Source organism: Streptomyces sp. NPDC014864 (assembly GCF_043081525.1).
Taxonomy (GTDB): Bacteria; Actinomycetota; Actinomycetes; order Streptomycetales; family Streptomycetaceae; genus Streptomyces.
Window position 1 is genome coordinate 167483 of sequence record NZ_JBIBWT010000003.1, and the last position, 112730, is coordinate 280212.

The window sequence follows — 112730 nt, forward strand, 5'->3', positions numbered from 1 at the left end:
GAACCGGGCCCGGCTGCTGCGCGGTGCAGCCTCCTACTACGCGGGCGGGCTGCGGGCCGTCGCGAGCTGGCGGGCGGCGGACTACCGTGTCACCGTCGACGGGGTGGAGCACGATCACCGCGGCTACACCGTGGTGATCGCCAACTCCCCCTACTACGGCTCCGGCCGCATGATCGCCCCCGGTGCCCGGGTCGACGACGGCGTGCTCGACGTGGTCCTCGTCCGCGAGGCGCCACGCCTCCTGTTCTTCGCCCTGATGAACGAACTCAAGACGGGCGCGCACGTCGAGCGGCCCGAGGTGCGGATCCTGCGGGGCAAGGAGATCAGCGTCACGGCCGACCGCGCGGTGCCCTACGGCGCGGACGGCGAGGTCGACGCCGCCCTGCCCGTGACGGCCCGGGTGCTCCCCGGCGCGCTCGCCGTCCTGTGCTGAGCCGGAGTTGCTAGCGCCCGGCCCAGGAGCAGCCCCAGGCCGACATGCCCTGGATACGGGCGAGCCGCCTGGCGACGTGGATCTGCTCGCGGCGTGTGGCCAGGTCGGCCCGGCGGGCGAACCGCAGGCCGCCGGCCGCCACCCAGCTGGACTGACGGAACTGCAGGCCGCCGAAGTACCCGTTGCCGGTGTTGGCCCTCCAGTTGCCCCCGGACTCGCACGCCGCGATGGCGTCCCAGTCGGCGCGGAGGCCGGCGGAGGGCAGGGCGGTCGCGGCCGGGCCGGAGGTCAGGGCTGCGGCGGTGGTCAGGGAGAGCAGCGCCGCGCGCAGTCCGCGACCCGGTGCAAGGAGGCGCGCGGTCCCGTCGATGTTCTGCTGACTGATCATGTGCAGACTGTTACATCACATAAACAGAAAGTATCTGAGCGACGCGCCGTCAGTACCCCACGGCCCAGGGGGGCCTGGCGTTTCACGTGCGGCAAGCCCGGCCGGAAGAAGCCCAGATGGAGGAAGTGGCGCGGCGCGCGCGGGCGAAACGCCGTCACGGTCCTTCCCGGTACTGGACGAACCGGCGAACATGCCGCGTCATGGACATCCTGCTCGTCGCCAGCGCGTTCAACAGTCTGTCCCAGCGCCTGTACGCCGAACTGTCGGACCACGGCCACCGGGTGGACGTCGTGCTCGCCTCGCACGGCGCGGACGCCGTGCGTGCCGCCGTCCGCGAGACGCGCCCGGAGCTCGTCGTCGCGCCGATGCTGAGGACGGCGCTGCCCGAGGACGTGTGGCGGCGGCACACCTGTCTCGTGGTGCACCCGGGACCGCCGGGCGACCGCGGCCCGTCCTCGCTGGACTGGGCGATCGCCGAGGAGGCGCCGCGCTGGGGCGTGACGGTCCTGCAGGCCGAGGCGGGCCTGGACGCGGGCGACATCTGGGCGGCGCTGCCCTTCGACATGGCCCCGGCCGGGAAGAGCGACCTGTACCGCAACGAGGTGTCCGACGCCGCCGTCGGCGCCGTACTGCTGGCCGTACGGAGGTACGCCGGGGGCTCCTTCAAGCCGCAGCCGCAGAGCGACCCCGCGATCCGCGTGGTGTGGCGCGACGCGCTGCGCCAGGAACAGCGGCGCATCGACTGGGACAACGACACCACCGCCACCGTGCTGCGCAAGCTCCGCGGGGCCGACTCCCGGCCCGGCGTCCTCGACGAACTCCTCGGCCGTGAGGTCTTCCTGCACGGCGGCCACCCCGAGGACCGGCTGCGCGGACGTCCCGGCGAACTGCTCGCCACCCGGGCGGGAGCGGTGTGCCGGGCCACGCGCGACGGCGCCGTGTGGATCCCGGAACTCCGGCCGCGCAAGGACTCCGGCGACCCCGCCCCGTTCAAGCGCCCGGCGGTCTCCGTCCTCGGCCCGCTCTCCGTCCCGGAGGCGGCCGTCCCGTTCGAACTGCCCCCCGGGCGGCGCACCTGGACCGACGTCCGCTACCGGCAGCACGGAGACGCCGGCTTCGTCACCTTCACCTTCCCCGGCGGGGCGATGAGCACCGACCAGTGCCAGCGGCTGCTCGCCGCCTACCGCCACGCCCTCGCCCGCCCCACCAAGGTGCTGGTGCTCGGCGGGACCCGCGACTTCTTCTCCAACGGCATCCACCTGAACGTCATCGAGGCCGCCGCCGACCCGGCCGCGGAGTCGTGGGCCAACCTGAACGCGATGAACGACCTGGTCGAGGCCGTGCTGCGGACCACCGACCGGCTGGTGGTCGCCGCGCTCGGCGGCAACGCGGCCGCGGGCGGCGTCATGCTCGCCCTCGCCGCCGACGAGGTGTGGTGCCGCACGGGCACCGTCCTGAACCCGCACTACCGCAGAATGGGCCTGTACGGCTCGGAGTTCTGGACCTACAGCCTGCCCCGCCGGGCCGGCGCCGGGACAGCCGGCCGACTGACGGCCGAGGCTCTGCCCGTGAGCGCCGCGGCCGCGGCCCGGCTCGGACTGGTGGACCGTCAGGTGCCCACCACTGCGGCCGGGTTCGCGGCCGAGACCGACCGCATGGCGACCCGGCTCGCCCGATCCCCGGACCTGGACCGGCGGATCGCGGCCAAGGCGGCGGCACGCGACCGCGACGAGGCGCACCGCCCGCTCGCGGAGTACCGCCGCGCCGAACTCGCCCGTATGCACGAGATCTTCTTCGACCCCGACGCCCCCTATCACGCGCTGCGCTCGGCCTTCGTCCGCAGGACCCCGGGCGGCTCGGCCCGCCCGCTGACCCCGGCCGGCATCGCGCCCGGCGCCCTCGCGCCCGCCGCCACCGCGTCCGCCGGCATCGCGCCCACCGGGAACGGCCGATGACCGCCGCGCGCCCCGTCCGCCTGCTGGTGGCGGGCGTCGGCAACATCTTCCTCGCGGACGACGCCTTCGGCCCCGAGGTGATGCGGGCACTGCGGGACCGCCCGTTGCCAACCGCCGTGCGGGCCCGCGACTTCGGCATCCGGGGCCTGGACCTGGCGTACGAACTGCTGGACGGCTACGACGTGGCCGTCCTCGTCGACACCGCGGCCCGCGGCCACCGCCCCGGGACCCTGACCCTGGTCGAGCCCGAACCGCCCGACGGCACGGCGTCCGGGGCCCCGCCGGAGGCGCACGGCATGGACCCGGCCAAGGTGCTGGCGCTGGCCGCGCACCTGGGCGACGGCCCGCTGCCCAGGGTCCTCGTCCTGGCCTGCGAGCCGCAGGTGCTGCCACGCCACGACGAGGACATCGTGCCCGGGATCAGCGCACCGGTCCGGGAGGCCGTCGGGCGGGCGGTGACGGCCCTGCACACCCTGGTCCCGCTGCTCCTCGCCGACCCGGCTGCCACACCGGCGTTGGGCCGCCCGGAGGAATCGGACCGGCCGCACACGGCTGCGCTGCCGCACCTCGCGGCCGAAGGCGCCGAAGATCGGTGACGGACCCGGGCCCGCCCGCCGCGCGGCGGGCGGACCCGGGCCCGTCCCTCCCGAGCCGACCCGAGGAGCAGCGCCCATGTGCCGGTCCGACGTCAAGCAGGCGGTCCTCGCCAAGAACGACGACCTGGCCGCGGCCCTGCGCCGCGACCTGGTCCGGCAGGGCGTCGCCGTGGTCAACCTGCTCTCCAGCCCGGGCAGCGGCAAGACCGAGCTGCTCGGCCGGGTGCTGGCCCGCGCGGTCGAGCGGGGCGTTCCGGTGGCCGCGCTGACCGCGGACCTGGCCACCGAGAACGACGCCGTCCGGCTGGCCCGTTCGGGGGCGCCGGTGCAGCAGCTGCTCACCGACGGGCTGTGCCACCTGGAGGCCCGGCAGGTCCGCCGCCGGCTGGCGGGCTGGCTCCCGGCGGACACGTCGGTGCTGTTCGTGGAGAACGTGGGCAATCTCGTCTGCCCGGCGTCGTACGACCTCGGCGAGACCCTGCGGATCGTGCTGATGGCGGTGACCGAGGGCGAGGACAAGCCGCTGAAGTACCCCACGGCGTTCGGCTCCGCACACCTGGTCGTCATCACCAAGACGGACCTCGCCGAGGCCGCCGGTTTCGACGAGGGCGCCTTCCGCGCCCATGTGCACCGCGTCAACCCGGGGGTGGAGATCGTACGGTCGTGCGCCCGCACCGGCGAGGGCGTGGACGTCGTCCTGGAACGGGCGCTCGCCGCCCGCGACGGCGCCCCGCCGCACCGCCCCCCGCTCGCACCCCACCCGCACGGCCACCACCACGGCGACCACGACGACGCGGACGGCCGCGAGCACGGCGGCGACCCCGGCCACGGCCACGACGAGGGGCACGGCCGCAGCCACGCCCACGATCACGCCAGTCCCGACACCGAGGCCCGGAGCGACCACCCCGCACACAGCGACCCGGCGTCCACACAGGCCTCATGACCGCACCCGCCACCGGGCCGGTACGCCGTCGGCTCACCGTGCGCGGCACGGTGCAGGGTGTCGGCTTCCGGCCCTACGTGCACCGCCTGGCCGCCGACCTCGCACTGGCCGGGTTCGTGAGCAACACCGCGAGCGGGGTGGTGATCGAGGTCGAGGGCCCGCCGGACGGCGTCGCGCGGTTCTGCGACCGGCTGGCCGCACAGCCGCCGCCGCTGGCCGCCGTGACCGGCATCGGACTGGAGGAGGTTCCCGCCACCGGCGCGACCGGCTCCTTCACCATCCGTCCCTCCGAGCGCTCCCCGGGGCGGACCCAGCTCCCGCCCGACACCGCCACCTGCGCCGACTGCCTGCGCGAACTGGCCGATCCGGCCGACCGCCGCCACCGGCACCCGTTCATCACCTGCACCCACTGCGGCCCCCGCTTCACCATCGCCACCGCGATGCCGTACGACCGCGCGGTCACCACCATGGCCGGTTTCCCGATGTGCCCCGACTGCGCCCGGGAGTACGGCGATCCCGCCGACCGCCGCTTCCACGCCCAGCCCGTGGCCTGCCCCGACTGCGGGCCCCGGCTGCGCCTGGTGACCGCCCGGGACGGCAGCGACGGCGGCGGTGCGGGCCGCGCGGCCCGGGACGCGGCCGCCCTGACGGCCGCCCGGGCGCTGCTCGCCGCGGGACGGATCGTCGCCGTCAAGGGTCTCGGTGGCTACCACTTGGCCTGCGACGCCACCGACCCGCGGGCCGTTGCCACCCTGCGCGGCCGCAAGGAGCGCGGCGGCAAGGCCTTCGCGGTGATGTGCGCCGACCTCGCCACCGCGGAGCGGATCGCGGTCCTGACCGGCGCCGAACGGGCCGCGCTGACCGGCCCCCGGCGCCCCGTCGTCCTGCTGCGCCGGCGCACCGGCGCGGACGGCCCCCGACTGGCCGACGAGGTGTGCCCGGGCAGCCCGCACGTCGGCGTGATGCTGCCCTACACCCCCGTGCACACCCTGCTGTTCGGGATGCCCGGCGATCCCCCCGGCCCCCGTGTCCTGGTCATGACCAGCGGCAACCGTTCCGGCGAGCCCATCGTCACGGACGACGGCGAGGCGCTGACCCGGCTGTCCGGACTCGCCGACGCCTGGCTCGCCCACGACCGCCCCATCGCCTCGCCGTGCGACGACTCGCTGCTGCGGGTGCGCCCCGACGGCACCGAGCAGGTGCTGCGCCGCTCCCGCGGGTACGTGCCCCGCCCGCTGCGCCTGGCGGTCCCGGTGCGTGCCGCGCTCGCGATGGGCGGCGACCTGAAGAACGCCCCGTGCGTCGGCGAGGGCGACCACGCCTGGTTCGGGCCGCACATCGGCGACATGGGCGACCTGGCCGCGCTTCAGGCCGCCGGGCGAGTCGAGCGGCAGCTGCTGCGGCTGACCGGGGTCACCCCCGCGCTGGTCGCCGCCGACCGGCACCCCGGCTACCACTCGTCCCGCCTGGCCCGCCGCCGGGCCGTCGAACTCCGGGCGCCGGAACCCCGGTTCGTGCAGCACCACCACGCCCACATCGCCTCGGCGATGGCCGAGCACGGCCTCGACGGCACCACCCCCGTGATCGGTGTCGCCTTCGACGGCACCGGCTACGGCGACGACGGCACCGTGTGGGGCGGCGAGGTGCTGCTCGCCGACTACGCGGGCTACCGGCGCTTCGCCCGCCTGACCCCGGCCCCGCTGCCGGGCGGGGACGCCGGAGTGGCCAACCCCTGCCGGCTGGCGCTGGCCCGGCTGTGGGCGGCCGGCCTGCCGTGGGAGCCCCACCTGCCCAGCGTCACCGCTTGCACCCGTGAGGAACTGACTGTTCTTGAGAGGCAGTTGACGCGGCAGGTGGCGTGCGTGCCGACCTCCAGCATGGGCCGGCTCTTCGACGCCGTGTCGTCCCTGGTGGGCGTGTGCCACCGCGCGGGATACGAGGCGCAGGCGGCGCTCGAACTGGAGGCCGCGGCCACCCGCGCCTGGGAGCGGGAGACGGCGGCGTACGCCTTCGGGTTCACCACCGGCCCCGGCCTCCTGGAGTGCGACCCCGCGCCGCTGCTGCGGGCGCTCCTGGCCGATCTGCGGCGCGGCACCCCGGCGCGGGTGCTCGCGGCCCGCTTCCACCGAGGCGTAGCGCGGGCCGTCAGGGAGATCTGCCGGCACGCCCGCACGGCCACCGGCCTCGGCACCGTCGCCCTCAGCGGCGGCGTCTTCGCCAACGGCCTGCTGGAGGAGGAGTGCACCGCGCTGCTGGCGGCGGACGGCTTCGCCGTGCTGCGCCACGGCGAGGTCCCGCCGAACGACGGCGGGCTGGCGCTCGGGCAGCTCCTGGTCGCGGCCCACCGGCCACCGGGCCGCCGGCCGCCCCCGCGAGCCGCCCGATGAGCGGCGACCGCCCCGGCCCCCGCACGGGGAGGCCGGCCGACGACGGGACGGCCGGAGAACCGGCGACCGCACACAGCGACGAGACGGAGTGACCCATGTGCTTGGCAGTGCCCGGCAAAGTCGTGGCCATCGACGACAGCGCCGACCCGCTCACCGGACTGATCGACTTCGGTGGGGTGCAGAAACAGGCGTGTCTGGAGTACCTGCCCGATGTGCGGGTGGGGGAGTACGTCATCGTCCATGTCGGGTTCGCCCTGCAGCGGCTGGACGAGGAGTCGGCGCGGGCGTCCCTGGAGCTGTTCGAGCAACTCGGGCTGCTGGAGGAGGAGTTCGGCGACGCCTGGGAGCAGGCGGCGCAACAGTCCGGGAGCGCTGCCCCGCACGCCCCCGTGGCCGTGGAGAGCGGGGAGAACGGGAGTGAGGTGCGATGAAGTACATCGACGAGTTCAACGACCCCGGCCTGGCGCGGCGGCTGCTGGACGAGATCCGCGCGACGGTCACCCGGCCGTGGGCGCTGATGGAGGTCTGCGGCGGTCAGACACACTCGATCATCCGGCACGGCATCGACCAACTGCTGCCCGAGGAAGTGGAGTTGATCCACGGACCGGGCTGCCCGGTGTGCGTCACCCCTCTGGAGGTCATCGACAAGGCACTGGAGATCGCGTCCCGACCCGGGGTGATCTTCTGCTCCTTCGGGGACATGCTGCGGGTGCCCGGCACCGACCGGGACCTCTTCCGGGTCAAGGGCGAGGGCGGTGACGTACGCGTGGTGTACTCGCCCCTGGACGCCCTCCAGCTCGCGCGCAGGCACCCCGACCGTCAGGTCGTCTTCTTCGCCATCGGCTTCGAGACGACCGCCCCGGCCAACGCCATGGCCGTGCACCAGGCCCGCCGCATGGGCCTGGACAACTTCAGCCTGCTGGTCTCCCACGTCCGGGTGCCACCGGCCGTCGAGGCCATCATGACGGCGCCGGCCTGCCGGGTGCAGGGCTTCCTCGCCGCCGGGCACGTGTGCAGCGTGATGGGCACCGCCGAGTACCCGGAGCTGGCCGAGCGGCACCGCGTGCCGATCGTGGTGACCGGCTTCGAGCCGCTCGACATCCTCGAGGGCATCCGGCGTGCCGTCCACCAGCTGGAGCGCGGCGAGCACCGGGTGGAGAACGCCTACCCCCGCGCCGTCCGCGAGCAGGGCAATCCGGCCGCGCTGCGCATGATCGAGGAGGTGTTCGAGGTCACCGACCGCAACTGGCGCGGCATCGGACGCATCCCGGGCAGCGGCTGGCGCCTGAGCGACGCCTTCCGCGCCCACGACGCCGAGCACCGTTTCGACGTCGGCGGCATCCGCACCGAGGAGCCCGCCGAGTGCCGGGCCGGCGAGGTCCTGCAGGGCCTGATCAAGCCGACCGAGTGCGCCGCGTTCGGCACCACCTGCACCCCGCGCACCCCGCTCGGCGCCACCATGGTCTCCAGCGAGGGCGCCTGCGCGGCCTACTACCTGTACCGGCGGATGAACGGCTCGGCCCCGCAGGGCTACCGCATCCCGCAGGAGGAGATGAACCCCGTTGGCTGAACTGGCATCCACGGCGGCCACGGCTCCCCGAGGCGCCGCCCCCGTCGACCCCGTCCCCGTCGACCCCGCGAACTGGACCTGCCCCGCCCCGCTGCGCGACCAGCCGGTGGTGGTGATGGGGCACGGCGGAGGCGGCGCCCTGTCCGCCGAGCTGATCGAGCAGGTCTTCGCCCCCGCCTACGGCAACCCCACCCTCGCCGCGCTCACCGACTCGGCGGTCCTCGACCTCGGCGGCGCCCGCGTGGCGTTCTCCACCGACTCCTACGTGGTCCGGCCGCTGTTCTTCCCCGGCGGCTGCCTCGGCGACCTGGCGGTCAACGGCACCGTCAACGACCTGGCGATGAGCGGCGCCCGCCCCGCCTACCTGTCCACGGCCTTCGTCCTGGAGGAGGGCGTCGGCCTCGACGTCGTCGAGCGCGTCGCCCGCGCCATGGGCGCGGCGGCCGAGGCGGCGGGCGTCACCGTGGCCACCGGCGACACCAAGGTGGTGGAGTCCGGACACGGCGACGGTGTGTACGTCACCACGGCCGGCGTCGGTCTCGTCCCCGAGGGCGTGGACATCCGCCCGCAGCGGGCCCGGCCGGGCGACGCCGTCATCGTCAGCGGTCCCATCGGACTGCACGGTGTGGCGATCATGAGCGTGCGGGAGGGCCTGGAGTTCGGTGTCGAGGTCGCCAGCGACACCGCGCCCCTGGCGGACCTGGTGGCGGCCATGCTCGCGGTCACCCCGGACATCCATGTGCTGCGCGACCCCACCCGGGGCGGGCTCGCCGCGTCCCTCAACGAGATCGCCCGCGCCTCCGGCACCGGCGTACGGCTGCGGGAGCGCGCGATCCCGGTCCCGGACGCGGTCGTCAACGCCTGCGGATTCCTGGGCCTCGACCCCCTCTACGTCGCCAACGAGGGCAGGCTCGTCGCCTTCGTACCGGGGCCGGAGGCGGAGGCCGTCCTCGCGGCGATGCGCGCCCACCCGCGGGGCGGGGGCGCCGCCGTCATCGGCGAGTGCGTCGCCGACCACCCCGGCATGGTCGTGGTCTCCACCGGTCTCGGCGGCACCCGGGTGGTGGACCTGCCGCTCGGTGAGCAACTGCCGCGCATCTGCTGAGTCCGGAGCGCACGGCCTCGACCACGGCGACGACCCCGCCGGAGCCCAGGGCTCCGGCGGGGTCGGCCGTCCCGTCTCCCGGCCCGTCAGGGCGGGGCGGGGACCGGCTCGATCCCGGTGATCTCCAGCTCCCGCCCCCTGCGCAGCTCCTGCGACGGGCGGTCGCAGCGCGGACACCAGAAGAACGGCGGCATGCCCACCGGGAACTCCCGTGCGCACGGGGCGCAGTAGGCGTGCGCGGGAACCTGCTCGACGACGAGCCGGGCCGCGGCGAGCGCGGTCCCGTCGCGCGCCACCTCGAAGGCGAAGGCCAGCGCGTCGGGCACGACACCCGTCAGCTCGCCCACGCGGACGGTCACCGCCGCGACGGCGTCCGTCCCGTCCGCGCGGGCGAGGTCACCGGCCTGTTCCACGATCGCGGTCGCGATCGACAACTCGTGCACGACCGGCTCACGGGTACCGGTGGCCCGCGCGGAAGCCACCGGTCATGCGCCAGATCCGCACCTCGCGCACCAGGCTGGGGATCTCCCAGGCGAACAGGGCCAGCGCCAGTCCGCCCACCACGGCGGCCTGGGCAGCCAGCAGGCGCCGCGCCGATCCGCCGGCACCTCCGCCCGCGCCCGCCGCGCCCCTCGTTCCTGCTCGTTGGAGCTTCATAACGGCCACTCCCTGCTGTCTGTCATCCAGGTGAGATGTTCGGCATGACCTTCAGGAGCGTGTCATGCCGCTTCCAGTGGATCCCGGTGGAGCGGCGCGCGTCGGCGGTGCCGTCCTTGTGGTGCCCGGTCTGCTCCTCGTAGGGTCCGGTGTTGCCCTGGTGCATACCGGGCACATGCGTGGGCATGTCGGGCCGGGCCTGGGGCCGGCCCACTCGGATGCTGCCCATGGGTGCTCTCCTTCCTCGCCTCCGCCCGTCCCGCCCTCGGGGGCGGTCCGGCGGAGCACGTGCTACGGACGCTCGGTGAGGTCCGCGAAGAACCGCTCGAGCGCGGGCCACACCCGGCCGCCGCCGGACAGGCCCCGCCACTCCCGGCGGACCACGGCCACCATCCGGAAGCAGTCGTCGATCGGCACGATCCAGTGGTGGTCGAGACCGTGCACGGTGTTCACCAGCAGCGCCTCCACCTCGGGTTCCACGGAGGCGAGCTGTGGACACAGCGCGGTCATCCGCTGCCAGGCGGCCGCGTCCACCTCCCACCGCATGGCCCCGGCCGGGCTCGGGCCCTGGGCGGTGACCGTGCCGTCGGCGCGCGGCACGAAGAAGACCAGGCCGACCGGCACGCCCAGCGGAGCGGTGTCCAGGTGGGGCAGCCGGATCCGGCGCCGGGGCACCAGGCGGAAGTGCCCGTCGCCCGCCCCGTCCCCGGCGAACAGCACCGAGCAGGGGCCGCAGACGCAGCGCACCTCGTCCTGGCCGGTGTCGTACAGGTGGGGATGCTCGTCGGCCACCGGGGCCGCGCACAGGTCGCACGCCTCGGCCCGCTCCGCCGCCAGGTCGCCCGCGGAGCGGATGACGCGGGCCAGTGCTCCGTCCATGCTCACCCGGCCTCCCGCACCCGTGGCGCGGCCCGCACCGCCAGCGCGTCCAGCGGGACGAAGGCGGGCGCCGGGCGCCGCTCGTCCCCGCCCGGCACCGGCTCCACCGCCGTCAGCTCCGGGGCCGCCGCGAGCACCGCCGCGCGGACCGCGTCGGCGACGTCGTCCGTCCCGCCGCCGCAGCCGGAACCGCATCCGCCGCCGGTGGTCAGACGCACCCGGCCGACCCGGCCGTCCGCCCCGTCCTCCACGCCGGCCCACTCCAGGTCGCCGCCGCGTTCGCGGACGGCGGGCCGCAGCCGCTCCACCGCGCGGGCGGCGCGGTGCTCGGCCGACTCGGGGTGGATCTCGTGCAGCACCAGCAGATGCCCCAGCAGCTCGTCCTCGGCGAGGCGGCCGGCCGTCGGCCCGTCCGCGTGGTCCAGCACGCGGGCCAGCGCCTCGCCGTAGACCTCGGTGAGCAGCCGTACGGCCTCGATCGCACCGCGCGTCGTCGGGCCGGGCGCGGACTCCAGCCCCGCCAGCAGCTCGTCGAGCCGGGCGAGCCGTGCCTCGACGGCCGGATCGGCGAGCCGTCCGGCGGGGGAGTCCTGCCCCGCCTCAGCCATGGTCGGCCCCGTACGTCGGCGAGTGCAGGGTGGTCAGCGTCTTTCCCTTGCCCATGTACATGTGCACCCCGCACGGCAGACAGGGGTCGAAGCTGCGCACCGTGCGCATGATGTCGACGCCCTTGAAGTCGTCCGGCCCGTTCTCCTCGAAGATGGGCTGGCCCTGCACGGCGTCCTCGTACGGGCCGGGGGTGCCGTAGATGTCGCGGGGGCTGGCGTTCCACGGGGTGGGCGGGTACGGGTGGTAGTTCGCGATCTTCTTGTCCTTGATCACCAGGTGGTGGGAGAGGACGCCGCGCACCGCCTCGTGGAAGCCGCAGCCGATCGCCTCGTCCGGCACCTCGAAGTTCTCGAACACCTTGGTGTCGCCGGCCCGGACCAGCCCCATGGCCTCCTCCAGGAACTGCAGTGCCATCGCGGCCGCGTAGGCGACGAAGTAGGGCCGGGCGCGGTCACGTTCGATGGTGTTGCTCCACTGCGGGATCCGCCATTCCAGCGTGGTCTCCGGAAGCGTCTCGCCCTTGGGCAGGGAGATGCGCACGCTGTTGCCGGTCGCCTTGACGTAGGGGGTGTCCACCAGGCCGCTCAGCGCGGTCGACCACAGCCGCGCGAGCGGGCCGCCGCCGGTGTCCAGGGCCAGGTGCTGGCCCGTCTCCGGGTGATACCAGCGCGGGCTCATCACCCAGCTGTACTTGCCGTCGAACTCGCGCTTCTGCGGCACCGGCAGCGTGGTCTGGTTCCACGGGTGCCGCATGTCGACGGGGTTGCCGAGCGGGTCGTGGGTGACGAAGGGCTGCTCGTTGACCCAGTCCTCGTAGAAGGAGCTGCCGAGCATGATGCGCAGGCCAAGGTTGATGTCCACCAGGTTGTTGGTGACCAGCTCGCCGTCGACGACGATGCCGGGGGTGACGTACATCGACTTGCCCCAGGTGTTCATCGTCTCGTAGCGGTAGTCGACGACGTCGGGGTTCTGGAAGGCGCCCCAGCAGCCCAGCAGGATGCGGCGCTTGCCGACCTCCTCGTAGCCGGGCAGCGCCTCGTAGAAGAAGTCGAAGACGTCGTCGTTCATCGCCACCGCCTTCTTCACGAAGTCGATGACGCGCATCAGCCGGCTGAGGTAGTCGGTGAAGGTGCTCGGCGTCGGCATCGTGCCGACGCCGCCCGGGTACAGCGTGGAGGGATGGACGTGCCGCCCCTCCATCAGGCAGAACATCTCCCGGGTGACCCGGCTGACCTTCAGCGCCTCCTTGTAGACCTCGCCCTCGAAGGGGTTGAACGCCTTCATGATGTCGGCGATGGTCCGGTAGCCGTGGACGTCGCCGCGGGGCGCGGCGGTGCGCTCGGCACGGGCGAGCACACCGGGGTTGGTGGCCTTGACCATCGCCTCGCAGAAGTCCACGAACACCAGGTTGTCCTGGAAGATCGTGTGGTCGAACATGTACTCGGCGGCCTCGCCGAGGTTGACGATGTGCTCGGCCAGCCTCGGCGGCTTGACGCCGTAGGCCATCTGCTGGGCGTAGTCGGAGCACGTGGTGTGGTTGTCGCCGCAGATGCCGCAGATGCGCGAGGTGATGAACCCGGCGTCGCGCGGGTCCTTCCCCTTCATGAACACCGAGTAGCCGCGGAACAGCGACGAGGTGCTGTGGCACTCCACGACTTCCTGGTTGGCGAAGTCGATCTTCGTGTAGATGCCCAGGTTGCCGATGATCCGGGTGATCGGATCCCAGGACATGTCCACGATCTGTGCGGGCTTGCGCCCCGTGGGCCGGGCCTCGGTAGTGGTCATCTGCTTTACTGCCCCTCGCTGTTCGTGTTCCGTGGTTCTGGGTGGGTGTGCGGTCCGCGCGGCATCAGGGGCGCCATCGCGGGTCGTAACCGCTGGTCAGCTTGCGCTTGTTGTGGCGCCACCTGGGCTCGTGGTTCACCATCTCGTTGGTCAGCCCGCGCAGTCGGCGCATGACGGCCCCGTACGGCTTGATGGCGAGCGACGACAGCGTGCCGCCGGGAGGCTCGTCCATGAACGGCATGAACGCGTCCGGGAAACCGGGCATGGTGCAGCCGATGCAGATGCCGCCGACGTTCGGACAGCCGCCGATGCCGGCCATCCAGCCCCGCTTGGGCACGTTGCAGTTGACGACCGGGCCCCAGCAGCCCGTCTTCACCAGGCACTTGGGGGAGTTGTAGTCCCTGGCGAAGGTGGCCTGCTCGTAGTACGAGCCCCGGTCGCAGCCCTCGTGCACCGTCTTCCCGAACAGCCACTGCGGGCGCAGCATGTGGTCCAGCGGCGGCGGGGGAGCCGAGCCGGCCGCGTGGTACAGCGTCCAGATCAGCGTCTCCATGAAGTTCTCGGGCTGGATCGGGCAGCCGGGCACGTTGACGACCGGCAGGCCGCCCTGCGACTTGTAGTCCCAGCCCAGGTAGTCCGCGAGTCCCATGCAGCCGGTGGGGTTGCCGGCCATGGCGTGGATGCCGCCGTAGGCGGCGCAGGTGCCGGCGGCCACCACCGCCCAAGCCCTTGGCGCCAGTTGGTCGATCCACCAGTTCAGGGTCTGCGGCTCGCCGGTGTCCGGGTCGTTGCCGAAGGACGTCCAGTAGCCGTCGCCCTGGATGACCTTCTGGTTCGGGATCGATCCCTCGATGACGAGGATGAAGGGGGCCAGGTCGCCGCGCGCCGCCGCCCGGTAGGGGGCGAGGAAGTCCTCGCCGCCCAGACTCGGCGAGAGCACCTTGTTCACCAGGTTCACCTTGGGCAGGCCGGGGATCAGGCCGAGCACCAGGTCCTCCAGGGAGGGCTGGTCGGCGGCCGTCAGCGAGACGGTGTCGCCGTCGCAGCTCATCCCTTCGGAGATCCACAGGATGGTGATCTCGTCGAAGCCCTCCCGCTCCTCGGCCCGGCTGGGTTCTCGGCTGACGTCGGTGGTGCCGCTGTGCGTGGTCATGTATTCGGCCTCCCCATCAGGGGGTCTCGGAGTGGGTCGGGTGCCGCCGTCACAGGTGCGGCGGGGGCCGCCGCGGGCGGTTCGTCCGGGGTGTCCGTGAGCGGCTCGAGTTCGTCGGGCCGGAAGTAGTGGAAGCGGCCGTACCAGCCGTTGAGTTCGGCGGCGGGGTCGTCGTCGAGGGTGACCGCGAGGTGCACGCTGCCGTCCACGTCATGGAAGACGGCGGCGACCTGGGCGGTCCGCCGGAGCAGGAACATGTCCTGCGCGTCGGCGCCCCGGCCCCGCGGGCACAGCCGCACGCGGCTGCCGCGCCCCACGGGCACGCCGTCGACGGGCACCGTTTCGGTGGCGGGGGAGAGGCCGTCGTCGGCGCCCTCCTGCCACCAGACGGCGCGCCCGGCGCCGGGGCAGGGGTCCGTGGGCGTCCCGGGTGCCGTGGGATCGGCCGGGGACAGGGAGCGGATGGCACCGTGCAGCCGGGCGAAGACCTCCTGGGGCATGGAGTCGACCCGGTCCAGGATCTCGGCCGCCCGCGGGTCGGTGGCGCGTGCCTCGCGCTTCTCCTCGTCGGTCAGGAGCATGGTGCGCAGCGTCAGGATCTCGTCGATCTCCCCGGCGTCGTGCAGATCGCCCGGGCTCTCCGGCGCCACCTGCGGGTGGTCGGGAAGGATGATCGGGGCGGAGAGCAGGGCGGGCCCGGTGTCACCGTCCCGCGGTGCGCCTCCGGGGGCACGGGACGCGAGGTCGTCCGGGGAGCCGCCGCCGAGGACGGGAAACGTGAACGCGTTGCGGCAGTCGCGGACGTGGTCGCTCAGGGCGGCGGGGGGGTCGATGAGCGAGACGAACTCCAGCCCCTCGCCGCCGACGAGGGTGTGTGTGGCGATCAGGGCGTCGCGCAGCACCTCGTCCCGCGCGGCCCGTGGATCAGCCGCCCGCCCGGTGTTCTCGGTGCGCACCCGGAGCCGGTACAGGTCCTCCGCCAGCCGCTCGGCGGCGACCGTGGCGCTCGCCCGGACCTCCCGGCGCCGCCGCACCACACGCCCCGCGCCCGCCGGCAGCGGCTCGGTCTCCTCGCCGGCCGACGCCCCCACCGAGGCGGTGAACCCGCCCCGCAGCAGGTCGGTCAGCGGGACCACGAGGTCCGTCTCCCGCGGCACCGCCTCCTCGAAGGTCAGGTGCGCGGTGCCGTCGGCGGTCCGCAGCGACTCCACCGGACGGTGCCCGCCGTCGCCGGTGGCCTCCTCCACCTGCTTGTGCTGCATCTGCAGGTAGCGCACCCGCACGCGTAGGACGGCGTCGGCGCCTCGTGCGCGCAGCACGCACTCGGTCTGCTGGTACCAGGAGTCGGCGGAGCCGGACACGCCGGGCACGACCGGTCCGTCGCGCTCGACCCAGTCGGGGGGCAGCAGGACGCCGAACTGCCAGCGCACCCGGTTCTTGGGCGAGGACCGGCGGTACGGGTAGAGCAGGTAGCCCTCGTACAGGACGGCGTCGGCGACCGCGCTCAACCGGGCGAAGGGATGCCCGCCACGGCTCGTGGACTCGGCTTCGCCGTCCACGGGGGCGGCGCACGGAACGCCACCTTCGACCACGGCCTCCGGCATCACGCCTCCTCGGATTCGCACGTGGACCATTACTTCCACCACCGTCACACCGCTGACGCGGCTTCGCCCCCTGCGGCCCAGTGGGGTTGGGCCGGTCAGGTGAACGGCGGACGCCGGGCGGCCCGGAAGCCGGAAGACTGACCGGGCCGGGCCGATTCGGCCCGGCCCCTTCGCACACTCCGGACGGCCTCATGCAGACGTTCCTGCCGTACGCCGACTTCGCCGCCTCCGCGCGGGTGCTCGACCGCCGTCGCCTGGGCAAACAGCGGGTCGAGGCCGTGCAGGTGCTGCGCGGCCTGACGGTCCCCGGCCACGGATGGCGCCGGCATCCGGCCGTGCGCATGTGGGCCGGGTACGAGGAGGCACTGGTCCGCTACGGCCTGGAGGTCTGCCGGGTCTGGCGGGAGCGGGGCCACCAGGACAGCTGCGCGGCCACCCTCGTCGCCGACCTCGCCACGGTTCGTCCCGGGGCTCCGGTGCGCGACCAGCGCGACCTGGCGGCCGCCGGGGAGCTGCCGCCCTGGCTCGGCGACGAGGCCGTGCACCGCAGCCACCGGTCGGCACTGGTGCGCAAGGACCCGGACGTCTACACCGCGCTCTTTCCCGGGGTGCCCGACGACCTGCCGTACGTCTGGCCGTCGTCGGACCGCGAGGGGGCGGCGCAGCCGCGCCCGCCGGGCGGCGACTGACCGGGCGGGCGGCCGCCGGAGGGCGACAGCCCCCGTGGGTGCCCGACGCACCTGCCTCGCGCCGCCCTCGCGTGTTCGAATTTACGTTCGATAGTGTGGGTCGTGCGAGGTGAGAGAGATGACGGCGAACGCGAGGGGGCCCCAAATGGCGACGGTGATGCATGTGCGCTGCCCCGACCGTCTGCCGGAGGAGACCTACCGGCAGGTACTGGAGCAGCTGGCGGAGCTGTCGCCGGTGGTGCAGGCACTGCCCCCGGCCGCGGCCCTGGTGGAGCTGAAGGGGGCCCTGCGCTACCACGGCATGGACGCGCGCCGGCTCGGCGAGGTGCTGCGGGTGCGGACGATCTCCCGGCTCGGCGTCGACGTCCGGGTCGGGATCGGCCCGTCGATCACGGTGGCGGCCACCGCGTCCGCGCGGGTGGACGCTGCGGGCGGCGTCCTCGCCGTCGATCCCGGCCAGGTCACGCGGTGGCTCGGGCCGCTGCCGGTCGAGGCCCTCCACGGCATCGGCCCGCGGCAGGCGGAGGCCCTGCGCGACTACGGCATCCACACCGTGGGCCTCCTCGCCGCCACCCCGCCCGCCACGGTGCAGCGGCTGCTCGGGGGCAGGGCCGGTCGGTCGGCCGCCGAGCGGGCACGTGGTGTCGATCCGCGCCCGGTCGTCCCCCGGGCGCTGCCCGCCTCGGCCTCCGTGCGCTGCGCCTTCCCCCGGCACGCCCTGGAGGGCGCCGAGGTGCGGGCCGCCCTGCTGGACCTGGTCGTCCGCCTCGGGCGCCTGCTGCGCGGGCGCCACCAGGCCGCCCGGGCGCTGACCCTGGTGCTGCGCTTCGCCGGCGGCACGTCGTGGGACGCCACCCGCCGGCTGCCGGAGCCCTCCGCGCACGACGAGGACCTGCGGACCCTGGCCTACCGGCTGATGGACGCCGCCGGACTCCAGCGCGGCCGTCTGACCGGCATGGCCCTCAGGGCGGAGGACCTCGTCGACGCCGACCGGGTGGCCGAGCAGATCAGTCTGGACGGCGCACGTGAGGCCCGTCTGGTCGCGGAGGAGGCCATGGACCGGATCCGGGACAGGTTCGGGCCCGGCGCCGTCGGCCCCGCCGCGGTGTTCCGGCGCGCGGGGTGACCCGGTGGGCCCCGTGCCGCCGGCCGGGCCGCAGGTGGGGGACGGAAAAAAACCCGGTTGCTAGGGGCCCGGTGCCCTGACCGAGGATGATCGCATGAGTCGAGAAACGGACGAGGACCAGGTGGCCGGGGCCGTCGCCGGCGAACTGCGCCTGATGGACCCGGAGGTGCGCGCCTCACGGCCGTCGGCCGACCGGCTGCTGGACCCCGAGTTCGTCGAGGTCGGCGCCTCGGGCCGGCGGTGGACCCGCGAGGAGATGCTCGCCGCGCTCCCGGACCTCGGGGGCGGCGCCACGCACGGTCCCCGCCACGAGCCGTCGGACATCACGGGAGTCGTGCTGGCCCCCGGGCTGGTGCACCTCACCTACGAGACCGTGACCGGCGGCCGGCGCGCCCGCCGCAGCTCGCTCTGGCGCCGGCGCGACGGGGCGGACGGCTGGCGGATGTACTACCACCAGGCCACCCCCGTACCGCCCGGAACCGACTGAACCACCGTCGGCCGGGCCGGTGAGCCGTAGCGGCCGGCCCGGCCCCGACGGGTGAGCCGGCCGCACGGTGTCACTGCACGTCGACGTAGTCGCCGCTCGCCCTGACGGCGGGGGTGGTCGAGGTGCCGGCGAAGTACCAGCGCCAGTAGCCGTCCTCGGCCGCGGTGGCCGTGGTGCTCAGCGCGCCGGTGCTCGAGGTGTACACGGTCTTGACGGTGGAGTAGGTGGTGCTGCCGGCCTTGCGGAACTGGAGCTTGACCGGCTGGTTGGCGTAGCCCCGGTAGTCGAGGCTGTCCCAGTTGGCCCGGGACAGCTTGCCCGTGACCGAGAGCGTCTGGCCCTTGGCGACCGGCTCCGGGCTCGCGTTCACCGTCAGCTTCGACAGGCGCTGCAGCCGCGTGGTGCCGTAGGCCCAGCGGTCGGTCCAGCTGCCGTCGTTCGCCGACGCCTGCACCTCGACCTTCCACGTGCCCGCGTCGGCGTTGGTCTGCCACCAGTCGGGCTCGAAGGTGAACGTCTTCGAGCAGGTGGACGTCGTGGCGCTCGCGGCCACGCAGTCCGCCGGGGTGGTGTCCTGGTCCGTCGCGATGCTGTCGGTGGCGTCGAAGTAGGGGTCGCCCCCGTCCGGGCCCCGCCACAGGGAGAAGTCGGCGTCCCAAATGCCGGAGGGGTCGCTCGCCGTCACGGACACCGTGACCGTGTGGTCGGTGGTGCCGACGACGATGCTCTTGCCGCCGTTGACGACCACGTTGTCGATCTGGATGTCACCGGTCCCGTCGTCCGCGTGGGCGGCCGGGACGGTGATCCCGGCCAGCGCGGTGACGGCGAGCGCGGCGACTATGGCGCGTCTTCGCACAAGTCTCCTTAGTGAGCACGGAGGACGTCCGCCCGGTGGGCGGCTCCGTGGCGGCGCCCACTATAAGTTGATCTTCGAGGCCGCAGAACCCTTCCGGCACCGCCCGCGGGACGGGGATCTCCGCGGTGATCAGGCGTGTCGTGGTGCCGTCCGTGGGCACTGGGAGACGATGGGGCCGTCCTCGGGACGTTCCGGACAGCGGTCCGCACACGCCGGGAGGCCGGCCCGGAGGGAGACACTTCGTGGAACAGCGGGTCACACCGGAGCGGACCGGTGCCGTCGGGACGGCCGCGACCGGTGGCGGCGGCGGACGGGGCCCCGGTCCCGCCGACGCGCGGCGGCGGATTCCCCGCACCGACGTCGTCCTCGCCGATCCGCGGCTCGCCGCGGCGGCGGCCCGGCTGGGCCAGGACACGGTCAAGGCGGCGGTCCGGCGGGCCCAGGAGCGGGCGCGCGACGGCGCCGTCCCGCCGGAGGACGTCGCCGACACCGCAGTCGCCCTGCTGCCCGCCACGTCCGGCGGACTGCGGCCGGTGCTCAACGCCACCGGTGTGGTGCTGCACACCAACCTCGGCCGGGCGCCGCTGTCGGCGGCGGCCCGGCAGGCGGTCCAGGACGCCGCCGGGCCCACGGACGTCGAGCTGGACCTGGTGACCGGAGTACGGGCCCGCCGCGGGCGCAGCGCCCTGCGCGCCCTGTGCGACCGGGTGCCCGCGGCGGCCGCCGCGCACGTCGTCAACAACGGCGCCGCCGCGCTGCTCCTGGCCGCCACCGCGCTGGCCGCCGGCCGGGAGATCGTCATCAGCCGCGGCGAGATGGTGGAGATCGGGGACGGCTTCCGGCTGCCGGACCTGCTGGTGTCCACCGGGGCGCAACTCCGCGAGGTCGGCACCACCAACCGCACCACGGCCGCCGACTACGCCGCGGCCATCGGCCCGGAGACGGCGTTCGTGCTGAAGGTGCACCCCTCCAACTTCCGGGTCACCGGCTTCACCCGCGCCGCCGAGGCCCGCGAGCTGGCGGGGCTGGGCGTCCCGGTCGTCGTCGACATCGGCTCCGGACTGCTCGCCCCCCACCCGCTGCTCCCGGACGAGCCCGACGCGCAGACCCAGCTGCGGTCCGGCGCCAGTCTCGTCACCGCCAGCGGCGACAAGCTGCTCGGCGGACCCCAGTGCGGACTGCTGCTCGGCGCCGAGGACATCGTGCGGACGCTGGCGCGGCACCCGCTGGCCCGGGCCCTGCGCGTGGACAAGCTGACGCTGGCGGCCCTGGAGGCGACCCTGACCGGCCCGCCCTCCCCGACCGCCACCGCCCTGGCCGCCGACCCCGGCCGGCTCAGGCAGCGGGCGGACCGGCTCGCCGCCGCGCTGGCCGCCGACGGCGTCGACGCACGGGCCGTCGACAGCGCCGCGACGGTGGGCGGAGGCGGCGCACCCGGCGTGACCCTCCCCAGCGCCGCGCTGTCCCTGCCCGAGGCGTACGCCGGCCCGCTGCGCACCGGAGCCGACCCGGTCGTCGGACGGCTGGAGGCCGGGCGCTGCCTGCTCGACCTGCGGACCGTGCCGCCCGGGGACGACGAACGGCTCGCCACGGCCGTACGCCGGGTCGCGGGGAGGTAGCCGCCATGCGGGTGCTGGCCACCGCCGGACACGTCGACCACGGCAAGTCCGCCCTGGTGCGGGCGCTGACCGGTATGGAACCCGACCGCTACGAGGAGGAGCGGCGCAGAGGGCTCACCCTCGACCTCGGCTTCGTGTGGACCCGGCTCGACCCGGACGCGGAACACCCGGACGGCGAGCACCTGGCCTTCGTGGACGTACCCGGCCACGAGAAGTTCGTCGCGACCATGCTGGCCGGGGTCGGGCCCGTGCCCGCCGTGCTGTTCGTCGTCGCCGCGGACCAGGGCTGGCAGCAGCAGTCGCAGGAGCACCTGGCGCTCCTGGACGCGCTCGGCGTGCGGCACGCGGTCCTCGCGGTGACCCGCAGCGACCTCGCCGATCCCGAACCCGTCCGCGCCGATGCGGTGGAGCGCATGGCCGCCACCTCGCTCGGCGCCGTGCCGTCCGTCGCGGTGAGCGCGGTGACCGGCGCCGGACTGGACGAACTGCGGGCGCTGCTCGGCCGGTTGGCCCGGGCGCTGCCGGTCCCGCCCGCCGACGCGGACGTGCGGTTGTGGCTGGACCGGGCCTTCACCGTGCGCGGCCACGGCACCGTGGTGACCGGCACGCTCGGCGCGGGCACCCTGCGCGTGGGCGACCGGCTGGTCACCGGGGACGGCTCGGCCGAACTGCGGGTGCGCGGGCTTCAGGCCGCGCACGAGGAGCGCCCCGCCGTCAGCGGCGTCGCGCGCGTGGCGGTCAACGTGCACGGCGCGGTGGACGGCCTGCGGCGCGGCCAGGTGCTGCTGACCCCCGGCCGCTGGCTGCCCACCACCGTGGCCGACGTCCGGGTCACCGGCGAGTCCGTCGACGAACTGCCGCGCCGCGCCACCCTGCACATCGGCACGGCCGCGGTCCCGGTGACCGTCAGACCGCTGGGCAAGGACACCGCCCGGCTGACCCTGGACCGGGCCCTCCCCCTGCGCGTGGGGGACCAGGCAGTGCTGCGCGAACCGGGCGGCGGACGGATGCCCTGCGGCGTGACGGTGCTCGACGTGCGCCCGCCGCGGCTGACCCTGCGCGGCGCCGGACGGGCCCGGGCCGACGAACTCGCGGACCTGACCGGAGTGCCCGACGGACCCGCGGAGCTGCGGCGCCGCAGGCTCGTGCGGCGCTCGGAGCTGCTCGCCATGGGGGTCGCGCCGCCCGCCGCGCCCGGGGCCGGGGACTGGCTGGCCGACGAGGGCCACTGGGCCGGGCTGCGCGCCCGGCTGGCCGCCGAGGTGGAGCGGTACGCGAAGGACCACCCCCTCGAACCGGGGCTGCCGACCGAGGCGGCCCGCCACCTGCTGGGCCTGCCCGAGCGGGCCCTGGTGGACGCGCTCGCCGCGACGCCGGGCGAACCGAGCCTGACATGCCGCCAGGGTCGGCTGCACGGGCCCGCGGGCGCGCGGCCCACGCTGCCCCCGCCGCTGCGGGCCGCCGTCGACGCCGTACGCCGGGACCTGGAGCGGGCGCCCTTCCACGCGCCCGAGGCCGACCGCCTCACCGAACTCGGGCTCACCCGCAGGGCGCTGGCCGCCGCGGTCGCCGCGGGCGCGCTGCTGCGGGTCACCGACGGCATCGTGCTGCTCCCCGGCGCGGACGCCCGGGCCGCCGCCGTCCTGCGCGGGCTGCGCCAGCCGTTCACGCTGAGCGAGGCGCGCCGGGCGCTGGACACCACGCGGAGGGTGGCGGTCCCCCTGCTGGAACTGCTCGACGCCCAGGGCCGTACGGAACGCGTCGACGACCGGCACCGGCGATGCCGGAGCGGCGCGGAGAGCGGAGGCGGACGGGAATCGAACCCGCCTGCCCGAGATCCTCGGACACCTCGGTTTTGAAGACCGGGAGGGCCACCAGGCACCCACACGCCTCCACCGCCCGGCCAGGCTACCGGAGCCGACGCCCGCCCCCGCACACCGGTCCGGCCACCCGGCCCACCCCCGGGCCGAAGAACCCGAAAACCCCGACCGCTGGAGACACGGCATGACGACGGTCCCCGAAACGCCCGTACGGCTCACCCAGTTCGCCCACGGCGGCGGGTGCGCCTGCAAGATCCCGCCCGGTGAGCTGGAGGACGTCCTCGGCTCCCTCGCGGCCTCCGCGCCCGTCACGGGCGACACCCCGCTCCTGGTCGGACTGGCGACCGGCGACGACGCGGCCGTCGTCGCGCTGCCCGGCCAGGGCCCCGGCCCCGCCCGGGCGATGGTGTCCACCGCCGACTTCTTCACCCCGGTCGTCGACGACCCCTACGACTGGGGGCGCATCGCCGCCGCCAACGCCCTGTCCGACGTCTACGCGATGGGCGGCAGCCCGGTGCTCGCGGTCAACCTGCTGGCCTGGCCGCGCGGGGTGCTGCCCTTCGACCTGGCGCGCGAGGTGCTGCGCGGCGGCCTGGACATCGCCACCGAGGCCGGCTGCCACGTCGGCGGCGGGCACAGCGTGGACGACCCGGAGCCCAAGTACGGCATGGCCGTGACCGGACTGGCGGATCCGCAGCGGCTGCTGCGCAACGACGCCGGACGTCCCGGTGTGCCGATTTCACTGACCAAGCCGCTCGGCCTCGGCGTGCTGAACAACCGGCACAAGGCCACCGGCGAGCGCTTCGAGCAGGCGGTCGCCACCATGGTGGCGCTCAACCGGGACGCCGCCGCGGCCGCTCTGGACGCCGGTGTCCGCTGCGCCACCGACGTCACCGGCTTCGGCTTCCTCGGCCATCTGCACAAGCTGGCCCGGGCGTCCGGCGTGACCGCGGTCGTCGACACCGCCGCGGTGCCCCTGCTGGACGGCGCCCGGGAGGCCGTGCGCGAGGGCTACGTCAGTGGCGGCACCCGGCGCAACCTGGACTGGGTCGCCCCCTTCACGGACTTCGGCGGCACCGACACCGACACCCGGCTGCTCCTGGCCGACGCCCAGACCTCGGGGGGTCTGCTGGTGGCGGGGGAGGTGCCCGGGGCGCCCGTGGTGGGCGAACTCGTGCCCCGCGGGACGCACTCCGTCGTCCTGAAGTGAGCTGGGGCGCCCGGTCGTCGTCCCCGCGGCCCGCGCTCCGGTGCCCATGCCGGACCCGGACCCGGACCGGTCCCGGCACCGGGACCGCGGGGGCCGTTCGTCCCCTGGCAGGCGGGGGCGGCCGGGCGCAGGCTGGAGAGCGAACCGGTTCGGGAGGCGAGCTGCCCATGGGTGCCGTCGACATCGTCGTCGTACTGGTCGCGGCCGCGCTGATCGCCGCGCTGGGCCGCTACTTCTTCGGCCCCCGCCGGGCCGGTGCCGCCCGGCTGGAGGGCGGGGTGCAGCGGGTCGAGGTGACGGTCCGGGGCGGCTACAGCCCCGACCTGATCAAGGTGCGCGAGGGCATCCCGGTGGAGCTGGTCTTCGACCGGCAGGAGGCCGGAGAGTGCACCTCCCGGGTGGTGTTCCCGGACCTCAGGGTCGGCGCGGGCCTGCCCGCCCACAGCCGCACCACCGTACGGCTGAACCCCGACCGGCCGGGCACCTTCCCCTTCGCCTGCGGCATGAACATGATTCACGGCACGCTGCTGGTCGAACCCGCCGAGGGCGGCGCGCCGCCCGCCCCGGACGGCCACGGCGGTAAGGCCGCACCGCCCGCCCCCACCGGCGGACCGCCCGCGGGCGCCGAGCGGACGGCGGCCGAGGCGGAGGCGGCGGACGCCGCCGAGCGGCAGGCGGAGATCGGGGACCTCACCCGCAGGGTGCTGCTGGGCGCCGTGCTCACCGCCCCGGTGCTGTTCGCGGTGATGGCGCACGAAGTGTTCGGCGCGTCCTGGGTGCCCTCCTGGATGCTGAACCACTGGCTCCAACTGGCCCTGATCACCCCGGTGATGTTCTACACCGGGTGGCCGATCCACCTGACCGGCTGGCTGACCCTGCGCCACCGCGCGGCCGACATGAACTCCCTCATCACCCTGGGCACGAGCGCCGCCTACGGATACAGCCTGCTGGTCACCCTCGCCCCCGGGCTGCTGCCCGAGAACGTGCGCGAGGTCTACTTCGAGGCCGTCGGCGTCATCCTGACCCTGATCCTGCTCGGGCGGCTGCTGGAGGCACGGGCGAAGGCCGGCACCGGCGAGGCCATCCGCGCCCTGCTGGGCCTGCAGGCCCGCACCGCCCGTGTCGTACGGGACGGGACCGAGACCGAGATCCCGGTCGAGGACGTGGTGGTCGGCGACGAACTCGTCATCCGGCCGGGGGAGAAGATCCCGGTCGACGCCGAGGTCCGCTCCGGCTCCTCCGCCGTGGACGAGTCCATGGTCACCGGGGAGCCGATGCCGGTGACGAAGCGCGCCGGGGACACGGTCATCGGCGCCACCGTCAACGGGACCGGGTCGCTGCGCGTGCGCGCTGCGAAGGTCGGCGCCGACACGATGCTCGCCCAGATCATCCGCCTGGTGCAGCAGGCCCAGGCGTCCAAGGCCCCCATCCAGCGCCTCGCCGACGCCGTGTCCGCGTACTTCGTGCCCGCGGTCATCGCCGTGGCCGTCGGCACCTTCGCGGTCTGGTTCACCCTGGGCCCGCCCCCGGCGCTCACCCTGGCGCTGGTCTCCGCGGTCGCGGTGCTGATCATCGCCTGCCCGTGCGCGCTCGGACTGGCCACCCCGCTGTCGGTGATGGTCGGCACCGGCAAGGGCGCCCGGGCCGGCATCCTGATCCGCTCCGCCGAGGCGCTGGAGACCGCGCACAAGCTGGACACCGTCGTGCTGGACAAGACCGGCACCGTCACCGAGGGAAAGCCCGTCCTGACCGACGTCCGCCCCGTGGACGGATTCGACGAGACCCTGCTGCTGCGGCTGGTCGCGGGGGCCGAGGCCGACAGCGAGCACCCGCTCGCGCGGGCCGTCGTCACCGGCGTCCGCGACCGCGGCATCCGGCCGTCCGCGGCGACGGGCTTCGACTCGGTCACCGGCAAGGGCGTGCAGGCCACCGTCGACGGCCGCGCCGTCCTGGTCGGCACCGCCCGGCTGCTGGGCGACGTCGGCATCGACACCACCGCGCTCACCCCGGTCTCGGCCGCCCTCTCCGCCGAGGGCAAGACCCCCGTCCTCGCCGCGGTCGACGGACGGCCCGCCGGTGTGCTCGCCGTCGCCGACACCGTCAAGGACGACTCCGCCGCCGCCGTCGCCGCCCTGCGGCGCCTGGGCATCGAGGTGGTCATGCTGACCGGCGACAACGCCCGCACGGCCGGGGCGATCGCCGCGCAGGTGGGCGTCACCCGGGTGCTCGCCGAGGTGCTCCCCGAGCACAAGGCCGACGAGGTACGGCGGCTGCAGGGCGAGGGCCGCACCGTCGGCATGGTCGGCGACGGCATCAACGACGCCCCCGCGCTCGCCGCGGCCGATGTCGGCCTGGCCATCGGCACCGGCACGGACGTGGCCATCGAGGCCGCCGACATCACCCTCGTCTCCGGCTCCCTCGGCGGGGTCGTCACGGCGATCCGGCTGTCGCGGGCCACCCTGCGCAACATCCGGCAGAACCTGTTCTTCGCCCTGGTCTACAACGCCGTCGGCGTCCCCCTGGCCGCCGGCGTGCTCTACCCGCTGTGGGGCATCCGCCTCAGCCCCGTCATCGCCGCCGCGGCCATGGCGCTCAGCTCCCTGTCGGTCGTCACCAACGCCTCCCGGCTGCGCCGTTGGCACCCCGAGCCGCTGCCCGGCACCCGGCCGGACCGCACCCGTACCCGCCCTCGTGTCGAGTCCGCCGCCGGCTCCGCCCCGGCGGGTCGCGCCCTGGCGGCCGCCCCCTCGGGCGACGAGGACGCGGTCACGGACCCGGTGTGCGGAATGCGGGTGGAGCGGGCGAGCGCCGCCGAGCACCGGCAGACCGGCAGCGCCACCTACCACTTCTGCTCCGCCCACTGCGCCGCGGTGTTCGACGCCGACCCGGACCGGTACACCGCCCCCACCGCCGGCGGACCGCACGATCACCACCGCCGACGTCCGGGTTCCGCCTGACCCGGCCGCACGCGCCCGCGGACCCCGGCCGCGGCAGCCGTCGGCCGTGTCACCCTCGCTTCTGGGCCGCCCTCGCTCCCGGGCCGCCCCGGTCTTCAGGGCTGCCTCGGCTTCTGGGCCCCCGGGTCTTCAGGGCGGCCTCGGCTTCTGGGCCCCCTGGCTTCCGGGCTGCCTTGGCTTCCGGGCCCCCCTGGCTTCCGGGCCGGCAGCCGGGCCGTCCTCGGCCCCGGGCCGTCCCCGCTCCGGGGCCACCCGGCTTCCGAACCGCTCGGCTTCCTGGTCGCCTTGGCTCCCGGCGGCCCTCGCTCCCGGGCCGCCGGCCAGGCCACCCCTGCCTCAGGGCCATCCTCGCTTCCGAACCGCCTGGCTTCCGGGCCGCCGGCCGCGTCCGTCTTCCGGCCGACCTGGCCACATACGCCCGCGGGCCCGGGCCCGCGGCCCCCGTTGGCCGGGCCGTCGGCCGTGTCACCCTCGTCCTGGGCCGCCCTGGCTTCCGAACCGCTCGGTTCCCTGGCCCCAGGCCGGGCCATCCTCGGCCCCAGGCCGGGCCACCCTTGGCCCCGGACCAGGCTGCCCTCGGCCCCGGCCCGCCCTCGCCCCCAGGCAACCCCCACTCCCGGCTACCCCTGCCCGTACAACCGGTCGAGACCGACCAGCACCACCTCTCCCGCGGCCTCCGCGGCGCGCAGCGCGTCGCTGAAGCCGGCCGCGCCGTAACACGCGGGCCGGGCGCGGCCGACGTCCTCGCCGAGGTCGGAGAGCCGGGCCAGCAGGCCGCGCAGATGCTCCAGATGGGGTACGTCCATCACCTCGTCCCAGCGCGCCAGCCCCACCGACAGCAGCACCCCCGCACGGGCGTCGCCCGGCCCGCGCACCACCACGTCCGCCGCCGTCTCCGCGCCGCCGGCGTGCGCCGGGTCGGGCAGCGTGCCCCGGGCGGCCGTGACGGGCCGCGCGCCGAAGACGGCCGGGTCCGCGAAGTTGAGGGCCCACTCCCGGCAGACCTGCGCGAAGTGGACCGGCATCACCACGGAGTCGAAGACCGGGCGGGCGTGCTTCCACACCTCGGCCGGGTCCCGCTGCTCCAGCGCCGGCCGGTGGGCGTGCACGGCCCCGTGCTCGAAGGCCAGCAGCGGCTCCGCGACGCGCAGTCGGGCCACGTGCGGCCGGAAGGCGTCGGGCTCGCTCTCCAGCAGGCCGTTCTCCCGCAGCAACGTAAGACAGCGCGCCGTGTCGGTGAGCGGGGTGCCGAGGCAGTCGGCGACCTGCCCCTGGGTGGCGCAGCCCGTGGCGACGGCGGAGAGCGCGGAGTGGGACAGCGCGCGATCCCAGTGGTCGGTCTCCTCCTGGAGCAGGTGGTGCGCCTCCTGGTACAGCCGTCGGCGGCGGTTCAGCACGGTCCTGCACACCCAGGCGTCGAAGTCGTCCGGGCCGGCCGGGACGTCGTCCTCGACGTAGTCGTGCCGGTAGGCGGGGGTCCCGCCGACGACGGCGTGGACCAGCAGGGCGAGGCGGGGGTCGTCGATGCCCCAGAACCGCGCGGCCTGCCGGTAGTCCAGCGGACCGACCGTGAGGGACGGTCCGGCCAGTTCGCGCAGCGGTGAGGCCGGCCCGAACAGCCGGCGCATCAGCGGCAGGGAGCTGCCGCTCAGCAGCAGGCGCGCCTGACTGAGCCGCCCCGCCTGGCGCCGCAGCCGGCAGGCGTTGTGCAGGACGGAGGGCAGCGCCGGGCTCTGCCGCACCAGGTGCGGGAACTCGTCGAGGACCACCGGCACCGGCCGCTCCTCGCCGAGGGCCAGCAGCGCCTCGACCGCCTCCTCCCAGCCGTGCCGGTGGAAGGGGACGGGGGTGCCCGTGTACCGGGCGAGGGCCTCGCCGAGGCGGTTCAGCGACTCGGCCTCGGCCACCTGCTGGGCCCCGAAGTAGAAGCCGCCGGTGACGGCGCTCAGGGTCTCCAGCAGGAACGTCTTGCCCTGCCGCAGCCGCCCGGACACCACGCCGAGGCGGGCACCGGGCGCGGTGTCGCGCGCGAACGCGATCAGCGCGTCCCACTCGGCCTCGCGGTCGAAGACCCACTCCGGCTTCCCGGGCAGGGACAGGTCGGACGACGCCACGGCCATTCCCCTCGTTCGGCGGTGCTCCCGCGCTCGGATCTCTTGCGCCCCGCTGCTCGCTGCTGCGTTTCGGTCCCGCTCTTCAGTACAACGCGGGAAGCCGGGCCCCGCACACGCGCCGGGAGGTGCTGGGACCGGCAGGGACCGTTCGGCCCTGTGCCCGGTGTGGGGACCCAGCGCACTCTGGTGTTCGAGCGGCCCGTGGTTCGAGCGAGGGCGACGGAAAGGAGCCGGGGCGATGAGGCACCGCAGCGTGGGCGACCTGATGACCCCCGTCGCCGTGAGCGTTCAGCGCGGCACCACCCTCAAGGAGATCGTGCGGATCCTGGACGAGTACGACATCACCGCGGTCCCGGTCGTCGAGGACGAGCGCCCGGTCGGGGTCGTCTCGGAGGCCGACGTGGTGTTCAAGCAGACGCTCGGCGGCACGGCGAGGACCGCCGAGGAACTGATGACCAGCCCCGCCGTGGTCGCCGGGACGGAGTGGAGCATCGTGCGCGCGGCGCGGACGATGGAGGAGCACCGGATCAAGCGGCTGCCCGTGGTGGACGACGTCGGACGGCTCATCGGCGTGATCAGCCGCAGCGACCTCATCCAGCTGTTCCTGCGCCGGGACCGGGCCATCCAGGAGGAGATCGTCGAGGAGATCATCGCCGGGACGCTCGGCCTGTCGCCCGCCGCCGTGAACGTCGAGGTCGACGACGGGAGGGTCACGCTGAGCGGCACCGTGGCCCGCAGGAGCCTGGTCCCGGTGGTGGTGCGGCTGTGCGAGAGCGTGGACGGCGTCGTCGACGTGGTCGACCGGCTCGGCTACGACCAGGACGACACCTCGGACACGGCGGCCGGCGGCGACGGGCTGCCCACCGGGCAGGGGGCGGGCCGGTGACGGCACGAACGGCGGGGGAGGGGGCCGGGGCGTGAAGGTGAGCCAGGTGATGAGCACCCCGGCGGTCTGCGTGCCGCCCGGGACCACGCTGGGCGAGGCGGCCCGGTCGATGGACCGGGAGGGGGTCGGCTCCGTCCTCGTCGTCGAGGACGGGGCACTGCGCGGCATCGTCACCGACCGGGACCTCGCGCTGCGGGGCCTGGGCGGCGGCGCCGCCCAGGACAGCCCGGTCGAGACGGTGATGTCGTCGCGGATCGTCGCGGTGGACGCGGCCGACGACGTGCACGCGGCGTACCGCACCTTCCGCAGGTCCGGCGTGCGGCGCCTGCCGGTCCTGGACGGGGACCGGGTGGCCGGGATGCTGACCGTGGACGATCTGCTGCTGGACGTCTTCCAGCGGCTGGCCGACCTGCTCGGGCCGGTGGCCTGGAGCATCCTGGAGGAACCGCCCGGCCCGCCGTCGGCGGTGGTGCGTCCCGGGGACACGGCGACCGGCGGGTGAACCGCGGGGGAACTCTTGGTCGTCGACGACTCCCGAAGGCCGTTCGGGTGACGCCTCTGCCTAGCATGAGGTGATCACGTACCGAACGACCCCGGGAGGCCAGGCATGTGGCGGTCCTGCTCCCCGCGCAGGCTGCCGCGCCCGTGGGCCGGCGTCGGCCTGGCCGTCCTCCTCGCTCTCGTCGCGGCAGTCGTCTGGGCCGGCGCCCGGCAGCGGCACGGCGCACCCGCCGCCGCGGACGGACTGCCGCACACCGCCGTGGAGGTGTCGCCGGGTCACTGCGGACGCGGCTGGGACCGGCCGCGGTCCGGCGTCCAGGTCTTCGACCTGCGCAACACCTCGGACGAGGCCGCCGAGGTGTACCTCGAGGACCCCGGTAGCCAGGCTGTGTACGGCGAGGTGGAGGGACTCGGCCCGGGCACGGCACGGCCGTTGACCGTCCGCCTCGGCAGGGGCGCGTACGCCTTCAAGTGCGTGCCGGAGGACGCGGACGCGGTCACCGGCCCCACCGTCCGCATCAGCGACGGGAAGAGCGGCCCGGCGGCGGCCCCGCTCACCGTGCACGACCTCATCCCCCCGGCCATCGCCTACCAGAAGTGGGTCGGGCACGGCCTCGACGACGCGGTCCGGCTGGCCGGCCGGCTGCGCGACGCCGTCGACCGCGGCGACCTCGCCGCGGCCCGCACCGCCTGGCTGCCGGCCCATCTGCGCTACGAACGGCTGGGGGCGGCCTACGGCGCCTTCGGCGACGCGGACCGGCGGATCAACGGCACCGACGCGGGCCTGCCCGGCGGCGTCCACGACCCCTCCTTCACCGGCTTCCACCGCCTGGAGTACGGGCTGTGGCACGGTGAGTCCGCCCGCACCCTGCGCGGTCCGGCGGCCTCGCTGACCGAGGCGCTCACCGCGCTGCGCGGCACCTGGTCGCAGACCCGCATGGACCCCGCCCAACTCGGCCTGAGGGCGCACGAGATCCTGGAGAACACCGTGCAGTTCGAGCTGACCGGGCGGACCGACTACGGCAGCGGCTCCGGCCTCGCCACCGCCCGCGCCAACCTGGACGGCACCCGGGAAGTCCTGTCCCGGCTGCACCCGCTGCTCACCCGGCGGTGCCCCGACCTGCCCCTGCTGGAGCGGAAGTTGACGCGTACGCAGAGCACCCTGGACGGCTTCCGCCACGACGGCCGCTGGACCCCGCCGGACCGGCTGAGCCGCGCGCGGCGGGAGCGGGTCGACGCCCTGTTCGGCGATCTGGTCGAACGGCTGGCGTCGGTGGCGGCCCTGAGCGACCCGCGGCGGACGGCGTGAGTGCCGCCGAGCACCCCCCGGGGGTGGGCCGGCGCCGGTTCCTGCGCGGAGCGGCACTGACGGGCGCCGGCCTCGCCGCGGGCGGTGCGGCCGCCCCGCGGCCCGCGGGCCTGCCCGAGCCGGCCCTCGCCCCGCCCGTCCCGTTCCACGGCACACACCAGCGGGCCGTCCTCGCACCCCCGCGCCGGGCCACGGTGTTCGCCGCCCTGGACGTCACCGCCGCCGACCGCGCCGAACTGACCGACGTGCTGCGCACCCTCACCGAACGCGCCCGCTTCCTGACCTCCGGCGGCACCCCGCAACCGGTGGGCATCACCGGGCCGCCCGCCGACTCCGGCCTGCTGGGCGGCACCGTGCCCGGCGGCGCGCTCGCCGTCACCGTCGGCGCCGGCGCCTCGCTGTTCGACGACCGCTTCGGCCTCGCCGGCCGCGCGCCGCGCCGTCTGAAGACCATGCCGGCCTTCCCGGACGACGACCTGCGGCCCGACTGGTGCCACGGCGACCTCAGCCTCCAACTGCACGCCGACGACCGGGACACCGTGCTGCACGCCCTGCGCGACATCACCCGGCACACCCGCGGCGGCCTCCAGATCCGCTGGCGGATGGACGGCTTCACCAACCCGCCCCGGCCGTCCGGCACTCCGCGCAACCTGCTGGGCTTCAAGGACGGCACCGCCAACCCGGACGCCACCAGCGCCCGCGAGATGGAACGCCTGGTGTGGGTGGGCCGGGGCGCGGGCGAGCCGGACTGGGCGGTCGGCGGCACCTACCAGGTAGTCAGGCTCATCCGCATGCTGGTGGAGTTCTGGGACCGGGTCTCCCTCGGCGAACAGGAACGCATGATCGGGCGAGCCCGGGAGTCGGGCGCGCCGCTCGACGGCGACGCCGAGCACGACACTCCGGACTACTCCGACGACCCCAAGGGCGACGTCATCCCGCTGGACGCGCACATCCGGCTGGCCGACCCGCGCACCCCGGCCACCGCCGACCGGCGCATCCTGCGCCGCGCCCACAACTACGACCTGGGCATGGACGCCAACGGCAACCTCGACATGGGCCTGCTGTTCTGCTGCTACCAGCAGGACCTGGCCCGGCAGTTCGAGACCGTGCAGCGGCGGCTGGCGGGCGAGCCGCTCACCGACTACGTCACCCCCTTCGGCGGCGGCTACTTCTTCGCCCTGCCCGGCGTACGGGATGCGGCGGACTGGTACGGGCGCGCACTGCTGAGCTGAACCTGTCCGGACAAGTCCGGGGTGACACTTGGTCAATACACGGTCAAGAATTGGCCCGGCATCCCTGACCCGGTGTTCACCCGTGCGCAACCATGACTCCGCCGGAGTGCCGTCCGCCCGGCGCAGGATCACCGGTCGTACGGCGCAAGAGCGAATTCCGCCCGGAGGGTGAAGCAGCATGGCGATCAGGGGAAGACGAGCAACGATACGCGGGGCGGGGGCGCTTGCCGGAGCCGCCGCGCTCACCGTCCTCGGCACGACGGGACCCGCGCCGGCCGCCGCGGCGGGTTACGGGCAGCCCGCCACCACGACGCCGGTCAAGCATGTGGTCGTCCTCTTCGACGAGAACGTCTCCTTCGACCACTACTTCGCCACCTATCCGAAGGCCGCCAACACCGACGGCACGAAGTTCACGGCGTCGAGGAACACCCCGAAGAACATCGACACCCTCGCGCACGCGGGGCTGCTGACGAAGAACCCCAACCAGTACGCCCCCAAGCGGCTCGGCCCCGCACAGGCCATGACGTGCGACCAGAACCACGGCTACGGGCCCGAGCAGTACGCCGCCGACGGCGGCAAGGCCGACAAGTACGTGGAGAACACCGAGGTCGACAAGTGCAGCGGCGGCCTGTTCGGCGAGCCCGGCCTGGTGATGGACTACTACGACGGCAACACCGTCACCGCGCTGTGGAACTACGCGCAGCACTACTCGATGTCCGACCGCGCCTTCAGCTCGGTCTACGGGCCGTCCACTCCGGGCGCGCTGAACCTGGTCTCCGGCCAGACCCACGGCGTCGTCTCCATGGACCCCACCTCCGGCACGGAGAACCCGAAGCAGACGTCGACGCCCGACCCGTACACCGTGAAGTCGCCCGACACCAAGGGCGTCGGAACGGTCGTCAACGACCCCGACCCGGCCTACGACGACTGCGCGGGCAAGAACCACACCAGCGGCAACGCCCTCGCGGCCATGCAGGGCCGCAACATCGGTGACGTCCTCAACGCCAAGCACGTCTCCTGGGGCTGGTTCCAGGGCGGCTTCCGCCCGTCCACCGCGTGGGACGGGCAGCAGGGCCACTACGCCAAGTGCGAGACCGCGCACACCAACGTCGGCGGCGCGTCGGTCGTCGACTACAGCCCGCACCACTCGCCGTTCGAGTACTACAAGTCGACGTCCAACCCGCACCACCTGCCGCCCCGCAGCGTCGAGGAGATCGGCCACGCGGGCCAGGCCAACCACAACTACGACCTGACCGACTTCGACGCCGTCCTCAAGGCGGGCAAGCTCCCGGCGGTCAGCTTCCTCAAGGCGCCGGAGTTCCAGGACGGCCACGCCGCCTACTCCGACCCCGTCGACGAGCAGCACTTCCTCGTCGACCGGATCAATGCGATCCAGAGCTCGCCGCAGTGGAGGTCCACCGCGATCGTCGTCGCCTACGACGACTCCGACGGCTGGTACGACCACGCCTACGCCAAGCCGCGCAACGGCTCGACGGACACCTCGACCGGCTCCAACGGCAAGGCCACCGACAGCCCCGCCTGCCAGGCGGGACCGGCCCCGTCCGGCGGTTACCAGGACCGCTGCGGCCCGGGGACCCGCCAGCCGCTGCTGGTGATCTCCCCCTACAGCAAGGTCAACAAGGTCGACCACACCCTCACCGACCAGGCCTCGATCACCCGCTTCATCGAGGACAACTGGCGCACCGGCCGCGTCGGCGACCACTCCTTCGACGCCACGGCGGGCTCGATGGCGGGGATGTTCGACTTCCGGCACCCCAACGGCAAGCAGGTGCTGCTGAACACGGACGGCTCCGTGAAGTCCGTCGGCCCGATCCGCTCCGTCGCCCCGGTGAGGACGAGCATCACGCCCGGCCCGGCCATGGAGGCCACGGCCGCGAGCGGCGACGCCTCCGCGTTCCCCGCCCTCCCGGTGGGCATCGCGGCGGGCGCGGCCCTGGCGGCCGGCACCACGGTCACCTGGCGGACCCTGCGTCGCAGGGCACGCGCCGGCGCGTGAGCGCGGTCCACTACGACTCGCCGTGCCCCGGCCCCGCGTCAGCCGGGCCGGGGCACGGCCGCGTTCGCCTACGCGGAGTCGGGCGTACCGGGCCTCGCGCCCCGGACCATCGTGATCTCGGCGAGTCCGGAGACGGTCAGGACGGGGATCAGCAGGTCGGTGGCGATCAGTTCGAGGCGGTCGGCGCGCGTGAAGAGGACGGCCAGACCGGCGCTGTCGAGGTACTCCACCGCGGTCAGGTCGAGGACCACCTGCCCCGGCGTCGCGTCGAGGGCCTCGGCCAGGCTGTCGCTGTTGCTCATGTCGATTTCGCCCGTGGCCGTCAGCACCGCGGTGCCGTCCGGCCGGTGGCCGGGAGTGAGGGTGAGCGGGGTCGTCATGTACCGATCCTCGTGTGCATCTCGACGGTGGTGCCGAAGGGGCCCGGAGTAATCGTGACCCGCTGCATCATGGCGCGCATCATCGCTATCCCGCGACCCCGATGCGGATGCGAGCCGGGCCGGGGCGGCTGCCAGGCGCCGCTGTCGGACACCACCAGGCGCAGGTCGTCGACGTAGGCCTCGGCCCGCAGCCGGACGGTGTCGCCGCGTGCGTGGCGGTGGCCGTGCTCGATCGCGTTGGCGCACGCCTCGCCGACCGCGACCAGCACGTCCTGCGTGATCTGCCGGGGGAGCCGGCACTGGTCGAGCCAGGTCCGCAGGGCCTTGCGCACCAGGACGAGCTGGGCCGACTCGGCGGGGAAGGACAGGTCCAGCGGCCCCGGGTGACGGTAGAGCAGCAGGGCGACGTCGTCGTCGTAGCCGCCCTGCGGGGCCATCCCGCTCATCAGCCGGGCGGCGAGGTCCTCGACGGAGACGTCCCGGCCCTCCTGCACGGCAGCGCCCACCTGCTGGATACCCGTCCGCAGGGAGCGCCGGCGGCGTTCGACGAGACCGTCGGTGTAGAGCAGGAGCGTGGCGCGGGCCGGCACGGTGCACTCGGCCTCGGGACGGGGCCGGTCCGGGCGGACCGCCAGAGGCAGCGAACGTCCCTGCTCCAGCAGCCGGACCGCGCCGCCGGGCTCGGCGACGAGGCCCGGCGGGTGCCCGGCGCTGGAGTAGGTCAGCCGGCCGCTGCCGGGGTCGAGGACGCCGCAGAAGACGGTGGTGCACATCGCCCCGGGGACACCGGCGGCGAAGCGGTCCAGCGCCGTCAGGGTGCGGGCGGGGCTGGCGTCCTGCAGCAGCAGCGCGCGGCAGGCGCTGCGCAGCTGCCCCATGACGGTGGCCGCCCCCAGCCCGCGCCCGACGCAGTCGCCGACGACGATCCCGATCCGGCCGTCGGGCAGCGTCACCGTGTCGTACCAGTCGCCGCCCACCTCCAGGGGCGGCGTGGCGGGTTCGTAGCGCACCGCGAAGCCGTCCGGCAGCCGGGCGGGACCCAGGATGGCGCGTTGCAGCGCGATCGCCGTCTCGCGCTGCTGGTCGATCTGGTGCGCGCGGGCCAGTCCCTGGGCGAGGTGGCCGGCCAGCAGTGACAGCAGCAGCTGGTCCTCGCCGGTGAAGGGCCGGTTGTCCCCCAGGTCGATCCACAGCCCCAGCGGACCGTCAGGATGCTCCAGCAGGATGCCTGCCCCGGTGGGATCGACGGCGGGTCTCAGCAGGGGCTCCGAACGCAGGCCGGTCAGCGCCCGCCGGCGCCCGGCGGGCAGCTCCTCCCATGTCCACGGCGTGCCCGTCGCGGTCAGGACGGGCACGTCACCGTGTGCGAAGACGGCGGCGAGCACCTGCCGCGCACGCCAGAGCTCCCTGAGTTCCGTCAGGGCGCCCGACAGCGCCTCGGACAGGTTCGTGGCCCGGGACAACCGGGTGCTCAGGGAGGCGAGGGCGCTCTCCCGCTGGATGGCGTAGTGCTCGGCGGTGACGTCGCGGAACGTGCCCACGACCACGCGCCGCCCGGTGTCGGGATCCTGGACCGGGTTGAAGGTCGCATTGATCCACAGGCGGTGCCCGTCGCGGTGGGTGACGGGCAGCGTGACGCTGCCCTGGCCCTGCTCCAGCAGGGTCGCGAAGGCGTCGGCGAACTGCTGGTGCGCCTCCGGATCGGTGTCGGCGGCGGGCCACCAGGGGTGGACGGGGCGGTAGGGGAGACGGTCGGGGCCGTAGCCGAGCGTCTCGGTGAAGGCGTTGTTGATCTCGATGACGGCGCCCGTCTCGTCGCAGACGAAGAAGGCCTCGTGCAGCGAGTCGACCAGCGCGGCGCGCCATCGGGCGTGATGGCTGCGCAGGCGGGCCAGTTCGATGCTGGCCCGCACCCGCGCCAGCAGTTCCGCGGCGGCGAACGGCTTGACGAGGTAGTCGTCGGCGCCCGCCCGCAGGCCCTCGATGGACGCCTCCTGCCCGGCCCGCGCCGACAGCAGCAGGACGGGCACGGCGGCGGTCCGCGGATCGGCGCGCAGCGCGCCCACCAGCGCCAGACCGCCCAGCCGGGGCATCATCACATCGCTGACGACCAGGTCGGGCTCCCGCGTGCGGATCGCGGCCAGGGCCGTCTCGCCGTCGTCGACGGCGGTGACGTGGTATCCGGCGCCCTCGAGGATGCGGGTGAGGTACTCGCGCATGTCGGCGTTGTCGTCGGCGACGAGCACGCGTGCCGGGGCGGCCGGTTCCGGCGCCCGAGCCGGTCGCGGTGCCGGGCCGTGGGGAGCGGAGGTGCCGGACGCCGGCTCCGCCTCCGTGCTCCCCACGGGGGTTTCGGCGCCGGCGCGGGGCAGCCAGCGCAGTGCCTCCTGCACATAGGGATCGGCGAGGGGCGAGCCGGTGCGGCCGGCGGGGGTACCCACGACGGCCTCCGCGGGCAGGTGGGCCGTGCCGAAGGGCAGGCGGACGGTGAAGCAGGTGCCCCGGCCCTCGACGCTGTCGGCCGTGATCGTCCCGCCGTGCAGCCCGACCAGTTCCTTGACCAGGGCCAGCCCGATGCCGCTTCCCTCGTTCGAGCGCGACCGGGTGTCCTCGATGCGGTGGAACCGCTCGAACAGCCGCGGCATCTCCGCCGCGGGCACGCCCACGCCGGTGTCGCGGACGGTGAGCACCGCGTCGTCCGCCTCCGCGCGCAGGGCCACCCGGACGGACCCGTGGAAGGTGAACTTCAGGGCGTTGCTGAGCAGGTTGAAGACCACCTTCTCCCACATGTCGCCGTCGACGTGGACGGGCCGCGGCAGCGGGGGACAGTCCACCTCGAAGGCGAGTCCGGCCTTGTCGTAGGCGGACCGGAAGACACTGGCCAGCTCGGCGGTGACCGCCGCCAGGTCGACCGGCTCGTAGCGCGCCTTCAGCCGGCCGGCCTCGATGCGGGAGAAGTCCAGCAGCGCGTTGACCAGCTTGCCCAGCCGCAGACCGTTGCGCCGGACGACCTCCAGCTCCTCGCGGAGGCGCGGATCGGCGTCGCCCAGCTGCGTCCGCAGCTCCTCCACCGGGCCCATGATCAGTGTCAGGGGGGTGCGGAACTCGTGGCTGATGTTGGAGAAGAAGGTGGTCTTGGCGCGGTCGAGCGCGGCCAGCTCCTCGGCCCGCCGCTGCTGGGCCTGGTAGCTGCGGGCGCCGGCGACCCCCGCCGCGACGTGCCCGGCGACCAGTTCGACGAATCCGCGGTAGTCGTCGGAGAGCGGCCGGTACCGGTTCAGGGCGGCGACCAGGAAGCCGAGGGAAGCGTCCTGCTGCGCCAGCGGCACGACGAGCGCCTGCCGGGGCGGCTGTGGCCACGGCCCGGTGGGCAGGCCGGTGAACGGCGGGCCGTGGAGGTCCACCGTCGTGGTCTCCCCCCGGGCCGCCGCCCCGGCCGGCCATACCTCGTCCGCGCCGCCGGCGGGAAGGGCCGTCGGAGCGGCCGGATGCCCCGAGTGCAGCCCGGTGGCGCTCGCGAGCCGCGCGCTGCCGTCGCCCTGGAACAGGTACGTCAGGGTGAACGGCAGATCCGCGGTGTTGCGGGCGAGCTGCCGGGCGGAGAAGTCCAGCATCCCCTGCTCGGTGCGGGCCGCGCTCGGGTCGGAGCCCAGGTCGCGCAGCGTCGCCATGCGCCGCTCGCCGATCACCCGCTCGGTTTCCTCGCTGACCACGCACAGCATCCCGACCACGGCACCGGAGTCGTCCCGCAGGGGGCTGTAGGAGAAGGTGTGGTACGTCTCCTCCGAGTAGCCCGAGCGTTCCAGGAACAGCCGCAGCGCCTCGTCCCAGGTCGCCTCCCCGGTGGTCAGCACCGTGGCGATGCGCGGGCCGATGTCGTCCCAGATCTCCGCCCACACCTCGCGGGCCGGCCGGCCCAGCGCCCACGGGTACTTGCGGCCCAGCGTGTCCCGGCGGTAGGCGGCGTTGCAGAAGAAGGTGAGCTCGGGGCCCCACGCCATCCACATCGAGAACCGCGACGACAGCAGGATGCTCACCGCGGTCCGCAGACTCTGCGGCCAGCCGGCCGGTGGCCCCAGCGGCGTCGCCGTCCAGTCCACCCGGGCGAGGTCCGCGCCGATCACAGCGTCGGCGGCGAACAGATCGATCCCCGAACCCGCGGCCTCCGGGTCCGAGGAGATCCCGGAGTCTTCAGTAGGCGCCACCCGACACCCTTTCGCTCACCCTCACCGCTCCGTGGTACCCCCGGAACGGCCGATCGCACCTCAGGACCGCTCCCCGCCTCCCGCCGGGACACCGTGGGGTTGCCCGCGGAACCCCGGAATCCGTTCGGCGGTCGCGGGTACGCGACGCGTTGAGGGCCCGTCGCACCTCAAGCCGCCGCTCCGTCGCCTGCCCGGGTTCGGCGGTGTGATCCGTAGGATAAGACAGCGGCGCGTCCGGCTGCAGCGCCGGCATCCCAGGGACGGCACCACCCTGCCCCTCCGGTACGTCCCTCCGCTCCACCACCCGACCGCACAGGAGAACCGGTGACCGACCGCACTCTGACCGTCGATGCCCAGACCCATCCCTCCGGTGTCACCGTGCTGACCGTGGGCGGCGAGCTCGACCACCACACCGCACCCAGCCTCACCCACGCCCTGGAGGACACGCCCTTCGCGCGCGGCAGCCGGACGGTGCTGGACCTGTCGGGGCTGCTCTACTGCGACTCCACCGGCATCACCGTCCTCATCACCGCCTACCACCGTGCCCAGGCCACCGACTCCCGCCTGTACCTGGCCGGAGTCAACCAGGACCTGATGCGCGTCTTCCGTATCGTCGGCCTCGACCAGGTCCTGAGCTTCGAGCCGACCGTGGAGAGCGCGATCGAGGCCCTGCGTTAGCGCTGCCGCCGGCCGGCTCCTTCCGGACGAGCCGGGCGCCCTCCGCGGCGGCCCGGAAACGGTCACTCCGGTTGGCCGCCGCGCTGCGGGGCACTCGGCCCGGAAGGTGGGGTGGGCCGAGCCGCGGGAGGCACGTGGTGGCAGTGCGTCTCGTCTGATCAGGACCAGCCCCGAGACGGTCTGGTCCGTTCTCGCGGACGGCACCCGCTATGCGGACTGGGTGGTGGGCACCTCCTCGTCGCAACCGGCGCGCGGGCAATGGCCGCAGGTCGGCTCCGCGCTCCGCTACGAGATCCGGCTGGGGCCCGTCCGGCTCACCAACGAGACGGTCGTACGCCGCTGCGTGGCCGGCTCCGGCCTGGAGTTGGAGGCGAAGGCCGGCTTCCTGGGCACGGCCCGGATCTCAGGGGCCGCTCGGCGCCGGCGGGCGAGCCGACGAACGGAGCCGGACGACGCACCCGGGGTAGGCCGGCACGCGGCCGCGCCCCGGCGCCTCGGCGGCGCGTGCCCGCCGACCGGCGGCGGCGCCCGACCGCGCCCGCCCCTCCGCGGCCGCACGGCCGTCGGCCGGCAGCCCTGTCCGGTCTTCGCCGTGCCCTCGTCCGCCCGGAACTCCCGGTGGGAACTAATCGTCGTCCCCCGTACCGCCGTCGGCGGACGCACCTTGTTCGTCCGCCGACGCGTGGGCGTCCGGGTGGGCCTCGTCGGGCAGGCGGCAAACGGCCAGCGCGGCGGTGTCGTCGCGGAGCTGCGCGTCGCCGAAGGCGAGCAGGTCCTCGTGCAGCCGGTCCAGCAGCTCGCGGGGCGGCAGTCCGGCCCAGGAGCGGACCCGGTCGGCCAGCGGATAGAAGGCGCCCGTGCGGTCGCGGGCCTCCGTCACTCCGTCGGTGTAGAGGAGCAGCCGGTCACCGGGGTGGAAGGGCTCCACGTCGAGGTGGTACTGGTCGCCGACCAGCACACCGAGGTTGATCGGCGGTGAGGGGTCGGTCGCGTCCAGCTCGGTGACCCGGCCCTCGCCGAGGAGCAGCGGCGGCGGATGGCCGCAGTTCACGATGCGGACCACGGGTTCGTCGTCGGGGATCTCGGCGAACACCGCGGTGACGAAGCGCTCCGCGACCTCGCTGCCGGGCAGTTGCGCGGCCCTGCGGCTCATGCTCCGCTCCACGCGGTGCGCCAGGCCGACCAGATCGGGCTCGTCGTGCGCGGCCTCGCGGAAGGCGCCGAGCATCGTCGCGGCCGTCTCCACCGCCACCAGCCCCTTGCCGCGGACGTCTCCGATCAGCAGCCGCACCCCGTGCGCCGTGGGCACCGCCTCGTACAGGTCGCCGCCGATGCGTGCCTCCGCGGCGGCGGACAGGTAGAGGGTCTCCACACAGATCTGCCCCAGGCGGCGGGGCACCGGGCGCAGCAGGACGCGCTGCGCGGTCTCGGACACGGAACGCACCGTGGCGAGGGTCCGCTCCCGCCGGGTGCGGTGGGCGGCCAGCAGCGTGCCGAGGGCTCCCACCAGGGCGGTGGAGACATAGGCGGCCACGTAGTGGCGTTCCCACAGGTAGCCCACGGAGCGGCCCGCGCAGCAGGGGGTCCCGGCCAGCACGCCCTCGAACGCGATGGCGAACACGGTGACCCCGGCGACGATCGCGGGCCCGTGGGCGAACGCGGCGACCAGCGGCAGCGCGATGAGCAGGAAACTCACCGGCCACTGCACGGGGGTGACCGGCTCGAGCGCCAGGACGCCCGCGACGTACAGGACCGGAAGCCAGCGCATCCACGCGGGCGGGGCCGGCAGCCGCAGGTCCGCGTCGGGGGAGTCGGTGCCGGCGACGTCCGTACGACGGTCCTCGGGGAAACGGTCAGGCGGCCTGTGCACAACAACTCCCGAAGGGCTTGATCAAGACCACCAGCCTGCGGCGGGGCGGGGCCCGGGCCTGACCATTGCTCCAGGTAAGGGCATGTCAGATCAGTGGGGGAATCGGGTCGGTGAAGTGTGCGATCAGGGGCAGACGGGCGGAAGTGATCTTCATGACCAGCCGAGGAGGGCAGCACCGCCGTGACCACATCCGCACGCCGCATCAGACGGACCGACCGCCGACGCGCCTTCGATCTCCGCGCCACCGCCCTGTGCTTCGGCATCCTCGCCGCCGCGGTGACCATCCTCGGTCTCACCGCCCGCACGGCGGCCGCCGCCGTGGAGCGGCGCCCGGCCTGGGCCGTCGTCCTGGGGCTCCTCGTCACGGCCGCCGTCCTTGCCGCGCGGCGCCGGCGGCGCGGCTACGCGGTGAAGCGGGCCGCGTACCGGGCGGCCGTCGCGCTGGACGAGGCGACGAGGACGGCGCTCGACGCCCTGGAGACGCCTGCGGCCCCCGCCGCGCCCGAGACGGCCCGCCCGGTACCCCACGCGGCGGACGCGTACGTTCCGGCTCCCCGCGCCGGTGACGCGGACCCGCACGCCGACCCGTACCTCACGCCGTACGCCGATCCGCCCGTCCCTTCGGGCACCGGCCCGCAAGGCGCCCCGGGGGCCGGCCTTCAGGAGACCGTCGCCCTCGTGACCACGGAGCTGCCCGCGCGCGAAGGAGGGGGCTCGGAGGCCGGAGGCGTCGACTACGAGGCGCTGGATCCGTACGAGTTCGAGCAGGCGGTCGCCGCGCTGTGCGAGCGGGACGGATGCTCCTTGGTCGAGGTCGTCGGCGGAGCCGGAGACCTCGGCGCCGACGTCCTCGCCGTGGCCCCGGACGGGCGGCGTGTCGTCATTCAGTGCAAGCGCTACTGCGCCACCAACCGGGTGGGCTCGGAGGAGCTCCAGCGCTTCGGCGGGACCTGCTACACGGTCCACGAGGCCGACGTCGCGGCCCTCGTGACCACCAGCGACTTCACGGCCCCGGCGGTCGAGTACGCCGAGCAGTGCGGGATCGTCTGCGTGGACCGGCAGGCGCTCCAGGCCTGGAGCGACGGTACGGGGCCGGAGCCCTGGGCCGCGGTGGACGGGAGCCGGGTTCCCCTCACGGAGCCGTGCCCGGAGTGATCCGGTCCGCGTCCGTGCCCGAGGTCGTCTCGTTGCCCGTGCCCGTGCCCGTGCCCGTGCCCGTGCCCGTGTCCGTGCCCGTGTCGGCGGTCGCGTCGGTCGCGGCCGTCGCGGCGAGGGCGTGGTCGAGGAAGCGGCGGTCGGCCGGTGGCAGGGTCCGGCCGGAGAGCCAGGCGATGCCGATGTCCCGGGCGCCGCGCACGTCGGTGATCTCCAGATAGCGGATCGGGAAGTCGGGCGCCGCCGCGGTGTCGGGCGACGAGGGGATGAGGGAGACGCCCAGACCGGCCGCGACCAGGCCGCGCAGGGTGTGGACCTCTTCGCCCTCGAAGCCGACGAGCGGGGCGAATCCGGCCTGGCGGCACAGCGTCTCGGTGATGCCGCGCAGACCGTAGCCCGGTTTGAGCAGGATGAAGGGCTCCCCGGCGACCTCGGCCAGGCGCACCCGGCGGCGCTGCGCCAGCGGGTGCCGCGTGGGGACGGCGAGCCACAGCGGCTCGACCAGGAGCCGCCGCCAGGTGATCAGCGGATGGCCCGGGTCGTCGCTGGTGATGACCAGGTCCGCGGTGGCGTCGAGCAGATGCTGGACCAGCCCGTTCTCCTCGTGCTGATGCAGCTCGAACCGGATCTGCGGATAGGCCTCGCGGAACCCGGTCACCAGCTTGGGCACCAGCCAGGTGCCGAGCGTGTGCAGGAACGCCAGTGACACCACACCCGCGTCCGGGTCGACGACCTCGGCGACGGCCCGCCGGCCGCGGTCGTAGCTGTCGAGGACGGCGTCGACGTACTCCTTGAAGACCCGTCCGGCCGGCGTCGGCCGCAGCACGCGGCCGACGCGCTGGAGGAGCTGCGCGCCCACCTCCTCCTCCAGCCGGTTCAGCGCCCGGGACAGGGCCGGCTGGGTGACCCGGGCCTCCGCGGCGGCCTCGGTCACCGTCCGGCCGTCGGCCACCGCCTGGTAGGAGCGCAGTACCTGGAGATCCATCTTTGTCATTCTGTCAGGGCAGGGGGGTGGGCGCCGGGTGTCGGGAAGCCGCGTGCACGGAGGTTGCAGGGGCGGCGGCCAGCGTCCGTGCGGACACCGCGTCGCAGAGCTGCTCGGCCGTGCCGATGGCCGCCTCCCAGTCCGGCAGCCGCCGCCCAGGGCGGCCCGGCTCGTCGTGGGCGTGCGTGGCGGCCCGCCGGGCCTGCGCGAGCTGCTGGTAGGCGGCGCGGCGCAGCGCGTGCCGCTGGGAGGGGGCGGCGGTGGGGGCCAGATCGCGGTACCGGTACGCGGCGGACAGTGCGGCCTCCGTCTGGGCGCAGGCGCGTCCGGCCGCCGAGTCGGGCCACAGGGCGAAGTGCGCGACGAGCACGATCGCCGCGGCCAGGGCCGTGTCGAGGATCCGCGCCCCGTACAGCGCCCGGTGGTCGCCGAGCCGATCGACCAGGACGAACACGATCGCGGTCAGACCCAGCGTGGCCAGCGCGTAGTGGTGGCGCACGCCTACGGCCATCAAGGCGCCGAAGGCGGCCACCGCGCCGATGAGGGCGTAGGTGTCCGTGGTCAGTAGGGTCACCGCGCCGATGGCGGCCACCCCCACGACGGTGCCGGCGCAGCGGTGCAGGGCCCGCCGGAACACCGGGCCGAAGTCGGGCTTGTAGACGAACGCCACGGTCATCGGGAGCCAGTACCCGCGCGGGCCGTGCAGCAGCAGCGCGCACAGCTGCGCGACGAGCACGCAGGCCGCCAGCAGGACGGCGTACCGCACATGGGCCCCCCGTCCCTGCCACGGGCGCAGCGGCGGATGCAGGGCCACCTCGGGCATGCCCGCCCGGTCGGTCTTCGCGCTCAGCTCGGTGAGCGCCCGCAGGCCCGGCGACCCGGCGGGGACGTCGAGCACGGCACCCTCCTCCGCGGACCGGTCGGACCGGTCGGACCGGTCGGACCGGTCGGACCGGTCGGACCGGTCGGACGGGGCGGGCGGGGCGGAGTGGCCGGACCGGTCGGCCTCCTCGGCCGCGCCGGACGGGACGGAGGAGGCGCCGGAGTCGGTGGCGGGAGTCTTGCGGGTGTCCGGCAGCAGTCGCTCCGCCATGGCCAGCGGTACGTGCGTCGTGGCCGGGGGCAGCGGACGCGCCTCCCACACCAGCGCCGACGTCACCTCGCCCAGCCGCACGGCCGCGTGGAAGGCCCGCAGCAGCTCCCGCGGCTCCGGCTCCGCCCGGTCGCCGCGCGACGCATGGCGGCGCATCGCCTGCTGGGCGTGGTCCAGCGCGGCGGTCAGCCGGCGCCGCGCGGCTTCGGCGGCGGGGGTGCCGGCCGCCGACAGCGCTTCGGAGGAGGCCCGGTACACGGCGAGCACGGCGGCCCGTTCGATGTCGTGCCGGCGCCACAGCCAGGGGGCCGCGGACAGCACGACGACCAGGCCCACCCCGGCGAGGAGCGCGAGGGGCGCCTGCCACCAGGGACCCGGCATCGGGATGCCGCCGCCGATCGTCACGCCGAGCAGGAGGTGCATGCCGGCCACGGAGGCCACCGCACCGCGCAGACTGACCGAACCGGCCACCAGCGCGGCGACGACCAGGCAGACCGTCACCGCCGTCTGCTGCCCGTCGCGGAGCGCGAGCTCCCCGGCGAGCAGGCCGAGGGCGGCGGCCAGGCCCATGAGACCGAGCCGCCGGACCCGCAGCCGGTACGGATCGGCACCGTCCTGGCTCACTCCCCACAGGGCGCCGATCGCGGCGACCACGGAGGGGACGACGGCCCCGGTCAGCATGCCGACGAGGAGCGGTACGGCCAGTACGACGGCACCCCGCGCCGCCGTCGCGAGGGGCAGCGTGCCGAGCCGGACGCCGACGGCGCGGCGCAGCCTCGACGGCGGGACGTCGCGCGGCGAGCGCCCCGGTCGTCCCCGGGCTGCTGAGGTCATACGAGCGCTGTCCTTTCGAATGCCGACCCCGTGGTCGACGGCGTGCGAGGTCCGGTCGGCCGACCGGACCGGTGAGTTCACCGACCGGGGCGGACCCGAGGTGACTGAGGGAGAGAAGGAGCACGGCGGAGGGCGCCCCCACGAGGGCGGGCCGAGGCTCGCTGGGTGGCCGGGCTCGGGTACCCGGGCGGAACCCGTGTACTCGGTGGGCCCAGCCCGCGTCGTTGCGGTCGGGCGCCGCCGGTTCCATGGTCGCGTGCGAGGCATCCATGCGTCCAATGCCGGCCGGGTCGGCTTTCCATATGCATACGGCATACCGGCTGCTCAGACGCTTCTTCCGGGCCGTTCCTCGGAGATCAACCGTTCGGCGCAGCCTGAGGCCCGGCCGCCGGGGAACCCGCACCCGCACCGGGACGTGCTCCTCCTTCCGTGTCCCGGGGAGCGGGAGTGCCGCAGTCCGGAACCCGAGCCGACTGCGGCACTCCCGCCCGTTCAGGCGTGCGACCCGGCCGGTGCGGTGCGGCGTTCGGGCCGCCGGACGGCGACCGGTGCGGCGGCCGGCAGCGGCTCGGCGAGGTCCCCGCCGGGGTACATGAGCTCCGCGCCCAGTTCCAGGCGCTCGGCCGTCCCCGGGAGTGCCGGGGTGCCGGGGGTTTGCGGCCGGAGGGGGCGCCGGGGCAAGGTGCGTGACGTGCCTACCTTGCTGATCGTGCATCACACGCCCTCGCCGAACTGCCAGACCATGTTCGAGGCCGTGGTCTCCGGCGCCACGAGCCCGGAGATCGAGGGCGTCCGCGTGGTGCGGAAGGCGGCGCTGTCCGCCACGGCCGCCGATGTCCTCGCCGCCGACGCGTACCTGCTCGGCACCCCGGCGAACCTGGGCTACATCTCCGGCGCCCTGAAGCATTTCTTCGACCAGATCTACTACCCGTGCCTGGACGAGACCCGGGGACGGCCCTTCGGCTACTACGTGCACGGCGGCAACGACGTCACCGGAGCGGTGCGTGCCATCGAGTCGATCACCACGGGCCTCGGCTGGCGCCTCGCGGCCGAGGCGGTGCGGGTGACCGGCGAGCCGGGCAAGGCCGACGTCGAGGCGTGCTGGGAACTGGGCGCGGTGGTGGCCGCCGGACTGACGGACTGAAGGGACTGATGGGGCTGAACGAACTGAAACGAACTGAACGGACCGACGGACCTGCCGCGTCCTCCGGCCCCGGTCCGTCCGGGCTCAACCGCTTGTATGCGAGGGCCGGTCGGGGGCATCCGCAGAGTACGACACATGAGAACCCCCATCTGCGAAAGGAAGCCCTCGTGCTGGCCATCGTCTCCGCGGTCCTGTTCTTCATCTCCTTCCTCATAAACGCGGCCGACATCTCGACCAACGACACCTTCACCTCGACCAACATCATGCTCATCGGACTCGCACTGCTGGCCCTGCACGTCGCGGGCATCGGCAGCGGCTGGTCGGTCCGCGGCCGCAGACGCTGAGCGCGGGACGGGGCGCCGACGGCGCCTTGGTGACCGGCGGCGTGCGGCCGTGGAACCGTCGCGGGCACTGCGGAAGTCAAAGACACCACTGTGCGGCTTTTGCTGACGTCCCGTCAGGACAGGTCGATCAGGTGGTGCAGGGGCGTGCCGTGGGCCCATCGGTGCAGGAGGGCGCCGTCCATGAGACGGGTGCCGCCCTGCCGCCGGGCCCACTGCAGGTCCCGGGCGCTGAAGGTGCCGCGGTGCACCACCAGGTGCAGCGGAGCCCCGGAGCCCGTCCCGCCGGCGGGCGCGTCCTCGTCGGGCAGCGGCTCGGCCACCGGACGGAAGACGACCTCAAGCCGCTGCCCGCGGCCGCGCCGGGCGGCGCGCACCCGGGGGCGGACGCGTTCCCCGGGCGGGGCCGTGACGTGCCAGCCGTCCCGGCGCAACATGCGCGCCACGGCCAGGGCGAGGCCGGACGCGTCGAGATCCGCTATCTCCTCGGCGGTGTAGTAGCCGAGGCGCCGCCGGGCGAGCGGACGCCGGTGCCGTAGGGCGATGACGACCACCAGGGCGAGGCAGCCCAGGGCCGCCAGCGGAGCGCCGACGCCCACGGCGCGGTACGCGGAGGCCGCGCCCGCGACCGTCAGGCACACGGCCAGGACGAGGCAGCTCAGCGCGGGCAGCACCTCGCGGAACTCGGGGCCGTAGCGGCCCTGGGCGCGCAGCAGGCGCACCGTGCGCCGCCGCCGTTCCCGGCGCGGCTCGCGTCGACCGGCTCCGTACCGCCTCCAAGCCACCTGGGTCGGCTCCCCCTTGCCCTGCGGGCGTCGTGGGGGGAGCCATACCCGTCCGTGCGGCGCGGGCCGCGCCGGGAACGGCTTTCGGCCGGTACTCGCCGCAGAACTGACCGGGAGCCGGCCCCGCGCGCGTGCGTCTCGCGGGGCCGGCTCCCGGTGGGCGTGGCTCGGAAGGCGGAGGTCAGCCCAGGTTGCCGGTGCGGGCGTCCCGCCACAGGTCGACGCCGCCGTCGGTGGCGTACTTGTCGATCTCGGCCAGTTCCTCGGCGTCGAACTCGAGGTTGCCGAGCGCCGCGACGTTCTGCTCCAGCTGCTCCACCCGGGAGGCACCGATGACCAGCGAGGTGACGCGCTCGTCGCGCAGGGCCCAGGCCAGCGCCATCTGGGCCAGGGTCTGGCCGCGGCGGACGGCGATGTCGTCGAGGGCGCGGAGCCGGTGCAGCATGTCGTCGGACAGCCAGCCGGTGTCGAACGAGGTGCCCTGCGCGGCCCGCGAGTCCTGCGGTACCCCGTCGAGGTAGCGCCCGGTCAGCAGCCCCTGGGCGAGGGCGGTGAACCCGATGACCCCGAAACCCTCCTCCTGGGCGGCGTCCAGCAGGCCTTCCGTCTCGATCCAGCGGTTGACCATGCTGTACGACGGCTGGTGGATGAGCAGCGGGGTCCCGAGGTCGCGCAGGATGGCGACGGCCTGACGGGTCCGCTCGGTGTCGTACGAGGAGATGCCGACGTACAGGGCCTTGCCCTGGCGGACCGCGGTGTCCAGCGCGCCCATCGTCTCCTCGAGCGGGGTGCTCGCGTCGAGGCGGTGGGAGTAGAAGATGTCCACGTAGTCCAGGCCCATGCGCCGCAGGGACTGGTCGAGTGAGGCCAGCACGTACTTGCGGGAGCCGCCGCCCTGGCCGTAGGGGCCGGGCCACATGTCCCAGCCCGCCTTGGTGGAGATCACCAGCTCGTCCCGGTAGGGCGCGAGGTCCTGCTTCATCAGCCGCCCGAAGTTGATCTCCGCGGAACCGTAGGGCGGGCCGTAGTTGTTGGCGAGGTCGTGGTGGGTGATCCCGAGGTCGAAGGCGCGCAGCGCGATGTCGCGCTGTGTCTCGAACGGCCGGTTGTCCCCGAAGTTGTGCCAGTAGCCCAGGGACAGGACGGGCAGGTCGAGTCCTGAGCGTCCGGTGCGGCGGTAGCGCATGGTGCCGTTGTAGCGCTCGGGGTCCGCGACGTGGTTCATCGGGTGATCTCCGAAGGTGGTGCAGGGAAGGGGCGTCCCCGCCGGATCAGCGAACACAGGGGGACGTGCCCACCCTGCGCCTCGTTGATCCTGAAGTCCAACCGTTCCTTCGCATCGCATTCAGAAGCACCGCTGATGAATACGGTCGCCGGACTGCCGGGCCGCGGTCGCCGGACTGCCGGGCCGCGGTCGCCGGACTGCGGGCGGGGCGGCTTTCCCGGGACGCCCGTCCGCCGGGAAAGCCGCCCCGCGCGGGGACGTCAGCCGTGGTAGGTGATGTACCCGTTGCCGTCCCGGTCGTCGCGCGAGGCGGTGTACGCGTGCGTGTCCGCGTGGGCGCCGGACGGCTTGTACAGGTAGATGGAGTCCTTGTCGTTGTTCCAGATGAAGTTGCAGTTCTGGCGGTAGACGACATTGTTCGCGTCGGAGTCGGTGCCGTGACCGCCGCGCAGCTTCACGTAGTCGCCGGGCTGAAGGTAGTGGTTCGCGGGGAACGTGAACCTGTTGCCGGCGGCGTCCTTCACGACGTAACCCCTGAGGTTGACGGTCGCGGTGCCGGAGTAGTTCTTGATCGTCAGGTACTCCGACTTGGTGTTGCCGGTCGAGCAGCTGTTGGAGTCCCGCCCGGGTGCGTCGTACTGGACGCCCTTGATCTTGAGCGCCGACGAGTACTCGGTGGCCTGGGCCGGCCCGGCGGCCACGACGGCGAACGTACCGGCGGTGGCGGCGACGGCCAGGGCAGAGCGTATGCGCATTGAGGTCCCCCCTCGGTGAAACGGATGAAGCGCCTGGAGCATATCCGAAGGTGAGAGGAGGGCGGGGGAAAGGTGAGGAAAACGTGAAGGCCCCGCATCCGTTCCACCCGCCGCGGGGTGAGCGCCCGGGCGACGAGGGCGCGCAGCCGGCGGTGGTCGGCCCCGTCCACCGTGAGCATGGAGCGGCCCGGGTCGGCGAGGCCGATCAGCGGCCAGTCGGCGGCTATCTCGCCGCGCCGCCAGGCGCCCCAGACCTCGATGTCCTTCACCAGGCGCGGGTCGGTGAGGAGGGCCTTGGCCTCGGCGTGATGGGCGACGGCCCGGACCGGGACGCCGCCGGGCAGTTCGACGGCCACGAGCGGGCCGGCGGCGCGCAGCCGTGCGCTCTCGCCGTCCAGGTCGCCGACGAACGGGTCGAGGGCGATACGGCCCTCCGTGGTGCCGGTCGGTGCTTCGATGCCGGTCGTCATCGTGCGTGCACGGCCGCCAGCACGGCCGCGACCAGGACCACGGCCGCGACCCCGGCGCCCCAGGCGAGCGGGGTGCGCACCGCGGCGGGCGCCGCCGATACGGCCGTGGCGAGGGCGACCGCGCAGAGGACGGCCGTGCAGGCGGGGAGGAGGGCGAGAGAGCGAAGGGCGGGTCGCTCGCCGGACCCCGCCCACTGCCACGGCGGCACCTTCCGCGCCACCCGCCGCGACGACGGGCGGCTGAGGGAGCCGCTCCGCTTCGTCGTGTCGTCCCCGGCCACCGGCCCGGCCATCCGTTAGCCTCGCGTGGTCCGGCGGGTTTCGACGTGCGCGGAGGACAGGACGGCGGGCATCGATCGCGAGCGCCTCATCGGAGTGCTGACCTTCTGGCTGCGTCCCGCCTTCGCGCTGCGCGTGATCAACCGGTTCCAGAAGGTCGTGGGCTTCGACCGCGCGATGGCCCTGGCGTCCGGCGCGCTGACCGCGCTGGTCTCGGTCGTGATCCTCACCGGCGCCCTGCTGAACGGACTCGGCGGCGAGGACACCGCGGACCGCATCATCAAGCGCTACGGACTCACCCAGTCGGGCGCGGAGACCGTCAGGTTCCTCTTCACCCCGGCCGAAGGGGAGAGCACCGGGGTCGGGTTCTTCGGAGCGGTGTTCCTGGTGATCTCCGCGCTCAGCTTCGCCCGGGCCGCCCAGCGGCTGTTCGAACAGACCTGGGAACTCAGACCGCTCGGCGTGCGCAACACGCGCAACGGCCTGTGGTGGATTCTCACCCTCGCCGTCTACGTGACGGCCACCGGCTGGCTGTACGCCGTCTTCGGCAGAGGGCGGTTCGGCCTGGGCGCCTCCCTGTACGAGGCGCCGATGACCGCCGTGTTCCTCGTCTGGACCGGCCGGATCCTCTCCGCGAAGCGGATCACCGCGCGGGAACTGCTCCCCTTCGGGGTGATCGCGGCCGTCCTCTCGGCGCTGTACTCGGTGGGTGCCACCTTCTACCTGCCGCACCTGTTCAACTCCTACGCGGCCCGCTACGGCTCGGTCGGCGCCGTCTTCGCGATGATCTCGGCGCTCTTCGGCGTCATGCTGGTCCTCGTGGCCTCGGCCGCGGTGGGCCGCGAGGTGCGGGACGAACTGGTCCGGATCGGGCAGGGGCGCCGGCCCTCCGCGGACGAGGTCCGCCGGGAGTGGGACACCCTGAGGGCTCAGACCCGGCTGCGCCGGCGCTCCGCCCGCACCCGCATCTCCCGCCGCCGGGACGGGAACCGCGACCCGGACTCCCGGGGCTGACCGGCGCCCCCGGCGGGCCGAACGGCCCTCGTACCCCTCCGGCCGCCCCTGGTAGTCCGGAAGCAGACGCAGACCCGGGAGGACGCCCAGGGAGGACACGATGCCCACCGGACGCACACGCCGACACCGGGCGTACGCCCGACCGCGGACCCGTCCGCCCTCCCGCGTCTCCCGGGCCGTCCCCGTCGTCCTGGTCTGCGGGGCGCTGGCCGCCTACGCACGGTGGATCCGGCCCAGGATGCTGACCTGGGGCGCGACCTTCGAGGAGATCACGCGGGCCTACCCGGGCGACGAACTCGTCCCCGACGCCGACGCCACGTCGACCATGGCGACGACCCTGCCGGCACCGCCCGGGACGGTGTGGGCCTGGCTGGTGCAGATGGGATACGACCGCGGAGGCTGGTACAGCTGGGACTGGTTGGACCACTACGGCAGACCCAGCGCCGACCGCATCGACCCCCGGTGGCAGACGCTGGAGGAGGGCGAGAGCATCGACACGGCGCGCGGCGGGCGGACCTGGTTCTCCGTGGCGCTCCTCGCGCCCCACCGCACCCTGGTCCTGCGCTCGGACCTCGACCTGACCCGCGGCCACTCCTTCGACCCGGGCTCGGAGCCGGCGCCCCGGGCCCGCCTAGACGGCATCTGGGGCTTCCACCTGGCACCGGCCCCCGGCGGGGGAACGCGTCTGGTGGTCCGTACCCGCGGACTCGGCCGCCCACGGCCGCTCACCCGGCCGTTGGAGCTGCTGCTCGGCGAGCCCGCCCACTTCGTCATGCAGTCCCGTCAGTTCCAGAACCTGCGCTCCCGGGTCGCGGCGGCGGCGTGACGGCGCGCGAACCGCAGGACGCCACGGCGGGCGGCTGGAGTGCCGATGAGAACCGGTGAGGGCGGCGCGGCCGCCGTACGCGAGGCCGGGGGCACGCCGAAGTTCACCGGGGCGCTCCTGCTCGCCGTGCTCGGGCCCGCGGTGTCGTTCACCGTCACCGCCGTCGACCCCCTCATGCTGAGCCTGAACCTGCCCCTGATCGGCCGGACCTTCGGCGTACCGCCCGACGTCCTCGGGTTCCTGGGCGGGGCGGCGACGCTCGTGGTGGCCTCCGCCGTCCTGGCCGTGGGAAACCTCGGCGACGCCCACGGACCCAAGCGGCTCCTGGTCGCGGGCCTGGCCGCCGGGATCCTGGTGAACCTGCTCTCCACGCTCTCGCACAACTACCCGTTCCTGCTGGCGATGCGTCTGCTGGACGGGCTGGCCATGGCCGCGATGCTGGGGCTGTCCCTGGCCCTGCTCACCGTCTCCGTGCCCTCGGGCTCCCGGCCCCTCGCCCTGGGCGTCTTCATGGCCGTCGACATGGGCCTGTACGGAGTGACCCCGCTGGTCGGGGGAGCGGTGGTGGACTGGCTGGGCTGGCGGGGCGTCTTCCTGCCGGCCGCCCTGCTCTCGCTGGTGGCCCTGGTGCTGACCGTACGTCACGTCGCGGTGCCGCCCGGCCACCGCGTCTCCCGGCTCGACGTCGCCGGAGTGACCCTGTTCGGTCTCGCCCTGCTGGCCTTCGTCCACGGCATCGGCGCGGCACAGAACGGGCTGGGACACCCGCAGGCCTGGATCCCGCTGACGGTCAGCGCCCTCACCGCGGCCGCGTTCGTCCGCCACGAACGCAGGACACCGGAACCGGCCATGCCGCTGGAACTGTTCCGCAGCAGGCCCTTCGCGGTCGCCGTGCTGGCCGCCCTGACCCTGAACTTCCTCTCCGCCGGGTTCAGCGTCGTCCTCGGGCAGTTCGGCTCCAGCGTGCTTGCGCTGTCCACACAGGAGATCGGCCTGCTGTACCTGCCCGGCACCGCGGTGATCGTGGCGGCCGGCATCTGCACCGGGCGGGTCATGGCGGCGCACTCGCCCAGGCCGGTCATGCTCACCGGCCTGGCGGTGCTGATCGCCAGCAGTCTGCTGACGGCGGCCACGGCCGAGACACGGATGGCCCTGTGGCTGCTCGTCCTGGCCACCTGGAGCTGCAACCTCGGCACCTTGATCACCTCGGCCTCCGCCTCCGAGTCGATCCTTTCCCACACGCCCCCCGGCAAGGCCGGCACCACCGCCGCCGTCCAGCCGGCCTTCGGCATGACCGGCTACGCCCTGGGGCCCACGGTCTACCTGCTGTTGCTGGGGCTGTTCTTCGAACGCCGGTGGACCGCGGACGCCGAGGCACGCGGGATCTCGCTGAGCCAGGCGGGGGAGGCCGTCGACACGGTCCGGGGGGCCATGGCCACCAGCCCCGGCACGGCCGGGTACGACCCGAACCTGCTCCGGCAGGCGTCCGGACTGGACCTCGCCCTCGACTTCACCAACGGCCTGCGCCTGACGATGCTCACCGTCAGCGCGGCGCCCCTGCTGGTGCTGGTGGCCGCGTACAAGGTCATGCCGCGCCGCTCCGGACGCGCACCGCGGAGCGAGGGAGGCGCTCGGCGCGGCGACGGGCACGCACCGCGGAGCGACCAGTGAGACCCCGGACGGCGACCGGGGAACGGATCGCCGGACCCGGAGGCGGGCCGAGCTGTGACGAAGCCCGCCTTCGGGTACTGCTAGAACAGGGCCGGCGTCCGTCGCCGGCCGGTGAGGAGACGGTCCGATGACCGCGGGAGACATCGACGTCGGGACGGTGGGAGCGCTCGTCGCGGAGGCGGTCCTCGCCCCGTCCATGCACAACGCGCAGCCCTGGACGTTCCGCTTCCTGACGGACGAGGGCGTCCTCGAACTGCGTGCCGACCTCGCACGGGCCATGCCGCGCACCGACCCCGACAACCGGTCGCTGTACATCGGCTGCGGCGCGGCCCTGTTCAACCTGCGGGTGGCCGCCGCGCACGAGGGGCTCACGCCCGAGGTCCGGCTGCTGCCCGACCCCGGCGACCCGCAGCTGCTGGCCGCGCTGCGCCTCGCGCCCGCCGGCCCCGGCGGGCCCGACGACGAACTGGCGCGGCTGCACCCCGCGCTCCGGCGGCGGCACACCAGCCGGCACCCCTTCACGGACCAGCCGATCCCGCAGCCCGTACGGGAGGACCTGCATGAGGCCGCCGAGCAGGAGGGGGCCTCGCTCGCCTTCGCCCAGCCCTGGCACGGCGACTTCGTCCTGGAACTGGTGCGCGACGCCGAGGCCCGCGACCAGTCGGACCCCGCCGGACGTGAGGAACTGGAGCACTGGACCCGGCTGGGCGCCGAGGCGGAGACGGCCGTCGACGGCGTGCCCGAATACGCCTTCGGGCCGCGCAAGACCGACGGCAAGGCCCCCTGGCGCGACTTCGCCGGCCGCCGGACCACGGCCGACCGCGGGGCGACCGCCTTCGAGCGCAGTCCGCAGCTGGCACTGCTGAGCACCCCGAGCGACAGCCCGGCGGACTGGCTGCGCGCGGGCCAGGCCCTGGAGCGCGTCCTGCTGAGGGCGACCCTGGCCGGTCTGGCCGGCTCGCTGACCTCGCACCTGCTGGAGAGCGGCGACCTGCGCGGGCTGAGCCGGGACCCCGTCGCCGGGGAGGGACCGGTCCAGATGGTGTTGCGCCTGGGCTACGGCCCCCAGGGCGTCGTGACGCCGCGTCGCCCCGTCTCGGAGGTGCTCACCATCGAGTGACGCCCGTACGGCGTCCGTCTTTTCCGCACGACTTTCTGCACGCGGGTGTGTATGCGTAAGTCGGGGGTATCCGGTGCTCACCGTGGTCAGGCACGGGACCGACGAGCAGGGGAGGGGCATGATGACGGCGACAGCGACGGCGGCAGCGGCGGTGGAGACGAGGACGGTGCGGCTGCCGGAGGTCGAGGATCCCTCCAAGGTCGCCCCGAAGGACGCCCGCGAGCTGAGCAAGCTGTTCTTCGACCAGCTCGCGGTCCTGGAGGAGGGCACGCCCGAGCACCAGTACGCCCGGAACACGCTGATAGAGATGAACATGTCCCTGGTGCGGTTCGCCGCCGCGCGGTTCCGCAGCCGCGGGCCGGGCGAGATGGAGGACATCGTCCAGGTCGGCACCATCGGACTGATCAAGGCGATCGACCGGTTCGAACTGGCCCGCGAGGTCGAGTTCACCTCCTTCGCCATTCCCTACGTGGTCGGTGAGATCAAGCGCTTCTTCCGGGACACCTCCTGGGCCGTCCACGTGCCGCGCCGCCTCCAGGAGGCGCGCGTGCAGCTGGCCCGCGCCACCGAGGAGCTCAGCAGCCGGCTCGGCCGCACGCCGACGGTGAAGGAACTGTCGCAGCTGATGAGCCTGTCCGAGGAGGAGGTCATCGAGGCCAGGCTGGCCTCGAACGGCTACAACTCCGCCTCCCTGGACGCCGCGATCGGCGGCAGCGAGGACGGTGAGACCGTGCTGGCCGACTTCATCGGCGAGCAGGACGGTGCCCTGGAGCTGGTGGAGGACTTCCACGCGCTGGCGCCGCTCATAGCCCAACTGGACGAACGAGACCGCCAGATCATCCACATGCGCTTCGTCGAGGAGCGCACCCAGGCGGAGATCGGCGAACGCCTCGGCGTCTCCCAGATGCATGTCTCCCGGCTGCTGTCCCGCCTGCTGACCCGGCTCCGCGAGGGCATGCTCAGCGCCTCCTGACCGCGCCCGCGCCCCGCGCTGTCCGGCCGCCGGCCGGACACCCCGCGCCCAGCCGCCCGTGACGACCGGCCGCCCTGACGCACGGCCGCCCGTCACGGGCGGCTGTCTGCGTCCGCCGTACGGTTTTCCGCGTCTGCGAAACGGCTGTCGGGCGTCCGCCGTAGGGCTGTCTGCGTCGGCCGTACGGCTTTCCGCGTTCGCCCACGGCTGTCTGCGAGCGCCATGCACCGGTCCCCGGACGCCTGCACCCGCCGGGGCCGCCGCCGGTCACGGGCGGCCGGGCGCGGGGCGTCACACCAGCCCGGTGACCGACACGGTGACACGGGCCGGAACCGCCCCCCGGAAGGTCCGGCGGCCATGCGCTCCCCCGCGGCGCCGCGGACGGCGCGGGCCACGTCGACCGTCCGGGCCCCGGCCAGGGCCACGAGGTGGATGTCCGCCTGCCAGGCGCCGTCGTCCCCGCCCGGCTCATCCGCACGCCGGCCGGCCTCCGGCCCGGCCGTGGCCGCCCTTGGTGGGATGGGAACGCAGCCGCCCGGAAACGCCCGGCCTGAGGAAGGCCACACCCGGCACGTCCTCCACAGCCCTGGCGATGTCCTGCTCCAGGCCCGCGCGCAGGTCGGAGTCGGTCCTTCGACGTGTCCAGGGGACTGACCGGCCTGCGGGCGCGCAGCACATTGAGGCACCGGTTGGTGACGATCCGGTACATCCAGGTGCCGAAGGCCGACCGCCGTCGGAACTCCGGCAGCCTGCGCCACGCGCTGATGAAGGCGTCCTGGACGGCGTCCTCGGCCTCCACCGGACTGCCGAGCATCCCGGTGGCCGGCCGTACCTGCGCCGGGGCGTGACGGCGCATCAGCGGCGCGAAGGCCTCCTCGTCACCCTCCGCCGCCCGGACGGCCAGCAGATCGTCGGACAGCCGGGCGTCGTCCACCCCGCCGTCCGCCGTCGGGCGTGCGGTGTCTCCGCGGGCCCCCGCCACCGGGCGGCTCCTCTCGATCGGTCCTGATCGCTGGACACGGCAGCGTGGTGCCCTGTTGCGCGGAATTCCGTGATCGGATGCGAAGCGGACGCACGACCGGCAGGAGCGCCGGGGAATTTTCGGGGAATCCGCGTCACAGACGTGGCTCGGCCGGGTCTGACGCAGTGAGAGCAGTTCACCCGCAGCAGAGAGGACACGGCTCATGACCACGCAGACCTCGCCGACCGCCCCCACGGCCTCCGCTCCCCGCTCCGTACGGACCGAGCAGGCCACGACGGCCCTGGCGGGCGGCACCACCGGCGCCGACCAGCCCGCCGCCACGCGCGGCCGGACCTCGGTCGCCGACCTCGTCGTGGTGAAGGTGGCGGGCATGGCGGCCCGGGAGATCCCGGGCGTGTACGCCATGGGCGGCAGCCTGTCCCGCACCATCGGCGCCGTGCGCGACCGCGTGCCCGGCGGCCGGCCGAACGTGGGCCGGGGCGTGAAGGCCGAGGTGGGCGAGCGGCAGACGGCCATCGACCTGGGCCTGGTGGTCGAGTACGGCGTTCCCGGCACCGACGTGGCCCGGGACGTCCGGGAGAACGTCGCCGCCGTCGAACGCGTCACCGGCCTGGACGTCGTCGAGGTGAACGTCACCGTCAACGACGTCCACCTGCCCGGGGACGACGCCGAGGAGGCGACTGCCGAGTCCCGCGTGGCCTAGTCCCCCGAGGCGACGGGAAGCGACACACACGGTGAGAGGTGGACGAGGATGAGCACCGCGTTCGTGGGCATGATCGCCGGTATGGCCCTGGCGTTCGCCGGCTGGTTCGGCGGTTTCGGAGCGTTCCTGCTCGTGGCCGCGCTGGGTGCCCTGGGCTGGGCGGCGGGCCGGTGGTTCGAGGGCGGCGGCCGGGTCCGGGACCTGCGGGACCTTGTCGAACGGGGCCGCCGATGACCACCGGGCCGGGGCGGGGGAGCATGACGGTTCCGGAGCGGGACACCACGACGGTCCCGGAACGGGGCACGACCACGGTCTCGGACCGGGGCTCCTTCACCCGCCTTCTGTCGCAGGCCGGGGAGGCGGCGGCCCCCTGCACGCTCAACAGCCGGATCCGCCTCAGCGGCCGCTCCCACCGGATGCCGCATGTCCGCTGAATCACGCACCCAGAGCACCGGACGCCTGCCCCGCGCGCTGCCCCGCCCGCCCGCCGCGTGGTGGCCGGCGCTGCGCAGCACTCCGGTGTCCATGTGGCACGACGACGTGTCCGACTACGCGGCCGCGCTCACCTACTACGCCATCCTGGCCGTGCTGCCCGGGCTGCTCGCCACCGTCATCGCCTTCGGGCTGATCAGCCCCGACACCGCGGAGCGGTTCATCGGTCAGGTCACCGCCTACGCCCCCGCGCAGTCGGGCGCCGAACTGCACGACGTCCTGGCGCGTATGCTGCGCGCCGACTCCACGACCTGGACCCTTCTGGTGACCGGCGCCGGCAGCGCCCTGTGGTCGGCCTCCAGCTATCTGGCCGTCTTCCGCCGCGCGTTGCACCGGATGCACCGGGTGGAGGACCACCGCTCGCCCTGGCGCAGGGCGCACCGCATCGTCCTCACCGCCCTGGTCCTCCTCGGACTGCTCGTCGTCAGCGCCCTCGTCCTGATCCTCACCGGGCCGGTCGCCGAGTCCGTCGGACGGTTCCTCGGTCTCGACGCGACCGTCGCGTGGGTCTGGAGCCTGCTGCGCTGGCCGCTGCTGATGGGTCTCGCGGTGGTCCTGGTCGTCGTCGTGTTCCACACCGGGCCGGTCCAGGCACGCCGGCACGGCCGCAGCCTGCCCGGCGGCGTGCTGGCCGCGGCCCTGTGGCTCGTGGTCTCCGCCGCCTTCGCCCTGTACGCCTCCGCGCTCGGGGCCTACAGCAGGCTCTACGGCTCCCTCGCCGGCGTCGTGGTCTTCCTGATCTGGCTCTGGCTCTCCAACCTCGCCCTGCTCACGGGAGCCCAGTTCACCGCCGAACTGGGCAAGACCCCCGCCCGCCACCGCGTCTGACGGCCACGCGGCGCGCGACCCGAGGCGCCGGCCACCCCTTCGGCCGTATCCATGCGTGGGCCGAACGGGTGGTTTCCGTCCGGCGCTGGTCCGTGTCGGTGACAGGCGGCGTCCCATCCCTGGCCGGGAGCGCGAGGATGATGCCGAGTCCTGCGGTGTGCGCGCGGTACTCGTGGTCCCAGAACTCCTAGGAAAGCGTGTGTCGGGCCCCATGACAGATGTTCAGCAGACCGGGCAGGAAACCGTCGGGGCCCGTCGTCCCCTGCGGCCCGGAGCCGTGGTGGTCAAGTGGGCGACCACCACCGACCACAAGACGATCGGCTCGCTGTATCTGATCACGTCGTTCGCGTTCTTCCTGATCGGCGGCGTGATGGCGCTGCTGATGCGCGCCGAGCTGGCCCGCCCGGGACTGCAGATCGTGTCGAACGAGCAGTTCAACCAGGCGTTCACGATGCACGGCACGGTCATGCTGCTGATGTTCGCGACACCGCTGTTCGCCGGCTTCACCAACTGGATCATGCCGTTGCAGATCGGCGCCCCCGACGTCGCCTTCCCGCGGCTGAACATGTTCGCCTACTGGCTGTACCTGTTCGGCTCGCTGGTCGCGGTCGGCGGCTTCCTCACCCCGCAGGGCGCGGCCGACTTCGGCTGGTTCGCCTACAGTCCGCTGTCCGACGTGGTGCACTCGCCCGGCGTCGGGAGCGATCTGTGGATCATGGGTCTGGCCTTCTCCGGTTTCGGCACCATCCTCGGCTCGGTCAACTTCATCACCACGATCATCTGCATGCGCGCCCCGGGCATGACGATGTTCCGCATGCCGATCTTCACCTGGAACGTGCTGCTGACCGCGGTGCTGGTCCTGCTGGCCTTCCCGGTGCTGGCGGCGGCGCTGTTCGCGTTGGAGGCGGACCGCAGGTTCGGCGCCCAGGTCTACAACTCGGCCAACGGCGGTGCGCTGCTGTGGCAGCACCTGTTCTGGTTCTTCGGCCATCCCGAGGTGTACATCATCGCGCTGCCGTTCTTCGGCATCGTCACTGAGGTCATCCCGGTCTTCTCCCGCAAGCCGATCTTCGGCTACATGGGCCTGGTCGGCGCGACGATCGCCATCGCGGGCCTGTCGGCCACCGTGTGGGCGCACCACATGTACGTCACCGGTGGCGTCCTGCTGCCGTTCTTCTCCTTCATGACCTTCCTCATCGCGGTACCCACCGGAGTGAAGTTCTTCAACTGGATCGGCACCATGTGGAAGGGCAGCCTGTCCTTCGAGACGCCCATGCTGTGGTCGGCCGGCTTCCTGGTCACCTTCCTCTTCGGTGGTCTGACCGGCGTCATCCTGGCCTCGCCGCCGATGGACTTCCACGTCTCCGACAGCTACTTCGTGGTGGCCCACTTCCACTACGTCGTCTTCGGCACCGTCGTCTTCGCGATGTTCGCCGGCTTCCACTTCTGGTGGCCGAAGATGACCGGCAAAATGCTCGACGAGCGCCTGGGCAAGATCACCTTCTGGACGCTGTTCGTCGGCTTCCACACCACCTTCCTGATCCAGCACTGGCTCGGCGTCGAGGGCATGCCCCGCCGGTACGCCGACTACCTCGCCGCCGACGGCTTCACCGCCCTCAACACGGTGTCCACCATCGGGTCCTTCCTGCTGGGCCTGTCGATGCTGCCCTTCCTCTACAACGTGTGGAAGACGGCCAAGTACGGCAGGACCGTCCACGTCGACGACCCGTGGGGCTACGGCCGTTCGCTGGAGTGGGCGACCTCCTGCCCGCCGCCGCGGCACAACTTCGTCACCATGCCGGTGATTCGCAGTGAGTCCCCGGCGTTCGACCTGCACCACCCCGAACTCGCCCTGACCGACAGGCGGGAGAACCTGGAAGTCCGCCGATGACGGACGCGGGGGGCCGCCGCGGAGCCGGCGACGCGGCCCTGGCCGCCGAGACGGTGAACCAGGTCGAGGGCTACCTCCTCTGGCAGGCCCGGGTGGCCGAGGCGGAGCAGCGCGCCCGCTCCTTCACCGAGCCCCTGCACTGGCTCACCGGGGCGCAGCGGGACGAGGTCGAACGGCACTACGTGCGCGAATGCCTGTCCCGTGCGCGCGCCGATCTGCAGCGGGTGGCCGACCGGAGCCGGTCGCTGCGCGCCGAGTACGAGAAGCGCTACCGCCAACTCCGCGCCCGCTGCCTGGCCCTGCTGGTCACCACGGTGACCCTGGTGTCCGCGCTCGCCGCGGTCGCCGCGGTGGGCGCACGGGGGTGACGGGCGCCCGCCCGCCCGTCACCCCCGCGTGCCGGTGGACGTGCCCGGCCGGCCCTGGCGTGCTACGGTCGATCGCGAGCAGGGCACCGAAGAACCGGTACCCGGCGCTGCGTTGGTGGTCCAAGGAAAGACGCCCCGCTTCCCGCGGGGAGATGCAGGTGCAAGGCCTGCCCAGCGCTCGACGAGACGCCGCCCCCGGAATCCGGGGGCGGGGTTCTTTCGTCTCCGTGCGCGGGCGGTCAGGGCTGTGTGGGCAGGGTCCAGCAGTGGGAGGCGGCCGGCCTACCCGCGGGACGGTCGGTCAGCCAGGCGACGGCGGTGCCCTGGTCGCTGAGCAGCGGCGCGAAGTGGGTCGACAGATCCTCGTAACCGACGGACATGGTCTGCCCGTTGAACTGCAGCGGATGCTCCAGGCCCATGGAGGCCGCGCAGACGAGACCGTACCGACCAGCTGTTACCGCCGGTAGCGGCAAGGAGGTTACGGTTCAGTGATTTGACTCGGCATCCAATAGCGGGCTGTGGGCTGTCACATGCCGCACGCGGTCCGGGGTGTCAGGGTGCCGCCTCGACGTTCTGGGGCGGCCTGAAGCACGCGGTGACCGTCTTGCCGTGCGGGCAGGAACGGGTCTCCCATTCGTCGGCCAGGGCGTCGACCAGGAGCATGCCCCGGCCGCCGAGGTTTTCGGTGCTCGGCGACCGGGGCGAGGGCAGCTTGCTGGAGGCGTCGTGCACGGCGATGTGCAGGCAGCGGTTGTCCCACGTCAGCACCAGCTGTGCGGTGCTGTGGGCATGGGTGTGCGCGTTGGTGACCAGCTCCGAGACGGTCAGCAGAACGGCGTCCACCATCTCCGGGGCGTTGGTGGTCCACCCCAGGGAGTCCAAGTGCTCGCGCGCCCAGTCCCGTGCCGCCTTCACCTCGCGGTCCATGGGCAGCGAGCGCGCCCAGCCCACCGCCCGAAGCGACGTTCGGTCCACAGTGATCCCTTCCTCTCCGTCTGTCCGCACCTGCGCGTCTACCCCTTGGCCGCGTCGCGACGCAGCGGAGAGGTAGGGAGCGGGCCGGAGGGACGGGAAGGAGGCCCGGCGCCGGGTGCCGGGCGCGGCAGTCCTACCCCCGCAGCTCGGCTTTGTCCCCCATCACCACCACGGGGTGCTGGGCGGGGTCGAGGGTGCGCAGCAGGTAGCGCATCGCCTCCTTGGACTGGGACACGCACGCCGACGTACCGCCGCCGTGGTCCATGTGCAGCCAGATGCCGCCGCCCCTGGCCTGCCCCTGCGGGCGTGTGGGGTCGTTGGGAGCGGTGCCCTTGACGCGGTTGTAGTCGATGGCGATGACGTAGTCGAAGTCGTGCCAGGACGCCTTGTTCCACCAGTGCGGGGCCTGGAAGGACGCCGACCTGGTGTAAGGGAGCCTGGCTCCGGGGTCGGCGAGCACACCGCCTGCGTCGCTGAGGGTGAACACCCCCACCGGGGAGCGCTGGTCGCCCTCGTGATGGTCCGTCGTCCAGCCGTGCCTGCCGTTGTGCGCCGCCCAGGACCGGGTGCGCTCCCACGTCGAGCCGTGCCGGGTGAAGAGGGCCCCGGTCGCATCGGGGGAGTTCGGGCCTGCGCCGTAGACCACGACCACCTGCCGGGAGTCGGCCGGCACGCGCCGCCACAGCCTGTCCCCGATGCCGGGCACCCGCTCAGGGTCGGTGCCGTCCGGTGCCCCGTGCGCTCCCCGCGCGCCGTCTCCGGCCGCGCTTGCACGGCCGGAACCGCCGCACCCCGAGAGGGATATCGCCATCACACCGCAGACCGCCACCACGGCCGCCGCCCGCCTCGCACCGTTTTTCCGCATGCGCTCCATCGTCGCATCCCGCGGCCCGTACCCGGCCGGGGGTGTCCTGCCGATGGTTCCTCACCAGGCCATGTCGTCCAACAGCGCTGCGGTGGCGGCCGGTTCCGGGGTGCCGTCCAGAATTTGCTCCGCCCAGATGACCTTCCCGTCGGCCACGTAGCGCGTGCCCCAGCGGTCGGCGAACTGCGAGACCAGGAACAGACCGCGCCCCCCTTCGTCGGTGGCGGCCGCCCGCCGCAGGCGCGGTGAGGTGTTGCTGCCGTCCGACACCTCGCAGACCAGCGACCTGCCCAGCAGCATCCGGACGCGCACGGGCGGGGCGCCGTAGCGGATCGCGTTGGTGAGCAGCTCGCTCAGGACGAGCTCCGTGGCGAACGACTCCGCCTCCAGGCCCCACTCGCCCAGCCGGCGGCTCACCTCCGTGCGGACCCGGGACACCTCCCTGGCGTCGAACGGCACGTCCCAGGTGGCGACCCGGGACGGCGCCAGCAGCCGGGTCCGGGCCACCAGCAGTGCCACGTCGTCGCTCGGATGTTCCGGCAGCATCGTCTCCATCAGTGCCCGGCACGTCTCCTCCGGAGTCTGCCCCGGGCGCCCGACGGCCGAACGGAGCAGATCGAGGCCCTCGTCGATGTCGCGCCTTCGGTCCTCCACCAGACCGTCGGTGAACAGCACCAGCCGGCTGCCCTCCGGCAGCTCCAGTTCGCTCGCCTCGAACGGATGCTCACCCACCCCGAGCGGCGGCGACAGCGGCAGCTCCGGGAAGGTCACCCGCCCCAGCGGGTCCACGACGGCCGGCGCGACATGACCGGCGCGGGACAGGGTGCACCGCCCGCCGACGGGATCGTAGATGGCGTACAGGCAGGTGGCACCCGTGACGGGCGCCTGCTCGCCGTCGGTGCCCGCCGTCTGGGTGTCCAGCCGCATCACCATCTCGTCGAGATGGCCGAGCAGTTCGTCCGGAGGAAGGTCCAGCGACGAGAAGTTCAGCACCGCCGTGCGCAGACGCCCCATCGTCACCGCGGCGTGCAGACCGTGCCCCACCACGTCGCCGACCACCAGCGCAACCCGGAAGCCGGGCAACGGCACCACGTCGAACCAGTCGCCGCCCACACCGGACTGCGCCGGCAGATACCGCCACGCCACCTCCAGCGCCTCCTGGTCGGGAAGGTCCCGGGGCAGCAGACTGCGCTGCAGCGTCACCGCCATCGCGTGCTCGCGCGAGTAGCGGCGCGCGTTGTCGATCGCCACGGCGGCCCGCGCCACCAGCTCCTCGGCGACCGCCACGTCCTCCTCCTCGAACCGCGGCGCGTCGGCGCCCCGCCAGAAGTTCACCACGCCCAGCACCACGCCCCGCGCCCGCAACGGCACCGTGATCAGCGAGTGGATGCCGTACGCCAGCACCTGCCGCGCACCCTCCGGGTCCTGGGCCCGCCAGTCCCGGGCGTCGTGCAGGTCGGGCACGCGCACGGCCTTGCCACGCTGCAACGCCGCCACCGTCGGCGTGTCGGCCACCACGAACTGGATCAGATCACCCACCGGCTGGAGCGGATGCCCCGTCCGCGACCCGCGCAACGCGGTGCGCCGCATCCTCCGTACGGCGCCCGTGGGCTCCTCGCCCCGCAGCACCGAGTCGAGCAGCTCCACGGTGACGAAGTCCGCCATCCGGGGGACCGCCACGTCGGCGAGTTCCTGCGCCGTACGGCGCACGTCGAGGGTCGTCCCGATCCGCACCCCGGCCTCGTACAGCAGCGTCAGCCGTTCCCGGGCCACCTCGGCCCGGCCCGAGAGGGCCCGCAGCTCGGTGGTGTCGCGGAACGTGGCCACCACGCCCGGCGAGCCGCCGTACGGTGCGGTGAGCCGGACGCTGACCGCCAGCAGCCGGTCGCCGGCCGGGAACACCTCGTCGGAGGCGACCTCCCCCGACGTCAGCAGCCGGGTGATGCCCGGCCCCAGGCCCAGCTCCGTGACCTGCCGCAGGTCGGCGTCGGCAGGCAGGTCCAGCAGTCGGCGCGCCTCGTCGTTGGCGAGGAGGACCCGGCCGTCGGCGCCGATGATGAGCACGCCCTCGCGCACCGCGTGCAGCACCGCGTCGTGGTGCTCGTACATCCGGGTCATCTCGGCCGGCCCGAGGCCGTGGGTCTGCCGGCGCAGCCGCCGGCTGACCAGGGCCGTGCCCGCGGTCGCGAGCGCGAGGGCCAGCGCCGCCGAACCGAGCACCACGGGCACCTGCCAGTCGAGCATGTGTCCCACGGTCTCGACCTGGATCCCGGCGCTCACGATGCCGACCACCCGCCGGCTCTGGTCCAGGACCGGCACCACCGACCGGACGGCGTCCGACGGCTTGCCGTGGAAGTCCTCGGTGAAGGCCTCGCCCGCCGCGGCCCGGCCGACCCCCTCCGCCCGGGTGCCGATCAGCCTCGGGTCCGGATCGGCGACCCGCACGCCGTCCTTGTCCATCACGGACACGAAGTCCACCCCGGAGGCCTGCTGGGTGTTCTCCGCCGCCGTCTGCATCTGCGCGGTCGGGTCCGCCGACTGGAGGGCGAGTGCCGTGCCGGGCGCGTGCGCGAAGGCCTCGGCGGCGGCCATGGAGCGGTTGCGGGCGTTCTGCTCGCCGTCGAGCCGCCCCTGCAGCACCAGGGCTGCGGCCGCCGCCACGACGAGCACCAGCACGACGACGACCTGGAGGAGGAAGACCTGCGTGGAGAGCGTGCGCACGCTGAGCGACGGACGCCGTCCGGGTACGCTCCTGGGCACCGGGCGACGGGACGGATCACTCGAACGCCGGTCGCCGGGCGGTGGAGCCGCTCGCGAACGGGATCGGCGGAAACGTCCGATCATGTCCCCAGTTCTAGCACTGCGGTTCCGTCCCGGGCGACCCGTGTGCCCGGCAGGGACGGGACCGGGCTCCAGGCCCCTGCCCGACGGCCGTCCCGCACGGCGAAACGGCCGTGGGCCGGGCTCGGCGCCGGGCCGGACCCCGAGCACGGCCCGGAGTGCGGGGCCCTCCTCCGCGTGCTGCAATGAGCGGGTGGTCCGCCCCGCCGGCCGCGCACCGGTCCCCGTCCCGCTCCCGAGGAATGGCCATGAACGACGTCGAAGACATGGGTCCCGTCGACTACCTCGTCGTCGAGTTCCCCGGCAACCGCATGACGGGTGAGGGATTCCCGCTGCTGGTCGATCTGGTCGACCGCGGCGTCATCCGCATCCTCGACCTCGCCTTCGTCCGCAAGGAGGCCGACGGGTCCGTCGCCGCCCTGGAGCTGCGGGACCTGGGCGGCGAGACGGACCTCACCGTCTTCGAGGGCGCCTCGTCCGGACTGCTGGACCAGGGCGACGTCGACGAGGCCGGAAAGGCGCTGGAACCCGGCAACTCCGCCGCGGTCCTCGTCTACGAGAACCTGTGGGCCGCGCCCCTGGCCCGTGCGCTGCGCCGGAGCGGGGCGCAGCTCGTGGCGAGCGGCCGGGTCCCCGTCCAGGCCCTTCTCGCCTCGCTGGACGCCGTGGAGGGGACCCCGCCGCCCGGCGGATCCGCGGCCGCCTGAACGCCCCCCACCACCTCTGCAACCGGCAAGGGAGACGAGTGATCATGCCCGGACTGATTCGCGGTGTCGCGCGCACCGCCGTGGTCGCCGGAACCGCAACCGCGGTCTCCAACCGCGTGTCACGGCGGCAGGCGGGACGGTGGGCGCAGCAGGACTACGAGCAACAGCGGCAACAGACCGCCCAGCAGGCGGCGGCACCCGCGCCCGCGGCGCCCGCGGCACCACCACGGTCCACCGAGGAAGACATGGACAACAAGATCGAGCAGCTGAAGCAGCTGGGCGACCTGAAGGCCCAAGGGGTGCTGACGGACGAGGAGTTCGAGGCCCAGAAGCGCAGGGTGCTCGCCTGACCGAGTGCCGCCACCGAAAGACCCGTGCACCATGAGCGATCACGACGACGGCCCCGACCCCGCCCACCGGCCGCCGCCCGGAGTCTCGGACACCACCGTGGAGGCGCTGGGCGCACTGTCGAAGGCGCTGGAGACCACCGAACGCGCCCGCGGCCACCTGTACTCCTTCCACCAGCTCACCGGTACCGCCGACTTCGAGCTCGACCGCGCGGTGGAGCTGCTGCGCGCGGCCGGGCACGGCGCCTGGGCCGAGAAGGTGCAGCGCGACATCCTGGGACGCAACGTGATCCCGGGCCACTGGACCTTCCAGGTCGTCGAGGCCTACGACGCCACCTACTACGAGCCGTTCAAGGCCCTCGAGGCGGCCGCCCGCCAGGAGCTCGCCGGCGGAAGGAACCACCTGTACGAGGCGCGGCTGAAGGAGGAGCGCCGCACCGGCGGCCATCCCGACCACACCGCGCTGCCGGAACCCCCGCCCGTGCCCTGACGTCCCGGACCGGCCGTCACCACACGGGGGGTTCGGCGGCCGTCCAGGCGGGCCCGGGAAGGGGTGCGGCCGCGGCGTCCGGAGTCAGCAGATGCCCGACCACCGACGATGCGGTGCGGTGCCAGTCGCCGAGGCGCCGCAGCATCGCGTGGTCCCCGTTGTCGAGCAGCACCATCGCGGCCCGTGCCCCGGCCCCGCGGGCGCGGCGGACGTACGCGACCGAGGCCGCGGGCGAGGTGACGCGGTCGCGGTTGCCGTGCAGGACGACGACGTGCTTGCCCGCCAGGTGGCCGACCGGTTCGCCGGGCGGACACCACGGCGCGAGCGCCACCACGGCGCGCACCCGCGGGTGCGCCGCGGCGCGCAGTGCGGCGCGCCCGCCCATGGAGTGGCCCACCAGGACGACCGGAAGGCCGCCGGTCAGGTCGTCCAGCTCGCGCAGGGCGCGTTCCGTGTCCCGCAGCGGGTCGGCACGGGCGCCGTTCCAGCCGCGATGGCGGTAGCGCACCTGCGCCAGGAGGACGTCGTCGCGCCCGGAGTCCGCCGCCACGGCGCGCACGAAGGGCCGCATCCGCAGGGCGGCCAGGTGCCAGGGGCGGGACAGCCGCCGGCTCTCCTCCTGCCCGCCGTGCAGGATCACCACCGCCGCCCGCGCCGGTACCGGGCGATGCCGAACGAGGAGTGCCTTCCCGGCCGGTCGTACCGTGCTGTCCGCAGGCTGCCGCACGTGCGAGCGGTCCTTTCGTGAGGCGCCCGCGGGGGTGCGGGCGCTGTCCGTCGTGGGTCGGGACACGGGGAACGGGGTGCCGTCATGATGCCTGCCCCGGGCCGGTGGCGGGAGCGGAGCCCCCCTCAGACGGCGACGGCCAGCTCGGCCCACACCGTGTGACCGCCGGCCGTGGGCCGGTCTCCCCAGTCCCGGGACACGGCGTCGACGACGTACAGCCCCCGGCCCTCCTCGCCGAGCGAGAAGGCGGGATGCCGCCAGTGGGCGCGGACGGCGTCGGCGTCGAAGGGCGGCCCGCAGTCGGTCACCTCGATGCGCACCGCGGGCGGATCGCCCCGGGCGCAGCGCAGCGTCACCGCCACCCGTACCGGCGGTTCGCCGTGCAGGATGGCGTTGGCGGCCAGCTCGCTGAGGACGAGGCCCGCGTCGTCGGCGAGTTCGCCCATGCCCCAGTCGACGAGCTGCCCGCGGACGGCGGTGCGCAACCTGGTCACCCAGCGGACCGAGCGACAGGCGGAGCGACCGTAGGCGCTGTTCATCTCGGCCCCCTCTCTCGCTCTCCGTAGGTGATACGTCGCGGCGGCGCCGACGGATGGGTGGGAGCGGGGCGGTTGCCGTCCTAACCGGCCGTTTCCAGGTTTCCGTCCGAGCCCGCACGCACCATGCGCCCTCCCGACGACAGCGCGTCGACGATCGCGTCGACCGCCTGCCCGAGCGGCAGCCCGTCCGGCAGGGGCGGCGGACTGCCGGTCACGGCCCGCCCGGCGAACCCCGTGGCCAGGTGGGGCAGGCAGATCTCCAGGACGTCGACCCCGGAACGCCGCCGTTCCCGCCGTACCGCGGTCAGCCAGGCGGACAGCGTCGCCTTCGCCGCCGCGTAGTCCGCCATGCCGGCCGGTGACGACTGTGCGACCACGCCGGTGACGGCGGCGAGCACCCCTCCCGACCGCACCAGGGACAGCGCGGCGCGCACGAAGGCGATGGGCGCGAGGGCGTTCACGGTGACGAGATGCTCGGCCACCGCGTCGCTCACCGACTCCGCCGGACCGAAGGCGGGAACCCCCACGCACACGACCACGGCGTCCAGGCCGCCGAGCCGCTGTGCCGCCCAGGACACCGTGTGCGCGCAGGAGTCCAGGTCGTAGGCGTCGAAGCGGCGGGTCGGGATGCCTCCGCACGCGTCCGACAGCCTGCGCAGCGCGGCCTCGTCCCGTCCCGCCGCCGCCGTGGCGGCGCCGAGCCGGTGCAGTCGGTCCACCAGGGCGCCGCCGAGGTCGCCGGTGGCACCGGGCACTAGGATCCGGGCGGATCGCACGTCCATGGCATGCCTCCTGTGATGAGAGCCGGTCGGTCACTTCCCCGGCCGGCCGGCCGGGGGCACGGATGCGGAGGAGAGCGCACGGGCGCCCCGCGCGGCGGAGACCTCGGGACCCCCCTGCGCCCGGCGCAGGGCCGGCGCCTCGTGGGCCGCCTCACGGGCGTGGCGCCGGCGCCAGTACGGGTTGTCGTGCGGCAGCTTGCTCGAGACCCGCCCGTACATGCCGAACGTGAGGATCACGAGCCCCATGACGAAGCTGAACATGACGTTGGTCATCCCGAAGTCGAGGACGTTGGCGGGGCGGTCCAGGATGAAGATGTGGGCGAACCCGCTGAGCAGGAACAGCGTGCCGACGGTCATGTTCAGCGTGGAGGCGAAGTTCCCGCCCACGACGGCCCCGCCGATGAGGACGAGGCCGACGACCACGGAGATGAGGCTCAGCACGCCGTTGGTCGACATACCGGCGATGTGACGGCCGTTGGTGTTGAAGGGACTGAGCTCGTCGGCGAAACCGAGACAGCCGAAGGTCAGCAGCACCAGGCCGCAGAAGGCGGCGCCGTAGCGGTAGACCGTCGCGAGCCTGTGGTCGACGGGCAACTCGTCACTCAGCTTCATGGCGGTTCCTTTCGGGACGGTGACCGCTCGGTCCCGGTCGGCCGGAGCCGTGCGGCGGGCCCGTCGGGCCGGTCGGCCGTGCACCCCTTGTTCCGAACAAACCGGGTGAACGGTTGCAGCTCCCCGGCCTGCCGTCCGTGCGGGGCCGCACTGGCCCGTTCGGTCCCCGAGCACGGGGAAGTACGTCTGTCCCCGGCTCGACGGGGCATGAGTGCAGGGGCCACACGTACGACATGGAGGTAACGGAACACATGGCACAGGACCTCACCCCCGAGTACACGGTTCCCGGCGTGGAGCTCGACGCCGCCGGCCGGCTCATCGGTCTGCTCCGTATGCGCCTGCACGCGCTGAACGACCTCCACCTCACGCTCAAGCACGTCCACTGGAACGTGGTCGGCCCGCACTTCATCGCGGTGCACGAGATGGTCGACCCGCAGGTCGACCGCGTCCGCGACATGGCCGACGACGTGGCCGAGCGCATCGCGGCGCTCGGCGGCGTGGCGCAGGGGACCCCCGGTGCCCTCGTCGAGGAACGGAAGTGGGAGGACTACTCGATCGGCCGGGCCGACGCCATCGCGCACCTGGGCGCCCTCGACCTCGTCTACACCGGCGTGATCAAGGACGTGCGGGCCGCGATCAAGGAGGCGGCCGAGGCCGACCCGGCGACCGAGGACCTGCTCATCGAACAGCTGCGTGACCTGGAGCAGTTCCAGTGGTTCGTCCGGGCGCACCTGGAGAGCTCCGGCGGCAAGCTGGCGACCGCGGGCGCGTCGACCGAGACCGACGCGGCCTCGCGCGGCGCCGACCTGGGCTGACGACCGCGGAGCCTGCCCGCACCGGGCGGATGGGCGGTCGCGGGCCGCGGTCGCCGGACCTTCCCAGGAGCCGGTTCCGGCGTCCGGTACGCGGGCGGCGGGGCCGGCTCCCGTCTTTCCGGGGGCGGGGCGCGTGACGTTCTGCCCCTGGCCGCCGTTCCGGTCGTCGTCGCCGTGCGTGACCGCGCCGCTCGTGGTCGCCGCGGGCCTGGTGCGCGGTTCCCCTCGGGGCCGGTCCGTGGTCCCTTCAGCGGCGGACCCCGGTCGCCTCGGTCCCGGTCCGCGGTCGTTTCAGGGCCGGTCGAGGCGCAGGGCCGTGCTGCGGGAGTCGGTCACGGTGAAGTGCTCCAGGGTGCCGCTGACCGTGAGAAGTCTTCGGATCGCCGGGTGCAGGGGGCCGAGCAGGACGAGCTCACGCCCCGCCGCGCTGTGCCGGCGCCGGGCATCGAGCAGGGCGTTGAGCAGCGCGCTGTCGCCGAAGGTGACCGCGGACAGGTCCACCACCGTGACGGGCAGCGCGGTCTCCTCGGCCTCGGCCCAGGCGGCCTGGAGGAGGTCGCACTCGTCGTAGTCGACCTCGCCGCGCACCGCGATCTCGAAGACGCGGGGGTGACGTGTGACGTGCACTGTTGTCCGGGAGTCGTGCTGCATGGCGCCATCGTGACATCGACGGCTCCCCGCAGACCAGGCAGGGCGATCACGACGCGCCGTTCGTGACACGCGACACCCTCGGATCGGCGGCGAGGCAGGGGATGCCGCAAACCCGCTGGTGGGAACGCGGCGGTGGTGCCGCCATCACCCGAATGGGCTGCGCCCGTTTCGCCCTTGACGCTTGCGCAGGTTCTCCTGGAGTGAGAAAGGCGTCCACGATTGGGAGGCCGATCATGTACGAGATGTGCGTGGGCCCGGAGAAAACGGGCGCGGCGTTGGTATGGCACGTGGTGGCCAAGCAGGCACATGCCACCTTGTGCGGGCAGCGCTTCGCCGAACGACTCGACGCGTCCCACGGGGAGCGGACAGCTCATTGTTCCCTGTGCATGGCCGCGTTCGCGAAGCTGATGACGGCCGCGCCGAGCTGATCTCCTGAGCAGGGCGGCCACCGGCCGACCGGAGATGTGTGCGTCGGCCTGTCCGCCGGCCCGTGCGACGGACGTGCCGACGGACGTGCCGACGGGCGGTTCCGACGGCGGTCCGTCCAACGGACGGTTCCGGCTCGCCGGTCCGGACGCCACCGTACGGCGCGTCACGCGCGGTGCGGTGGCGTCCGGGCGTCCGGGCCGTGGGGACGCCGGGCCGGGTCCGGAGCGTGCTGGGATCAGACCGCCGGGGCCGGGTAGGTCGGGTACTCGACGCCCGAGACGTACTGGACGACGCGGACGACCTGGCAGGAGTAGCCGAACTCGTTGTCGTACCAGAGGTAGAGGATCGCGTTGTCGCCGTCCACCTTGGTGGCGCCGGCGTCGACGATCGAGGCGTTGCGCGAGCCGATGAAGTCGCTGGAGACCGCGTCGGGGGCGCTGGTGAAGTCGATCTGGCGCTTGAGCGGCGAGGTCAGCGACACATGGCGCAGGTAGTCGAGGACCTCCTGGCGGTCGGTCTCGCGCGCGAGCTGCAGGTTCAGGATCGCGATGGACACGTCCGGCACCGGGACGCGGATCGAGCTGCCGGTGATCTTCGCCTTGAGGTCGGGCAGCGCCTTGGCGACGGCGGAGGCGGCACCGGTCTCGGTGATGACCATGTTGAGCGGCGCGGAACGGCCGCGGCGGTCCGCCTTGTGGTAGTTGTCCAGCAGGTTCTGGTCGTTGGTGAACGAGTGGACGGTCTCCACGTGGCCGCGCAGTACGCCGAACTCGTCGTCCATCGCCTTCAGCGGCGGGACGATCGCGTTGGTGGTGCAGGACGCGCAGGACAGGATCCGCTCGTCCGGCTTGATCATGTCGTGGTTGACGCCGTGCACGATGTTGGGGACGTCGCCCTTGCCGGGCGCGGTCAGGACGACCTTGTCGATGCCGGGGCGCAGGTGCTTCGACAGGCCCTCGCGGTCGCGCCACTTGCCGGTGTTGTCGATGAGAATGGCGTTCTTGATGCCGTACGCCGTGTAGTCGACCTCGGTCGGGTCGTTGGCGTGGATCACCTTGATCGCGTTGCCGTTGGCGACGATCGTGCTGTTCGCCTCGTCCACGGTGATGGTGCCCTGGAACTGGCCGTGTATGGAGTCGCGGCGCAGCAGCGAGGCACGCTTGACGAGGTCCTGGTCGCCGCCTCCGCGCACCACGATGGCGCGCAGCCGCAGCCCGTTGCCGGAGCCGGACTTCTCGATCAGCAGGCGGGCCACGAGGCGGCCGATGCGGCCGAAGCCGTAGAGGACGACGTCCCGTCCCTCGCCGCGCTCGATCTTGTTGGCGCCGGTGGCGCCGGCGACGGCCTCGGCGGTGAACGCCTCCACCGTCAGGCCGCGGTCGTCGGCCTTGTACGTCGCGGCGAGCATGCCGAGGTCGATCTGGGACGGGCCGAGGTCGAGCGTGGTGAGAGCCTGCAGGAACGGCAGCGTCTCGGTGACCGTGAGCTCCTCGCCGGCGATCTGCCGGGCGAACCGGTGGGTCTTGAGGATGCTGACCACCGACTTGTTCACCAAGGAGCGGCTGTGCAGCAGGATCGTCACGTCCCGCTCGCGGTGCAGCTTCCCGATGATGGGGATCATGGACTCCGCGATCTCTTCGCGGTTCTTCCAGTTGGTGAACGAGTCGTCGTTGACAGTCACAGGATCATCTTTCGAGCTAGGCAGCGCTCATATGCTAACCCCAGGTTGATTCGATTTTGCCGGGGGTGGCTGCCAGCCTGTGACCTTCGCGAAGTCCGCGATGGGGGCCGCGACTTCGGTCAGAGCAGGGGAAGGGCGGCGGACTGCCCTGGCACGGGTGCCGTCGCCCGTCAGGGAGAGCGCGAAGCGTCCGGCCGACCGGAAGGTGAAGGAGGCGGACGCGAGGGTCCGCTCCGGTCCGTGACCAGGGCAGTCGTGGCTCAGGGAGCCATGGTCAGCGTAAGTCGGCCGGAGCCGCGCGGCATCTCGGGCGCGTCCGTCCCCCCTTGCCTTTGATCGCAATTGGGCTTGATCCGGTCTGGTCGGCCCGCTCCCCACCGGCTACGGTCCTGCCGACATCGCGTCACCCGGCCCGGCGCAACCACCCGGGCCGGCGCACCCGCCCCGGCCGGACCCGGCCGACCCGGCGGATCCGAGGGGGGAACCGGCATTCCTCCGCGCAGGGCGGTGGCGTGCCGCACACCTGGTGAGATGGGCATGGGATGAGTGACAGCACGGGGGACTCCGGCCGGAGGTCCGCGGCGCACGGCAGACGGGCGGGCGCGCCGAGGGGGCGGGCCAGACACGCCGGTACGAAGGAGATGCGGCGGCTCAGCGACCGGCTCGTGGCGAACCTGCAGCGGTCGGCGTCCGACGAGGCGTCGGTCTTCGCCGCTCTCGGCCACACCCTCAGCCAGGTCCGGGGACGCCCCGTACACCTGCGCGGCTTCGCCTTCCCTCCGCACACGGCGAGCGGGCTGTGGGTGGACCGCGCCGAGCACGACCTGATCGCCTACGAGGAGAAGACGGACCCCGACCACCAGCTCGTGATCATCGGACACGAGGTCTGGCACATGTTCCAGGGGCACTGCGTCAACCGCACCGAGCGCGGTCCCGCGGCCCCCCGGGCCCGTCGGGAGGCCGCGGCGGTGGTCGAGGAGCTGGTGCGGCTGGTCTCCGACGACGACGATCTCGCCGCCCTGCCCGCGCGGCACGACGCCGCACTGCACTTCGCCGCCCGCGCGGACGCCGACCACCCCGACGAGCGGGAGGCGGACCGTTTCGGCTTCCGGTTCGCCACCGACGTCCGCACCTTCCTGGAGGATGCCTGCTCCTCGGCCGATCCCGGGGTGCTCTCCTGCCGGATCCGCGCCTCCATGGCGCACCGCGGCATCCCGTGGTCCTGACGGCCCCCGACGGAAACCCGGTGCCGTGGAAAGCGGAGGCGTGAGCCGGTGACGGGCGGATTCTCCTTCTACGTCACCGCCGCGCTGTTGCTGTTCGCCTGCGCCCTGAAGATTCCCGCGCTGCTCAGGCGCCCGCACGACGTGCTGCTGCGCCTGGCCTGCCTCATGCTCCTCCTCGGCGCCGGGATCATGTTCTTCGCCGCGCCGGGGACGATCCCCCGGGTCAACCGGCTCGCCGGGGTGCCGAACTTCTCGGCGCCCCTGGTGTACTCGGTGATGACGGCGTTCTCCGGTGCCAGCCTGCTCCTGTTCGTCCACTGGCGGCCGGCGCCGCCGGAGCAGACCCGGCGCGCGTCCCGGCTGTGCGCCGCGGTGTACGCGGCGGCGATCCTCGCGATCGTCGTGCTCTTCCGGTGCGGCGACGCCCCGGTGGAGCAGACGACCCGGTTCGACATGTACTACGCCACCACGCCGTACATCGGCCAGATGATCGTCACGTATCTGGTCCTGCACGGCGCGGCCTCGGTGGTCACCGGGGTGCTGTCCTGGCGCTGGTCGCGCGAGGTGCGGGGGTCCCTGCGGGGCGGGCTGCTCATGCTGGCCGGCGCCTATCTGATGCACCTGTGCTTCGACACCAGCAAGCTGCTCGGGGTCGCCGCCCGCTGGGCCGGGCGGGACGGGGACGTCCTCAACGACGTGGCGGTGGTGTTCGCGCTGCCCGCAGCCGTCATGGGCATCACGGGATTCGTCCTGCCGCTGGCCGGGCCACGGGTCGCCGAACAGGTCCGGGCGGCCGCCGACTTGTGGCAACTGGCGCCGCTGTGGCGAGAATTGCGTCGTGTCGCCGGCCCGACGGCCGTGCGTGTCTCGTTCGAGTGGTGGGAGATCGACTTCCCGATGCGGCTGACCGGCCGGAAGACGGCCATCTACGACGCGCTCCTCGCCGTCGCCCCCTACTTCGACCGCGACGTGCGCGGCCGGGCGTACCGCGCCGCCCGGGACCGGGGCGAGGACGGAACACGGGCCGCGGCGACGGCGGACGCCGCCATGATCGCCGTCGCGGCCGAGCGCAACCGTCGCGCCCACCGGGTGTCGGGGCCGGTGCCCAACACCACCGACGTCGAAGTGGCCTGGCGCGGGCGGGACTTGATAGCGATCTCGCGCGCGATGACCGCCCCGGCCGTCGAAGAGTCCCGCCGCCGTCACCGCGCCCCCGCAGAAAGCAGCCCGTCATGAGTGGATCGCCCCGTGTCCCCCGTGTCCCGCGTGTCCTCCGCACGCGCGGCGCACGCACCGCTCCCACCGCAGGCAGCCGCGCCGATCGTGCCGAGCGCACCGCCGGCACCCGTGCCGTCGTCGTCGGGGGCGGCCTCGCCGGCATGCTCGCCGCGGCCGCGGTGAAGGACCACTACGATCGCGTCGACATCGTCGAGCCCCACGCCTTCCCGGCCGCCGGGCCCGGTCCGCGCCCCGGTGTCCCGCAGGCCCGGCACGCCCACATCCTGATGTCCGGGGGCGCCGACGCGATCGACGCGCTGCTGCCCGGGACCACCGAGCGCCTGCTGGCCGCCGGCGCGCGCCGCGTCCCGATCACCACCGACATGGTCGTCTACTCCACGGAGGGCTGGTTCCGGCGGTGGCAGCGCGCCACGCAGTATCTGATCGCGTGCAGCCGGGACCTGACCGACTTCGTGGTCCGCGAACAGGTCCTCGCGGACCGGCGCGTCACGGTGCACTCCGGCAGCCGCGTGGTGGGTCTGCTCGGCAGCCGCCGCAGTGTCACCGGGGTGCGGGTAAGGACGCGGTCCGACCGCGCGAGCGACCCGGCCACCGACCTGGCGGCCGACCTGGTCGTGGACACCTCCGGGCGGGGCTCCGGCATGCCGCGGTGGCTGGGCGAACTGGGTGTCGGGGGGCTCGCCGAGGACCGTATCGACTCAGGTCTGGCCTACGCCAGCCGTACCTTCCGTGCCCCGGGCGGTGACGCCTTCCCGTGGCCCGTGGTCAGCGTCCAGGCCAGCCCGCGGGTGCCCGGCCCGGGCCGGAGCGCCGTGCTGGTGCCGGTCGAGGGGGGCCGCTGGATGGTGAGCCTGGCCGGCACCCGCGGCGGAAACCCCGGCCACGACCCGGACGCCTTCACGTCCTTCGCCCGCGGCCTGCGCCACCCCGTCATCGGCGATCTGCTCACGCACGCGGAACCGCTCACCGAGGTCTCCGTCACCCGCAGCACCGCCAACGAGCGCCGCTACTACGAGCGTCTGAAGGTCTGGCCCGAGCAACTGGTCGTCCTCGGCGACGCGGTGGCCGCGTACAACCCCGTGTACGGCCACGGGATGTCCGTCGCCGCGCAGGGGGCACTCGCGCTGCGCGACACACTCGGCCGGCACGGTGCGACGGCCGCCGGCATGGCGCGTGGCGCCCAGCGCGCGATCGCCCGCCCGGTCGCGGCCGCCTGGTCGCTCGCCGTGGGCCAGGACATTCACTACCCCACCACGCTCGGCAGGCAACCGGCCCTGACCGACCGGCTTCTGCAGCGCTACGTCACCCGGCTCTCCCGCGCGGCGACCGGTTCCTTCCACGCGGCGACCGCCCTGACCGAGGTCGTGACCCTCCAGGCCCCGCCCGCCTCACTGCTCAGCCCCGGCGTCCTGGCCTCGGCCCTGGTGGGGCCCCTGCGCCCCCGGCTCTGCGCGCCGCAGTTCACCGCCGCCGAGCGAGGGGCGCTGCGCGAGAATCAGGCTGCCGTGCTGTCCGTCGAGTAGGACGTGCAGACGTACAGGACGTGCAGGACGTGTCGGAGGACTCGGCGCGCGGTGAGAGCAGCGCTCCCGGCCCTGGCAGTTTCCCGCGCCTCTCCCGGAGAGCGTCACCCCCCGCTCGACCACGTGTCCGGCCGGGGGGTCAGTATCGCGGCGGTCACCTCGGCCGAGGAGGCCATGACGTCGGAGACGAAGCGCAGGCGCCCGACGCCGAGCCGGGCCAGTGCCCCGCCATGGTCGACGGCGACGACGAGCGTCACCGCGAGCAGGAGCAGCCGCCACAGGCCAAGTACCGGGCGCCGCACCGGCCGGGGCAGTTGCGCGAGGCAGGAGTGCAGCCGCGCGCAGTGGAAGGGCACATGGCGCTGCTCGTCGGCCAGGATCCGGGCCGCCACGTCCGACGTCAGGCGGTCGCCGGTGCCGTCACGCAGGGCGCGGTAGTAGCGCAGCGCCACCACCTCCGCGATCATCAGCACCAGCAGCTCCAGCCGCAGACCCATCAGCCGCCGCAGCCGTACGAAGACGGTGTCGCTCCAGTGGCCGGCCAGGGTCGGCATACCGCCCGCGGCCAGCAGCAGGGCGAGCAGCCGGGCGTGGTTCTGCTCCTCGGCGACGAACAGCCTGACCGCCCGCGCGTAGTCGGGGTCCCCGGCCTCGTCGGCCTTGGCGACCAGATTGGCGCCGTCACCGTTCTCGCCCACCTGGAAGCGCTGGATGCCGGCCCACACCGCCGGATGCAGGGTCGCGCCCCGCTCCCAGGCCGGGTCTCCCAGGGCCCGCCTGCGCTCGCGCTCTTCCTCGAACCGCCGTACCCACTTGGCGAACTCGCCCGCACCCACCCGGTCTCCCCTCTCCCTCGGGCCACCGCAGCCCGGCCCTTGGAGAAGCACGACGCGAGCGGGCAGCCGAACGTTCCCCCTCACCCGCCGCGCTTGATCTGCGCCAGGACCGACGCGTCGGTGATCGCGGTGTCGGCGGCCAGCATGAGGGCCTTGCTGAGGATCAGGGAGAGGCGGTCGTCCTCGAAGGGCAGGAACACCTTGCCGCCGGTCGCGCGGCGGGCGGGGACGACGCACAGGTAGGTGTCGTCGGGTGCCATGAGGATGTTGGCCGAGCCCAGGTGGATGCGGTAGGTGGTGAGGTCGCCCCGGACGACGAGGTAGCGGCCGTCGAGGGTGCACCGGTCGGCGATCCGCAGGCGCGGCAGGATCCGCGCGAGCGCCTCGCGGCGGATCTCGGCGCTCGCCGTCAGCTCGCCGAAGGTGGCACTCCGCCAGTAGTCGGTCCAGCGGTGCTCACCGCGGTCCGCCCACTCGGGATCGGCCGCGATGGAGGTCACGGCCACGAAGAGATCCACGTCCCGCATCGCCTCGCTGAACACCTGCGGCGGCACCTCGGACAGCCGGGCCTCGCGCCAGCGCCGCCCGTCCCGCCGCGCGAACCGGACCTGGTCCGTGGCCGCGTGCTCGGGCGCGTAGCCGTAGCCGTCGCCGGCGGGCTCGTGGTAGAAGCACGCGCGCCACTCGCCGTCGCCGAACTCCGCGCGCGCCCTGCCGTCGTGGCCGCCGTCGTGCGCGCCGAGGAAGTTCGCCGACCAGCCGCGTTCCTTGAACAGCGCGTACAGCTGCCGGTAGTGCACGATGTGGGCGGCGAAGCGGTTGGAGTAGACGCCTGCCGCCTCCTCCGCCGGAGTGAGCAGGTATATCTCCCGGAACGCCTGCTTGAACGGCTGCCGCACCCGGTCGGCTACGATCCGCGCCCGCCACGCCCCTACCTCGCCCGCACGGGCGCGGATCGGGTGCCACAGCCGGACACGCCCGCACCCGGCGGGCGGCTCGGCCCCGGGCGCCACCGCGTGCCACCCACCGTCGGCGTCCTGGAACTCCCAGATGAGACCGCGGGTGACCACTCCGGTCACCGGATGGTCGCGGTAGTGGCGGCACCACTCCTCGTACGGCCACTCGCGCTCTGCCGACATCAGCGACTCCAGGCGGGCCCGCTCGCCCGCCAGAGTGCCCCGCACCTCCTTGGCCAGGGCCTTGAGTTCCTTCAGCTCGTCCGGGAACCCCTCCTTCACCGCCGCCGGCGCGGTGCGGGAGGCCCGTCCACCGGGGGTGGTGAACGTGAGCCCTGCCGTCGTCGCGTCCTCGACGGCCAACCGGACCCGGTGGCCGCCCAGTTCGCGTTCCACGGAGCCGTCCGGCGTCAGGCCGTGGGCGGGCACACTGCGCTCGACGAGCTGGCCCGCCGTGATGCCCTGCCGCGCGGCGGCCGTCACCAGCGCGGTGTCGACCTGCTTGCGCAGGGCCCGGTGCCTGATCCTCGCCTGGAGTTGCCACAGGGCCTCCAGCGCCGTCGCGTCGCCCACCTCGGCCAGCGCGTTGATCGCCGCGCCCGCGAGCTTGAGGTCCTCGCTCAGGCCGGGCCCGAGGCCGGCCCGCAGGGCCAGCGCGACGAGCCCGGGCACGGCCTCCGGCCCGCCGGTCAGCGCGGCCGCCCAGACGACACCGCGCGCCAGGTCCGCGTCGCCCCGCCGGACGACGGAGTTCCAGGGGTGGCCGCCCTCGGGCCGGCCGGTGTCCGCGTCGCCGACCCCGTCGTAGCTCGGATCGTCCTCGGTCAGGGCCCGCAGCAGGCCGGAGACGAGGCCACGCGCCGAGGCCGCGTCCACGAGCGTGAGACAGGTCCGCCGCCACCGCTGGGTGGGACGCGGTCCCGTCAGGCTCGCCAGATGACGGACGAGGCCGGCCAGCCCCGCCGTCGGCGTGGTCTGCGCGCGGTCGCGCAGCGGGGCGGCCCAGGGGGCGTGCGGGGGGATCAGCCCATCGGGGATCCACGCCTCGTCGATGCTCGCGAGCAGCTCACGCAGGCGGCCGGCGAGCCCGATGCGCAGGCGCGTCTCGACATCGGCCCGCATCAGCTTGGCGTGGGCGCGCCGCAGCCAGGGCGCGAGCGCCCGGTGTCCGTCGGCGCCGAGCCGCTCGGCCACGTCCAGCGTCGTCCCCAGCGACGCGGCGAACCAGAAGCCCATGTCGTACTGCGCGGTGCGGTGCAGCATCACCGCGACCTCGTCGGTCGTCCAGCCGTCCACCCGCCGGACGAGGGCCTTTATCTCGGTGTCGTACTGCCAGAAGCCCCGCTGGTCGAAGCGGGCGGCCAGCATCAGGCACAGCACCGCGGCCCTGCCGTCGTCGTCCGCGCAGTCCGCGAGCCGCCGGTCCATCTCGGCCGAGGTCGCCGCGCACGCCGCCTGCCACCGCTCGTAGGCGTCCGGGCCCTGCCATACGGACGGGTCGCAGCCGGACTCCGACCGCCGGCGTTCCAGCAGGTCGACGAGCCAGCGCACGCGGTCCAGCGCGGCGCATCGCACGTCGTCGAGCGAGTCATGGACACGGGATGCGGCCACCAGGGCGTCGTAGAGCATGTCCGGGATCTTGGCAGGGGGGACTGACATTGATGCTGATACTCGGGTTCCGGCGGTCGTGACCCGGGGACTGACTGACGCCCTGCTGGGCTGTCTTCGCGTTGTTCTGTCCGGCCGCCGGGACCTGTTCAACGCGATCGACCTGCGGGTTCGCCGACTCCGTCGCCTCCGCCGCGCGCACCGCGCCCGGACGGCGGGGACCCGGGACATCGTGGCGGCGGAAGTATTTAGCATGGAGTCGGCATACCGAAGACCGATCGGGTGAAAGGTGCGGCGCGAGTGTTCTCGGTGGAGGTGGTGCGATCCGGTCGCGCCCTCGTGCTCGGCCTGAGCGGCGAGCTGGACCACGAGAGCGTGGTGCAGTTCCACGAGGCCTCGGACACCGCGGTGACAGAAACCTCCCGCAGCGCCTTCACCGGCCCTTACGGCACCGCCTTCACCGGGCCTTCCGCCGCCGTGGTCACTACGGATGCCGACGCCGACGCCACATGGGGCGGTGCCCCGACCCTCGTGGTGGCCGACTGCTCCCGCCTGCTGTTCTGCGATTCCTCCGGCATCGGCGCCTTCGTCCGGCTGTACCAGCGGCTGCTGCCGCACGGCGCGGTGCTGCGGGTCGCCGCCCCGCCGGCCTCGGTGCGGCGGGCGTTCTCCCTGACCGGCCTGGACGGGCCCATCCCCGTGCACCCGACCGTGGACGAGGCGCTGGTCAGGACGGTAGGGCATGATTTGCTGGATGACCTAACGGCCGGGACGCGGCCGCGGACCGCGGGGGAGGGGAGACGGGGATGACGGCCAAGCCCAAGCGGAGGTTGACGCCCCCTGCCGCGTTCCCGGCCGGCCGCGTCCGCAGGGCGCCGGACGCCGAGGACGACCTGTCGGTGCTCTTCGGCCAGTCGAGGGCGCTGTTCGCGTCCCTGGTCGGACCGGCCCACGTCCTGGAGTCGGCCAACCCCGCCTTCTTCGCCGTCATCGGCGGCGGGGGACGGCAGCGCACCGGCGTGCCCCTCGGGGAGCTGGTGCCGGAGCTGGCCACGCCGGACTTCCTCGCCGCGCTGGACCGCGTGTACCGCACCGGCGAGCGCCATGTGGGCCGGGACGTCCGGTTCGTCCTGGGCAGGGGCGCCGGGGCTCACGAGATCTTCGTCGACTTCACCTACGAGGCGCGCCGGGACGCGGGCGGCAACGTCGTGGGCGTCCGCATGATCGGCGTGGAGACCACCCAGGCGAAGCACGCCCAGCGACTGGCCGCCGAGCACCGGGTGCTGCTGGAGCAGATCGCCCGGCAGGCCCCGCTCGAGGTCGTGCTGGACGGCATGTGCCGGGCGATCGAGGAACTGTCCCCCGGTGTGATCGTCTCGGTGCTGCTCGCCGACGAGGACGGACGGCACCTGCGCCACGGAGCGGCCCCGAGCCTGCCCGAGTTCTACAACCGGGCCATCGACGGCATCGCCACCGGGGAGGGGGCCGGCTCCTGCGGCACCGCCGCCTTCCGGCGGGAGCGGGTCGTCGTCACCGACATCGCCGCCGACCCGCTGTGGAAGGACTTCCGGGACCTGGCCGTGCGGGCCGGCGTCGCGGCCTGCTGGTCCACGCCCGTCCTGGCCCGCGACGGACGTCTGCTGGGCACCTTCGCGATGTACCACCGGACGCCGCGCGCCCCGCTGGACGTCGACCTCGCCCTAGCCCGCGTCTTCGCCGACACCGCCGCCCTGGCCGTCGAACGGCACCGGGTCGAGCAGGCGCGCCAGGCCGCCGACGCCCGCGAGAAGGCGGCCCGCGACGATCTCGCCTTCCTGCTGTCGGCCAGCAACGCCCTCGCGGCCATCCTGGACGAGACGCAGATCCTGCACCGGGCGGCCACCCTGTGCACCCCGACCCTGGCGCCCCTGGCCGCGGTCGACGTCCTCGACGCCGGCCGTCTGCGACGCGTGGCGGTGGCGGCACCCACCGCGCAGGACAGTGCCCTCCTGGCCGCCCACATACGGGGCCCCGCCGACCAGGACGCCGTGTCGCGCGTGTTCACGTCCGGCATCACCGAAGTGGCCCGCCGCACGCCCACCGGCCCCGGCCCCTGGGAGGACCTGGGCGTCACCGGCTACCTGTGCATCCCGCTCACGGACCGCGGCCGGCCCTTCGGGGTGCTCACGCTGCTGTCCACCGCCGAGCACTCCTTCGACGGCCACAAGGTCGCGCTGGCGGAGGAGCTGGCGCGCCGCGCCGCCTCCGCCGCCCGCAACGCACGGCAGTACCGGCAGCGCGTCGCCCTCGCCCGGGACCTGCAGACCGGACTGCTCCTGCCCGACCTGCCCGACATCCCCGGCGCCGAGCTGGCCGCCCACTACCACCCCGCGGGCGAGGGCCTGGAGATCGGCGGCGACTTCTACGACCTGTTCCCGCTCGACGACGGATCCTGGGCGTTCGTGCTCGGCGACGTCTGCGGGCGGGGCGCGCTCGCCGCCACCACCACGGCCCTGGTCCGGAACACCGCCCGCGCCGTGGCCCCCTTGCTGCCCGGCCCGGTCGAGGTCGTCGAGGCCGTGGCGAAGGCGCTCAACGACCGGCCGGCGGGCTACGGCAACGGCTTCGTCACCCTCATCTGCGGCCGGATGACCTCCACGCCGGAGGGCCTGGCCGTCGACCTCGTGCGCGCCGGCCACACCCTGCCCCTGCTGCTCGACGCCGAGCACAACGTCACCACCGTCGAGGCCGAGGGCGGCCTGCTCGGTATCGGCATCGACGCGAAACCACGCGTGCGCAGCCTCCTGCTCCGGCCGCACGAGAGCCTGCTGCTCTACACCGACGGCATCACCGAATGCCATCCCCCGACGAGCCGGGAGCAGTACGGCGACGAGCGGCTCGCCCGCGCGCTGGCCGCCGCCCCGCACCGGCCGAGCGCGCAGGACGTCCTCGAAGCCGTCACCGCCGACGTACGGAGGTTCACCGGCGGCGGTGACGTGGACGACGACCAGGCCGCTCTCGTCATCACCGCCAGATGAGCGCGGACGCGACGGCTCCCCCAGCGGGGACGGGGCCGAGGAAGAGGGACGACACGTCGGACGGCAAAGGGGCGAGGCACCGGTTCATGCATCAGGCAGTGGACGAATGCGGCGGTGACGAGCCGCGCACGCGGCCCGTACGTGCGGCCGTGGCCTACGACACCTCCCTGGGCTCGGGACTGATCTCCGACTCCCGGGACTTCGTCCGGTCGTTCCTCCTGCACCTGCAGTCGGCCTGCGACGCCACCGTGTCCCGCCAGGCGACGGCCACGGCCCAGATCGTGGTCAGCGAACTGGTGACCAACGCCCTCAAGTACGCGCGGGGCTCCTGCCTGGTGCAGCTCGAAGCGCGCGCCGACTCCCTCGAGGTGGCGGTGTGGGACTCCAGTCCCGTCCTTCCGGTGGTCCGGCAGCCGGACCCGGGGCGGGTGGGCCAGCACGGCCTGGAGATCGTCAAGGCCCTGTGCCGGAGTGTGGAGAGCCAGTCGGCCTCGGCGGGCAAGTGGGTGCGGGCCGTCGTCGCGCTCACCGACTGACCCACTGACCGACCGAGCGACGGGTCGGCCGGCTCCGGCCTACCGGGAGACTCGTATGCGCGGATCCCCCCGTCCGGTGGCCGTCGGCCGTCGGGGGCGCCAGCATGGAAAGGGAGCGTGTCCGCACGAGGGCACCGTCGGGAGGACGGACATGACCGACGACACCCAGGTCCTGGTCGTGGGCGCGGGCCCGGTGGGCCTGACCGCGGCACTCGAACTACGGCGCCGAGGCGTCGACTGCCGTCTCGTGGACCTCTTGCCCGAACGCCAGCCGTACGCCAGGGCCGTGGGCGTCCAGCCGAGAACGCTGGAGATCTGGGACCGCTCCGGAGTGGCGCGGGCGGCGCTGGACGCCGCGGTGCCCGTGCGCGGACAGCTCGTGTACGTCAACGGAGCCGAACAGGCGCGGATCGAGCTGACGCTGCCGCCCGAAGTGCCGTACGGCTTCGCGGCGCTGCCCCAGTACGAGACCGAGCGCATCCTGGAGGAGCGCCTCGCGGTTCACGGTACACACGTCGAACGCGGCACCGCGCTCGTCTCCTTCACCCAGGACGCGAAGGGCGTCACCAGCAGGCTGCGCACGGCCGCCGAGGAGGACCGTGAGGTCCGGTCGGAGTTCCTCGTCGGATGCGACGGCGCGCACAGCGTCGTACGCAGACAGCTCGGTCTGTCCTTCGAGGGCGGCGCGTTCCCCGAGGAGTACATGCTCGCCGACGTCGAGCTGGACTGGGAACTGCCCGCCGGCTACGGGGTGCGCGCCATGCACCGGGCCGAGGACGGGACCGTCGACGACCTGCTGGTGTGCATCCCGCTGCCCGGCCGGTCCCGCTACCGGGTGTCGACGACGGTCCCGCCCGAGCTGTCGCACCACCGGCCCCCGGACGCGGCGGAGCCGGGCGAGCCGGCGCACGGGCCGGACAACGGTCAGACGCCCCGGATCGACCACATCGAGAAGGTGCTCGAACGACTCTCGCCGGTGCCGTGCACCGCGTCGGCGCTGCGCTGGTCGTCGGTGTTCCGCATCAGCCACCGGATCGTGGACCGCTACGCCGACGGCCGGGTCTTCGTCGCCGGTGACGCCGCGCACATTCACCCGCCCACCGGCGCGCAGGGCATGAACACCGGCATCCAGGACGCGTACAACCTCGCCTGGAAGCTGGCGCTCGCTGTCAAGGGCGTCGCACAGCCCCGGCTCCTGGAGAGCTACGAGGCGGAACGCAGACCGGTCGGAGAGGAGGTCGTCGGCCGTACGGTGCGGCACGCCGCCGAGGGTGTGCAGGCCGACCCCGACGACCCCGCCACCGTGATGACGCGCGAGGCCCAACTGCTCGTCTCCTACCGGGGCAGCCCCGTAGTCGAGCGGGACGCGACCGGGGGACCGGGACCGGGACCGGGACCGGCCGCCGGCGATCGCGCGCCCGACTGCACGGGGCTGCGCGACGCGCTCTGCGCCTTCCCGCTGCGCCTGTTCGACCTGCTGCGGGAGCGCGACCACGTCCTCCTGCTCTACGCCGACTCCGCCGACCGGGCCGCGGACTTCGACGAACTCGCCGACGAGGCGAGGAACGTGGCCCGGGGCGAGCTGACCTGCTACGCACTGCTCGCCGACGGCGTCGAGGCGCCCGGCCTGCTGCTGCCGGTGATCCGCGACGGAGCCGGGGAGTTCCGCCGCGCGTACGGCGCCGAGGGGTCCACCGCGCTCCTGATCCGCCCGGACGGCCACCTCGGTGTGCGAGCCGCTCCGGCGAGCCGCCTGGACGTACTGGCCGCGCTGGCCCGCGTGTTCACCTGAGGCATACGCGTCCCCGCGTGCATCATGACGTGTGACGGCGGCTCAGAGGCCCATGGCCGCCGAGCCTGAGGCGGAGGCGTCCCGCATGCGTCAGGACACATGACGGGGGCTCAGAAGTCTCCATGGCCCCCGAGAAAGGCTCAGTCCTCCTCCACGGCCCGCCGTACGCGTCGGGACGGGGAGAACACGTACAGGTCGAGGATCTCCGGCACTTCGGCGAGCCCCGGTCCGCCGGCGCCGACCCAGGCCGTGATGTCGGCCGTGGCGTCGGGATCGTTGACCAGCCCGAGCCAGACCGGCCGCCCGCCCGCGGCGCGCCCGGTCGCCGACGGTTGTACGACGACGACGTTGGCCTGTTCGCAGGCGTCCAGGCAGTTCACCGCCCGCACCTGGGCGATCGACCCCAGCTCCGCCCTCAAAGTGGCGAGTTGGGCCTCGTGGTCCACGCCGGGGATCTTGCCGGTGCCGCAGCAGCATCCCCGGCACACGGTCACGGTGCAGCGGGGCGCGGCCTGCGCGGCCCGTGCGGACGTCCTGCGCCGGCTCATGCGGTGGCCCGCTTCCAGGCGGCCTCGCGCAGCAGCCGCAGCCCGTTGAGGCCGACGATGACGGTCGAGCCCTCGTGCCCCGCGACACCCAGCGGCAGCGGCAGGGTGCCGGCGAGGTCCCACAGGACCAGACCGGTGATGAACACCCCGGCGACGACGAGGTTCTGCACGACGAGCCGGCGCGCCCGGCGCGACAGCGCGATCACGGCGGGAACGGTGGCGAGCTCGTCGCGGACGATCACCGCGTCGGCGGTCTCCAGCGCCAGGTCGGACCCGGCCCGGCCCATGGCGACGCCGGTGTGCGCGGCGGCCAGCGCGGGGGCGTCGTTCACGCCGTCGCCCACCACCATCACCCTGCGGCCGGCCGCCTCCAGCTCCCCGACCGCGCCCACCTTCTCCTGGGGCAGCAGCCCTGCGCGCACCTCCTCGATGCCGGCCTCAGCGGCGAGGCGGGCGGCGGCGCGCGGGTTGTCGCCGGTGAGCAGCAGGGGTGCGGTGCCGGTGAGCGACGTCAGGGCGGAGACCGTCGCGGCTGCGCCCGGACGCAGCCGGTCGGCGATGCCGAGGGCACCCACCGGGGAGCCGTCCACCGTCACCAGTACCGCCGTCCGTCCGCCCTCCTCCAGCTCGGCGGCGAGGACGGCGGCACGCGCCGCGGCGGCGTCCGCCCTTCCGCGCAGCAGCCGCGCCGGGGCGCCGACCGCGACCGCGCGCCCGTCGACGGTGGCGGTCACGCCGACGCCGGGCGTGGAGGCGAAGTCCTCCGCCGCCGGGAGGGCGAGCCCCCGCTCGCGGGCCGCGTCGACCACCGCCCGCGCCAGCGGATGCTCGCTCGGGTGCTCCGCGGCGGCCGCGAGCACCAGCAACTCACCGGGCTCCAGACCGGATCCGGGGAACGGCCGTACGTCGCTCACCCGGGGCGCGCCCTCCGTCAGCGTGCCGGTCTTGTCCAGCGCCACCGCGTCGATCTGACCCAGCCGCTCCATGACCACGGCCGACTTGACCAGCACGCCGTGCCGTCCGGCGTTGGCGATGGCGGACAGCAGGGGCGGCATCGTGGCCAGGACGACGGCGCAGGGCGAGGCCACGATCATGAAGGTCATGGCCCGCAGCAGCGCGTCACTGAGCGCCGCGCCGACGGCGAGCGGCACCAGGAACACGGCGAGGGTCGCGGCCACCATGCCCAGCGAGTAGCGCTGTTCGACCTTCTCGATGAACAACTGGGTCGGCGCCTTGGTCTCGGACGCCTCCTCGACCATGCGGACGATCCGCGCGATCACCGTGTCGGAGGCGTCCCGCTCCACGCGCACGCGCAGCGCGCCGGTGCCGTTGAGCGTGCCGGCGAAGACCTCGTCGCCCTTCTCCTTGGCCACGGGCAGGGGTTCGCCGGTGATGGTGGCCTGATCGACCTCACTGGCGCCGTCGAGCACCCGGCCGTCGGCGCCGACCCGCTCGCCGGGCCGGACGAGCACGGTGTCGCCGACGGACAGCTCCGGCAGGCGGACGGTCTCCTCGCCACCGTCGCCGTCCACGCGGGTGGCCGTGGCGGGAGCCAGGTCGAGCAGCCCCCGGACGGAGTCGGCGGTCCGGGCCGTGGCGAGCGCCTCCAGCGCCCCCGAGGTGGCGAAGATGACGATGAGCAGCGCGCCCTCCATCACCTGCCCGATCGCCGCCGCCCCGAGCGCGGCGACGACCATCAGCAGATCGACGTCGAGGGTCCTCTCCCGCAGCGCCCGCAGCCCCGCCCGGCCCGGCTCCCACCCGCCCGAGACGTACGTCAGCGCGTACAGCGGGCCCCAGGTCCAGGCCGGGGCGCCGGCCAGATGCAGAGGCAGGGCGAGCAGGAAGAGCACGGTGGCCGTGGCCGCCCAGCGGGCCTCGGGCAGCGCGAACACCCGGGTGCGGCGCCGGGGAGCACCGCTCGCGCGGTGGGGCGCGGCCCGGTCGACCGGGGCCGGGGCCAGGGTGGAGGTCATCGGTGCGGAAGTCCTTCGCGGGAGCGTGAACGGGATGCGCGGGCAGCCGGAGGGGCGGCACCGCTCCCGCCACCGTACAGGAGTGCATGAAGAAGCGTTCATGCGTTCATGAGTCGTTCTCCGTAGGATGAAGGCCATGGGCCACGGAGCTGACGCCAAGACCACCGCCACCGCGCGCGAGCGCCTGGAGACCGTGGGCGCCGCCGACGTGGCCGCCACGCTGCAGGCCCTCGCCACACCGTCCCGGCTACGGATCCTGGCCCGCCTCCAGGAAGGGCCCTGCGCGGCCACGGAACTCGCCGACGCGGTCGGCATGGAGCAGTCCGCCTGCTCCCACCAGCTGCGCCTGCTGCGCAACCTCGGCCTGGTCACCGGCGAGCGCCGGGGGCGCTCGGTCATCTACGCGCTGTACGACAACCACGTCGCCGAGCTCCTCGAGCAGGCCCTCTACCACGTGGAGCACCTCCGCCTCGGCCTGCGCGACGCCCCCCACCCGGCCCCCGTGGCCGTGGCCCGCTGAGCCGGGGCGTCCGCGACCGGCCTCCGGCGCCGGCCGAAGGGTGCCACGCGGAGGCGGTATCCGGCGGCCGACCCTAGATTGGGCAGAGTCGGCGAGGACGGCGGGACGGGAAAGACGATGGCACCGCAGGTCGATCATGCCGCGCTGTTCGCGGCCACGCCCAGCCCCTACCTGGTCCTCGGCCCCGACCTGGTGATCGTCGATGTGAACGACGCCTACCTGGAAGTGACGGGGCGGACCCACGAGGAGCTGGTCGGCCAGCACGTCTTCACGGCGTTCCCCGACAACCCCGCCGACCCCGAGGCCGACGGCGTGCTCAACCTCAACGCCTCCCTGCACCGGGTGCTCAGCACCCGCCGTCCGGACACCATGGCGCTGCAGAAGTACGACATCCCGGTGCCCGGCCGGACCGGCATGTTCGAGGAACGCTGGTGGTCCCCGGTCAACACGCCCGTCCTCGGCCCCGACGGCCAGGTGGCGTGGATCATCCACCGGGTGGAGGACGTCACCGCGTACATCAAGGCCCACCGGGCCACCCACCCCGGTCTGCGGCTGGACGTCCACCTGGAGGAGGCCCAGGCGCTGGAGGCCGAACTGTACGCGCGGGCACGGGAACTGCAGCGGCTGAACGAGGAGTTGCGGCGGGCCCACGCCCGCGAACGCGAGGTCGCGGTCACGCTCCAGGAGGCCATGCTGCACGCCCCCGACCTGGCCCACCACCGGCACGACGTCGCGGTGCGCTACCTGCCCGCCACCGGCTCGCTGAACATCTGCGGCGACTGGTACGACGTCGTCGACATCCCGCCGGACCGGCTCGCCCTCGCCGTCGGCGACGTCATCGGCCACGGCCTCCAGGCCGCCGCCGTCATGGGCATGCTCCGCAGCGCCCTGTCCGCCGCCATCCGCGCCCAGGAACGTCCCGCGCAGGCGCTGGAGGTGCTCGGCCTGTACGCGCGGTCGGTCGAGGGGGCCCTCGGCACCACCGCGGTCAAGGCGATGGTCGACACCCGCAGCTGTCTGATCACCTACAGCACCGCCGGCCACCCGCCGGCCATCCTCGCCCACCCCGACGGCGGCTACGAACTGCTCGACCAGGCCACCGACCCGCCCCTGGGCACCCGCCCGCAGCACGTCCCGCGCCCCCAGGCCAGCGTGCACTACAAGCGCGGCGACACCCTGGTGCTCTACACCGACGGCCTCATCGAACGCCGCAACGAGGACATCGACGAAGGCCTGCGCCGGCTGGCCGACGCGGTCACCGACTGCGCCCGACTCGGTACCGAACAGCTCGCCGACACCCTGCTGGCCCGGCTGGGGGTCGCCAGCGGGGGCCGCGACGACATCGCCCTGATCGTCGTCAGACTCTGATCGGTCCGCGGGCTCCGGTCCGTCCACGGGCTCTGAGCGGTCGAACGCCCTGATCGGGCGGGGGCTCCGATCGGTCCGCGCGCTCCCACGGCCCCTCCGGGTCAGCCGTAGTGGCGCTCCCACACGCCAGGGCCGCCGCCCCGCCACTCGATCCGCCGCGACTGCGTGACGTAGGCCCGGTCGGCCTCCTCGATCCCGGCCCGCCGCAGGAAGTCGACCACGTCCAGCGGCCCGTACGCCATGCCGAAGAAGTGGTCGCCCACCCGGACCCGCCGTCCGCCGTCCTCGGCGGGCGGGTACACGACCACGGGCGGTCCAGGAGGCATGACCCCAGCATGATCCGAGCCGGCGGCGGCTGCATCCGCGGGCCGCCGCCGCACCGAAGCAAGGTGCGTGGGTTCCGGATCGGGCTCCTGACCCGCCCCCTGGCTCTGCTCCACGGGAAACCAGCGCCGGGGGGCGGCCTCCGAGCCCCGCGCCCTCCCCGCGCTCGCACTTCCCCCTCAGCAGGCTTTCCGTGCTCCCAGCGCTCTTCCCCCCCAGCAGGCTCCCCGCCCTCACCGCGGGACCCGCCACCGGCCGGGCGGTAGCCTGCTCGTGAGGACGACCATGGCCGATGAGGTACGCATCCGGCTCCTCGGCGGATTCGCGGTGGCGGTCGGAGACCGCCCGGTGGCCGCCGGGGCGTGGCGGCTGCGCAAGGCCCGCAGCCTGCTGAAGGTGCTGTGCCTGGCACCGGGTCACCGGATGCACCGCGAGAAGCTGTACGACCTCCTGTGGCCCGGCCTCGACCCGTCGTCCGCGTCGAACAACCTGCACCAGGTGCTGCACGCCGCGCGCCGTGCGCTGGCCTCCGCGGGGACACCGGGGGACGTCCTGGTCCTCCGGGACGACCTGGTGCTGCTCGGCCCGGAGGGCGGGGTGCGCGTCGACCTCGACGAGTTCGAGGCGGCGGTCCGGTTCACCGCGGACGACGGCACCGCGGCACGGTACCGGGCCGCGCTCGCCCTGGCCGAACCGGGACTGCTCCCCGAGGACCCGTACGAGCCCTGGACGGACGAGGCGGCCGCCGCGCTCGAGACCCGGCGCACCGCGTTGAGACTGGGCCTGGCCGAGGCGCTGCGGCGCGAGGACCGCCCGGACGAGGCCGTCGACGTCCTGCGGGTGCTGGTCGCCGAGGACCCTCTGGACGAACCCGCCGGGCGCGCCCTGATGGGGGCCCTGGCCGACGCCGGACGGCGCCGCGACGCGCTGGCCGCCTACGAGCGGCTGCGGGACGCGCTGCGCCGCGACACGGGCGCCGACCCCGACCCCCGGACGCGCAGCCTCTACCGCGCGCTGCTGGCCGACTCCGTCGAGGTGGAGCCGGAGCGGCCCGGCGCCGCCGGCACCGGGGAGGAACAGCGGGAGGCGCCCCGGCACAACCTGCCGGCGCAGCCGACCGGCCTCATCGGCCGGGAGCGCGAGACGACCGAGGTGGAGGCGCTGCTCGGGCGCCGCGGGCTGCTCACCCTGACCGGGGCGGGCGGATGCGGCAAGACCCGGCTCGCGCTCGCCGTGGCGGCCCGCCGGACAGGCACCCACCGGGACGGGGTGTGGTTCGTCGACCTCGCCGCACTCACCGAGCCGCACCTCGTACCGGACGCGGTCGCCGCCGTGCTGGGGCTCCAGCTCCCGCCCTCCGGCGACGCCCGGGAAGCACTGGTCGCCCAGCTCGCCGGCCGGGAGCTGCTGCTGGTGCTGGACAACTGTGAGCACCTGGTCGACGCCTGTGCCGCCCTGGTCTCCGCGATCATCGCCCGCTGCCCGCGGATCGCCGTGCTCGCGACCAGCCGTGAGCCGCTGCGCAGCTACGGCGAGCGCTGCTTCCGAGTGCCGTCCCTGGGCCTGCCGGACCCGCGCCGGCTGCCGCCCGTGCCGGAACTGGGCCGCTTCGCGTCCGTACGGCTGTTCGTGGAGCGGGCCGCCGACGCCGCCCCCGGTTTCCGGCTGAGGCCGGGCAACGCCGCCGACGTCGCGCAGATCTGCTTCCGGCTCGACGGCATGCCCCTGGCCCTGGAGCTGGCGGCGGCCCGGGTGCGCCTGCTGGCCCCGCGCCAGATCGCCGAACGGCTCGACGACGCCCTGGCCCTGCTCGGCCGGGGCAGCCGGCACGGCGTCACCCGGCAGGAGACGCTGCTGGCGACCCTGGAATGGAGCCATCGGCTGCTGGACGAGGAGGAGCGGTGCCTGTTCCGCCGGCTCGCCGTCTTCACGGGCGGGTTCTCGCTGGCCGCCGCCGAGCAGGTGTGCTCCGACGGCACCGCGCGTGCGACGGTCCTCGACCTCCTCGGCCGGCTGGCCGACAAGTCCCTGGTGACGGTCGAGCCCCACCCGGACGAGGCGCGCTACCGCCTGCTGGAGACGATCCGGCAGTTTGCGGCCGAGCGCCTGCGGATCGCCGGGGAACTGCCGGCCACCGAGGCGCGCCACCGCCGCTTCTACCTGGAACTGGCCCTGGCCCGCGACCACGAGCCCCCCACCGGCATCTCCGGGGCGCCCTCACTGGAGCTGGAGGCCGACTACGGCAACCTCCGCGCCGCGTTGCGCTCGCTGCTGCGCACCGACCCGGACGGCGCGCTGCGCCTGGCGGTCGCGCTGCGGCTGTTCTGGTCCGAACGCGGGCGCCTGGCGGAGGGGCGGCGGTGGCTGGACGACACGCTGGCCGCGGCCCCGCGGCCCACGCCGCAGCGCGCCCGCGCGCTGATGGGGCAGGGCGTGCTGGCGATCCGCCTCGGGGACGGGTCCGCGCTGGAGGACCTCGGGGCGCAGATCGTCGGGATCCACCAGCGGCGGGATGACCCGGCGGCCCTCGCGTACGCCCACTTCCAGCAGGCCGTTCTGCTGTGGATGCGCGGCGGCTGGGACCGGGCCCGGACGGCGCTCGACCGGGCCCGGGAGCTCGCCCGGGAGGCGGGCGACCCCGCCGTGCTCGCCGTCGTCGCCCACCACGAGGGCGTCTGGGCCGTCTGCCGCGGCCAGGCGGCGGCGGCCCGCGCGGCCTGCGCGGAGAGCCTGCGGCTGCTCGACGGGACGGCGGAGGGACGGTCGCCCTTCTTCCCGGTCATGACTCCGGGTTACGTGGTGGAGGAGGACGAGTCGGAGCGGCTCGTGTCGCTGTTCTTCGAGGAGACGGTGCTCGGGGGCCGCACGGTCGGCACGGCCCGGGCCCGCGGTTACGTGCTGTCCACGCTCGCCTGGGCGGCGCGCCTGGACGGCGATCCGGCCGGCGCCCGGACGGCGGCCGAACGCGGTGCCGACCGCTTCCGCGCGCTCGCCGACCCGCACGGCGAGTCCCTGGCACTCAACGCCCTCGGCAACATCTGCCGCGCCCACGGCGACTTCGACGCGGCCCGCGAGTACCTCGACGCCGCCCTGGCGCTCCGGCGCCGCCTCGGCGACCGCCGGGAGGAGGGCATCACCCTCGGCTGCCTCGGCCTGCTCCGGCTGGCCGAGGGGGACACCACCGGCGCGCGGTCCGCCGTCGCGCGCGCCCTCGCCGGGTTCGAGGAGACCGACGACATCCCGGGCGCCACCAACAGCCTGCTGCACCTCGGACTGGTGGCCCGGGCGGCGGGAGACGCGGAGGAGGCCCGCGCCCTGCTGACCCGGGCCCGGAGCCTGGAGCACGTCGCCGGGTCGCCCTGCGCGGCCGGCTGGGTCGCGCTCATGCTGGCACGGCTGGACTGGCAGGCGGGGGACCGCGACGCCGCCCGGGTGTCGGCCGCGCGGGCCGAGGACCTCTTCGCCCGCCTCGGCGACCCCCGCGGCCCGGCCGCCCTGAGCCGCGCACTGCCCCACCCGCAGAGCGCGACGGCCGAGTGACGCCGGGCTCGGTTGCGGAGAAGCGCCGAGTGGGCGCCGACGGGCCCGCGTCGCGCCTGCCGGTGGCGTGCCGGGCCACGGCTCGCGGAGAGCGCGCCCAGCGCGCGCGGTGGCGGGCGGGGAACGGCGGTTTGAACCGGGCGCGGCCACGGGCGCAACGCGGTCGTCGAGCCGACGCCGGCCCGACCGCCCCGCAAAGCGGCTGCTGAGTGAGTGCTAAGAGACGCTTCCTACGGTCCTTGGTGTCGAAGCGGAACACTCACCACCGAGGAGCCGGCCATGTCGATCGACACCGCGAGGGGCGTCCTGGGGGACGCCACCATCAACGAGCTGGAGGCGGGCCTGCGCGGCACGGTCGTCCGCCCGGGAGACGCCGCCTACGACCAGGCCCGCGCGGTCTGGAACGCGACCCACGACAAGCACCCGGCCCTCGTCGTGCGCTGCGCCGGGACCGCGGACGTGGTCCGCGCCGTGGAGTTCGCCCGCAGCCAGGACCTGCCCGTCGCGGTGCGCGGCGGCGCCCACAGCATCGCCGGGTTCTCCACCTGCGACGACGGCGTCGTCATCGACCTCTCGCCGATGAAGGGCGTGACCGTCGACCCCGTACGCCGCCGGGTGGCCGCCCAGGGCGGCGTGACCTGGGGCGACCTCGACCACGAGACGCAGGTCTTCGGCCTCGCCGTGACCGGCGGCCTCGTGTCGTCGACCGGCATCGCGGGCTTCACGCTCGGCGGCGGGGTGGGCTGGCTGCTGCGCCGCCACGGCCTGGCCAGCGACAACCTGACGGCGGCCGAGGTGGTCACCGCCGACGGCCGCGTGGTGCGCGCCGACGCGCGGGAGAACCCGGACCTGTTCTGGGCCCTGCGGGGCGGCGGCGGCAACTTCGGTGTCGTCACCTCGCTGGAGTACGCGCTGCACCCCGTCGGGCCGCAGATCCTCGGCGGCCTCGTCTTCTACCCCGCCGCACAGGCCCGGCAGGTCGTCACCCGCTGGCGCGAACTGACCGCGCACGCGCCCGACGACCTGACGACGATGCTGGTCATGACCACCGCGCCCCCGCTGCCGTTCCTCCCGGAGGAGGTCCACGGCACCCGGGTCGTGGTGCTGGCCGGCATGTACGCGGGCACCCCGGCGGAAGGCGAGGAGGCCGTGGCCCCGCTGCGGGCCCTGGGCACCCCGATCGCCGACCTCATGGGCCCGATGCCGTACCTGGGCATGCAGACCCTGCTGGACCCCATGTGGACGGCCGGCGCCCACAACTACTTCACCTCGGCGTTCATCGAGCCGTCCGACGCGGCGGTCGACGCGGTGCTGCGGCACCACGCGGCCACGCCGACTCCCTTCAGCGAGGTGCACCTGCACCAGCTGGGCGGCGCCTTCGCCCGCGTACCCGCGGAGGCCACGGCGTTCAGCCAGCGCGAGGCGAGCGTGCTGTGCAACGTGATCGCGCGCTCCCCGGACGCGACGGACTTCGACGCGCACGTCGCCTGGGCCCGCGGGGCCCGCGCTGACATCGCCCGCCACGGCCACGGCGCGATGTACGTCAACTTCACCGGGGACGCCGCGCAGGACAAGGTGCGCGCCTCCTATCCCGGTGCGGTGTACGAACGGCTCGTCCGGGTCAAGGACGCCTACGACCCCACCAACCTGTTCCACCTCAACCAGAACATCCGCCCGTCGGCGCCTCACGCAGCAGCGAGCGCAGCGCCAGCCGGGTGAGGTCGGCCTCCAGGACGTCCTGGTCCGGTGCCACCGCGGCACGGAAGGACCGGCCGGCGAGAAGGGAGATCAGCCACCAGGCCGCGGCCTCCGCCTCGATGTCGTCGCGGATGTCGCCCGCCCGCTGGCCGCGCCGCAGCAGCTCGCCGAGCGCGGCGGCGAAGTGCTGGTGGATGTCGCGCGCGGCCTCGTGGAGGGCGGGGTCGTGCGCGAGGGCGGCCGCGTCGGCGAAGAGGAAGCCGTGGGCGCCGGGCCGGTGGAAGTCGTCCATGTGGGCCGGGTCGAGGAACGCCGCCAGGACCTCAGGAACGGGCCGCCCCGCGTCGGCGGCCGCGGTGAGCCGTTCGGTCACCGAGGCCGCCGCGTGGTCGAGAGCCGCCCGGTAGAGCGCTGACTTGGAGCCGAAGTTCTGGAAGACCACCGGTTCGGTGACCCCGACCCTGCGGGCGATGTCGGAGACCTTGCCGCGCTGGTAGCCGGTCTCGGAGAAGACCTCGGTGGCGGCGGCCAGGATCGATGCCCGGCGCTCGGCCGCCGGCATGCGCGTGCGCGGCCTCCTCCGGCTGCCGCCGGCGGTCGCGGGGGTGGGGGCGTCGGACTCGGTCACGCGGACATCGTATGCGGGTCTTGCCGCATTTCTTAGTCGGGACTAAGTTAGGCCTGTACTTAGTCCCGACTAAGTTAGGGAGTGACGCTTTCATGTCTCTCGGAAGACTCATGCAGGGCAAGCCCCGCGCGGACACCCCGGGCGTGACGATCGGGCCCGCCCGGGCCTACGAGCTGTGCGCCGAGGTCTGCTTCGGCGGCAGACGGCGGCGTGCCTTCACCGAACTGGCCGCCCTCAGCGGCGCGCGGCCCGGCGACCGGGTCCTGGACGTCGGATGCGGCACCGGATACCTGACCCGGCGCATGGCCGCGCGGACCGGGCCGGAGGGGGAGGTCACCGGCGTCGACCCGTCGCCGACCGTCCTCGCCCACGCCCGCCGCAAGGGCGGCGGCGGACGGGACGCGGCGCCGTGCGTGTACCGGGAGGGCATCGCGGAGGCGCTCGACCTGCCGGACGCCTCCTTCGACACCGTCGTGACCAGCCTCATGCTGCACCACCTGCCGGAGGACCTGCGGCCGAAGGCGCTGCGTGAGATGCGTCGCGTGCTGCGGCCCGGCGGACGCCTGCTGGTCGTGGAGTTCCGGCCGCCCCGCAGCGGCGTCGGCCGCCACCTGGTCCTGGCCGGACTCGGGCACGCCATGGCGCACCACCGCGTCGACCGGCTCGAGCGGCTCGTCGAGGATCAGGGCTTCGACGTGCGGGGGAGCGGCGACGTACACCCCTGGCTCCGCTATGTACAGGCCGGCCGCCCGGAGGTCGGGGAGTAGCGCCCGCCCGGCGGGCAGCGGGGGCCGCCCGGGGGAGGGGTGGGAGGGGAGGAGCCGCACGTCGGCCCGGCCGTGGCCCCGCGGCACCACGTCGTACAGCCGTCCGTTTGCCGTATCGTCTGCATGGCATATTCAATCAAGTGTTTGATGGGGTGGACGTGGCGACTGACAGCAACACGAAACTGCTGGTCGAGACACTGACGGCGCAGCGTGACACGTTCCTCGGCCAGTGGACCAGGAACGTCGGCGAAGCGCTGCAGGGCCGGCTGAGCGTCGCCGAGCTGGGCCGAGAACTGGGCGAGCTGTACGAGGCCGTCCTCCAGGGCCTGGCGGCGGGCGGGCTGTCCGGCCGGGGCGACGCCTTCGGCGAGGTGCGCAGCCTGCTGATCGAGCTCTCCCGGAACCGGGCCCGGCAGGGCTTCACCCCCACCGAGACCGCGCGCAGCGTGCTCGCCCTCAAGGAGGTGCTGGAGCCGACCCTCACGGACGACCACGAGGGCGCCCGGGTGTACCTGCAGTTCGCCCGTCTGCTGGACGACCTGAGCCTGCTCACCACGGAGGCGTACGTCCGGACCCGCGAGGAGATCATCTCCTCCCAGGCCGAGCAGCTCCTGGAACTCTCCACGCCCGTGGTGAAGCTGTGGGACGGCGTCGTGGGCGTGCCCCTGGTGGGCACGCTGGACTCCGCGCGCACCCAGGTGGTCATGGAGAAGCTGCTGCAGACCCTGGTCGACAGCAACTCCACCCACGCCATCATCGACATCACCGGCGTGCCGACCGTGGACACCCAGGTTGCCCAGCACCTGCTGAAGACCGTCGTCGCCGCCCGCATGATGGGCGCGCAGTGCACCATCTCGGGCATCCGGCCGCAGATCGCCCAGACCATCGTGGCCCTCGGTATCGAGTTCGGTGACATCCCCACCAACGCCTCGCTGTCCGAGGCGCTGCGCCAGGCGCTGAACGAAGTCGCCCGCGACGGCGCCGACGACGTGCGGGGCCTGCTGTGACCAACCGCGTCCCCGTTCTCAAGATCGGCGACATCCTACTGGTCTCCATCCAGACGGACCTGGAGGACCAGATGGTGATGGACCTCCAGGACGACCTGTCCCGCCGCATCGTCGACACCGGCGCGAAGGGCGTCGTCATCGACATCTCCGCCCTGGAGATCGTCGACTCCTTCGTCGGGCGGATGCTGGCCACCAACGCCTCCATCTCGCGCCTGCTCGGCGCGGAGACGATCGTCGTCGGCATGCGGCCCGCCGTCGCGATGACGCTCGTCGAACTCGGCCTCTCCCTGAAGGGCGTCCGCACCGCGCTCAACCTCGAGCGCGGCCTGTGGCTCCTGCGGCGTCTCACCGCGGACACCGCGGGCAGCGCATGAAGGACTATGGCGCGACGAGCACCACAGCGGAAGCGGTGCCCGTCGCCAGCAGCGGCGACGTGGTCACGGCACGGCAGATGGTGCGCACCCTCGCCCAGCGCAGCGGCCTGTCGCTGGTCCACCAGACGAAACTCGTCACCGCCGCCAGCGAACTCGGCCGCAACATGCTGATCTACGGGGGCGGCGGTGTGGTGCGCGCGGCCGTCGTCGACGACGCGGGCCGGGCCGGCATCTTCGTTGAGTTCCAGGACCAGGGGCCGGGCATACCGGACGTCGATCTGGCGCTCACCGACGGCTGGACGTCCGGCAACGGCATGGGACTCGGTCTCAGCGGCGCCAAGCGGCTCGTCGACGAGTTCCACATCGAGTCGGGACCTGGGGGCACCACGGTGCGCATTGTGAAGTGGGGACGGTGAACGCAACCCTCCTCACCGAGGCCGGCGAGGTGTGCTGGCTGCGCACCGACGTCGCCCTCGCGGCGGCCGCGCGCCGCCAGGCCGGGCAGTTCGCCCGGGACATCTGCCTCTCCGAGGAGCGCGTCGCCCGGGTCGAACTGTGCGTCACGGAGATGGCGACCAACCTCCTCAAGCACGCCGAGGACGGCGCCCTCGTCCTGCGCGTGGTCCGCTCCCGCGACCGTGCCGCCGTGGAGTGTCTGTCCGTCGACAGCGGCCCCGGCATCGACGACATCCAGGGCGCCCTGCGCGACGGGACGTCCGGCTCCGGCAGCCTGGGCATCGGCCTCGGCGCCATCGGACGTCTGGCCGACGCCTTCGGCGTGCACTCCCTGCGCGGCCGCGGCACGGTCGTCCTCGCACGCTTCTGGGCCGGCGGCCCGGCGCCGGACCCGGTGGAGACCGCAGGCCTGACCCGGCCGATCGGCGGCGAGCAGGTGTGCGGCGACACCTGGGCCGTGCGCACCGCGGCCGGGGACTCCTCCGACGCCCTCCTGCTGCTCATGTGCGACGGTCTCGGCCACGGACCGCTGGCCGCCCGGGTCGGGGACCTGGCCAGAGGCGCGTTCCGCGACAGCCGTGGAACCGAGCCCGCCGCCGTGCTGCAGGACATCCACCACGCGCTGCGCGGGAGCCGCGGTGCGGCGGTGGCGATCGCCCTCGTCGACCTCGTCCGGCACCGCGTGGAGCTGTGCGGGGTCGGCAACATCACCGCGCTGGTCGCCGGCCGCGACGGGCGCAGCGGGCTGCTGTCCATGCCGGGCATCGTCGGAAGTCACCTGCCGCGCCTGCGCACCTTCGACGCGGGCTTCCCGCCCGGCGCCGCGCTGGTCATGCACTCCGACGGCCTCAGCGACCGTTGGAAGCCCTCCGACTTTCCCGGTCTGCTCGCCCACGACCCCTCGCTGGTCGCCGCGCAGATCCTGAACCAGGTCGCCGTACGCCGCGACGACGCAGGCATCGTCGTGGCCGTGCACAGGCAGCCGTGAACGCCGAACCGTCCGCCCGGGAACTGATCACCATCGCACTGCGGGAAGCGCGCGACGTGGTCACCCTGCGCCGCTGCTGCCAGTCGGCGTGCCGGGCCGTGGGCCTGACGGGCGCTCCCCTGGTCCGCCTGGCCACCGTGGTCAGCGAGGCCGGGGAGAACCTGCTCGGCGCACCCGGGCTGACCGCGCGGCTCTGCCTCGAAGGCACCGACACCGTTGCCCTCTCCGCCTGTTTCCACTGGCGCGGCCCCGTCCGGCCGCCGTCCACGCTGCTGACCGCGGGCACCCGGCTGCTCGACGACTGCCGCCTGCTCTCCGCGGACGGCCGCCGCCACGAACTGGTCCTCGCACAGCACGCTCCCGCCTTCGGGCCGTCCGCCGCCGAACTCGCCGACGCGGTACGGGCCCGGCTCGCCGGGGTCGAGGGGGCGGCGGACCTGATCGACACCCTGCGCACGCAGAACCGCCAGCTCCTCGCCGCCCTGGAGGAGTCGCAGGCCCAGCAGGAGGAACTGCAGCGGCTGAACGCCGAACTGGAGGAGACCAACGCGGGCGTGTTGGCGCTGTACTCCGAACTGGCCGCCGAACTGGAGGAGACCAACAGCGGCGTCGTCGCGCTCTACGCGGAACTGGAGGACAAGACACGGCAGCTGGAACTCGCGGGCGAGTACCGGACCCGCTTCTGGGCCAACGTCAGCCACGAGCTCCGCTCGCCGGTGAACTCCGTCATCGCGCTGGCCCGGCTGCTGCTCGGTCCCGGCGCGGACCCGCTGACGGCCGAGCAGCGCCGGCAGGTCGCCCTCGTCCAGACGTCGGGCAGCACCCTCCTGGCCCTGGTGGACGAGCTGCTCGACGTCGCCAAGGCCGAGTCCGGCCGCCTGGAGCCGCACCCGGTCGACACCGACCTGCGGACGCTGCTGCACCAGTTGCGGGGCACCCTCCAGGGCACCGCACGACCCGGGGTGACCCTCGACATCCCCGACCACGCCCAGTTGCACCCCCTGTGCACCGACGAGGTCATGCTGACCCGCGTCCTGCGCAACGTCCTGTCCAACGCGCTGAAGTTCACCGCCGAGGGCACGGTTGCGCTGGACGTCGAGGAGCGCGAGCACGACGACGGCGCCCGCTTCGTCTTCCGGATCCAGGACACCGGAGTGGGCATACCGGCCGACGACCTGGAGCGCGTCTTCGAGGAGTTCTACCAGGTCCGCGGACCGCATCAGCGCGGCCGGGCCGGTACCGGCCTCGGACTGCCCTACGCCCGCCGGCTGACCGAACTGATCGGCGGCACGCTCACCCTCGACAGCGAGATCGGCCGCGGCACCCGCGTCACCGTCGAGATCCCCGCCCACCTCCCCAAGCCCGCACCCGACGCCGAGGGCACCGGGCCCGCGCGGACGGAACCGGGGCAGGAGAACCGCTCCCCGGCCTGGCTCTGGCGGTCCGTCGTGGTCGTCGACGACGACGAGGCGTTCCTGGCCGGGCTCCGCCCGCTCCTCGACCGGCTCACCGGGTCCGTCACCGTCCTCACCGACAGCGGCCGCGCCCTCGCGACCGTCGCGCGGGAGCAGCCGGACGCCGTCCTCCTCGACCTCAACATGCCCGGCCCCGACGGATACGAGGTCCAGCGGCTGCTGGCGGGGGAACCGGCGACCCGCGGCGTTCCCGTCGTGGTCCTCACCGCGCTCGACCCCGCCGACGTGGACCACACGCGGCTCGCCCACGCCCGCGCGGTCCTGAACAAGTCCCGCCTCACGGCCGCCGACCTCGCCGCCGCCGTGGACTCCCCGCCGGCACCACCCGTCCGGCAGTCCGACACCGCCCCACCACCCACGCCGCCCAGGCCCGAGGAAAGATGACCCAGCGACCCGACAAGGACCACCGTCCGGCACACATCCTCGTCGTCGACGACGACCCGACCAACCGCTACGTCATGGCGACCACCCTGCGGCGGGCCGGGCACGAGGTCACCGAGGCCGAGGACGGCACGCGCGCGCTCGAACTGCTCGACCGCCCGGACCGGTTGCCCGAGATCGCCATCGTCGACGTACGGCTGCCGGACATGACCGGATTCGAGGTGTGCGAGCACATCAAGGGCAACCCGGTTACCGCCGCCGTCCCGGTGATCAACATCTCCGCGTCGGCCATCACCGTCAACGACCGGGCGCAGGGCCTGTACCGGGGCGCGGACGCCTACCTCGTCGAGCCGACCGCGCCCGACGAGCTGCTCGCCACCGTCACCGCGACCCTGCGCTACACCCGGGCCCGCCGCCGCGCCGAACTCCTCGCGGAGCGGCTTCACTTGCTCAATTGCGCCACCCTCGCCCTGTACAGCGCCGCGGACGCGCACGAACTGGTCCGGGTGACGGCCCAGGGCGCGGCGGCCATCTTCCGCTGCGAGGTGGCCGCCGTACTCACCACCCCCCAGGGCACCACCCTGGTCGCCCACACCTGGCACGACGACGCCACCGCGCACCCCGCCGAGCCGCAGGTCCATCCGATGCCGGCCTGGAATCCGGTGTCCCGGCGCGAGCAGATCGGCGCGCGGGTCGTGCGCACCGCCCACCCCGCGCTGCCGTGCCTGCCGCCCGGCCTGGAGGCCCCGGCCCGCCGCCGCACCGTCGTCGGCCGGGCGAAGCCCGAGCGGCCGCCGGTCGTCATCGTCACCCCCGCGGACGCCGTCACCACCGCGGACGACGACGAACTGCTCGCCCAGCTCACCCAGGCCGCCGCGCTCGCCCTGGAGGCGCTGCGCAGCTACAGCGAGGAGCACGCCCTCGCGCTCACCCTCCAGCGGAGCTTCCTTCCCGAGAGCCTGCCGGAGACGGCCCGCGCAGACCTCGCCGTGCGCTATCTGCCGGCGAGCGAACACACCGAGATCGGGGGCGACTTCTACGAGGCGATCAGCACGCCCGCCGGCCTCGTCGTGGCCGTCGGCGACGTCGCGGGGCACTCGCTGGACGCGGCGATGGTGATGGGACAGGTACGGCACGCGCTGCGGGCGTACGCCGCGGAGGGGCACCCGCCCGAGGTCGTCCTCTCCCGGCTCGACCACCTGCTCACCGCCGTGGAGCCCGGCGCCACCGTGACCCTGTGCGTCATGCTGATCGAGTTCGGCTCGGACACCCTCCACGTGGCGAACGCCGGTCACCTCCCGCCTCTCCTGCGCGACCCGGACGGCACGATCTCCTATGTGACCGAGCACGGACCCCTGCTCGGGCTCGGCCTGACCCACCCGCCCGCGCGGCGGATCACCGCGGCCCCGGGGACCCTCGTCCTGCTGGTCACGGACGGACTGATCGAGCGCCGCCACGAGGACCTCCAGCGGTCCCTGGACTCGCTCGCCACGGTCGTGAGCGAGACCTCCGGCGACCCCGAGGAGACCTGCGCCGAGCTGCTCGACCGCCTGCCCCCGGACGGACGCGACGACGTGGCCCTGCTGGCGGTACGCCTCAACCCGGTGCTCCCGGCCTGACCGGCCCCGGGCCGCGGCCGCTGTCCCACACACTGCCCCCACACCGCACCGCCGCGCCGGCCGGCGCCGCTTCGGCTGTCGGGGTGGTTGTCGCCGGCCGGCGGCGCCGCGGCGGCCACGACGGGGGAACGGCCAGCACCATGGGGTCCCGCGCCACCGTGACCGGCACGGTGGGACGAACTCCAGGAGGGCTCGTGACCGCCCAGCCACCGACCGCCGAGGTCCCGCCCGCGCACTACGACGACCTGCGGGCCCTCGTCTTCAACTGCACGCTCAAGCGGTCGCCCGAGCGCAGCAACACCCAGGGACTCATCGACCGCTGCACCGGCATCATGACGGCGGAGGGCGTCCACGTCGACGTGGTGCGCGCGGTGGACGAGGACATCGCCACCGGCGTGTGGCCGGACATGACCGAACACGGCTGGCGGACCGACGCCTGGCCGGGGCTGTACGAGAAGGTGCTGGCCGCCGACATCCTGGTGCTGGCCGGGCCGATCTGGCTGGGCGACAACAGCTCGGTGACCAAGCGGGTGATCGAGCGTCTCTACGCCTGTTCCAGCCTGCTCAACGACGCGGGGCAGTACGCCTATTACGGGCGGGTGGGCGGCTGCCTGATCACCGGCAACGAGGACGGCGTCAAGCACTGCGCCATGAACGTGCTCTACAGCCTCCAGCACCTCGGCTACACCATCCCGCCGCAGGCCGACGCGGGGTGGATCGGCGAGGCGGGCCCCGGCCCGTCCTACCTCGACCCGGGTTCGGGCGGCCCGGAGAACGACTTCACCAACCGCAACACCACGTTCATGACGTGGAACCTGCTGCACCTGGCCCGGATGCTCAAGGACGCAGGCGGCATCGCCGCCTACGGAAACCAGCGCAGCGCCTGGGACGCCGGCTGCCGTCACGACTTCGAGAACCCCGAACACCGTTAGCCGGCGGTGTGTCACGGCACTCGCGGGCCCGTCGCGGTGCTGGGCCGGGAGCCCAGCACCGGGGGCGGTGACGTCAGACGGTCCCGCTGGCCGCGATGGTGACCTTCGCCTTGGGCGTGCCGCTCTGGCTGCCGAGGCCCTCGATCTTGTCGACGATGTCCTGACCCTCGACGACCTCGCCGAAGACGACGTGCTTGCCGTCGAGCCAGTTCGTCACGACGGTGGTGACGAAGAACTGCGAGCCGTTGGTGTTCCGGCCCGCGTTCGCCATGCTCAGCAGGTACGGACGGTCGTGCTTGAGGTTGAAGTTCTCGTCCGCGAACTTCTCGCCGTAGATGCTCTTGCCGCCGGTGCCGTCACCCCGGGTGAAGTCACCGCCCTGGAGCATGAAGCTCGGGATGACCCGGTGGAACGTCGAACCGGCGTACCCGAAACCGTGCTCGCCGGTGGCAAGCTCACGGAAGTTCTTGGCGGTCTTGGGCACCACGTCGTCGAAGAGGCGGAACACGATCCGCCCGGCGGGCTCGTCGTTGATGGTGATGTCGAAGTACACGTTGTCGCTCATGGTGATCAATCTAGCGCTACTTCGCCCCTCGTCCGGTCATGGGCCGGCGTGAGACTTCGCACGAAGAAGTGATCACGTGTTCGAATAGTGCGGGCGAGCGGCTGACTGTTCCTCGCCCGCGCCGGCCATGACGTCCAGTACGTCGACGAGGTGGGCGTCCACCGGGTGGTCGAGTTCGTCGGTCCGCGCGAAGAGCCGGTTCGGCGCCCCCAGCGGATACAGGAAGTCCCTGTCCCGGAAGTGCGGCCGGCCCAGGTGGGGGGACCTACGACGACTGCATCAAGTCCTGCGCCAAGGGCGACTACCGCTGCCCGTGCGAGGTGAACGGGGAGAACAAGACCCGCGTGATGGGCGGCGCCGACTTCTCCAAGGCGTCCAAGCGCAACATCGGCCGCGCCGAGTTCACCGTCGAGCACCCGCGGCTGGACACCACCACCAAGACCTCCGTTAAGGCCGAGACCTCCTACCGGAACACCGAGATCTCCTACCTCGGCGGCAACGGGTCCGGGCGGACCGGCTCCGGCGGCGGGGGCAAGCCGACCCAGAGCCCCACGCCCTCCGGCACCGGCACGCCGTCCGGCGCCGCCCAGCGCTCGCCCCACCGGCACCCCCACGCCGCGGCCGTCCACCGGTGACACCGCCGCGCCGAGCCCCGCTCCCGCGCCCGCCCACGGACGACGCGGGCGGAGGCGGCCTCGCCGACACCGGAACCCAGATCGCCCTCTGGTCCGTCCTGGCGGCCGTCCTCCTCGCCACCGGCACGACCCTGACCCGGTGGATGCGCCGCCGCAGGCCCGCGCAGCGGTAACCCGGCCCGGGGTCGCGTTCCCTCGGCCCGCCCGGCCCGCCCGGCCCGCCCGGGCGGGGCCGAAGCGCGTTCCCACCCGGGACCACCCGCGCCCGACTCACTTAGGCTGCCCACATGGAGCAGCGAGAGAGCATGCAGCGGGTCGTCGGCATCCTCACCGAGGCGCTCGAGGTGCGCCGCCAGGTCCGCGAGAATCCCGACGCCACCATCCGGCAGACCGGGGCGGTCGCCTCGCTCCTGGAGGAGATGCTGCCCCGTATCCAGTTGCCCGCCGACGCGAGCGCCCGCGAGGTCGCGGACATCGTCACCCAGGAACTGGGCCCGGCCATCGTGCAGATCGCCTCCTGCTTCGCCTTCGCCTTCGTCCAGCTCGCCGAGGTCCACGACGCCGGACGCACCGACGTCTCCGCCGCCGACGTCCTGCGCTCCATCTCCCTGCACTTCCACCAGCAGGCCGACGGATAGCCGCCCGGCCGGTCCCGCGAGGCGCCGCCGGGCGCGTGCGTGCGGCGACGGCGGAGCCGCCGTTCCGTCAGGCGGGCGCCGGGCCGCCGCGCTCACAACGGGCCACGTACCACCGCAGGGCCAGCGAGCAGGCCCAGGCCGCCAGGAACAGCCCGGTGGCCACGGCGACGGTCCACCAGCGCAGGTCCGGACCCGCCGCGAGGCCGGATCCCGTGCCGGGATGGAGGCTGTGCAGCAGGACGTGGAAGAAGAAGGTCAGGCCCGTCAGGTAAAGGGCGTACCAGGCGGGCTTGTTCCAGTGCTTGAGGGCGTGCCCGTCCATGCCGGACAGCGGAAGCAGCCCGAACACCACCACCTCGATGCCGGCGACGACGGTCAGGCCGACGGTGTACGCGGCCACGTGACGCAGGCTGCCGGGCGCCGCGTGCTCCGCCCGCGCGGCCTCGACCAGTGGCGCGCCCAGCACCCAGACGAGCACCGCGGCGGCCAGCACGCACACGCCGCCGAGCAGGACCGCCTGGCCCCTCGGCATCCCGTCGCGGGTGTTCCCGGGGTCCGGGCGCCCGGCGCCGACCACCATGTAGACGGCGACCAGGCCGTAGACGTAGGGCACCGGGAACTCCAGGAACCTGGACAGCGCCGTCATGCCGGCCGCGAGCAGCAGGCCCGCGGGCACGACCCGCAGTTCGGCCCGGATCCCGGTCCGGGCCGGGCGTATCAGGGAGTCCTTGGTCTTCTCGTAGGTCATCAGGACGAGCAGCATCCCCACGGCGGCGCCGACGGCCTTGACCGCGGTGGGCCGGCTCAGGCCGGTGCGGGCGTCCGCCCAGACGGCCAGGGAACCGCCGAGCAGGGCGAACGCGCCCATCCGGAGCCATCCGGGCACCCTCGCCGGCCGTGCCAGTGCGTGCCGGGTCGCCCGACGGTGCCGCCACCAGCGGCCCAGCGCGTTGTCCGCGAGCTGGGAGGGGAAGGCCCGCTCCAGGAGGAGCACCAGCACCAGGAACCAGGCGGCCATGCCGGCCGACCCGGCCAGGTCCTTCAGCGTCCACGAGACGTCGGCCGGGGTGCGCAGGGAGTCGACGAGATCCGCGGGCGGGACGGCCGGGGCCGCTGTCCGGCGGCCGTGGCCGTCCTTGCCGTGGCCGGTCCGGTCGGGCCCGCCGGAAGCGGTGGCCGTGGGGGAGTCGGTGCCGGTGCCGGAGTCCTGGGACGGGCCGGGACCGCGGGCGTGGCCTTCCGGCGGCCCGCTGCTGGTGGGCGGGGGTGCAGTCGGCCCCGTCGTCCCCTCGCGCGGTGGGGCGGTTCCCCGGGGGAGCGCGAACACGGTCAGCGGGTCGGTGGTGGGCAGGGTGATGTCCCCCGCCTTCTCCCGGCGGCGGTTCGCGCAGTCCAGCTCCACGGGCCGGCGGCCTTTCAGGTCGCCGGGGATGCGGGCGTGCAGGTCGATGAACTCCCAGTGCCCGGCAGCGGCGGCGCCCTGCTCCGAGCCTGCGTCCAGCCAGGTGTCCAGCCCGCGGCCGCCGATGACGACGGCACCGCGCGTGCACACGGCCGGGTAGCCGGTCAGGTGGATGGTGACCTCGCGGGCTTCCTCCGGCGGCCCCGTGACGGGCCGGGGTTCGACGGTGAAGGTCCGCGACGCGCGGACGTCCCCCGGGCTGCCGCAGTCCGCGGTCACCTCGTGCTCCCCCTCGGCGGCCCCGGTCGGCACGGAGAGGCCGCCGGCGACGGTGCCGTCTTCGGCCGGTGTCGCGCGGTCGACGGGCTCGCCGTCCCAGAGGACGTCCACGGCAACCCCCTCGTCACAGCGGAACCCGGTGCCGGTGACGGTGAGCCGCGTCCCCGGCGGCCCGGAGCCGGCCGAGAGGGAGAGGCGCGGGTGGGGCCGCGGCGTCCCGACGACCTCGAAGGCGGCGCGGGCGACGCCCGTGTCCATGGCGGTGCAGCGCGCCGTCATCTCGTACGACCCCGGAGCCGCGGCCACCGGCACCACGACGGTGTGCGTGAAGCGTCCGCCGTCGTCGGCCGTGAGGCTCACCGCCTCCTGACCCCCCACGGAGAACGTCAGCGGCCCCGCGGCGCCAGGTCCCGGCGCGCAGTCGAAGTCCGCGCCGGTCACCGTCAGCGAGCCGCCCTGCGGCACCCGGGCGCCGGAGGGCGCCAATGACGGTTCGGGAGGCGGGGGAGGCGGGGGAGGCGGAGGGGGTGGTGGCGGAGGCGGGGGCGTGTCGTCGGTCGCGGTGCCCGTCGGGCGCGGGGTGGGCTGCGTGAGCGAGGGCGACACTGCCGCACCTGACGGCCCCGGTGTGGCGTCCGCCGCGACCCCGCTCGCGGCGGGCACGGCCCCGCTCGCCGCGGCCACGTCCGGCGCAGCCGCCGGCCCCAGGAGCAGCAGCGCCGTCAGGACCGCGCCCCGCAGCCCCCGGCCCCGCACCCCGTCGACAGACCTCATGGCACGCCCCCTCCGCACCCGCACGGCCCTCTTCCGGCCGTGTCCCCCTGGGCTCACCCCGTCCGACGAACCGGCGCGCCCGGTCGTTTCCGGACGTGGGGGGCGCACGGAGGTGAATCTCCGAGCGCGCGGTACACGAGCGCCAAACTTGTATGTCTCGCTTTCTTGTGTCGTTCGTGTTTAGGGAGGTAGGTTCGGCCCCATGACCGAACCCCGGAATCCGACCACCGCAGAAGCCCTGCGCGGGGCCGGCCTGCGGGTGACGGCCGCCCGTGTCGCGCTGCTGGAGACCGTCCGGGCGGGGGACCACCTCGGCGTCGAGGCGATCGCCTCCGGCGTGCGCGACCGTGTGGGCCATGTCTCCCTCCAGGCCGTGTACGAGGCCCTCCACGCGCTCACCGCCGCGGGACTCGTGCGCCGCATCGAGCCGGCCGGCAGTCCCGCCCGGTTCGAGGGGCGTGTCGGGGACAACCACCACCATGTCGTGTGCCGGACGTGCGGCGTCGTCGCCGACGTCGACTGCGCGGTCGACGAGGCGCCCTGCCTGACCGCGTCCGACGACCACGGTTTCTCGATAGACGAGGCCGAGGTCATCTACTGGGGCCTGTGCCCCGCCTGTTCCACCGCGCGCAGTTCCTGAGCTTTGTGATCCGCCCAGTTCGGAAGGATTCCCATGTCTGAGAACCACGATGCAATCGTCACGGACGCGAAGGCGGAGGGCGGAGGTGGCTGCCCGGTCGCGCACGGGCGCGCCCCCCATCCGACGCAGGGCGGCGGCAATCGCCAGTGGTGGCCGGAGCGGCTCAACCTGAAGATCCTGGCGAAGAACCCCGCCGTGGCCAACCCCCTCGGCGAGAACTTCGACTACGCCGCCGCCTTCCAGTCCCTCGACCTCCCGGCGGTGAAGCGGGACATCGCGGAGGTGCTGACCACCTCGCAGGACTGGTGGCCGGCCGACTTCGGCAACTACGGCCCGCTCATCATCCGGATGGCCTGGCACAGCGCCGGCACCTACCGGATCAGCGACGGCCGCGGCGGCGCCGGCGCCGGCCAGCAGCGCTTCGCCCCGCTCAACAGCTGGCCCGACAACGCCAACCTCGACAAGGCCCGCCGCCTGCTGTGGCCGGTCAAGAAGAAGTACGGCCAGAACATCTCCTGGGCCGACCTCATGGTCCTCGCCGGCAACGTGGCCCTGGAGTCGATGGGCTTCGAGACCTTCGGCTTCGGCGGTGGCCGCGAGGACGTCTGGGAGCCCGAGGAGGACGTGTACTGGGGCCCTGAGACCACCTGGCTCGACGACCAGCGCTACACCGGCGACCGCGAGCTGGAGAACCCGCTCGGCGCGGTCCAGATGGGCCTCATCTACGTCAACCCGGAAGGCCCCAACGGCAACCCGGACCCGATCGCCGCGGCCCGCGACATCCGCGAGACGTTCCGCCGGATGGCGATGAACGACGAGGAGACGGTCGCGCTGATCGCGGGCGGCCACACCTTCGGCAAGACCCACGGCGCGGGCCCCGCGGAGAGCGTCGGCCTGGACCCCGAGGCCGCCCCGCTGGAGGAGCAGGGCCTGGGCTGGAGGAGCACGTACGGCACCGGCAAGGGCGCTGACGCCATCACCTCCGGCCTGGAGGTCACCTGGACCAACACGCCCACCCGCTGGGACAACAGCTTCTTCGAGATCCTCTTCGGCTACGAGTGGGAGCTCACCAAGAGCCCGGCCGGCGCCCACCAGTGGAAGCCGAAGGACGGCGCGGGCGAGGGCACCGTACCCGCCGCCCACGACCCCTCGAAGAAGATCGCCCCGGCGATGCTCACCACCGACCTGTCGCTGCGTTTCGACCCGATCTACGAGCCGATCTCCCGCCGCTTCCTGGAGAACCCCGACCAGTTCGCGGACGCGTTCGCGCGGGCCTGGTACAAGCTGACCCACCGCGACATGGGCCCGAAGTCGCTGTACCTCGGCCCCGAGGTCCCGCAGGAGACCCTGCTGTGGCAGGACCCGCTGCCGGAGGCCGAGGGCGAGGTCATCGGCGCCGAGGACGTCGCGGCCCTCAAGGCCAGGCTCCTCGACTCGGGCCTGAGCGTCTCGCAGCTGGTCACCACCGCGTGGGCGTCGGCCTCGACCTTCCGCGGCAGCGACAAGCGGGGCGGCGCCAACGGCGCCCGCATCCGCCTGGAGCCGCAGAGCGGCTGGGAGGTGAACAACCCCGACGAGCTCGCGACGGTGCTGCGCACCCTGGAGGGCATTCAGCGCGAGTTCAACTCCGGCGCCAGGAAGGTCTCCCTGGCCGACCTGATCGTCCTCGGCGGAGCGGCCGCCGTCGAGAAGGCCGCCAAGGACGCCGGGTACGACGTCGAGGTGCCGTTCACCCCGGGGCGCGTCGACGCGACCGAGGAGCACACCGACGCCGAGTCGTTCGCCGCGCTGGAGCCGACCGCCGACGGGTTCCGCAACTACCAGGGCAAGAGCAACCGCCTCCCGGCCGAGTACCTGCTGCTCGACAGGGCGAACCTGCTGACCCTCTCCGCCCCCGAGCTGACGGTCCTCGTCGGCGGCCTGCGCGTCCTGGGCGCGACCCACGACCAGTCGAAGCTCGGCGTCCTCACCGACACCCCGGGCCGGCTGACCAACGACTTCTTCGTCAACCTGCTCGACCTGGGCACGACGTGGAAGTCGACGTCCGA

The 112730-nt window shown here is 73.9% G+C and carries 102 protein-coding genes, 1 tRNA gene and 4 pseudogenes (2 of these 107 running past the window's edge); 65 read left to right on the forward strand and 42 right to left on the reverse strand.

The genetic code is table 11. The features are described 5' to 3' along the window. Positions 1-433: the final stretch of a YegS/Rv2252/BmrU family lipid kinase gene (locus tag ACF1A5_RS07230; RefSeq protein ID WP_392191841.1), read on the forward strand. It extends 449 nt beyond the left edge of the window; the window shows 433 of its 882 coding nt (coding positions 450-882); its start codon lies off the left edge, out of view; the stop codon is at positions 431-433. 10 nt (positions 434-443) lie between these two features. Here ACF1A5_RS07230 and ACF1A5_RS07235 read toward each other — a convergent pair whose 3' ends face one another. Further along, positions 444-821, reverse strand: a complete 378-nt coding sequence (locus ACF1A5_RS07235) for a transglycosylase family protein (RefSeq protein ID WP_392191842.1) — start codon at positions 819-821, stop codon at positions 444-446. 200 nt (positions 822-1021) lie between these two features. Between ACF1A5_RS07235 and ACF1A5_RS07240 the strand changes: the two genes are divergently transcribed. The 7 genes from ACF1A5_RS07240 to hypE all read left to right on the forward strand — a co-directional run bounded on the left by ACF1A5_RS07240 (position 1022) and on the right by hypE (position 9377). Next, positions 1022-2776, forward strand: coding sequence for a hydrogenase maturation protein (locus ACF1A5_RS07240; RefSeq protein WP_392191843.1), 1755 nt, complete (start codon positions 1022-1024; stop codon positions 2774-2776). Then, positions 2773-3372 (forward strand): hydrogenase maturation protease, encoded by a 600-nt coding sequence (locus tag ACF1A5_RS07245; RefSeq protein WP_392191844.1) that lies wholly within the window; start codon positions 2773-2775, stop codon positions 3370-3372. The genes ACF1A5_RS07240 and ACF1A5_RS07245 overlap by 4 nt, the downstream gene beginning before the upstream one ends. Positions 3373-3448: 76 nt before the next feature. Next, the gene (gene hypB / locus ACF1A5_RS07250) at positions 3449-4315 is read left to right on the forward strand and encodes a hydrogenase nickel incorporation protein HypB (RefSeq protein WP_392191845.1); all 867 of its coding nucleotides are present in this window, start codon (positions 3449-3451) and stop codon (positions 4313-4315) included. Continuing rightward, positions 4312-6702, forward strand: a complete 2391-nt coding sequence (gene hypF, locus ACF1A5_RS07255) for a carbamoyltransferase HypF (protein ID WP_392191846.1) — start codon at positions 4312-4314, stop codon at positions 6700-6702. The genes hypB and hypF overlap by 4 nt, the downstream gene beginning before the upstream one ends. Positions 6703-6797: 95 nt before the next feature. After that, positions 6798-7133: a HypC/HybG/HupF family hydrogenase formation chaperone gene (locus tag ACF1A5_RS07260; RefSeq protein WP_392191847.1), complete on the forward strand. Its 336-nt coding sequence runs from the start codon at positions 6798-6800 to the stop codon at positions 7131-7133. Beyond that, a complete protein-coding gene (hypD, locus tag ACF1A5_RS07265; protein WP_392191848.1) occupies positions 7130-8272 on the forward strand; it encodes a hydrogenase formation protein HypD in 1143 nt (380 codons plus the stop codon). Before ACF1A5_RS07260 ends, hypD begins: the two co-directional genes overlap by 4 nt. Then, the gene (hypE, locus tag ACF1A5_RS07270; RefSeq protein WP_392191849.1) at positions 8265-9377 is read left to right on the forward strand and encodes a hydrogenase expression/formation protein HypE; all 1113 of its coding nucleotides are present in this window, start codon (positions 8265-8267) and stop codon (positions 9375-9377) included. Before hypD ends, hypE begins: the two co-directional genes overlap by 8 nt. An 86-nt stretch (positions 9378-9463) precedes the next feature. On the opposite strand, the gene hypA is transcribed toward hypE, so the two are convergent. The 8 genes from hypA to ACF1A5_RS07310 all read right to left on the reverse strand — a co-directional run bounded on the left by hypA (position 9464) and on the right by ACF1A5_RS07310 (position 16064). Next, positions 9464-9820, reverse strand: coding sequence for a hydrogenase maturation nickel metallochaperone HypA (gene hypA, locus ACF1A5_RS07275; protein WP_392191850.1), 357 nt, complete (start codon positions 9818-9820; stop codon positions 9464-9466). Positions 9821-9827: 7 nt separating this feature from the next. Further along, the gene (locus ACF1A5_RS07280; protein WP_392191851.1) at positions 9828-10034 is read right to left on the reverse strand and encodes a hypothetical protein; all 207 of its coding nucleotides are present in this window, start codon (positions 10032-10034) and stop codon (positions 9828-9830) included. 22 nt (positions 10035-10056) lie between these two features. Further along, positions 10057-10263: a hypothetical protein gene (locus ACF1A5_RS07285; RefSeq protein WP_392191852.1), complete on the reverse strand. Its 207-nt coding sequence runs from the start codon at positions 10261-10263 to the stop codon at positions 10057-10059. Between the two features lie 62 nt (positions 10264-10325). Further along, positions 10326-10919 (reverse strand): DUF5947 family protein, encoded by a 594-nt coding sequence (locus ACF1A5_RS07290; protein WP_392191853.1) that lies wholly within the window; start codon positions 10917-10919, stop codon positions 10326-10328. Then, positions 10916-11521: a NifU family protein gene (locus ACF1A5_RS07295; protein ID WP_392191854.1), complete on the reverse strand. Its 606-nt coding sequence runs from the start codon at positions 11519-11521 to the stop codon at positions 10916-10918. The genes ACF1A5_RS07290 and ACF1A5_RS07295 overlap by 4 nt, the downstream gene beginning before the upstream one ends. Continuing rightward, entirely contained in the window at positions 11514-13307 is a 1794-nt protein-coding gene (locus ACF1A5_RS07300) for a nickel-dependent hydrogenase large subunit (protein WP_392191855.1), read from the reverse strand. The genes ACF1A5_RS07295 and ACF1A5_RS07300 overlap by 8 nt, the downstream gene beginning before the upstream one ends. 64 nt (positions 13308-13371) lie before the next feature. Further along, on the reverse strand, positions 13372-14460 hold the full coding sequence (locus ACF1A5_RS07305; RefSeq protein ID WP_392191856.1) for a hydrogenase expression protein HypE: 1089 nt from the start codon (positions 14458-14460) through the stop codon (positions 13372-13374). Continuing rightward, positions 14457-16064, reverse strand: a complete 1608-nt coding sequence (locus tag ACF1A5_RS07310; RefSeq protein WP_392191857.1) for a hypothetical protein — start codon at positions 16062-16064, stop codon at positions 14457-14459. The genes ACF1A5_RS07305 and ACF1A5_RS07310 overlap by 4 nt, the downstream gene beginning before the upstream one ends. Before the next feature lie 191 nt (positions 16065-16255). On the opposite strand from ACF1A5_RS07310, the gene ACF1A5_RS07315 reads away from it, so the two are divergent. From ACF1A5_RS07315 to ACF1A5_RS07325, 3 genes are all read left to right on the forward strand, one after another. Next, the gene (locus ACF1A5_RS07315) at positions 16256-16753 is read left to right on the forward strand and encodes an MSMEG_6728 family protein (RefSeq protein ID WP_392191858.1); all 498 of its coding nucleotides are present in this window, start codon (positions 16256-16258) and stop codon (positions 16751-16753) included. Between the two features lie 145 nt (positions 16754-16898). After that, positions 16899-17879, forward strand: coding sequence for a hypothetical protein (locus ACF1A5_RS07320; protein ID WP_392191859.1), 981 nt, complete (start codon positions 16899-16901; stop codon positions 17877-17879). Positions 17880-17973: 94 nt separating this feature from the next. Continuing rightward, a complete protein-coding gene (locus tag ACF1A5_RS07325; RefSeq protein ID WP_392191860.1) occupies positions 17974-18366 on the forward strand; it encodes a DUF4440 domain-containing protein in 393 nt (130 codons plus the stop codon). Between the two features lie 70 nt (positions 18367-18436). Here ACF1A5_RS07325 and ACF1A5_RS07330 read toward each other — a convergent pair whose 3' ends face one another. Continuing rightward, positions 18437-19222: a calcium-binding protein gene (locus tag ACF1A5_RS07330; protein ID WP_392191861.1), complete on the reverse strand. Its 786-nt coding sequence runs from the start codon at positions 19220-19222 to the stop codon at positions 18437-18439. Positions 19223-19464: 242 nt separating this feature from the next. Between ACF1A5_RS07330 and selA the strand changes: the two genes are divergently transcribed. Together selA and ACF1A5_RS07340 are read left to right on the forward strand one after the other, a co-directional pair. Continuing rightward, complete coding sequence (gene selA / locus ACF1A5_RS07335; RefSeq protein WP_392191862.1) at positions 19465-20841, forward strand: L-seryl-tRNA(Sec) selenium transferase; 1377 nt, start codon at positions 19465-19467, stop codon at positions 20839-20841. Between the two features lie 5 nt (positions 20842-20846). After that, positions 20847-22607: pseudogene (locus ACF1A5_RS07340) on the forward strand (SelB C-terminal domain-containing protein); the annotation flags it as partial. Positions 22608-22642: 35 nt separating this feature from the next. Here the strand turns inward: ACF1A5_RS07340 and ACF1A5_RS07345 are convergent. Beyond that, positions 22643-22735: transfer RNA gene (locus tag ACF1A5_RS07345), tRNA-Sec, on the reverse strand. 110 nt (positions 22736-22845) lie between these two features. Between ACF1A5_RS07345 and selD the strand changes: the two genes are divergently transcribed. Next, positions 22846-23871, forward strand: a complete 1026-nt coding sequence (gene selD / locus ACF1A5_RS07350; RefSeq protein WP_392191863.1) for a selenide, water dikinase SelD — start codon at positions 22846-22848, stop codon at positions 23869-23871. 167 nt (positions 23872-24038) lie between these two features. Further along, a complete protein-coding gene (locus ACF1A5_RS07355) occupies positions 24039-26828 on the forward strand; it encodes a heavy metal translocating P-type ATPase (RefSeq protein WP_392191864.1) in 2790 nt (929 codons plus the stop codon). A 620-nt stretch (positions 26829-27448) separates the two neighbouring features. Here ACF1A5_RS07355 and ACF1A5_RS07360 read toward each other — a convergent pair. Further along, positions 27449-28942, reverse strand: coding sequence for an ATP-binding protein (locus tag ACF1A5_RS07360; RefSeq protein ID WP_392191865.1), 1494 nt, complete (start codon positions 28940-28942; stop codon positions 27449-27451). Positions 28943-29180: 238 nt separating this feature from the next. On the opposite strand from ACF1A5_RS07360, the gene ACF1A5_RS07365 reads away from it, so the two are divergent. The 5 genes from ACF1A5_RS07365 (at position 29181) to ACF1A5_RS07385 (ending at position 34887) form a co-directional block, all read left to right on the forward strand. Further along, on the forward strand, positions 29181-29828 hold the full coding sequence (locus tag ACF1A5_RS07365; RefSeq protein ID WP_392191866.1) for a CBS domain-containing protein: 648 nt from the start codon (positions 29181-29183) through the stop codon (positions 29826-29828). A gap of 49 nt (positions 29829-29877) precedes the next feature. Continuing rightward, entirely contained in the window at positions 29878-30330 is a 453-nt protein-coding gene (locus ACF1A5_RS07370) for a CBS domain-containing protein (RefSeq protein ID WP_392191867.1), read from the forward strand. Between the two features lie 105 nt (positions 30331-30435). Then, a complete protein-coding gene (locus ACF1A5_RS07375) occupies positions 30436-31638 on the forward strand; it encodes an EfeM/EfeO family lipoprotein (RefSeq protein WP_392191868.1) in 1203 nt (400 codons plus the stop codon). Continuing rightward, entirely contained in the window at positions 31635-32870 is a 1236-nt protein-coding gene (efeB, locus tag ACF1A5_RS07380; RefSeq protein ID WP_392191869.1) for an iron uptake transporter deferrochelatase/peroxidase subunit, read from the forward strand. Before ACF1A5_RS07375 ends, efeB begins: the two co-directional genes overlap by 4 nt. A 178-nt stretch (positions 32871-33048) precedes the next feature. Then, complete coding sequence (locus ACF1A5_RS07385) at positions 33049-34887, forward strand: phospholipase C (RefSeq protein WP_392191870.1); 1839 nt, start codon at positions 33049-33051, stop codon at positions 34885-34887. A 68-nt stretch (positions 34888-34955) separates the two neighbouring features. Here the strand turns inward: ACF1A5_RS07385 and ACF1A5_RS07390 are convergent, their stop codons facing one another. After that, complete coding sequence (locus ACF1A5_RS07390; RefSeq protein ID WP_392191871.1) at positions 34956-35267, reverse strand: STAS domain-containing protein; 312 nt, start codon at positions 35265-35267, stop codon at positions 34956-34958. After that, positions 35264-39274, reverse strand: a complete 4011-nt coding sequence (locus tag ACF1A5_RS07395; RefSeq protein WP_392192101.1) for a SpoIIE family protein phosphatase — start codon at positions 39272-39274, stop codon at positions 35264-35266. The genes ACF1A5_RS07390 and ACF1A5_RS07395 overlap by 4 nt, the downstream gene beginning before the upstream one ends. Before the next feature lie 522 nt (positions 39275-39796). Here ACF1A5_RS07395 and ACF1A5_RS07400 point away from each other — a divergent pair. Then, positions 39797-40150, forward strand: a complete 354-nt coding sequence (locus ACF1A5_RS07400) for an STAS domain-containing protein (RefSeq protein ID WP_392191872.1) — start codon at positions 39797-39799, stop codon at positions 40148-40150. A 106-nt stretch (positions 40151-40256) separates the two neighbouring features. Continuing rightward, positions 40257-40556, forward strand: a pseudogene (locus ACF1A5_RS07405) (SRPBCC family protein); the annotation flags it as partial. Between the two features lie 219 nt (positions 40557-40775). Here ACF1A5_RS07405 and ACF1A5_RS07410 read toward each other — a convergent pair. After that, the gene (locus ACF1A5_RS07410; RefSeq protein WP_392191873.1) at positions 40776-42020 is read right to left on the reverse strand and encodes a PP2C family protein-serine/threonine phosphatase; all 1245 of its coding nucleotides are present in this window, start codon (positions 42018-42020) and stop codon (positions 40776-40778) included. A 180-nt stretch (positions 42021-42200) separates the two neighbouring features. Here ACF1A5_RS07410 and ACF1A5_RS07415 point away from each other — a divergent pair, with 180 nt between their 5' ends. Then, a complete protein-coding gene (locus ACF1A5_RS07415; protein WP_392191874.1) occupies positions 42201-43175 on the forward strand; it encodes a restriction endonuclease in 975 nt (324 codons plus the stop codon). Here ACF1A5_RS07415 and ACF1A5_RS07420 read toward each other — a convergent pair. The 3 genes from ACF1A5_RS07420 to ACF1A5_RS07430 all read right to left on the reverse strand — a co-directional run bounded on the left by ACF1A5_RS07420 (position 43153) and on the right by ACF1A5_RS07430 (position 46768). Then, positions 43153-44160: a LysR family transcriptional regulator gene (locus ACF1A5_RS07420; protein WP_392191875.1), complete on the reverse strand. Its 1008-nt coding sequence runs from the start codon at positions 44158-44160 to the stop codon at positions 43153-43155. The two genes, ACF1A5_RS07415 and ACF1A5_RS07420, sit on opposite strands and share 23 nt — an antisense overlap. Positions 44161-44173: 13 nt before the next feature. Further along, positions 44174-46087: an FUSC family protein gene (locus tag ACF1A5_RS07425; RefSeq protein ID WP_392191876.1), complete on the reverse strand. Its 1914-nt coding sequence runs from the start codon at positions 46085-46087 to the stop codon at positions 44174-44176. A 492-nt stretch (positions 46088-46579) separates the two neighbouring features. After that, positions 46580-46768, reverse strand: a complete 189-nt coding sequence (locus ACF1A5_RS07430) for a hypothetical protein (protein WP_392191877.1) — start codon at positions 46766-46768, stop codon at positions 46580-46582. Between the two features lie 10 nt (positions 46769-46778). Between ACF1A5_RS07430 and ACF1A5_RS07435 the strand changes: the two genes are divergently transcribed. Together ACF1A5_RS07435 and ACF1A5_RS07440 are read left to right on the forward strand one after the other, a co-directional pair. Then, positions 46779-47231, forward strand: coding sequence for a flavodoxin family protein (locus ACF1A5_RS07435; protein WP_392191878.1), 453 nt, complete (start codon positions 46779-46781; stop codon positions 47229-47231). A gap of 167 nt (positions 47232-47398) precedes the next feature. After that, positions 47399-47575 carry a hypothetical protein gene (locus ACF1A5_RS07440; protein ID WP_356183168.1) on the forward strand — a complete coding sequence of 59 codons (177 nt, stop codon included), beginning with the start codon at positions 47399-47401 and terminating at the stop codon, positions 47573-47575. A 113-nt stretch (positions 47576-47688) separates the two neighbouring features. On the opposite strand, the gene ACF1A5_RS07445 is transcribed toward ACF1A5_RS07440, so the two are convergent. The 5 genes and pseudogenes from ACF1A5_RS07445 to ACF1A5_RS07465 all read right to left on the reverse strand — a co-directional run bounded on the left by ACF1A5_RS07445 (position 47689) and on the right by ACF1A5_RS07465 (position 51088). After that, positions 47689-48357, reverse strand: coding sequence for a hypothetical protein (locus ACF1A5_RS07445; protein ID WP_392191879.1), 669 nt, complete (start codon positions 48355-48357; stop codon positions 47689-47691). 181 nt (positions 48358-48538) lie between these two features. Next, a complete protein-coding gene (gene mgrA / locus ACF1A5_RS07450) occupies positions 48539-49582 on the reverse strand; it encodes an L-glyceraldehyde 3-phosphate reductase (protein ID WP_392191880.1) in 1044 nt (347 codons plus the stop codon). 260 nt (positions 49583-49842) lie between these two features. Beyond that, entirely contained in the window at positions 49843-50337 is a 495-nt protein-coding gene (locus ACF1A5_RS07455; RefSeq protein WP_392191881.1) for a lamin tail domain-containing protein, read from the reverse strand. 92 nt (positions 50338-50429) lie between these two features. Next, a pseudogene (locus ACF1A5_RS07460) lies at positions 50430-50807 on the reverse strand (cytochrome P450); the annotation flags it as partial. Then, positions 50804-51088, reverse strand: coding sequence for a hypothetical protein (locus ACF1A5_RS07465; protein ID WP_392191882.1), 285 nt, complete (start codon positions 51086-51088; stop codon positions 50804-50806). The gene ACF1A5_RS07465 and the pseudogene ACF1A5_RS07460, both read right to left, overlap by 4 nt. A 25-nt stretch (positions 51089-51113) precedes the next feature. Between ACF1A5_RS07465 and ACF1A5_RS07470 the strand changes: the two genes are divergently transcribed. The 5 genes from ACF1A5_RS07470 to ACF1A5_RS07490 all read left to right on the forward strand — a co-directional run bounded on the left by ACF1A5_RS07470 (position 51114) and on the right by ACF1A5_RS07490 (position 56690). Further along, a complete protein-coding gene (locus ACF1A5_RS07470) occupies positions 51114-52100 on the forward strand; it encodes a hypothetical protein (protein WP_392191883.1) in 987 nt (328 codons plus the stop codon). A 100-nt stretch (positions 52101-52200) separates the two neighbouring features. Beyond that, a complete protein-coding gene (locus ACF1A5_RS07475; RefSeq protein ID WP_392191884.1) occupies positions 52201-52926 on the forward strand; it encodes a hypothetical protein in 726 nt (241 codons plus the stop codon). Between the two features lie 45 nt (positions 52927-52971). Next, positions 52972-54597 carry an MFS transporter gene (locus ACF1A5_RS07480; RefSeq protein WP_392191885.1) on the forward strand — a complete coding sequence of 542 codons (1626 nt, stop codon included), beginning with the start codon at positions 52972-52974 and terminating at the stop codon, positions 54595-54597. Positions 54598-54724: 127 nt separating this feature from the next. Next, entirely contained in the window at positions 54725-55717 is a 993-nt protein-coding gene (locus tag ACF1A5_RS07485; protein WP_392191886.1) for an Acg family FMN-binding oxidoreductase, read from the forward strand. Positions 55718-55835: 118 nt separating this feature from the next. Further along, positions 55836-56690 (forward strand): SigB/SigF/SigG family RNA polymerase sigma factor, encoded by an 855-nt coding sequence (locus tag ACF1A5_RS07490; protein ID WP_392191887.1) that lies wholly within the window; start codon positions 55836-55838, stop codon positions 56688-56690. A gap of 616 nt (positions 56691-57306) precedes the next feature. On the opposite strand, the pseudogene ACF1A5_RS07495 reads toward ACF1A5_RS07490, so the two are convergent. After that, positions 57307-57624, reverse strand: a pseudogene (locus ACF1A5_RS07495) (RNA polymerase sigma factor); the annotation flags it as partial. 250 nt (positions 57625-57874) lie between these two features. Between ACF1A5_RS07495 and ACF1A5_RS07500 the strand changes: the two are divergent. The 6 genes from ACF1A5_RS07500 to ACF1A5_RS07525 all read left to right on the forward strand — a co-directional run bounded on the left by ACF1A5_RS07500 (position 57875) and on the right by ACF1A5_RS07525 (position 61954). Next, the gene (locus tag ACF1A5_RS07500) at positions 57875-58375 is read left to right on the forward strand and encodes an Asp23/Gls24 family envelope stress response protein (RefSeq protein WP_392191888.1); all 501 of its coding nucleotides are present in this window, start codon (positions 57875-57877) and stop codon (positions 58373-58375) included. 48 nt (positions 58376-58423) lie between these two features. After that, positions 58424-58609, forward strand: coding sequence for a hypothetical protein (locus tag ACF1A5_RS07505; RefSeq protein ID WP_356183213.1), 186 nt, complete (start codon positions 58424-58426; stop codon positions 58607-58609). A gap of 23 nt (positions 58610-58632) precedes the next feature. Continuing rightward, entirely contained in the window at positions 58633-58809 is a 177-nt protein-coding gene (locus ACF1A5_RS07510) for a hypothetical protein (RefSeq protein ID WP_392191889.1), read from the forward strand. Further along, positions 58799-59695 carry a YihY/virulence factor BrkB family protein gene (locus ACF1A5_RS07515; protein ID WP_392191890.1) on the forward strand — a complete coding sequence of 299 codons (897 nt, stop codon included), beginning with the start codon at positions 58799-58801 and terminating at the stop codon, positions 59693-59695. Before ACF1A5_RS07510 ends, ACF1A5_RS07515 begins: the two co-directional genes overlap by 11 nt. Positions 59696-59906: 211 nt before the next feature. Beyond that, complete coding sequence (ctaD, locus tag ACF1A5_RS07520; RefSeq protein ID WP_392191891.1) at positions 59907-61586, forward strand: cytochrome c oxidase subunit I; 1680 nt, start codon at positions 59907-59909, stop codon at positions 61584-61586. After that, positions 61583-61954, forward strand: coding sequence for a cytochrome C oxidase subunit I (locus ACF1A5_RS07525; RefSeq protein ID WP_392191892.1), 372 nt, complete (start codon positions 61583-61585; stop codon positions 61952-61954). Before ctaD ends, ACF1A5_RS07525 begins: the two co-directional genes overlap by 4 nt. 239 nt (positions 61955-62193) lie before the next feature. On the opposite strand, the gene ACF1A5_RS07530 is transcribed toward ACF1A5_RS07525, so the two are convergent. From ACF1A5_RS07530 to ACF1A5_RS07545, 4 genes are all read right to left on the reverse strand, one after another. Further along, positions 62194-62373: a hypothetical protein gene (locus ACF1A5_RS07530; RefSeq protein WP_392192111.1), complete on the reverse strand. Its 180-nt coding sequence runs from the start codon at positions 62371-62373 to the stop codon at positions 62194-62196. Positions 62374-62506: 133 nt separating this feature from the next. Then, positions 62507-62929 carry an ATP-binding protein gene (locus ACF1A5_RS07535; RefSeq protein ID WP_392191893.1) on the reverse strand — a complete coding sequence of 141 codons (423 nt, stop codon included), beginning with the start codon at positions 62927-62929 and terminating at the stop codon, positions 62507-62509. A gap of 133 nt (positions 62930-63062) precedes the next feature. Next, the gene (locus ACF1A5_RS07540; protein ID WP_392191894.1) at positions 63063-63794 is read right to left on the reverse strand and encodes a hypothetical protein; all 732 of its coding nucleotides are present in this window, start codon (positions 63792-63794) and stop codon (positions 63063-63065) included. A 60-nt stretch (positions 63795-63854) separates the two neighbouring features. Next, positions 63855-66638, reverse strand: a complete 2784-nt coding sequence (locus ACF1A5_RS07545; protein ID WP_392191895.1) for a SpoIIE family protein phosphatase — start codon at positions 66636-66638, stop codon at positions 63855-63857. Between the two features lie 245 nt (positions 66639-66883). On the opposite strand from ACF1A5_RS07545, the gene ACF1A5_RS07550 reads away from it, so the two are divergent. The 3 genes from ACF1A5_RS07550 to ACF1A5_RS07560 are packed head-to-tail and all read left to right on the forward strand — an operon-like array spanning position 66884 to position 68179. Then, on the forward strand, positions 66884-67342 hold the full coding sequence (locus tag ACF1A5_RS07550) for a DUF6325 family protein (protein ID WP_392191896.1): 459 nt from the start codon (positions 66884-66886) through the stop codon (positions 67340-67342). A gap of 44 nt (positions 67343-67386) precedes the next feature. Continuing rightward, positions 67387-67692 (forward strand): SHOCT domain-containing protein, encoded by a 306-nt coding sequence (locus tag ACF1A5_RS07555; RefSeq protein WP_392191897.1) that lies wholly within the window; start codon positions 67387-67389, stop codon positions 67690-67692. Positions 67693-67723: 31 nt separating this feature from the next. Further along, entirely contained in the window at positions 67724-68179 is a 456-nt protein-coding gene (locus tag ACF1A5_RS07560) for a hypothetical protein (RefSeq protein ID WP_392191898.1), read from the forward strand. Between the two features lie 16 nt (positions 68180-68195). On the opposite strand, the gene ACF1A5_RS07565 is transcribed toward ACF1A5_RS07560, so the two are convergent. The 4 genes from ACF1A5_RS07565 to ACF1A5_RS07580 form a co-directional block, all read right to left on the reverse strand. Continuing rightward, positions 68196-68906, reverse strand: a complete 711-nt coding sequence (locus tag ACF1A5_RS07565) for an alpha/beta fold hydrolase (RefSeq protein ID WP_392191899.1) — start codon at positions 68904-68906, stop codon at positions 68196-68198. A gap of 125 nt (positions 68907-69031) precedes the next feature. Then, entirely contained in the window at positions 69032-69445 is a 414-nt protein-coding gene (locus ACF1A5_RS07570; protein WP_392191900.1) for an ATP-binding protein, read from the reverse strand. An 80-nt stretch (positions 69446-69525) separates the two neighbouring features. After that, entirely contained in the window at positions 69526-70227 is a 702-nt protein-coding gene (locus ACF1A5_RS07575; protein ID WP_392191901.1) for an SDR family NAD(P)-dependent oxidoreductase, read from the reverse strand. A gap of 30 nt (positions 70228-70257) precedes the next feature. Further along, on the reverse strand, positions 70258-70839 hold the full coding sequence (locus ACF1A5_RS07580; RefSeq protein ID WP_392191902.1) for a DUF4383 domain-containing protein: 582 nt from the start codon (positions 70837-70839) through the stop codon (positions 70258-70260). Positions 70840-71090: 251 nt separating this feature from the next. Between ACF1A5_RS07580 and dps the strand changes: the two genes are divergently transcribed. Then, positions 71091-71654 carry a DNA starvation/stationary phase protection protein Dps gene (gene dps / locus ACF1A5_RS07585; protein ID WP_392191903.1) on the forward strand — a complete coding sequence of 188 codons (564 nt, stop codon included), beginning with the start codon at positions 71091-71093 and terminating at the stop codon, positions 71652-71654. Between the two features lie 291 nt (positions 71655-71945). Here the strand turns inward: dps and ACF1A5_RS07590 are convergent, their stop codons facing one another. Beyond that, the gene (locus ACF1A5_RS07590) at positions 71946-72305 is read right to left on the reverse strand and encodes an STAS domain-containing protein (protein ID WP_392191904.1); all 360 of its coding nucleotides are present in this window, start codon (positions 72303-72305) and stop codon (positions 71946-71948) included. A 233-nt stretch (positions 72306-72538) separates the two neighbouring features. On the opposite strand from ACF1A5_RS07590, the gene ACF1A5_RS07595 reads away from it, so the two are divergent. Beyond that, positions 72539-72733: a hypothetical protein gene (locus ACF1A5_RS07595; RefSeq protein WP_392191905.1), complete on the forward strand. Its 195-nt coding sequence runs from the start codon at positions 72539-72541 to the stop codon at positions 72731-72733. A gap of 236 nt (positions 72734-72969) precedes the next feature. Here ACF1A5_RS07595 and ACF1A5_RS07600 read toward each other — a convergent pair whose 3' ends face one another. Further along, positions 72970-74415 (reverse strand): glyceraldehyde-3-phosphate dehydrogenase, encoded by a 1446-nt coding sequence (locus ACF1A5_RS07600; protein ID WP_392191906.1) that lies wholly within the window; start codon positions 74413-74415, stop codon positions 72970-72972. 542 nt (positions 74416-74957) lie between these two features. Between ACF1A5_RS07600 and ACF1A5_RS07605 the strand changes: the two genes are divergently transcribed. The 3 genes from ACF1A5_RS07605 (at position 74958) to ACF1A5_RS07615 (ending at position 78403) form a co-directional block, all read left to right on the forward strand. Then, positions 74958-75641, forward strand: a complete 684-nt coding sequence (locus ACF1A5_RS07605) for a toxin-antitoxin system, toxin component (protein WP_392191907.1) — start codon at positions 74958-74960, stop codon at positions 75639-75641. Positions 75642-75689: 48 nt separating this feature from the next. Next, positions 75690-76877 carry an MAB_1171c family putative transporter gene (locus tag ACF1A5_RS07610; RefSeq protein WP_392191908.1) on the forward strand — a complete coding sequence of 396 codons (1188 nt, stop codon included), beginning with the start codon at positions 75690-75692 and terminating at the stop codon, positions 76875-76877. A 143-nt stretch (positions 76878-77020) separates the two neighbouring features. After that, positions 77021-78403: a pyridine nucleotide-disulfide oxidoreductase gene (locus ACF1A5_RS07615; protein ID WP_392192102.1), complete on the forward strand. Its 1383-nt coding sequence runs from the start codon at positions 77021-77023 to the stop codon at positions 78401-78403. A 104-nt stretch (positions 78404-78507) separates the two neighbouring features. On the opposite strand, the gene ACF1A5_RS07620 is transcribed toward ACF1A5_RS07615, so the two are convergent. Both ACF1A5_RS07620 and ACF1A5_RS07625 read right to left on the reverse strand, forming a co-directional pair. Then, positions 78508-79239, reverse strand: coding sequence for a ferritin-like domain-containing protein (locus ACF1A5_RS07620; protein ID WP_392191909.1), 732 nt, complete (start codon positions 79237-79239; stop codon positions 78508-78510). An 80-nt stretch (positions 79240-79319) separates the two neighbouring features. Further along, positions 79320-81854, reverse strand: a complete 2535-nt coding sequence (locus ACF1A5_RS07625; RefSeq protein WP_392191910.1) for a DUF4132 domain-containing protein — start codon at positions 81852-81854, stop codon at positions 79320-79322. A 249-nt stretch (positions 81855-82103) separates the two neighbouring features. On the opposite strand from ACF1A5_RS07625, the gene ACF1A5_RS07630 reads away from it, so the two are divergent. From ACF1A5_RS07630 to ACF1A5_RS07645, 4 genes are all read left to right on the forward strand, one after another. After that, complete coding sequence (locus ACF1A5_RS07630; protein WP_392191911.1) at positions 82104-82613, forward strand: STAS domain-containing protein; 510 nt, start codon at positions 82104-82106, stop codon at positions 82611-82613. Continuing rightward, the gene (locus ACF1A5_RS07635) at positions 82610-84820 is read left to right on the forward strand and encodes a SpoIIE family protein phosphatase (RefSeq protein WP_392191912.1); all 2211 of its coding nucleotides are present in this window, start codon (positions 82610-82612) and stop codon (positions 84818-84820) included. The genes ACF1A5_RS07630 and ACF1A5_RS07635 overlap by 4 nt, the downstream gene beginning before the upstream one ends. 86 nt (positions 84821-84906) lie before the next feature. Then, the gene (locus tag ACF1A5_RS07640; protein WP_392191913.1) at positions 84907-85356 is read left to right on the forward strand and encodes an ATP-binding protein; all 450 of its coding nucleotides are present in this window, start codon (positions 84907-84909) and stop codon (positions 85354-85356) included. Positions 85357-85507: 151 nt separating this feature from the next. Continuing rightward, positions 85508-87148: an FAD-dependent monooxygenase gene (locus ACF1A5_RS07645; protein ID WP_392191914.1), complete on the forward strand. Its 1641-nt coding sequence runs from the start codon at positions 85508-85510 to the stop codon at positions 87146-87148. A 140-nt stretch (positions 87149-87288) separates the two neighbouring features. On the opposite strand, the gene ACF1A5_RS07650 is transcribed toward ACF1A5_RS07645, so the two are convergent. Both ACF1A5_RS07650 and ACF1A5_RS07655 read right to left on the reverse strand, forming a co-directional pair. Further along, positions 87289-87696, reverse strand: a complete 408-nt coding sequence (locus ACF1A5_RS07650) for a (2Fe-2S) ferredoxin domain-containing protein (RefSeq protein ID WP_392191915.1) — start codon at positions 87694-87696, stop codon at positions 87289-87291. Beyond that, positions 87693-89672, reverse strand: a complete 1980-nt coding sequence (locus ACF1A5_RS07655; protein ID WP_392191916.1) for a heavy metal translocating P-type ATPase — start codon at positions 89670-89672, stop codon at positions 87693-87695. The genes ACF1A5_RS07650 and ACF1A5_RS07655 overlap by 4 nt, the downstream gene beginning before the upstream one ends. Before the next feature lie 136 nt (positions 89673-89808). Here ACF1A5_RS07655 and ACF1A5_RS07660 point away from each other — a divergent pair, with 136 nt between their 5' ends. Together ACF1A5_RS07660 and ACF1A5_RS07665 are read left to right on the forward strand one after the other, a co-directional pair. Next, positions 89809-90192, forward strand: a complete 384-nt coding sequence (locus ACF1A5_RS07660) for an ArsR/SmtB family transcription factor (RefSeq protein ID WP_392191917.1) — start codon at positions 89809-89811, stop codon at positions 90190-90192. Positions 90193-90309: 117 nt separating this feature from the next. After that, positions 90310-91560 (forward strand): SpoIIE family protein phosphatase, encoded by a 1251-nt coding sequence (locus tag ACF1A5_RS07665; protein WP_392191918.1) that lies wholly within the window; start codon positions 90310-90312, stop codon positions 91558-91560. 101 nt (positions 91561-91661) lie between these two features. Here ACF1A5_RS07665 and ACF1A5_RS07670 read toward each other — a convergent pair whose 3' ends face one another. Next, entirely contained in the window at positions 91662-91886 is a 225-nt protein-coding gene (locus tag ACF1A5_RS07670; RefSeq protein ID WP_392191919.1) for a hypothetical protein, read from the reverse strand. Positions 91887-92169: 283 nt separating this feature from the next. On the opposite strand from ACF1A5_RS07670, the gene ACF1A5_RS07675 reads away from it, so the two are divergent. Together ACF1A5_RS07675 and ACF1A5_RS07680 are read left to right on the forward strand one after the other, a co-directional pair. Beyond that, complete coding sequence (locus tag ACF1A5_RS07675) at positions 92170-95424, forward strand: BTAD domain-containing putative transcriptional regulator (RefSeq protein WP_392191920.1); 3255 nt, start codon at positions 92170-92172, stop codon at positions 95422-95424. A 279-nt stretch (positions 95425-95703) separates the two neighbouring features. Further along, positions 95704-97143, forward strand: coding sequence for an FAD-binding oxidoreductase (locus ACF1A5_RS07680; RefSeq protein ID WP_392191921.1), 1440 nt, complete (start codon positions 95704-95706; stop codon positions 97141-97143). Here ACF1A5_RS07680 and ACF1A5_RS07685 read toward each other — a convergent pair. Then, positions 97082-97750: a TetR/AcrR family transcriptional regulator gene (locus ACF1A5_RS07685; protein WP_392191922.1), complete on the reverse strand. Its 669-nt coding sequence runs from the start codon at positions 97748-97750 to the stop codon at positions 97082-97084. The two genes, ACF1A5_RS07680 and ACF1A5_RS07685, sit on opposite strands and share 62 nt — an antisense overlap. Before the next feature lie 92 nt (positions 97751-97842). Here ACF1A5_RS07685 and ACF1A5_RS07690 point away from each other — a divergent pair, with 92 nt between their 5' ends. The 8 genes from ACF1A5_RS07690 to ACF1A5_RS07725 all read left to right on the forward strand — a co-directional run bounded on the left by ACF1A5_RS07690 (position 97843) and on the right by ACF1A5_RS07725 (position 105749). After that, on the forward strand, positions 97843-98517 hold the full coding sequence (locus tag ACF1A5_RS07690) for a class I SAM-dependent methyltransferase (protein WP_392191923.1): 675 nt from the start codon (positions 97843-97845) through the stop codon (positions 98515-98517). Positions 98518-98675: 158 nt separating this feature from the next. Then, positions 98676-99524, forward strand: a complete 849-nt coding sequence (locus ACF1A5_RS07695) for an STAS domain-containing protein (RefSeq protein WP_392191924.1) — start codon at positions 98676-98678, stop codon at positions 99522-99524. Then, complete coding sequence (locus ACF1A5_RS07700; RefSeq protein WP_392191925.1) at positions 99521-99898, forward strand: STAS domain-containing protein; 378 nt, start codon at positions 99521-99523, stop codon at positions 99896-99898. Before ACF1A5_RS07695 ends, ACF1A5_RS07700 begins: the two co-directional genes overlap by 4 nt. Continuing rightward, positions 99895-100314, forward strand: coding sequence for an anti-sigma regulatory factor (locus ACF1A5_RS07705; protein ID WP_392191926.1), 420 nt, complete (start codon positions 99895-99897; stop codon positions 100312-100314). The genes ACF1A5_RS07700 and ACF1A5_RS07705 overlap by 4 nt, the downstream gene beginning before the upstream one ends. Then, complete coding sequence (locus ACF1A5_RS07710; RefSeq protein ID WP_392191927.1) at positions 100311-101342, forward strand: ATP-binding protein; 1032 nt, start codon at positions 100311-100313, stop codon at positions 101340-101342. The genes ACF1A5_RS07705 and ACF1A5_RS07710 overlap by 4 nt, the downstream gene beginning before the upstream one ends. Beyond that, positions 101339-103201 carry an ATP-binding protein gene (locus ACF1A5_RS07715; protein ID WP_392191928.1) on the forward strand — a complete coding sequence of 621 codons (1863 nt, stop codon included), beginning with the start codon at positions 101339-101341 and terminating at the stop codon, positions 103199-103201. The genes ACF1A5_RS07710 and ACF1A5_RS07715 overlap by 4 nt, the downstream gene beginning before the upstream one ends. Then, a complete protein-coding gene (locus tag ACF1A5_RS07720; RefSeq protein ID WP_392191929.1) occupies positions 103198-104817 on the forward strand; it encodes a SpoIIE family protein phosphatase in 1620 nt (539 codons plus the stop codon). Before ACF1A5_RS07715 ends, ACF1A5_RS07720 begins: the two co-directional genes overlap by 4 nt. A gap of 194 nt (positions 104818-105011) precedes the next feature. Next, entirely contained in the window at positions 105012-105749 is a 738-nt protein-coding gene (locus tag ACF1A5_RS07725) for a flavodoxin family protein (RefSeq protein WP_392191930.1), read from the forward strand. 73 nt (positions 105750-105822) lie between these two features. Here ACF1A5_RS07725 and ACF1A5_RS07730 read toward each other — a convergent pair whose 3' ends face one another. After that, positions 105823-106314, reverse strand: coding sequence for a peptidylprolyl isomerase (locus ACF1A5_RS07730; RefSeq protein ID WP_392191931.1), 492 nt, complete (start codon positions 106312-106314; stop codon positions 105823-105825). A gap of 320 nt (positions 106315-106634) precedes the next feature. On the opposite strand from ACF1A5_RS07730, the gene ACF1A5_RS07735 reads away from it, so the two are divergent. The 3 genes from ACF1A5_RS07735 (at position 106635) to ACF1A5_RS07745 (ending at position 107587) form a co-directional block, all read left to right on the forward strand. Continuing rightward, positions 106635-106949 carry a hypothetical protein gene (locus tag ACF1A5_RS07735; protein WP_392191932.1) on the forward strand — a complete coding sequence of 105 codons (315 nt, stop codon included), beginning with the start codon at positions 106635-106637 and terminating at the stop codon, positions 106947-106949. Then, positions 106946-107122 carry an LPXTG cell wall anchor domain-containing protein gene (locus ACF1A5_RS07740; RefSeq protein WP_392191933.1) on the forward strand — a complete coding sequence of 59 codons (177 nt, stop codon included), beginning with the start codon at positions 106946-106948 and terminating at the stop codon, positions 107120-107122. Before ACF1A5_RS07735 ends, ACF1A5_RS07740 begins: the two co-directional genes overlap by 4 nt. A 114-nt stretch (positions 107123-107236) precedes the next feature. After that, a complete protein-coding gene (locus ACF1A5_RS07745; RefSeq protein WP_392191934.1) occupies positions 107237-107587 on the forward strand; it encodes a hypothetical protein in 351 nt (116 codons plus the stop codon). A gap of 67 nt (positions 107588-107654) precedes the next feature. Here the strand turns inward: ACF1A5_RS07745 and ACF1A5_RS07750 are convergent, their stop codons facing one another. Further along, positions 107655-110042: an FGLLP motif-containing membrane protein gene (locus ACF1A5_RS07750; protein ID WP_392191935.1), complete on the reverse strand. Its 2388-nt coding sequence runs from the start codon at positions 110040-110042 to the stop codon at positions 107655-107657. A gap of 202 nt (positions 110043-110244) precedes the next feature. Between ACF1A5_RS07750 and ACF1A5_RS07755 the strand changes: the two genes are divergently transcribed. Beyond that, a complete protein-coding gene (locus ACF1A5_RS07755) occupies positions 110245-110682 on the forward strand; it encodes a Fur family transcriptional regulator (RefSeq protein ID WP_392191936.1) in 438 nt (145 codons plus the stop codon). A gap of 33 nt (positions 110683-110715) precedes the next feature. Then, positions 110716-112730 carry the 5' portion of a catalase/peroxidase HPI gene (gene katG / locus ACF1A5_RS07760; RefSeq protein WP_392191937.1) on the forward strand. Its footprint extends 208 nt past the window's final position, so 2015 of the gene's 2223 nt are visible here — the first part of the coding sequence; its start codon is at positions 110716-110718; its stop codon lies off the right edge, out of view.

Excerpts from the sequence above, each read along its gene's own strand:
- ACF1A5_RS07235 (WP_392191842.1), bottom strand. The coding sequence starts at position 821 with ATGATCAGTCAGCAGAACATCGACGGGACCGCGCGCCTCCTTGCACCG.
- ACF1A5_RS07240 (WP_392191843.1), top strand. The coding sequence starts at position 1,022 with ATGGACATCCTGCTCGTCGCCAGCGCGTTCAACAGTCTGTCCCAGCGC.
- ACF1A5_RS07245 (WP_392191844.1), top strand. The coding sequence starts at position 2,773 with ATGACCGCCGCGCGCCCCGTCCGCCTGCTGGTGGCGGGCGTCGGCAAC.
- hypB (WP_392191845.1), top strand. The coding sequence starts at position 3,449 with ATGTGCCGGTCCGACGTCAAGCAGGCGGTCCTCGCCAAGAACGACGAC.
- hypF (WP_392191846.1), top strand. The coding sequence starts at position 4,312 with ATGACCGCACCCGCCACCGGGCCGGTACGCCGTCGGCTCACCGTGCGC.
- ACF1A5_RS07260 (WP_392191847.1), top strand. The coding sequence starts at position 6,798 with ATGTGCTTGGCAGTGCCCGGCAAAGTCGTGGCCATCGACGACAGCGCC.
- hypD (WP_392191848.1), top strand. The coding sequence starts at position 7,130 with ATGAAGTACATCGACGAGTTCAACGACCCCGGCCTGGCGCGGCGGCTG.
- ACF1A5_RS07280 (WP_392191851.1), bottom strand. The coding sequence starts at position 10,034 with ATGAAGCTCCAACGAGCAGGAACGAGGGGCGCGGCGGGCGCGGGCGGA.
- ACF1A5_RS07285 (WP_392191852.1), bottom strand. The coding sequence starts at position 10,263 with ATGGGCAGCATCCGAGTGGGCCGGCCCCAGGCCCGGCCCGACATGCCC.
- ACF1A5_RS07295 (WP_392191854.1), bottom strand. The coding sequence starts at position 11,521 with ATGGCTGAGGCGGGGCAGGACTCCCCCGCCGGACGGCTCGCCGATCCG.
- ACF1A5_RS07300 (WP_392191855.1), bottom strand. The coding sequence starts at position 13,307 with ATGACCACTACCGAGGCCCGGCCCACGGGGCGCAAGCCCGCACAGATC.
- ACF1A5_RS07305 (WP_392191856.1), bottom strand. The coding sequence starts at position 14,460 with ATGACCACGCACAGCGGCACCACCGACGTCAGCCGAGAACCCAGCCGG.
- ACF1A5_RS07310 (WP_392191857.1), bottom strand. The coding sequence starts at position 16,064 with ATGCCGGAGGCCGTGGTCGAAGGTGGCGTTCCGTGCGCCGCCCCCGTG.
- ACF1A5_RS07315 (WP_392191858.1), top strand. The coding sequence starts at position 16,256 with ATGCAGACGTTCCTGCCGTACGCCGACTTCGCCGCCTCCGCGCGGGTG.
- ACF1A5_RS07320 (WP_392191859.1), top strand. The coding sequence starts at position 16,899 with ATGGCGACGGTGATGCATGTGCGCTGCCCCGACCGTCTGCCGGAGGAG.
- ACF1A5_RS07325 (WP_392191860.1), top strand. The coding sequence starts at position 17,974 with ATGAGTCGAGAAACGGACGAGGACCAGGTGGCCGGGGCCGTCGCCGGC.
- selD (WP_392191863.1), top strand. The coding sequence starts at position 22,846 with ATGACGACGGTCCCCGAAACGCCCGTACGGCTCACCCAGTTCGCCCAC.
- ACF1A5_RS07355 (WP_392191864.1), top strand. The coding sequence starts at position 24,039 with ATGGGTGCCGTCGACATCGTCGTCGTACTGGTCGCGGCCGCGCTGATC.
- ACF1A5_RS07365 (WP_392191866.1), top strand. The coding sequence starts at position 29,181 with ATGAGGCACCGCAGCGTGGGCGACCTGATGACCCCCGTCGCCGTGAGC.
- ACF1A5_RS07370 (WP_392191867.1), top strand. The coding sequence starts at position 29,878 with ATGAGCACCCCGGCGGTCTGCGTGCCGCCCGGGACCACGCTGGGCGAG.
- ACF1A5_RS07375 (WP_392191868.1), top strand. The coding sequence starts at position 30,436 with ATGTGGCGGTCCTGCTCCCCGCGCAGGCTGCCGCGCCCGTGGGCCGGC.
- ACF1A5_RS07385 (WP_392191870.1), top strand. The coding sequence starts at position 33,049 with ATGGCGATCAGGGGAAGACGAGCAACGATACGCGGGGCGGGGGCGCTT.
- ACF1A5_RS07390 (WP_392191871.1), bottom strand. The coding sequence starts at position 35,267 with ATGACGACCCCGCTCACCCTCACTCCCGGCCACCGGCCGGACGGCACC.
- ACF1A5_RS07395 (WP_392192101.1), bottom strand. The coding sequence starts at position 39,274 with ATGTGGATGGCGTGGGGCCCCGAGCTCACCTTCTTCTGCAACGCCGCC.
- ACF1A5_RS07420 (WP_392191875.1), bottom strand. The coding sequence starts at position 44,160 with ATGGATCTCCAGGTACTGCGCTCCTACCAGGCGGTGGCCGACGGCCGG.
- ACF1A5_RS07425 (WP_392191876.1), bottom strand. The coding sequence starts at position 46,087 with ATGACCTCAGCAGCCCGGGGACGACCGGGGCGCTCGCCGCGCGACGTC.
- mgrA (WP_392191880.1), bottom strand. The coding sequence starts at position 49,582 with ATGAACCACGTCGCGGACCCCGAGCGCTACAACGGCACCATGCGCTAC.
- ACF1A5_RS07455 (WP_392191881.1), bottom strand. The coding sequence starts at position 50,337 with ATGCGCATACGCTCTGCCCTGGCCGTCGCCGCCACCGCCGGTACGTTC.
- ACF1A5_RS07475 (WP_392191884.1), top strand. The coding sequence starts at position 52,201 with ATGCCCACCGGACGCACACGCCGACACCGGGCGTACGCCCGACCGCGG.
- ACF1A5_RS07480 (WP_392191885.1), top strand. The coding sequence starts at position 52,972 with ATGAGAACCGGTGAGGGCGGCGCGGCCGCCGTACGCGAGGCCGGGGGC.
- ACF1A5_RS07485 (WP_392191886.1), top strand. The coding sequence starts at position 54,725 with ATGACCGCGGGAGACATCGACGTCGGGACGGTGGGAGCGCTCGTCGCG.
- ACF1A5_RS07490 (WP_392191887.1), top strand. The coding sequence starts at position 55,836 with ATGATGACGGCGACAGCGACGGCGGCAGCGGCGGTGGAGACGAGGACG.
- ACF1A5_RS07500 (WP_392191888.1), top strand. The coding sequence starts at position 57,875 with ATGACCACGCAGACCTCGCCGACCGCCCCCACGGCCTCCGCTCCCCGC.
- ACF1A5_RS07505 (WP_356183213.1), top strand. The coding sequence starts at position 58,424 with ATGAGCACCGCGTTCGTGGGCATGATCGCCGGTATGGCCCTGGCGTTC.
- ACF1A5_RS07510 (WP_392191889.1), top strand. The coding sequence starts at position 58,633 with ATGACGGTTCCGGAGCGGGACACCACGACGGTCCCGGAACGGGGCACG.
- ACF1A5_RS07515 (WP_392191890.1), top strand. The coding sequence starts at position 58,799 with ATGTCCGCTGAATCACGCACCCAGAGCACCGGACGCCTGCCCCGCGCG.
- ctaD (WP_392191891.1), top strand. The coding sequence starts at position 59,907 with ATGACAGATGTTCAGCAGACCGGGCAGGAAACCGTCGGGGCCCGTCGT.
- ACF1A5_RS07525 (WP_392191892.1), top strand. The coding sequence starts at position 61,583 with ATGACGGACGCGGGGGGCCGCCGCGGAGCCGGCGACGCGGCCCTGGCC.
- ACF1A5_RS07530 (WP_392192111.1), bottom strand. The coding sequence starts at position 62,373 with ATGGGCCTGGAGCATCCGCTGCAGTTCAACGGGCAGACCATGTCCGTC.
- ACF1A5_RS07540 (WP_392191894.1), bottom strand. The coding sequence starts at position 63,794 with ATGCGGAAAAACGGTGCGAGGCGGGCGGCGGCCGTGGTGGCGGTCTGC.
- ACF1A5_RS07545 (WP_392191895.1), bottom strand. The coding sequence starts at position 66,638 with ATGATCGGACGTTTCCGCCGATCCCGTTCGCGAGCGGCTCCACCGCCC.
- ACF1A5_RS07550 (WP_392191896.1), top strand. The coding sequence starts at position 66,884 with ATGAACGACGTCGAAGACATGGGTCCCGTCGACTACCTCGTCGTCGAG.
- ACF1A5_RS07555 (WP_392191897.1), top strand. The coding sequence starts at position 67,387 with ATGCCCGGACTGATTCGCGGTGTCGCGCGCACCGCCGTGGTCGCCGGA.
- ACF1A5_RS07560 (WP_392191898.1), top strand. The coding sequence starts at position 67,724 with ATGAGCGATCACGACGACGGCCCCGACCCCGCCCACCGGCCGCCGCCC.
- ACF1A5_RS07570 (WP_392191900.1), bottom strand. The coding sequence starts at position 69,445 with ATGAACAGCGCCTACGGTCGCTCCGCCTGTCGCTCGGTCCGCTGGGTG.
- ACF1A5_RS07575 (WP_392191901.1), bottom strand. The coding sequence starts at position 70,227 with ATGGACGTGCGATCCGCCCGGATCCTAGTGCCCGGTGCCACCGGCGAC.
- ACF1A5_RS07580 (WP_392191902.1), bottom strand. The coding sequence starts at position 70,839 with ATGAAGCTGAGTGACGAGTTGCCCGTCGACCACAGGCTCGCGACGGTC.
- dps (WP_392191903.1), top strand. The coding sequence starts at position 71,091 with ATGGCACAGGACCTCACCCCCGAGTACACGGTTCCCGGCGTGGAGCTC.
- ACF1A5_RS07590 (WP_392191904.1), bottom strand. The coding sequence starts at position 72,305 with ATGCAGCACGACTCCCGGACAACAGTGCACGTCACACGTCACCCCCGC.
- ACF1A5_RS07595 (WP_392191905.1), top strand. The coding sequence starts at position 72,539 with ATGTACGAGATGTGCGTGGGCCCGGAGAAAACGGGCGCGGCGTTGGTA.
- ACF1A5_RS07605 (WP_392191907.1), top strand. The coding sequence starts at position 74,958 with ATGAGTGACAGCACGGGGGACTCCGGCCGGAGGTCCGCGGCGCACGGC.
- ACF1A5_RS07615 (WP_392192102.1), top strand. The coding sequence starts at position 77,021 with ATGCTCGCCGCGGCCGCGGTGAAGGACCACTACGATCGCGTCGACATC.
- ACF1A5_RS07625 (WP_392191910.1), bottom strand. The coding sequence starts at position 81,854 with ATGTCAGTCCCCCCTGCCAAGATCCCGGACATGCTCTACGACGCCCTG.
- ACF1A5_RS07635 (WP_392191912.1), top strand. The coding sequence starts at position 82,610 with ATGACGGCCAAGCCCAAGCGGAGGTTGACGCCCCCTGCCGCGTTCCCG.
- ACF1A5_RS07640 (WP_392191913.1), top strand. The coding sequence starts at position 84,907 with ATGCATCAGGCAGTGGACGAATGCGGCGGTGACGAGCCGCGCACGCGG.
- ACF1A5_RS07645 (WP_392191914.1), top strand. The coding sequence starts at position 85,508 with ATGACCGACGACACCCAGGTCCTGGTCGTGGGCGCGGGCCCGGTGGGC.
- ACF1A5_RS07650 (WP_392191915.1), bottom strand. The coding sequence starts at position 87,696 with ATGAGCCGGCGCAGGACGTCCGCACGGGCCGCGCAGGCCGCGCCCCGC.
- ACF1A5_RS07655 (WP_392191916.1), bottom strand. The coding sequence starts at position 89,672 with ATGACCTCCACCCTGGCCCCGGCCCCGGTCGACCGGGCCGCGCCCCAC.
- ACF1A5_RS07660 (WP_392191917.1), top strand. The coding sequence starts at position 89,809 with ATGGGCCACGGAGCTGACGCCAAGACCACCGCCACCGCGCGCGAGCGC.
- ACF1A5_RS07665 (WP_392191918.1), top strand. The coding sequence starts at position 90,310 with ATGGCACCGCAGGTCGATCATGCCGCGCTGTTCGCGGCCACGCCCAGC.
- ACF1A5_RS07670 (WP_392191919.1), bottom strand. The coding sequence starts at position 91,886 with ATGCCTCCTGGACCGCCCGTGGTCGTGTACCCGCCCGCCGAGGACGGC.
- ACF1A5_RS07675 (WP_392191920.1), top strand. The coding sequence starts at position 92,170 with ATGGCCGATGAGGTACGCATCCGGCTCCTCGGCGGATTCGCGGTGGCG.
- ACF1A5_RS07680 (WP_392191921.1), top strand. The coding sequence starts at position 95,704 with ATGTCGATCGACACCGCGAGGGGCGTCCTGGGGGACGCCACCATCAAC.
- ACF1A5_RS07690 (WP_392191923.1), top strand. The coding sequence starts at position 97,843 with ATGTCTCTCGGAAGACTCATGCAGGGCAAGCCCCGCGCGGACACCCCG.
- ACF1A5_RS07705 (WP_392191926.1), top strand. The coding sequence starts at position 99,895 with ATGAAGGACTATGGCGCGACGAGCACCACAGCGGAAGCGGTGCCCGTC.
- ACF1A5_RS07720 (WP_392191929.1), top strand. The coding sequence starts at position 103,198 with ATGACCCAGCGACCCGACAAGGACCACCGTCCGGCACACATCCTCGTC.
- ACF1A5_RS07730 (WP_392191931.1), bottom strand. The coding sequence starts at position 106,314 with ATGAGCGACAACGTGTACTTCGACATCACCATCAACGACGAGCCCGCC.
- ACF1A5_RS07745 (WP_392191934.1), top strand. The coding sequence starts at position 107,237 with ATGGAGCAGCGAGAGAGCATGCAGCGGGTCGTCGGCATCCTCACCGAG.
- ACF1A5_RS07750 (WP_392191935.1), bottom strand. The coding sequence starts at position 110,042 with ATGAGGTCTGTCGACGGGGTGCGGGGCCGGGGGCTGCGGGGCGCGGTC.
- ACF1A5_RS07755 (WP_392191936.1), top strand. The coding sequence starts at position 110,245 with ATGACCGAACCCCGGAATCCGACCACCGCAGAAGCCCTGCGCGGGGCC.